This window comes from Morganella sp. B601 (assembly GCF_051172335.1).
Taxonomy (GTDB): Bacteria; Pseudomonadota; Gammaproteobacteria; order Enterobacterales; family Enterobacteriaceae; genus Morganella; species Morganella morganii.
Genome location: NZ_JBPIZE010000006.1, coordinates 1 through 115,343, shown reverse-complemented (window position 1 = coordinate 115,343; position 115,343 = coordinate 1). Strand labels below are relative to the sequence as shown.

General features: G+C 52.4%; 98 protein-coding genes, 2 tRNA genes, 1 rRNA gene, 2 pseudogenes, 1 riboswitch and 1 other annotated feature (1 of these 105 running past the window's edge). Of the genes and pseudogenes, 30 read left to right on the top strand and 73 right to left on the bottom strand.

Going from position 1 to position 115,343, the window contains the following annotated elements:
• Together ACSBQN_RS15845 and ACSBQN_RS15840 are read left to right on the top strand one after the other, a co-directional pair.
• Positions 1–547 carry the 3' portion of a DUF1190 family protein gene (locus ACSBQN_RS15845; RefSeq protein ID WP_024474991.1) on the top strand. The gene continues 128 nt to the left of window position 1, outside the view, so the window shows 547 of its 675 coding nt (coding positions 129–675); its start codon lies off the left edge, out of view; the stop codon is at positions 545–547.
• Between the two features lie 5 nt (positions 548–552).
• The gene (locus ACSBQN_RS15840) at positions 553–1,713 is read left to right on the top strand and encodes a glutathionylspermidine synthase family protein (protein ID WP_337137419.1); all 1,161 of its coding nucleotides are present in this window, start codon (positions 553–555) and stop codon (positions 1,711–1,713) included.
• A 76-nt stretch (positions 1,714–1,789) separates the two neighbouring features.
• On the opposite strand, the gene ygiD is transcribed toward ACSBQN_RS15840, so the two are convergent.
• Positions 1,790–2,569 (bottom strand): 4,5-DOPA dioxygenase extradiol, encoded by a 780-nt coding sequence (ygiD, locus tag ACSBQN_RS15835; protein ID WP_220730706.1) that lies wholly within the window; start codon positions 2,567–2,569, stop codon positions 1,790–1,792.
• 72 nt (positions 2,570–2,641) lie between these two features.
• Between ygiD and ACSBQN_RS15830 the strand changes: the two genes are divergently transcribed.
• Positions 2,642–2,776 carry a hypothetical protein gene (locus tag ACSBQN_RS15830; protein ID WP_004242158.1) on the top strand — a complete coding sequence of 45 codons (135 nt, stop codon included), beginning with the start codon at positions 2,642–2,644 and terminating at the stop codon, positions 2,774–2,776.
• On the opposite strand, the gene ribB is transcribed toward ACSBQN_RS15830, so the two are convergent.
• Positions 2,756–3,409: a 3,4-dihydroxy-2-butanone-4-phosphate synthase gene (ribB, locus tag ACSBQN_RS15825; RefSeq protein ID WP_004237153.1), complete on the bottom strand. Its 654-nt coding sequence runs from the start codon at positions 3,407–3,409 to the stop codon at positions 2,756–2,758. The two genes, ACSBQN_RS15830 and ribB, sit on opposite strands and share 21 nt — an antisense overlap.
• Positions 3,410–3,576: 167 nt before the next feature.
• Positions 3,577–3,722: riboswitch (FMN riboswitch) on the bottom strand.
• A gap of 141 nt (positions 3,723–3,863) precedes the next feature.
• Here ribB and ubiK point away from each other — a divergent pair.
• Positions 3,864–4,124, top strand: a complete 261-nt coding sequence (gene ubiK, locus ACSBQN_RS15820; RefSeq protein ID WP_004242156.1) for a ubiquinone biosynthesis accessory factor UbiK — start codon at positions 3,864–3,866, stop codon at positions 4,122–4,124.
• Between the two features lie 46 nt (positions 4,125–4,170).
• Here ubiK and hldE read toward each other — a convergent pair whose 3' ends face one another.
• The 3 genes from hldE to ACSBQN_RS15805 all read right to left on the bottom strand — a co-directional run bounded on the left by hldE (position 4,171) and on the right by ACSBQN_RS15805 (position 9,532).
• Positions 4,171–5,598: a bifunctional D-glycero-beta-D-manno-heptose-7-phosphate kinase/D-glycero-beta-D-manno-heptose 1-phosphate adenylyltransferase HldE gene (hldE, locus tag ACSBQN_RS15815; protein ID WP_354632954.1), complete on the bottom strand. Its 1,428-nt coding sequence runs from the start codon at positions 5,596–5,598 to the stop codon at positions 4,171–4,173.
• Positions 5,599–5,688: 90 nt separating this feature from the next.
• Entirely contained in the window at positions 5,689–8,517 is a 2,829-nt protein-coding gene (glnE, locus tag ACSBQN_RS15810) for a bifunctional [glutamate--ammonia ligase]-adenylyl-L-tyrosine phosphorylase/[glutamate--ammonia-ligase] adenylyltransferase (protein ID WP_337137417.1), read from the bottom strand.
• A gap of 46 nt (positions 8,518–8,563) precedes the next feature.
• Positions 8,564–9,532: an inorganic triphosphatase gene (locus ACSBQN_RS15805; protein ID WP_337137416.1), complete on the bottom strand. Its 969-nt coding sequence runs from the start codon at positions 9,530–9,532 to the stop codon at positions 8,564–8,566.
• A 228-nt stretch (positions 9,533–9,760) separates the two neighbouring features.
• Between ACSBQN_RS15805 and ACSBQN_RS15800 the strand changes: the two genes are divergently transcribed.
• Positions 9,761–10,378, top strand: a complete 618-nt coding sequence (locus ACSBQN_RS15800; protein ID WP_024474998.1) for a TIGR04211 family SH3 domain-containing protein — start codon at positions 9,761–9,763, stop codon at positions 10,376–10,378.
• Positions 10,379–10,409: 31 nt separating this feature from the next.
• Complete coding sequence (locus ACSBQN_RS15795) at positions 10,410–11,591, top strand: multifunctional CCA addition/repair protein (protein ID WP_036409259.1); 1,182 nt, start codon at positions 10,410–10,412, stop codon at positions 11,589–11,591.
• Positions 11,592–11,621: 30 nt separating this feature from the next.
• On the opposite strand, the gene exbD is transcribed toward ACSBQN_RS15795, so the two are convergent.
• Entirely contained in the window at positions 11,622–12,044 is a 423-nt protein-coding gene (gene exbD / locus ACSBQN_RS15790) for a TonB system transport protein ExbD (RefSeq protein WP_004237145.1), read from the bottom strand.
• 6 nt (positions 12,045–12,050) lie between these two features.
• On the bottom strand, positions 12,051–12,959 hold the full coding sequence (gene exbB / locus ACSBQN_RS15785) for a tonB-system energizer ExbB (protein ID WP_024475000.1): 909 nt from the start codon (positions 12,957–12,959) through the stop codon (positions 12,051–12,053).
• Positions 12,960–13,336: 377 nt separating this feature from the next.
• Here exbB and ACSBQN_RS15780 point away from each other — a divergent pair, with 377 nt between their 5' ends.
• The 3 genes from ACSBQN_RS15780 (at position 13,337) to dkgA (ending at position 16,183) form a co-directional block, all read left to right on the top strand.
• The gene (locus tag ACSBQN_RS15780; protein WP_024475001.1) at positions 13,337–14,035 is read left to right on the top strand and encodes a DedA family protein; all 699 of its coding nucleotides are present in this window, start codon (positions 13,337–13,339) and stop codon (positions 14,033–14,035) included.
• Positions 14,036–14,172: 137 nt separating this feature from the next.
• Positions 14,173–15,330 (top strand): alcohol dehydrogenase, encoded by a 1,158-nt coding sequence (gene yqhD, locus ACSBQN_RS15775; protein WP_024475002.1) that lies wholly within the window; start codon positions 14,173–14,175, stop codon positions 15,328–15,330.
• A gap of 28 nt (positions 15,331–15,358) precedes the next feature.
• On the top strand, positions 15,359–16,183 hold the full coding sequence (gene dkgA, locus ACSBQN_RS15770) for a 2,5-didehydrogluconate reductase DkgA (RefSeq protein ID WP_024475003.1): 825 nt from the start codon (positions 15,359–15,361) through the stop codon (positions 16,181–16,183).
• A gap of 295 nt (positions 16,184–16,478) precedes the next feature.
• Here the strand turns inward: dkgA and ACSBQN_RS15765 are convergent, their stop codons facing one another.
• The 9 genes from ACSBQN_RS15765 to ribF all read right to left on the bottom strand — a co-directional run bounded on the left by ACSBQN_RS15765 (position 16,479) and on the right by ribF (position 29,488).
• Positions 16,479–17,615, bottom strand: a complete 1,137-nt coding sequence (locus ACSBQN_RS15765) for a YadA-like family protein (RefSeq protein ID WP_024475004.1) — start codon at positions 17,613–17,615, stop codon at positions 16,479–16,481.
• 198 nt (positions 17,616–17,813) lie between these two features.
• Entirely contained in the window at positions 17,814–21,041 is a 3,228-nt protein-coding gene (gene carB, locus ACSBQN_RS15760; protein ID WP_434991735.1) for a carbamoyl-phosphate synthase large subunit, read from the bottom strand.
• A gap of 14 nt (positions 21,042–21,055) precedes the next feature.
• Positions 21,056–22,195 (bottom strand): glutamine-hydrolyzing carbamoyl-phosphate synthase small subunit, encoded by a 1,140-nt coding sequence (gene carA / locus ACSBQN_RS15755; protein WP_024475006.1) that lies wholly within the window; start codon positions 22,193–22,195, stop codon positions 21,056–21,058.
• Between the two features lie 435 nt (positions 22,196–22,630).
• Positions 22,631–23,446 carry a 4-hydroxy-tetrahydrodipicolinate reductase gene (gene dapB, locus ACSBQN_RS15750; protein WP_024475007.1) on the bottom strand — a complete coding sequence of 272 codons (816 nt, stop codon included), beginning with the start codon at positions 23,444–23,446 and terminating at the stop codon, positions 22,631–22,633.
• A gap of 177 nt (positions 23,447–23,623) precedes the next feature.
• Positions 23,624–24,574, bottom strand: coding sequence for a 4-hydroxy-3-methylbut-2-enyl diphosphate reductase (gene ispH / locus ACSBQN_RS15745; protein ID WP_004242138.1), 951 nt, complete (start codon positions 24,572–24,574; stop codon positions 23,624–23,626).
• A 112-nt stretch (positions 24,575–24,686) separates the two neighbouring features.
• Positions 24,687–25,118 (bottom strand): FKBP-type peptidyl-prolyl cis-trans isomerase, encoded by a 432-nt coding sequence (gene fkpB / locus ACSBQN_RS15740; protein ID WP_024475008.1) that lies wholly within the window; start codon positions 25,116–25,118, stop codon positions 24,687–24,689.
• A 60-nt stretch (positions 25,119–25,178) separates the two neighbouring features.
• On the bottom strand, positions 25,179–25,700 hold the full coding sequence (lspA, locus tag ACSBQN_RS15735; RefSeq protein WP_024475009.1) for a signal peptidase II: 522 nt from the start codon (positions 25,698–25,700) through the stop codon (positions 25,179–25,181).
• Between the two features lie 2 nt (positions 25,701–25,702).
• Positions 25,703–28,516, bottom strand: coding sequence for an isoleucine--tRNA ligase (gene ileS / locus ACSBQN_RS15730; RefSeq protein ID WP_354632955.1), 2,814 nt, complete (start codon positions 28,514–28,516; stop codon positions 25,703–25,705).
• A gap of 27 nt (positions 28,517–28,543) precedes the next feature.
• Positions 28,544–29,488, bottom strand: a complete 945-nt coding sequence (ribF, locus tag ACSBQN_RS15725; protein ID WP_024475011.1) for a bifunctional riboflavin kinase/FAD synthetase — start codon at positions 29,486–29,488, stop codon at positions 28,544–28,546.
• A 351-nt stretch (positions 29,489–29,839) separates the two neighbouring features.
• On the opposite strand from ribF, the gene rpsT reads away from it, so the two are divergent.
• Entirely contained in the window at positions 29,840–30,100 is a 261-nt protein-coding gene (gene rpsT / locus ACSBQN_RS15720) for a 30S ribosomal protein S20 (protein ID WP_015422441.1), read from the top strand.
• A 61-nt stretch (positions 30,101–30,161) separates the two neighbouring features.
• Here the strand turns inward: rpsT and nhaR are convergent, their stop codons facing one another.
• The 8 genes from nhaR to tal form a co-directional block, all read right to left on the bottom strand.
• On the bottom strand, positions 30,162–31,091 hold the full coding sequence (gene nhaR / locus ACSBQN_RS15715) for a transcriptional activator NhaR (protein WP_004237129.1): 930 nt from the start codon (positions 31,089–31,091) through the stop codon (positions 30,162–30,164).
• Positions 31,092–31,182: 91 nt separating this feature from the next.
• On the bottom strand, positions 31,183–32,361 hold the full coding sequence (nhaA, locus tag ACSBQN_RS15710) for a Na+/H+ antiporter NhaA (RefSeq protein WP_434991734.1): 1,179 nt from the start codon (positions 32,359–32,361) through the stop codon (positions 31,183–31,185).
• A gap of 244 nt (positions 32,362–32,605) precedes the next feature.
• Complete coding sequence (locus ACSBQN_RS15705; protein ID WP_036409264.1) at positions 32,606–33,250, bottom strand: hypothetical protein; 645 nt, start codon at positions 33,248–33,250, stop codon at positions 32,606–32,608.
• Between the two features lie 131 nt (positions 33,251–33,381).
• Complete coding sequence (gene dnaJ / locus ACSBQN_RS15700; protein WP_024475015.1) at positions 33,382–34,527, bottom strand: molecular chaperone DnaJ; 1,146 nt, start codon at positions 34,525–34,527, stop codon at positions 33,382–33,384.
• 102 nt (positions 34,528–34,629) lie between these two features.
• A complete protein-coding gene (gene dnaK / locus ACSBQN_RS15695) occupies positions 34,630–36,552 on the bottom strand; it encodes a molecular chaperone DnaK (protein ID WP_024475016.1) in 1,923 nt (640 codons plus the stop codon).
• A gap of 313 nt (positions 36,553–36,865) precedes the next feature.
• A complete protein-coding gene (locus ACSBQN_RS15690; RefSeq protein WP_004237120.1) occupies positions 36,866–38,164 on the bottom strand; it encodes an MFS transporter in 1,299 nt (432 codons plus the stop codon).
• A gap of 121 nt (positions 38,165–38,285) precedes the next feature.
• Complete coding sequence (mog, locus tag ACSBQN_RS15685; protein WP_004237119.1) at positions 38,286–38,870, bottom strand: molybdopterin adenylyltransferase; 585 nt, start codon at positions 38,868–38,870, stop codon at positions 38,286–38,288.
• Positions 38,871–38,976: 106 nt separating this feature from the next.
• On the bottom strand, positions 38,977–39,930 hold the full coding sequence (gene tal / locus ACSBQN_RS15680; RefSeq protein WP_024475017.1) for a transaldolase: 954 nt from the start codon (positions 39,928–39,930) through the stop codon (positions 38,977–38,979).
• Between the two features lie 322 nt (positions 39,931–40,252).
• On the opposite strand from tal, the gene yaaA reads away from it, so the two are divergent.
• Positions 40,253–41,044 (top strand): peroxide stress protein YaaA, encoded by a 792-nt coding sequence (gene yaaA / locus ACSBQN_RS15675; RefSeq protein ID WP_036409269.1) that lies wholly within the window; start codon positions 40,253–40,255, stop codon positions 41,042–41,044.
• 113 nt (positions 41,045–41,157) lie between these two features.
• Here the strand turns inward: yaaA and thrC are convergent, their stop codons facing one another.
• From thrC to thrL, 4 genes are all read right to left on the bottom strand, one after another.
• Positions 41,158–42,450 carry a threonine synthase gene (thrC, locus tag ACSBQN_RS15670; RefSeq protein WP_354632956.1) on the bottom strand — a complete coding sequence of 431 codons (1,293 nt, stop codon included), beginning with the start codon at positions 42,448–42,450 and terminating at the stop codon, positions 41,158–41,160.
• 9 nt (positions 42,451–42,459) lie between these two features.
• Complete coding sequence (gene thrB, locus ACSBQN_RS15665; protein ID WP_024475021.1) at positions 42,460–43,392, bottom strand: homoserine kinase; 933 nt, start codon at positions 43,390–43,392, stop codon at positions 42,460–42,462.
• 3 nt (positions 43,393–43,395) lie between these two features.
• Positions 43,396–45,855, bottom strand: a complete 2,460-nt coding sequence (thrA, locus tag ACSBQN_RS15660; protein WP_024475022.1) for a bifunctional aspartate kinase/homoserine dehydrogenase I — start codon at positions 45,853–45,855, stop codon at positions 43,396–43,398.
• A gap of 29 nt (positions 45,856–45,884) precedes the next feature.
• Positions 45,885–46,002 (bottom strand) — a sequence feature (Thr leader region).
• Complete coding sequence (gene thrL, locus ACSBQN_RS15655) at positions 45,941–46,009, bottom strand: thr operon leader peptide (RefSeq protein ID WP_223302451.1); 69 nt, start codon at positions 46,007–46,009, stop codon at positions 45,941–45,943. (Overlaps the previous feature by 62 nt.)
• 633 nt (positions 46,010–46,642) lie before the next feature.
• Between thrL and arcA the strand changes: the two genes are divergently transcribed.
• Complete coding sequence (arcA, locus tag ACSBQN_RS15650) at positions 46,643–47,359, top strand: two-component system response regulator ArcA (protein WP_036409276.1); 717 nt, start codon at positions 46,643–46,645, stop codon at positions 47,357–47,359.
• 79 nt (positions 47,360–47,438) lie between these two features.
• On the opposite strand, the gene creA is transcribed toward arcA, so the two are convergent.
• Positions 47,439–47,930: a protein CreA gene (creA, locus tag ACSBQN_RS15645; RefSeq protein ID WP_036409277.1), complete on the bottom strand. Its 492-nt coding sequence runs from the start codon at positions 47,928–47,930 to the stop codon at positions 47,439–47,441.
• Positions 47,931–48,141: 211 nt separating this feature from the next.
• On the opposite strand from creA, the gene robA reads away from it, so the two are divergent.
• Entirely contained in the window at positions 48,142–49,053 is a 912-nt protein-coding gene (gene robA / locus ACSBQN_RS15640) for an MDR efflux pump AcrAB transcriptional activator RobA (protein ID WP_036409280.1), read from the top strand.
• A gap of 75 nt (positions 49,054–49,128) precedes the next feature.
• On the opposite strand, the gene gpmB is transcribed toward robA, so the two are convergent.
• Positions 49,129–49,776, bottom strand: a complete 648-nt coding sequence (gene gpmB / locus ACSBQN_RS15635) for a 2,3-diphosphoglycerate-dependent phosphoglycerate mutase GpmB (RefSeq protein WP_024475025.1) — start codon at positions 49,774–49,776, stop codon at positions 49,129–49,131.
• 189 nt (positions 49,777–49,965) lie between these two features.
• On the opposite strand from gpmB, the gene yjjX reads away from it, so the two are divergent.
• Positions 49,966–50,502 (top strand): inosine/xanthosine triphosphatase, encoded by a 537-nt coding sequence (gene yjjX / locus ACSBQN_RS15630; RefSeq protein WP_024475026.1) that lies wholly within the window; start codon positions 49,966–49,968, stop codon positions 50,500–50,502.
• Positions 50,503–50,552: 50 nt separating this feature from the next.
• Here the strand turns inward: yjjX and ACSBQN_RS15625 are convergent, their stop codons facing one another.
• Positions 50,553–51,095, bottom strand: a complete 543-nt coding sequence (locus tag ACSBQN_RS15625; protein WP_036409283.1) for a GNAT family N-acetyltransferase — start codon at positions 51,093–51,095, stop codon at positions 50,553–50,555.
• Positions 51,096–51,264: 169 nt separating this feature from the next.
• Between ACSBQN_RS15625 and ACSBQN_RS15620 the strand changes: the two genes are divergently transcribed.
• Positions 51,265–52,128 (top strand): helix-turn-helix domain-containing protein, encoded by an 864-nt coding sequence (locus tag ACSBQN_RS15620; protein ID WP_024475028.1) that lies wholly within the window; start codon positions 51,265–51,267, stop codon positions 52,126–52,128.
• A 1-nt stretch (position 52,129) separates the two neighbouring features.
• On the opposite strand, the gene trpR is transcribed toward ACSBQN_RS15620, so the two are convergent.
• Positions 52,130–52,435: a trp operon repressor gene (trpR, locus tag ACSBQN_RS15615; protein ID WP_004237105.1), complete on the bottom strand. Its 306-nt coding sequence runs from the start codon at positions 52,433–52,435 to the stop codon at positions 52,130–52,132.
• Positions 52,436–52,545: 110 nt separating this feature from the next.
• Positions 52,546–54,471 carry a murein transglycosylase gene (sltY, locus tag ACSBQN_RS15610; protein WP_024475029.1) on the bottom strand — a complete coding sequence of 642 codons (1,926 nt, stop codon included), beginning with the start codon at positions 54,469–54,471 and terminating at the stop codon, positions 52,546–52,548.
• A 579-nt stretch (positions 54,472–55,050) separates the two neighbouring features.
• Here sltY and ACSBQN_RS15605 point away from each other — a divergent pair.
• The 3 genes from ACSBQN_RS15605 (at position 55,051) to yefM (ending at position 57,730) form a co-directional block, all read left to right on the top strand.
• Positions 55,051–55,476 carry an Exc2 family lipoprotein gene (locus ACSBQN_RS15605; protein WP_205501041.1) on the top strand — a complete coding sequence of 142 codons (426 nt, stop codon included), beginning with the start codon at positions 55,051–55,053 and terminating at the stop codon, positions 55,474–55,476.
• A 213-nt stretch (positions 55,477–55,689) separates the two neighbouring features.
• On the top strand, positions 55,690–57,357 hold the full coding sequence (gene ettA, locus ACSBQN_RS15600; RefSeq protein WP_032099035.1) for an energy-dependent translational throttle protein EttA: 1,668 nt from the start codon (positions 55,690–55,692) through the stop codon (positions 57,355–57,357).
• Positions 57,358–57,478: 121 nt separating this feature from the next.
• Positions 57,479–57,730 (top strand): YoeB-YefM toxin-antitoxin system antitoxin YefM, encoded by a 252-nt coding sequence (yefM, locus tag ACSBQN_RS15595; protein ID WP_024475032.1) that lies wholly within the window; start codon positions 57,479–57,481, stop codon positions 57,728–57,730.
• Positions 57,731–58,188: 458 nt separating this feature from the next.
• Here the strand turns inward: yefM and nadR are convergent, their stop codons facing one another.
• The 3 genes from nadR to serB are packed head-to-tail and all read right to left on the bottom strand — an operon-like array spanning position 58,189 to position 61,855.
• The gene (gene nadR, locus ACSBQN_RS15590) at positions 58,189–59,451 is read right to left on the bottom strand and encodes a multifunctional transcriptional regulator/nicotinamide-nucleotide adenylyltransferase/ribosylnicotinamide kinase NadR (RefSeq protein WP_004237101.1); all 1,263 of its coding nucleotides are present in this window, start codon (positions 59,449–59,451) and stop codon (positions 58,189–58,191) included.
• A 12-nt stretch (positions 59,452–59,463) separates the two neighbouring features.
• Positions 59,464–60,852 (bottom strand): DNA repair protein RadA, encoded by a 1,389-nt coding sequence (radA, locus tag ACSBQN_RS15585; protein WP_015422438.1) that lies wholly within the window; start codon positions 60,850–60,852, stop codon positions 59,464–59,466.
• Positions 60,853–60,877: 25 nt separating this feature from the next.
• Positions 60,878–61,855, bottom strand: coding sequence for a phosphoserine phosphatase (gene serB / locus ACSBQN_RS15580; protein WP_004242106.1), 978 nt, complete (start codon positions 61,853–61,855; stop codon positions 60,878–60,880).
• A gap of 101 nt (positions 61,856–61,956) precedes the next feature.
• Between serB and ACSBQN_RS15575 the strand changes: the two genes are divergently transcribed.
• Entirely contained in the window at positions 61,957–62,625 is a 669-nt protein-coding gene (locus tag ACSBQN_RS15575; RefSeq protein WP_004237098.1) for a YtjB family periplasmic protein, read from the top strand.
• A gap of 12 nt (positions 62,626–62,637) precedes the next feature.
• Here ACSBQN_RS15575 and crcB read toward each other — a convergent pair whose 3' ends face one another.
• The 16 genes from crcB to ACSBQN_RS15495 all read right to left on the bottom strand — a co-directional run bounded on the left by crcB (position 62,638) and on the right by ACSBQN_RS15495 (position 78,057).
• Entirely contained in the window at positions 62,638–63,021 is a 384-nt protein-coding gene (gene crcB / locus ACSBQN_RS15570) for a fluoride efflux transporter CrcB (RefSeq protein WP_004237097.1), read from the bottom strand.
• A gap of 40 nt (positions 63,022–63,061) precedes the next feature.
• A complete protein-coding gene (locus ACSBQN_RS15565; protein ID WP_004242105.1) occupies positions 63,062–64,144 on the bottom strand; it encodes an FUSC family protein in 1,083 nt (360 codons plus the stop codon).
• A 12-nt stretch (positions 64,145–64,156) separates the two neighbouring features.
• A complete protein-coding gene (locus tag ACSBQN_RS15560) occupies positions 64,157–65,323 on the bottom strand; it encodes an NAD-binding protein (protein WP_024475034.1) in 1,167 nt (388 codons plus the stop codon).
• A gap of 12 nt (positions 65,324–65,335) precedes the next feature.
• Entirely contained in the window at positions 65,336–66,328 is a 993-nt protein-coding gene (gene yut / locus ACSBQN_RS15555) for an urea transporter (RefSeq protein ID WP_024475035.1), read from the bottom strand.
• Between the two features lie 93 nt (positions 66,329–66,421).
• Positions 66,422–67,387, bottom strand: a complete 966-nt coding sequence (locus tag ACSBQN_RS15550; RefSeq protein WP_036409388.1) for an urease accessory protein UreD — start codon at positions 67,385–67,387, stop codon at positions 66,422–66,424.
• Positions 67,384–68,019, bottom strand: coding sequence for an urease accessory protein UreG (gene ureG, locus ACSBQN_RS15545; protein ID WP_004237089.1), 636 nt, complete (start codon positions 68,017–68,019; stop codon positions 67,384–67,386). The genes ACSBQN_RS15550 and ureG overlap by 4 nt, the downstream gene beginning before the upstream one ends.
• Positions 68,020–68,052: 33 nt before the next feature.
• Entirely contained in the window at positions 68,053–68,739 is a 687-nt protein-coding gene (locus ACSBQN_RS15540; protein ID WP_004237086.1) for an urease accessory protein UreF, read from the bottom strand.
• A gap of 24 nt (positions 68,740–68,763) precedes the next feature.
• Positions 68,764–69,441, bottom strand: coding sequence for an urease accessory protein UreE (ureE, locus tag ACSBQN_RS15535; RefSeq protein WP_024475037.1), 678 nt, complete (start codon positions 69,439–69,441; stop codon positions 68,764–68,766).
• A gap of 56 nt (positions 69,442–69,497) precedes the next feature.
• The gene (locus ACSBQN_RS15530; protein WP_024475038.1) at positions 69,498–71,216 is read right to left on the bottom strand and encodes an urease subunit alpha; all 1,719 of its coding nucleotides are present in this window, start codon (positions 71,214–71,216) and stop codon (positions 69,498–69,500) included.
• A 67-nt stretch (positions 71,217–71,283) separates the two neighbouring features.
• A complete protein-coding gene (locus tag ACSBQN_RS15525; RefSeq protein ID WP_004237083.1) occupies positions 71,284–71,706 on the bottom strand; it encodes an urease subunit beta in 423 nt (140 codons plus the stop codon).
• A gap of 29 nt (positions 71,707–71,735) precedes the next feature.
• Positions 71,736–72,038: an urease subunit gamma gene (locus ACSBQN_RS15520; RefSeq protein WP_024475040.1), complete on the bottom strand. Its 303-nt coding sequence runs from the start codon at positions 72,036–72,038 to the stop codon at positions 71,736–71,738.
• Positions 72,039–72,460: 422 nt separating this feature from the next.
• The gene (locus ACSBQN_RS15515) at positions 72,461–73,246 is read right to left on the bottom strand and encodes an ATP-binding cassette domain-containing protein (protein WP_024475041.1); all 786 of its coding nucleotides are present in this window, start codon (positions 73,244–73,246) and stop codon (positions 72,461–72,463) included.
• Entirely contained in the window at positions 73,246–74,052 is an 807-nt protein-coding gene (locus ACSBQN_RS15510; protein ID WP_024475042.1) for an ABC transporter permease, read from the bottom strand. Before ACSBQN_RS15510 ends, ACSBQN_RS15515 begins: the two co-directional genes overlap by 1 nt.
• Positions 74,049–75,017 (bottom strand): ABC transporter permease, encoded by a 969-nt coding sequence (locus ACSBQN_RS15505; protein WP_024475043.1) that lies wholly within the window; start codon positions 75,015–75,017, stop codon positions 74,049–74,051. Before ACSBQN_RS15505 ends, ACSBQN_RS15510 begins: the two co-directional genes overlap by 4 nt.
• On the bottom strand, positions 75,017–76,612 hold the full coding sequence (locus tag ACSBQN_RS15500; RefSeq protein WP_024475044.1) for an ABC transporter substrate-binding protein: 1,596 nt from the start codon (positions 76,610–76,612) through the stop codon (positions 75,017–75,019). The genes ACSBQN_RS15505 and ACSBQN_RS15500 overlap by 1 nt, the downstream gene beginning before the upstream one ends.
• A 668-nt stretch (positions 76,613–77,280) precedes the next feature.
• Positions 77,281–78,057 carry an energy transducer TonB gene (locus ACSBQN_RS15495; protein WP_024475045.1) on the bottom strand — a complete coding sequence of 259 codons (777 nt, stop codon included), beginning with the start codon at positions 78,055–78,057 and terminating at the stop codon, positions 77,281–77,283.
• A gap of 192 nt (positions 78,058–78,249) precedes the next feature.
• On the opposite strand from ACSBQN_RS15495, the gene ACSBQN_RS15490 reads away from it, so the two are divergent.
• The 5 genes and pseudogenes from ACSBQN_RS15490 to ACSBQN_RS15470 all read left to right on the top strand — a co-directional run bounded on the left by ACSBQN_RS15490 (position 78,250) and on the right by ACSBQN_RS15470 (position 87,123).
• Positions 78,250–78,792: an RNA polymerase sigma factor gene (locus ACSBQN_RS15490; RefSeq protein WP_024475046.1), complete on the top strand. Its 543-nt coding sequence runs from the start codon at positions 78,250–78,252 to the stop codon at positions 78,790–78,792.
• Entirely contained in the window at positions 78,789–79,751 is a 963-nt protein-coding gene (locus ACSBQN_RS15485) for a FecR family protein (protein WP_152697001.1), read from the top strand. The genes ACSBQN_RS15490 and ACSBQN_RS15485 overlap by 4 nt, the downstream gene beginning before the upstream one ends.
• 89 nt (positions 79,752–79,840) lie before the next feature.
• A pseudogene (locus ACSBQN_RS15480) lies at positions 79,841–82,604 on the top strand (secretin and TonB N-terminal domain-containing protein).
• Positions 82,605–82,646: 42 nt separating this feature from the next.
• Positions 82,647–84,347: an ABC transporter ATP-binding protein/permease gene (locus ACSBQN_RS15475; protein ID WP_201893437.1), complete on the top strand. Its 1,701-nt coding sequence runs from the start codon at positions 82,647–82,649 to the stop codon at positions 84,345–84,347.
• Positions 84,337–87,123, top strand: coding sequence for a M16 family metallopeptidase (locus tag ACSBQN_RS15470; RefSeq protein WP_036409393.1), 2,787 nt, complete (start codon positions 84,337–84,339; stop codon positions 87,121–87,123). Before ACSBQN_RS15475 ends, ACSBQN_RS15470 begins: the two co-directional genes overlap by 11 nt.
• A gap of 853 nt (positions 87,124–87,976) precedes the next feature.
• On the opposite strand, the gene deoD is transcribed toward ACSBQN_RS15470, so the two are convergent.
• From deoD to ACSBQN_RS15410, 12 genes are all read right to left on the bottom strand, one after another.
• Positions 87,977–88,696 (bottom strand): purine-nucleoside phosphorylase, encoded by a 720-nt coding sequence (gene deoD / locus ACSBQN_RS15465; RefSeq protein ID WP_024475051.1) that lies wholly within the window; start codon positions 88,694–88,696, stop codon positions 87,977–87,979.
• Positions 88,697–88,764: 68 nt separating this feature from the next.
• The gene (gene deoB, locus ACSBQN_RS15460) at positions 88,765–89,988 is read right to left on the bottom strand and encodes a phosphopentomutase (protein ID WP_024475052.1); all 1,224 of its coding nucleotides are present in this window, start codon (positions 89,986–89,988) and stop codon (positions 88,765–88,767) included.
• Positions 89,989–90,050: 62 nt separating this feature from the next.
• On the bottom strand, positions 90,051–91,373 hold the full coding sequence (gene deoA, locus ACSBQN_RS15455) for a thymidine phosphorylase (RefSeq protein WP_205501047.1): 1,323 nt from the start codon (positions 91,371–91,373) through the stop codon (positions 90,051–90,053).
• 92 nt (positions 91,374–91,465) lie between these two features.
• On the bottom strand, positions 91,466–92,245 hold the full coding sequence (deoC, locus tag ACSBQN_RS15450; RefSeq protein ID WP_024475054.1) for a deoxyribose-phosphate aldolase: 780 nt from the start codon (positions 92,243–92,245) through the stop codon (positions 91,466–91,468).
• A gap of 446 nt (positions 92,246–92,691) precedes the next feature.
• Positions 92,692–93,969, bottom strand: a complete 1,278-nt coding sequence (locus ACSBQN_RS15445; protein ID WP_024475055.1) for a NupC/NupG family nucleoside CNT transporter — start codon at positions 93,967–93,969, stop codon at positions 92,692–92,694.
• Between the two features lie 348 nt (positions 93,970–94,317).
• Complete coding sequence (locus ACSBQN_RS15440) at positions 94,318–95,112, bottom strand: TatD family hydrolase (protein ID WP_024475056.1); 795 nt, start codon at positions 95,110–95,112, stop codon at positions 94,318–94,320.
• A gap of 4 nt (positions 95,113–95,116) precedes the next feature.
• The gene (locus ACSBQN_RS15435; protein ID WP_024475057.1) at positions 95,117–96,181 is read right to left on the bottom strand and encodes a patatin-like phospholipase family protein; all 1,065 of its coding nucleotides are present in this window, start codon (positions 96,179–96,181) and stop codon (positions 95,117–95,119) included.
• A 33-nt stretch (positions 96,182–96,214) separates the two neighbouring features.
• Positions 96,215–96,619: a BON domain-containing protein gene (locus tag ACSBQN_RS15430; protein WP_024475058.1), complete on the bottom strand. Its 405-nt coding sequence runs from the start codon at positions 96,617–96,619 to the stop codon at positions 96,215–96,217.
• Positions 96,620–96,719: 100 nt separating this feature from the next.
• Positions 96,720–98,309 (bottom strand): peptide chain release factor 3, encoded by a 1,590-nt coding sequence (prfC, locus tag ACSBQN_RS15425; RefSeq protein WP_004237057.1) that lies wholly within the window; start codon positions 98,307–98,309, stop codon positions 96,720–96,722.
• A 124-nt stretch (positions 98,310–98,433) separates the two neighbouring features.
• On the bottom strand, positions 98,434–99,666 hold the full coding sequence (gene fliB / locus ACSBQN_RS15420) for a flagellin lysine-N-methylase (RefSeq protein WP_024475059.1): 1,233 nt from the start codon (positions 99,664–99,666) through the stop codon (positions 98,434–98,436).
• A 114-nt stretch (positions 99,667–99,780) separates the two neighbouring features.
• Positions 99,781–100,233 carry a ribosomal protein S18-alanine N-acetyltransferase gene (gene rimI, locus ACSBQN_RS15415; RefSeq protein ID WP_024475060.1) on the bottom strand — a complete coding sequence of 151 codons (453 nt, stop codon included), beginning with the start codon at positions 100,231–100,233 and terminating at the stop codon, positions 99,781–99,783.
• Positions 100,202–100,612 (bottom strand): DNA polymerase III subunit psi, encoded by a 411-nt coding sequence (locus ACSBQN_RS15410; RefSeq protein ID WP_032099229.1) that lies wholly within the window; start codon positions 100,610–100,612, stop codon positions 100,202–100,204. The genes rimI and ACSBQN_RS15410 overlap by 32 nt, the downstream gene beginning before the upstream one ends.
• Before the next feature lie 91 nt (positions 100,613–100,703).
• On the opposite strand from ACSBQN_RS15410, the gene rsmC reads away from it, so the two are divergent.
• The 3 genes from rsmC to ACSBQN_RS15395 all read left to right on the top strand — a co-directional run bounded on the left by rsmC (position 100,704) and on the right by ACSBQN_RS15395 (position 102,041).
• Positions 100,704–101,717 (top strand): 16S rRNA (guanine(1207)-N(2))-methyltransferase RsmC, encoded by a 1,014-nt coding sequence (gene rsmC / locus ACSBQN_RS15405; protein ID WP_036409396.1) that lies wholly within the window; start codon positions 100,704–100,706, stop codon positions 101,715–101,717.
• 102 nt (positions 101,718–101,819) lie between these two features.
• Positions 101,820–101,906 (top strand) — tRNA-Leu (locus ACSBQN_RS15400).
• Positions 101,907–101,954: 48 nt separating this feature from the next.
• Positions 101,955–102,041, top strand: a tRNA-Leu gene (locus tag ACSBQN_RS15395).
• Positions 102,042–102,077: 36 nt separating this feature from the next.
• On the opposite strand, the gene ACSBQN_RS15390 is transcribed toward ACSBQN_RS15395, so the two are convergent.
• From ACSBQN_RS15390 to ACSBQN_RS15360, 7 genes and pseudogenes are all read right to left on the bottom strand, one after another.
• The gene (locus ACSBQN_RS15390; protein WP_004237051.1) at positions 102,078–102,338 is read right to left on the bottom strand and encodes a DUF1435 family protein; all 261 of its coding nucleotides are present in this window, start codon (positions 102,336–102,338) and stop codon (positions 102,078–102,080) included.
• Between the two features lie 179 nt (positions 102,339–102,517).
• Positions 102,518–102,634, bottom strand: a pseudogene (locus ACSBQN_RS15385) (GNAT family N-acetyltransferase); the annotation flags it as partial.
• A 6-nt stretch (positions 102,635–102,640) separates the two neighbouring features.
• A complete protein-coding gene (locus ACSBQN_RS15380) occupies positions 102,641–104,296 on the bottom strand; it encodes a Na/Pi cotransporter family protein (protein WP_024475063.1) in 1,656 nt (551 codons plus the stop codon).
• 343 nt (positions 104,297–104,639) lie between these two features.
• Positions 104,640–106,076 carry an alkaline phosphatase gene (gene phoA / locus ACSBQN_RS15375; RefSeq protein ID WP_354632966.1) on the bottom strand — a complete coding sequence of 479 codons (1,437 nt, stop codon included), beginning with the start codon at positions 106,074–106,076 and terminating at the stop codon, positions 104,640–104,642.
• Between the two features lie 83 nt (positions 106,077–106,159).
• The gene (locus ACSBQN_RS15370) at positions 106,160–107,740 is read right to left on the bottom strand and encodes an alpha/beta hydrolase-fold protein (RefSeq protein WP_354632967.1); all 1,581 of its coding nucleotides are present in this window, start codon (positions 107,738–107,740) and stop codon (positions 106,160–106,162) included.
• A 79-nt stretch (positions 107,741–107,819) separates the two neighbouring features.
• The gene (locus ACSBQN_RS15365) at positions 107,820–108,446 is read right to left on the bottom strand and encodes an ATP-binding cassette domain-containing protein (RefSeq protein WP_024475066.1); all 627 of its coding nucleotides are present in this window, start codon (positions 108,444–108,446) and stop codon (positions 107,820–107,822) included.
• Positions 108,447–108,487: 41 nt separating this feature from the next.
• Entirely contained in the window at positions 108,488–109,384 is an 897-nt protein-coding gene (locus ACSBQN_RS15360) for a LysR family transcriptional regulator (protein ID WP_024475067.1), read from the bottom strand.
• 107 nt (positions 109,385–109,491) lie between these two features.
• Here ACSBQN_RS15360 and ACSBQN_RS15355 point away from each other — a divergent pair, with 107 nt between their 5' ends.
• A complete protein-coding gene (locus ACSBQN_RS15355; RefSeq protein ID WP_024475068.1) occupies positions 109,492–109,935 on the top strand; it encodes a PACE efflux transporter in 444 nt (147 codons plus the stop codon).
• 60 nt (positions 109,936–109,995) lie between these two features.
• Here ACSBQN_RS15355 and ACSBQN_RS15350 read toward each other — a convergent pair whose 3' ends face one another.
• Positions 109,996–112,026 carry an autotransporter outer membrane beta-barrel domain-containing protein gene (locus ACSBQN_RS15350; RefSeq protein ID WP_434991733.1) on the bottom strand — a complete coding sequence of 677 codons (2,031 nt, stop codon included), beginning with the start codon at positions 112,024–112,026 and terminating at the stop codon, positions 109,996–109,998.
• A 286-nt stretch (positions 112,027–112,312) separates the two neighbouring features.
• Here ACSBQN_RS15350 and ACSBQN_RS15345 point away from each other — a divergent pair, with 286 nt between their 5' ends.
• Complete coding sequence (locus tag ACSBQN_RS15345; RefSeq protein WP_201893442.1) at positions 112,313–114,190, top strand: glycoside hydrolase family 3 protein; 1,878 nt, start codon at positions 112,313–112,315, stop codon at positions 114,188–114,190.
• A gap of 69 nt (positions 114,191–114,259) precedes the next feature.
• The gene (umoC, locus tag ACSBQN_RS15340) at positions 114,260–114,679 is read left to right on the top strand and encodes a lysozyme inhibitor LprI family protein (protein ID WP_036409406.1); all 420 of its coding nucleotides are present in this window, start codon (positions 114,260–114,262) and stop codon (positions 114,677–114,679) included.
• Positions 114,680–115,268: 589 nt separating this feature from the next.
• Here the strand turns inward: umoC and rrf are convergent.
• Positions 115,269–115,343: ribosomal RNA gene (gene rrf / locus ACSBQN_RS15335) — 5S ribosomal RNA — on the bottom strand; the annotation flags it as partial.

Below are 115,343 nucleotides of genomic sequence, written 5' to 3'. Positions count from 1 at the left end.
TGAAACCGTTGCGCTCTACACCACCGCAGAGCAATGCTCCGCCGCGAACCCGTCACAGGCCGGTGAATGTACCACTGCCTATAACAACGCACTGGAAGAAGCAGCAAAAACTGCACCGAAATATGCCACCCGCGAAGATTGTGTGGCGGAATTCGGTGAAGCCCAGTGTACTCAGGCACCAACAGAGCTGGCGAATAACAGCCAGCAGCAGCCTGCCCAGGCATCCGGCAGCTTCTGGATGCCGCTGATGGCCGGTTATATGATGGGCCGTATGATGGGCGGCGGTGCCGCAGCCTCTCAGCCGCTGTTCACCTCCCGTAACCCGGCAAGCCCGGCTAACGGCAAGTTTGTTGATGCCACCGGTAAAAACTACGGTTCTGCCACCGGCGGACGCAGCATGACAGTACCGAAAACCGCCATGGCACCAAAACCGGCCACCACAACCACCACCACACGCGGCGGCTTCGGTGACAGCGTGGCGAAACAGAACACCATGCAGCGCTCATCCGGCAGCAGCAATTCATCCTCCCGTTCAATGGGCGGCTGATTTACATGAAACGCGTAGCAATTAGCGAGCGCCCTGACTGGCGCAGTAAAGCCGAGGAATTCGGCTTTCATTTTCATACTATGTACGGCGAGCCGTACTGGTCAGAAGATGCCTGTTATCAGTTTTCTATGGTACAAATCGATGAAATCGAGGAAGTGACTAACGAACTGCATCAGATGTGTCTTCAGGTGGTGGATAAAGTCACACAAAGTGACGAGCTGATGGCCCGCTTTCAAATCCCGAAACACTGCTGGGATTTCGTGCGTGAGTCATGGGCAACCCGCCAGCCATCGCTTTATTCACGCCTGGATCTGGCCTATGACGGCGTTAACCCGCCGAAGTTACTGGAAAATAATGCGGATACACCGACATCGCTGTATGAATCCGCTTTCTTTCAGTGGATCTGGCTGGAAGACCAGATTGCCGCCGGTAACCTGCCGGAAAATGCCGATCAGTTCAACGGTATCCAGGAAAAGCTGATTGAGCGTTTCGGAGTACTGGCGGAAGAGTACGGGTTCCGTTATCTGCACATGGCCTGCTGTCAGGATTCCGTGGAAGATCGCGGTACTATCCAGTATTTGCAGGATTGTGCACAGGAAGCCGGTGTCACCACTGATTTTCTGTTTATCGAAGATATCGGGCTGGGCGATCGCGGTGAGTTTACTGATCTTCAGGATCAGATTATCAGCAACATGTTTAAACTCTATCCGTGGGAATTTATGATGCGGGAGATTTTCTCCACCAAGCTGACAGACGCCGGTGTTCGCTGGCTGGAACCGGCCTGGAAGAGCATCATCTCCAACAAAGCCCTGCTGCCGATGCTGTGGGAAATGTTCCCGGATCACCCGAACCTGCTGCCTGCCTATTTTGCGGATAAACCGTATCCGGAAATGGAGAGCTACGTCATCAAGCCGCTGTTCTCCCGCGAAGGTGCCAATATCCGTATTATCGAAAACGGCAAAGAAATTGCCGCCGCGGACGGCCCTTACGGCGAAGAAGGCATGATTGTCCAGCAGTTCCATTCCCTGCCGAAATTCGGCGACAGCTATACCCTTGTGGGCAGCTGGCTGGTGAATGATGAATCTGCCGGGATCTGCATCCGTGAAGATAAAGAGCTTATCACCCAGGATCTTTCCCGTTTCTATCCGCATGTCATTATTGACTGACGAATAGTCTCTGGCTGATACAAAAATCCCCGCTACATCAGATGTGCCGGGGATTTTTTTATGACACAAGAAATCGTCAGCCGACTTTGACTGTCAGCATGCTCAGTGAGCCGGATTCAATACCATCCACCGGTACGGTGACCGGCTCGCTGCCCTTCCGCATACCGAGAATATAGAGCAGCGGCAGATAGTGCTCCGGCGACGGATTCGACCGTTTGCCGTCTTCGCGCTCAAGCGCATTCACCAGCGGATGCGGCCGGGTGTCACTCTCCAGGTTATCGCGCACGAAATTATTAAAACTCAGCGCCCACGGATACGGTTCGGCCTGTGCATTCTGCCAGTCCATCTCACGCAGATTGTGCACCACATTGCCGCTGCCGAGCACCAGCACACCTTCATCACGCAGTGCCGCCAGTTTACGTCCGGTATCATAATGCCATTGCGCCGGTTTGCTGCCGTCGAGGCTGAGCTGCACCACCGGGATATCCGCATCCGGATACATTTTCACTAAGATCCCCCAGCTGCCGTGATCTAACCCCCATTCGCCGTGATCTTCACCGATATGATCATCACTGAGCAGATCTTTTACCCGCGCTACCAGCGCAGATGACCCGGGAGCCGGATATTCAGTCTCATGCAGTGCAGGCGGAAAACCGCGAAAATCATGGATGGTGCGCGGGTGTGTGGCTGATGTCAGCCACGCCCCCTGTGTATACCAGTGCGCGGAAATCACCAGAATAGCGGACGGACGCGGCATCTCCTCTCCCAGCTGCCGCCAGGTTTCGGTATAACGGTTGGTTTCCAGGACATTCATCGGGCTGCCGTGACCCGCAAACAGAGCCGGTAATCGTTTCATTGCTGACCTCACACAAAAATTGTTCACTGAGATCAGTGTATGCCATTCCGGGATTTATCACGCAGGGTAATCATGATGAAGTTATTCAAAAAATATGACAGGAGTGCGGATACAAAAATGCCGCTGTGTCAGCAGCGGCATTCTCAGGATTTCAGTCTTGTTCAGTTACTGACCCTGTCTGTGATGTCAGCCCGCTTTCGCCATTAACTGTTCGCGGTACTGCACCAGGTCATCAATCGTCACAACCGGCATATCATGCGCTTTTGCAAACACAATCACTTCCGGTGCGCGGGCCATTGAACCGTCATCGTTGGTCAGTTCACACAGCACACCGTACGGCTTCAGACCGGCGAGTGTCGCCAGGTCAACAGAGGCTTCGGTATGACCGCGGCGGGTTAACACACCACCGTTCTGCGCGCGCAGCGGGAATACGTGACCCGGACGGTTCAGATCTGCCGGAACAGCGCCATCGGCCACCGCAGCACGGATGGTGGTGACACGGTCAGCCGCAGACACCCCGGTGGTTACACCGTGTGCGGCTTCAATCGTGACGGTAAAGCCGGTTTTGAACTGGCTGGAGTTGTTCTCCACCATCATCGGCAGCTCAAGCTGCTGACGGCGTTCGTCAGTCAGGCACAGGCACACAATACCGCTGCCGTGACGGATGGTCAGTGCCATCTGCTCAACGGTGATGGTTTCGGCGGCGAACACCATGTCGCCTTCGTTTTCGCGGTTTTCATCATCGAGTACCATCACACCCCGTCCCTGACGGATAGCTTCAATGGCACGTTCTGCACGTTCAATCGGATTGCCGTAATCTGATAACAGCGTCTGATTCATGGTAAATAAACCTCATCGTAATTAAAAATGATTACCAGAACCAGGGCATCTTAGGAGTTGCATACATATCATAACGCCATGTCATAAAACCATGCCGCAACAGGTTTTTACCTGTGCAGATAATTGATGATATGCGATCGGACGGGCGGATATTGCCCGGCTGATGCTGACTCTCTCCCATCCGGACTATAACCGTCGGCCCCGGAATTACACCGGATCTGCTGACCTTCACCGTAGTGAAGCGCTCGCGGGCTTCATTCGCAATGGAATGTTTACCGCCGGTGGGGACTTTCACCCCGCCCTGAGATAGCGTGATTACTATACCCCCGATAAATCTTCCCGGCCAGTGGTTATTTTTACCGGAGGCTCAAAATGAGAACTCAGACTGGTTCAGAATCCCGTAACAGGTTACTATTTGCGGCATAACGATCCTCCGGCTCAGAAAGGAAAAATCATGATTGACCCGAAAAAAATTGAACAGATTGCCACACAGCTGCAAAGCGCGCTGCCGAAAGGTGTGCGGGAGATCGGAGCGGATATCGATAAAAAGATGCGTGCCATTTTACAGTCACAGCTCGGCAAGCTGGATTTAGTCAACCGCGAAGAGTTTGATGTGCAGACTCAGGTGCTGCTGCGCACCCGCGAAAAACTGTCGCAGATGGAAAAACGTCTGGCTGAGCTGGAAGCGCGCCTGGCGGAAAAAGGCGGCGAGTAATGACAACAGGAGATACGCCGTGCGTATCTCCTGCATAATCAGCCGGTTACTTTGATTTATTGATCGTATTGATGATATTGGTGGTGGAAATGCCATCCTCAAAATTGAGGACTTTCACTTCCCCGCCTGCAGCCAGCACTTCCTCACTGCCGGCAATCTCTTCCGGACGGTAATCCCCGCCCTTCACCAGCACATCCGGCAGAACAGAGGCAATCAGACGCTGCGGCGTATCTTCCTCAAACGGTACCACCCAGTCCACGGCACCCAGCGCGCCGAGCACAATCATCCGCTGATCCAGCGGGTTGACCGGACGGCTTTCGCCTTTCAGACGTTTGGTGGAGGCATCACTGTTCACTGCCACAATCAGGCGGTCACCCAGTTTGCGGGCGTTGGCCAGATAAGAGACGTGCCCGGCGTGCAGAATGTCAAAACAGCCGTTGGTCATCACCACTTTCTCGCCGCGCTGACGGGCATCCGCCACTGCCTGATGCAGTTCTGCTTCAGTCATCACACCAAAGCCGTTATCACTGCGGCCGCGTACGGCATTTTCCAGCTCAACCGGTGATACGGTGGATGTCCCCAGCTTACCGACCACAACACCTGCGGCGGCATTGGCCAGCGCACAGGATTCGTCCAGGGTTTTCCCGGCGGCCAGCGAGGTTGCCAGCACACCGATTACCGTGTCCCCGGCACCGGTCACATCAAACACTTCCTGCGCCTGTGTCGGCAGATGCAGGGCAGGCTGCCCCGGACGCAGCAGGCTCATGCCCTGCTCGGAGCGGGTCACCAGCAGTGCCTGCAAATCGAAATCACGGATAACTTTCAGCCCTTTTTCTTCGATATCAGCATTATCGGTGCATTTCCCGGCCACAGCCTCAAACTCTGACATATTCGGTGTCAGCAGGGTCGCGCCGCGATAACGGGCAAAATCTGTGCCTTTCGGGTCGATCAGAATCGGTACACCGGATTTGCAGGCCAGTGCGATCATCTCTTCCACATGCGCCAGTGCGCCTTTGGCATAATCTGACAGCACCAGCGCACCGATGTGCGGCAGTGCCTGTGCGATACGCTCAAGCATCGGCTGCGGATCGACATCCGAAAAACCTTCTTCAAAATCCAGGCGGATCAGTTGCTGGCTGCGGGATAAGACGCGCAGCTTGGTGATCGTCGGGTGTGTCGGCAGGCCGACAAAATCACAGCGGACTTTCACATCATTCAGGCGCTCAGTCAGTGCGCGGGCCGCGTCATCAATACCGGTCAGCCCCACGAGGCGGGAATTTGCCCCCAGAGACGCGATATTCATGGCCACGTTTGCCGCGCCGCCGGGACGCTCTTCAATTTCAGTGACTTTCACCACCGGTACCGGGGCTTCCGGGGAGATCCGGCTGGTCGGCCCGTGCCAGTAGCGATCTAACATCACATCACCGACGACTAAAACTGCGGCATTCTGAAAATCCGGGAGTGTTACTTTCATTCCCTGCTCCACCTTATGAATAACGAAATTATTACTGATAATATCACAAACCGGCCGCCGGGCAGAAAATCCGCGTGCGGCCGCCGGTGCTTATTCCCCGAGCCAGTGCTGCCAGCGGGCGCGGACAAATTCGCGCTCAGCGGCGAATTCCGTCAGCGGCACCACGCCGGATTTATCCTGCAAAGAAAGATGATGCAGCCTGTCGCGCATCATAATATAGGCCGCTGTCAGCCGCAGTGACTCCTCTTCCGGCATCACATCATAATTAGCCATCAGCTCAAAAATACGGACATTATCAGACCAGCGGATCAGCGCTTTATTCTCCGGCGCAAAACGCAGCACCAGATACTGGGCGATAAATTCAATATCCGTGATCCCGCCCGGATCGGTTTTGATGTTAAACACGCTGTCATCACGGCTGCCGAGATGCTGATACATTTTTTCGCGCATCTCACGGACATCCAGTTTCAGCTGTGCGTTATCACGCTGACGGCACAAAATATCACGGCGGATGCTGTCAAAGCGGGCGGCAATCGCCTCATCTCCGTACACCTGACGGGCACGGATCAGCGCCTGATGCTCCCAGGTCCAGGCGCTGTTCTGCTGGTAATCCGCAAATGCCTCCAGCGTGCTGACCAGCATCCCGGCTTCCCCGGATGGCCGCAGACGGGCATCCACCTCATACAGCACGCCGGATGATGTGCGGGTGCTGAACAGATGCATAATGCGCTGCGCCAGCCGCAGATAGAACTGCCGCGCGTCGATTTCACGCGGGCCGGTGGTTTGTGTGCCTTCCGGGCAATCCAGCAAAAACACCAGGTCGAGATCAGAACTGTAACCCAGCTCCCAGCCGCCCAGCTTACCATAGCCGATCACTGCAAAACCTTTGTCCCCGTCGCGGGTCAGATGCGCAGGCTCGCCGTAACGTCTGACCATCTGCCCCCACGCCTGCTGCACCACAGCGCCGATCATTGCTTCTGCCAGCCAGGTAAGGTGATCACTCACTTTCATCACCGGCAGCACACCGGTGATATCTTCCGCCGCAATCCGCAGCAACTGCGCCTGTTTAAACTGGCGCAGTGCCTCAAGCTGCTGCTCCTCATCGTCCTCCGGAACCCGCATCAGATACTGGCGCAGCTCATCGCGGTACGCATTCAGCGGCAGCGGCTGATAGAGTGAGGCCGGATCCAGTAACTCATCAAGCAGCAGCGGATGGCGCGCCAGCTGCACGGCAATCATCGGGGATGCCGCACACAACCGCACCACATGGGTCAGTACCACATCGGATTCCAGCAGCAGCTCCAGATAGGTTGTCCGGCTGACAATGCTGAGCAGCAGCGGCGTCAGACGCTGCAACACCCGCTGAGCATCCGGCTGGGACAGCAGTTTCGCCAGCAGTTTGGGCAGCAGGTGATCCAGCACATCCCGTCCGCGCGGCCCGATGGTCCGTTTGCCGAGATCCTGCCGGAACCCCTGTAAACCGGTAAGAAACTGAGTGGCATCTTCTTCATTCAGGGAAAACAGAGAGGTGATATCAGTCAGTTCCGGCTCACTCTCCCACAGCGAGATAAACGGCTGTAAGGCGGTTTCATCCTCACTTTCCTCATCATCCTCGCCGATAAGATCGGTAAAAATCTGGTGCACTGCCGCCATTTTACTGTTCAGCACTGTTTCCAGATCCGCCCACGAAGCGGAATCCATCCCCTGTGCCAGCCGCGCCTGATCCAGCGGTGAGTCCGGCAGCGTCTGTGTCTGGCTGTCATTAATGGCCTGCAGCAGATTTTCCAGCCGCCGCAGATACGCGTAAGCATCCAGCAACTGCGCAACCGGCTCCTCACCGAGCAGCTCCAGACGGGCAATTTCCGCCAGCGCCGCATGCAGGGACTGGGTCTGTAATCCCGGCTCACGTCCGCCGCGGATCAACTGAAAGACCTGGGTGATAAACTCCACTTCCCGGATGCCCCCGGCGCCGAGTTTAATATTGTTGGTCAGCCCGCGCCGCCGGACTTCACGGCCAATCATACCTTTCATATTGCGCAGAGACTGGATCACACTGAAATCGATATAGCGGCGGTAAACAAACGGACGCAGCATCCGGCGCAGCGTCTCACTGTAAGCAGAATCATCACGACCGAGGATACGCGCTTTGACCATCGCATAGCGTTCCCAGTCGCGTCCCTGCTCCTGGTAATAATCTTCCAGGGCGGAGAAACTGAACACCAGCGGCCCGCTGTCGCCGAATGGCCGCAGGCGCATATCCACGCGGTAGACGAACCCGTCCGCCGTGGCGTGATCCAGCATTCTGATAATTTTCTGTCCCAGGCGGGTAAAGAACTGCGCGTTTTCCAGCTCGCGGCGGCCACCCTGTGTGACACCATTTTCCGGATAAGCAAAAATAAGATCAATATCGGAGGAGAAATTCAGCTCGCCGCCGCCCAGTTTCCCCATCCCGAGGATCAGAAGCGGCATTGCGCTGCCGTCTGCCGAACAGGGTGTGCCCCAGTCCGCACAACAGCGCTGATAAAGCCAGTCACGGGCGGCGATAATCAGCACTTCCGCCAGTTCACTGAGTTGACGCAGTGTCTCTTCTGTCGTGCTCCGGCGCAGGATCTGCATGACGGCAATGCGCATCAGCATTTGATAACGGAACAAGCGCAGCACCCGCATCACATCCTCTTCCTGTGCGGCATCCGCCATCATCTCCGTCAGCCGGGCGGCATAATCCTGCCATTCATCCGGCTGCGGTGGGGTGTCGCGGAGGGCGGAGAGCCAGTCCGGGTGGCGGATACACTGCTCCGCCACAAAATCACTGCCGGCAAAAATCAGCTCTTCCTGTTCAGAATACGGCACCAGTCCGGTATCAAGCCGGGCGGTTACCCGCTCAGCGGCTTGCCGGAGTATCGGGGTCAGCGGCAGCATCAATGTTCCTTTTGTTATCAGATTCACATAACAGCTCAACACCCGGTTACGGCATGGCAGGAGCCGCCATCCACAGTGCGAAAACCCATTGCGTGAAAGCCAGTTTACACTGCAACCATACCGGACTGAAACAGGCATCCGCAGATTTTGCATCCGCTTCCGCCAGTGCCGATGCCACCTCCGGCAGCGGGCAGTCACGGACAAAATCAGGCACTGCGCCGGGATAGTGGTCCGCCAGTGTCAGCAGCAGAGAAATGGTTTGCTGCAATGCCGGTAATGCACCGTCCGCATCCAGCAGCCAGGCTTCTTCCAGGCTCTGCCACTGTTTGATCAGACGGACAACCACATCGGTCAGCGGGGTCTGCGGATCCCACTCTGTGAACAGCTCAGGCAGTTCCGGTACCGGTGCTCCCTGTGACAGCCAGTAGCCGCGTGCCGCTTTGCTGCGCCCGGCAAGGCGCAGCCCCGGCAATTCCGCCAGGGCTTTGGCGGCTGTCAGCAAATCAGCGGCTGTCCCCTCTTTCAGCTCCATCTCAAATTCGCAAATAGGACATTCTGCCTCACCGGCAACCACACTGCCCTGATCCAGCACCGCTTCCACCACACTGTGATTGACCGTCAGCAGCCACTTTTCACGGGCGAAATCCGTGGTAAAACGGGCCTGCAGTGATGACTGCAGCGCCGCGACATCCGTTTCCGGCGGCCAGACATCAGCAGGCAGTGCCGCTAAATCCAGTTCCGGGCTGGAGAGCGGAATATTATATTCGGGACGCTGATGCAAACCGCCGATATCATTTCCGGCAGTTTTCAGGGTCATTTCATATTCGGTGTCACATCCCCGGATCCGCAGTCCCATATCCCACTGCCGCAGTGTGTCGTCAGCTGTTTCAAAATAGCTGTTGGTCAGGCGGACAGCACGAAAATGCTGATGAGGAAAGGCGGTCAGCGCGGCGATCACCGCCGTGATGGCTTCCCGTTTTACCGCAAATTTCAGTTCTGTTTCGTAATCGCTCATAGACATTCCCGTAATCTTATACCGTTATTTATCGTCAGTCTGACCCTGCATTCGTGATAAAGATGACACTCGTTTGTTATAATTAGCCGGATTTTTCGCTGTTTATCCACTTTATCCCGTCATTTATTCCGTTGTTAAGAGTAATCTCATGGCTGTTTAACGTTTGCACCCGCACACTTAACTCATTAGTATGCTATTCATAACCAACGATTGATAAAGCTTATGACGATGAAAAAACTCGCCTTACTCCCTTTGCTGTTTGCAGCAACCGTCAGCATTACCGCCCATGCTGAAGAAATCCGTTATGTCTCTGATGACCTCTCCACCTATGTTCACAGCGGTCCGAGCAACCGCTACCGCATTGCCGGCTCACTTAATTCCGGAGAAAAAGTCACCGTTCTTGATGTGAATAATGAGAGCGGTTTTGTCCGTGTCCGTGACAGCAAAAACCGCGATGTCTGGTTACCGAAAGAGCTGCTGAGCACCACACCAAGCCTGAAAGAACGCGTTCCGGCCATGGAAGAAGAAATTAAAACACTACGCGGCAAACTCGCCAATATCGACGGCACCTGGAACGACAAAACGGCGGACATGCAAAACCGTGTGGCCGCCAGTGATGATATCATTAATAACCTGAAAAAAGAGAATGACAGCCTGCGTAATCAGGTTGTGGTCGCAAAGAAAAAACTGGATGCCATCAGTGTGCAGTTGGATGACAAACAGCGCGATATTATCCTGCAATGGTTTATGTACGGCGGCGGCGTAGCCGGTGCCGGTCTGCTGCTGGGTCTGCTGCTCCCGCATATGATCCCGCGCCGCAAGAAAAAAGATCGCTGGATGAACTGAGCCTCACAGTAACCGCAGTACGGAGAAACGCGTGGATATTTATCTGGTCGGCGGCGCAGTCCGCGATGCCCTGCTGGGTCTGCCTGTCTCGGACAGAGACTGGGTGGTTGTCGGTGCCACCCCGGAGATGATGCTGGCGCGCGGCTATCAGCAGGTCGGGCGTGATTTCCCGGTATTTCTCCATCCGGATACCCGGGAGGAGTATGCGCTGGCACGAACAGAGCGGAAAACCGGGGCCGGATATACCGGGTTTGCCTGTTACAGTGCGCCGGATGTTACGCTGGAAGACGATTTACAGCGCCGGGATCTGACCATCAATGCTATTGCCCAATCATCTGACGGCACACTGCATGACCCGTATCACGGGGCAGATGACCTGAAAAACCGGGTGCTCCGCCATGTTTCTGCGGCGTTTACGGAAGATCCGCTGCGCGTGCTGCGCGTGGCGCGCTTTGCTGCCCGTTTCGCCCCGCAGGGATTTGTTATTGCACCGGAAACTCTGGCACTGATGTCTGCTATCACACAGCAGGGAGAGCTTGCCCATCTGACGGCGGAGCGGGTCTGGAAAGAGACAGAAAAAGCCCTGAACAGCCCGTGCCCGGATATCTATTTTGCGGTACTGCGTGATTGTGGTGCACTGGCGGTGCTGTTTCCGGAGCTGGAAGCCCTGTTCTGCACCACTGACGGGCAGACAGGCTATGACATCCTGACCGCCGCACTCCTGCGCCGGACAGTGCTTCTGACTGACAGCACAGATATCCGCTTTGCCGCGCTGTGCCTTTACCTGAGCTGTCACAGTATCGCCGAAGGAACAGCCGCAATTCAGAAGATGTCTGAGCGCCTGCGGGTGCCGAATCCGGCACGGGATCTGGCTCTGCTTACCACCCGCGATTACCGGACTGTTCATGATATCAGCCATCTGGCCGCAGACAATATCATTGCCCTGTTTGATTCACTGGATGCCTGGCGCAAGCCGGATCGCATCACTCAGTTGGCTATCCTTTGCGAAGCAGATCACCGCAGCCGGGTTGCGCCTGACGCAGCAGATTATCCGCAGGGGCAGTTACTGGCTGAGGCCTTCGCGCTTGCACAGCAGGTTGCCGTCAAACCGGTGATTGAGGCCGGTTTTAAAGGTGCGGACATCAAAGCGGAACTCACCCGCCGCCGCGCTGAAGCCATCAGAGAGTGGCAACAAAAAAGCCGTTCATCATGAACGGCTTTTTTCATTTCAGGCTGCAGATGATTATTTCTCCGCAGACTCCATACCCACTAACCCGACTTTCAGATATCCCGCTTTGCGCAGAGCATCCATAATGCCCATAAGCGTTTCATAATCGACTGTTTTATCTGCCTGGAAAAAGATCGTGGTTTCCTTATTGGATTCCGTGGTCTGATCCAGGATCTGAGCCAGTGTTTCTTTCGTGACTTCCTGCTCGCCCACCAGCAGTTGGTTATCCGCTTTCACTGTCAGGAAGACCGGTTTTTCCGGACGCGGCTGTGGTTTTGCCGTTGAGGCAGGCAGATTCACTTTAATATCAACGGTCGCCAGCGGTGCGGCCACCATAAAGATGATCAGCAGAACCAACATCACATCAATAAAAGGTGTGACGTTAATTTCATGCAATTCGCCGCTGTCATCCGACTCTTCGTTAAGACGCATTGCCATCAGATATTACCCTGCTTTGCTGTCTGCCAGGTCGAGATCACGGCCCAGCCATAAAATAGTGTGTGCTGCGGTATCACCCAGGTCACCACGGTAAGCGGAAATCATACGGGCAAAGATGTTGTAGATCACGACCGCAGGGATTGCTGCGACCAGACCCAGTGCCGTTGCCAGCAGTGCTTCTGCAATCCCGGGCGCCACAACCGCGAGGTTGGTGGTCTGTGAGTGGGCGATGCCGATAAAGCTGTTCATGATACCCCATACGGTACCAAACAGGCCGACAAACGGTGAAATAGCCCCGATAGTGGCCAGATAGCCGTTACCGCGTCCCATATGACGGGCAACACCGGCAACGATACGCTCCTGGCGAAATGCCACACGGTCTTTGATGCCGCTCAGATCACGGCTTTTTTCTGATGCAGTCCGCTCAGTTACCGCATCAAGCACCAACATCCGGGTGACACTCTTTTTCCCGAATGTATCGGCAATCGCAGCCGCTTCATCCAGCGAGCGGGCATCTTTGATTGCTGCCGCTTCACGGCGGATACGGCGGCGGGAAGCGATAAGATCAGCGCCCTTGGCAAAGAAAATGGACCAGGTAATCACTGAGGCGATAATAAGGCCGATCATAACCGATTTAACAATAACATCCGCGCCCTGATACATGGAAATCACAGACAGCTCAGCCGCAAAGCCACGGTTACCGTCTGCCGGTGCTGCGCTGATTTCCTGAACAGGAACCTCTGTCGCGGATACCGGGGCCGCCGGTGGTTCAGGCGTCTGAGCAGGCTGACCGGCGGTTGCTGCCGGCGCGGTGACAGGTGTTGTTGTCGCTGGTGTGACAGCTGCAGTGTTATCTGCGAATGCACTGCCGGTTAAACATAATGCCAATAGCACAGAAACGGTCAAATTACGCATCAGTTGGCCTTCAACTCTCTTTTGTTATGAACTCTTTCTCAGCAAAAAATAAATCGTGTTATTCATCGCTACCCAAAAAACGAAACCCGCTGATCATACCAAACCCTGAACAATTTGATAGTAATTATCATTACCGTTTACCAAAAAAATGCGATTCCGGCGGAAAATTTCACACGGAATGCTAAGGGTTTTCAGTCATCCGTCCGGGATCACCACAGATACAACGCACAAAAAATGCACACAGGAACATGATTCACCAACCTCCCTTTATACCGTCAGTGAATCGGAAGAAAAACCCGATCAAATCAAACGGGTGAGCAATTTTTGCGATACACTGTCTGTACCGTTGTTCCGGATCTCGTTTTACAGGAAATCTAATGTCTAGTTTATCAGAGATTGTGAGTGCGCTCTGGTCTCACGATTTTGCCACACTCTCTAATCCCGAAGTCCTCTGGCTGGTTTACGCTATCCTCTTCACTGTTATTGTGCTGGAGAACGGCATTCTGCCCACTGCGTTTCTGCCCGGGGATACCCTGCTTATTTTGTCAGGCGCACTGATTGCGAAGGGCGTGATGGATTTCCTGCCGACACTGGCTATTCTGACCGCTGCCGCCGGTATCGGCAGCTGGCTGGGTTTTGTTCAGGGGCGCTGGCTGAGTGATACCAAAACCGTCAGGCGCTGGATGACGCAGATCCCGAAAAGTTACCATCAGAAAGCCGAAGTGCTGTTTAACCGCCACGGCCTGTATGCCCTGCTTATCGGCCGCTTCCTCGGTTTTGTCCGTACTCTGCTGCCGATGCTGGCCGGTCTCTCCTCGCTGCCGAACCGCCGTTTCCAGTTCTTTAACTGGCTGAGCGGATTCCTCTGGGTGGCAATTATTACCACCTTCGGTTATGTGCTCAATCAGATCCCGTTTGTCAAAGCACACGAAAAAACTGTAATGACCGCACTGCTGCTGATCCCGGTCTTTTTCCTGATTGTCGGTATCGTGGCATCCCTGTATCTGTTAATCCGCCACTACCGCAGACGTCGCGCCCTGCTCAACCGCAGACGCCACCGCGTCCATAAGAAATAAGATAAGGGCTCCTGCGGGAGCCTTTTTGCTGCCGGCGTGCCGGAAAGCACAATCCGGTTCGCCACCACGCCCGCCCTGATTTACACTACACTTAATGGTTATCCGCTTCATTTTTCCTAATCTTACCCGGAGAAATAATGAACAACTTCACTCTTTTCACCCCGACAAAAATTCGTTTCGGCAAAGGCCAAATCGCCAAACTCAGCAGTGAAATCCCGAAAGATGCCAAAGTACTGATGTTGTACGGCGGTGGCAGTATTAAGCGTAACGGTGTTTACGAGCAGGTACTGACTGCCCTGGACGGTTATGATGTTCATGAATTTTCAGGTATCGAGCCGAACCCGGCCTATGAAACGCTGGTAAAAGCGATTGCGTATATCCGTGAGCATGACATCAGCTATCTGCTGGCGGTCGGCGGCGGGTCTGTTATCGACGGCACCAAGTTTATTGCCGCTGCGGTGAATTATCCGGGCGACCCGTGGGATATCATCACTACCGGAGGCCGCAATATCCGCAGTGCACTGCCGATTGCCTGTGTGCTGACACTTCCGGCCACCGGCTCTGAAACCAACTGTTTTTCTGTGGTCAGCCGCCGTGAAACCGGGGATAAACAGTCATTCGGGCACCCGCTGGTGCATCCGAAGTGCGCCATTCTTGATCCGCAGACCACTTACACTCTGCCGCCGCGCCAGACAGCCAACGGCGTGGTCGATGCCTTTATTCATACCCTCGAGCAGTATCTGACGTATCCGGTGAATGCCAAAATTCAGGATCGGTTTGCAGAAGGTATTCTGCTGACACTGATTGAGGAAGGCCCGAAAGTGCTGGCAAATCCGGAAGATTATGACAGCCGTGCCAATGTGATGTGGGCCGCCACCCAGGCGCTGAGCGGGCTGATTGGTGCCGGTGTGCCGCAGGACTGGGCAACCCACGCGCTGGGCCATGAAATTACCGCACTCTACGGGCTGGATCACGCGCAGACACTGGCGATTGTGTTACCGGCACTGCTGCGGGAAAAACGCAAAACCAAGCGCGAAAAATTATTACAGTACGCTGAGCGTGTCTGGCATCTGACAGACGGTTCGGAAGAGAGCCGGATTGAGTGCGCCATTGAAGCGACCCGTATTTTCTTCGAAGAGCTGGGCGTGAAAACCCGTTTCTCTGATTACCAGATTGATGACAGCGGCATTCCCAAACTGGTTGCCAAGCTCACTGAACACGGCCAGACCGCACTGGGTGAACACCAGGACATCACACCGGAAGTCAGTGAACGGATCTACCGGGCTGCCGTCTGATACACCATAAACACTGATTGGAGGCCACATGAACAAACCTGCATTAGTTACCTTATCTGACGGACACTTAATGCCGCAACTGGGGCTGGGTGTCTGGAAAGCCGGGAACGACGTGGTCGGCTCTGCTGTGCAGACCGCACTCGAAACCGGTTACCGGCTGATTGATACTGCCGCGATTTATCAGAACGAGGAAGGTGTCGGTGAAGGACTGAAAGCGACCACCGTTCCCCGCGACGAGTTGTTTATTACCACCAAACTGTGGAACAGCGATCAGCAACATGCCGGTAAAGCGCTGGAAGCGAGCCTGAAAAAGTTACAGCTCGATTATGTGGATTTGTATCTGATCCACTGGCCTGCACCGGCAGAAGACCATTATGTCTCCGCCTGGGAGCAGTTGATTGAATTACAGAAATCCGGACTGACCCGCAGTATCGGTGTCTGTAATTTTGATATCGGCCATTTGCAGCGCATTATCCACAAAACCGGCGTGGCACCGGTACTCAATCAGATTGAACTGCATCCACTGCTGCAACAGCGCGAGCTTCAGGCCTGGAATGCGACCCATTCCATTCACACTGAATCCTGGAGTCCCCTGGCACAGGGCGGTAACGGCGTTTTTGATACTGATGTTATTCAGGCGTTAGCGGCAAAATATCAGAAAACCCCGGCACAGATAGTGATTCGCTGGCATCTGGATCGCGGATTGATTGTGATACCAAAATCAGTCACACCTTCACGGATTCAGGAAAACTTTGATGTCTTTGATTTCCGTCTGGAGAAAGAAGAACTCTCACAGATTCAGTCTCTCGATTCAGGTACCCGCTTAGGGCCGGATCCAAAAGAATTTAATTAAGTTAGTTACTGTCTGAAAGCCATCTGTATAAATTATACAGGTGGTTTTTATTTATTTTATAACTGATTTTCAAGTAATCATTCAATAAACAAATAATTTATAAATAAAAAAGGGGAAATACACGAACGCAATATGTATTTCCCAAAGCATGGCAAATATAGCAGGATTAATTATCCGAATTTCAGCCTTGCTGTCATCAATATAATTAATTCACTATTTATTAAAAATAAATTCAAACGCCAATATGAAAGGAGGAGTATATGAAACATGACCTTTCAGTCACCATAACACAGCATTACCATTCAAGGTTAAAAGCCATGTTGTACATCACATCGTTCGAACCGGTGTATGCGACACCTGTCTTCACAGCGATGTTCTCGTTGAACCGGTAACCGGTTCCTACTGCTACAGCCTGAGTGGACTGGTATCCGCCCATCGCCGCAGTGATATTCAGTTTACCGACACCGTACGGCTGGAATAAGCCATTCAATGCCGCACTGGCCGCCAGGCCGTTATCAAGACGCTCATTGGTTTCGCGCAGATCATTTTCCAACGTGCGAAGATCCTGGCGGTTCTTCAGGATATCGAGAGTGTTTCTATCGATTTTAGTTGTATGTTTGTCAATATCTTTTTTGTTGGCATTCGCCACATTGGTTGTCGTATTACTCTTTTTACGCACATCTTTCAAATCTGTTGCCAGTTTGTCTGAATCAGCTTTCAGCCCGGAGAGCATTTTTTCCTGTTTCCGAATATCATCACCTTGTTCAAAACTCACACTCTCTGTTAGTTGGATAGCAGATTCCAGGTTAATGATCTCCTGATTATGTCTCTCACTATCTTGTTTTAACTGATAAATTTCATTATCAGCAGGAATAGATCTGTTAAGCAAAAAACTGATATTATTTTTCATATTTTCAGTTGATGAATTAAGTTCTTCGAGCTTATCATCCTGCTGTTTATTCACAGTTTTAACTACTGATATATCCGTATTCAGTTCTCCCAAAGATAAAATAACAGATTCATTCTGTATTTTGATATTATCAGTGTCCTGCTTTAACTGAGCAAAATCATCAGTAGTCTGAAACAATGGCTTATTATAAGCAAGAGGATTCTCCTGCATTTCAGCAATACTGCTTAGCGTATTATTAATCTTTCCGTTTAAATTATCATATACCTGAATAACCTCTGAAATACCAGCACTACGGTCATACTCATTTTTGATTTCAGATACAATCAGTGGCTGATAATTGTTTTCCACAAAGTATAATTTAGTGCTGCTTTCCTTTGTTAATACCGGAATATCACTTTCAGTGACCTTTTTATATTCAGATAAATCAACAGATGTTCTTGCATAATAGAAAACGCTGCTATCATCAGCGTTTGCGTATGATAAAGGCAACATAATAAGCAGGGAAATTAAATTTTTTTTCATTCATTAACTCTCAATATAGATAAAACAGAATTTGAAAAAATATATCTGTATTACCATCGGGAGAAAATAAACAGAACATAAACAGAAAAAAAAGCAAAAAATATAATTAGAGAATTATTCTAACTGGATGGTATCGGATAGTTATCCCGGAGAAATAAAAAAATCCGCTGCAGCGGATTTTTTTATTAATTAATGACCTTATTTATCAATAATCAGGCTGTGCATTTCCTGTACTGAAATCACTCTCTCTGTCGGATCCATATTCAGAGACAGTGTGGTGGCAAAGCCGCCGTTCATGGTGGTGTCGTAATGCACCTTATATTGCAGGGCACTGCGGCGGATGACTTTGGAATCCTCAATCGCCTGACGTCCGGCGGTGGTATTCACAATGTAATCGTATTCACCGTTTTTAATTCTGTCCTGAATATGCGGACGACCTTCATGCACCTTATTCACCAGACGCGGGTTAATACCCGCCTCACCCAGCACAATCGCGGTACCGTGTGTCGCATCCAGCTCAAAACCCTGTTTCAGCAGTTTTGCCGCCAGATCCACCACCCGTGCTTTATCCCCTTCGCGGACGGAAAGCAGCGCACGGCCTTTCTTCTTCAGTGAGGAAGAGCTACCGAGCATCGCTTTGGCAAAGGCTTCCGCGAAAGTGCGTCCCACGCCCATCACTTCCCCGGTTGAGCGCATTTCCGGCCCTAAAATCGGGTCAACGCCAGGGAACTTGTTGAACGGCAGCACCACTTCTTTCACCGAATAGTACGGCGGGATGACTTCTTTTGTCACGCCCTGCTGCGCCAGTGTCTGACCGGCCATCACGCGCGCTGCGACTTTCGCCAGCGGCACTCCGGTGGCTTTGGAGACAAACGGCACCGTACGCGCCGCACGCGGGTTGACTTCAATCAGATACACTTCGTTGTCTTTGACCGCGAACTGCGTGTTCATCAGGCCGCGCACACGCAGTTCCATCGCCAGTTTTCTCACCTGGTCGCGCACCACATCCTGGATTTCCTGACTCAGCGTGTAAGCCGGTAACGAGCAGGCCGAATCCCCCGAGTGAACCCCCGCCTGTTCGATATGCTCCATAATACCGCCAATCAGCACCTGTTCGCCGTCGCAGATAGCATCGACATCCACCTCAATCGCATCGTCGAGGAAGCGGTCGAGCAGTACCGGTGCGTCATTGGAGACACTGACCGCATTCTGGAAGTAACGGCGCAGGTCGGTTTCGTCGTAAACGATTTCCATCGCACGGCCGCCCAGAACATAAGAAGGGCGCACCACCAGCGGGTAACCAATCTCTTTTGCCCGCTCAACCGCCTGCTCAATATTAGAGACGGTGGCATTTGCCGGTTGTTTCAGGCCGAGGCGGACAACCGCCTGCTGGAAACGCTCGCGGTCTTCCGCGCGGTCAATCGCATCAGGGCTGGTACCGATAACCGGCACACCGGCCGCTTCCAGGCTGCGCGCCAGTTTCAGCGGAGTCTGGCCGCCGTACTGAACAATCACACCCGCCGGTTTTTCGACGCGCACGATTTCCAGCACATCTTCCAGCGTCACCGGCTCGAAATAAAGGCGGTCAGAGGTGTCGTAGTCAGTGGAAACCGTTTCCGGGTTGCAGTTGACCATGATGGTTTCGTAACCGTCTTCACGCAGCGCCATCGCCGCATGCACACAGCAGTAATCAAACTCGATACCCTGTCCGATACGGTTCGGCCCGCCGCCGAGCACCATAATTTTCGGTTTGTCGTTGTTCGGCTGCGCCTCGCACTCTTCTTCATAGGTGGAGTAGAGATAGGCGGTGTCCGTGGCAAATTCTGCCGCACAGGTATCCACACGCTTGTAAACCGGCCACAGCTGATAGCTGTCACGCAGTTTGCGGATTTCAGCTTCCGCCACACCGACCAGTTTTGCCAGCCGCGCATCCGCAAAACCTTTGCGTTTCAGATGACGCAGGAATTCCGGGGTCAGGCCGTTAATCCCGACTTCCGCCACCTGCTCTTCCAGACGCACCAGTTCTTCAATCTGTACCAGGAACCAGCGGTCAATGTTGGTCAGGTTAAATACGCCGTCAACTGACAGTCCGGCACGGAATGCGTCCGCAATATACCAGATCCGCTCGCCGCCCGCTTCTTTCAGCTCACGGCGGATGCGGGTCAGTGCATCCGGGTCATCTAAATTCACTTTCGGATCAAAGCCGGTCGCGCCCACTTCGAGGCCGCGCAGCGCTTTTTGCAGGGATTCCTGCTGAGTGCGGCCGATAGCCATCACTTCACCGACGGATTTCATCTGTGTGGTCAGACGGTCATTGGTACCGGCGAATTTTTCAAAGTTAAAGCGCGGAATTTTTGTCACGACATAGTCGATAGACGGTTCAAAGGAGGCCGGTGTCAGGCCGCCGGTGATGTCGTTTGACAGTTCATCCAGCGTGTAGCCGACTGCCAGTTTGGCCGCGATTTTGGCAATCGGGAAGCCGGTCGCTTTCGAGGCCAGCGCGGAGGAGCGTGATACACGCGGGTTCATCTCGATAACAATCAGGCGGCCGGTTTTCGGGTTCACCGAGAACTGAACGTTGGAGCCGCCGGTTTCCACGCCGATTTCACGCAGCACCGCCATCGAGGCGTTACGCATGATTTGGTATTCTTTGTCGGTCAGGGTCTGTGCCGGGGCAACAGTGATGGAGTCACCGGTGTGGATCCCCATCGCGTCGAAGTTTTCGATGGAGCAGACAATGATGCAGTTATCATTTTTGTCCCGCACCACTTCCATTTCGTACTCTTTCCAGCCAATCAGCGATTCATCAATCAGCAGTTCGTTGGTCGGGGAGAGATCCAGGCCTCGGGTACAGATTTCCTCAAACTCTTCACGGTTATACGCGATACCGCCACCGGTACCGCCCATAGTGAATGACGGGCGGATAATGCACGGGAAACCGACATCATCGGCGACCGCAAACGCTTCTTCCATGGTGTGTGCGATACCGGAACGCGCTGTATCCAGACCGATTTTTTTCATGGCGATATCGAAACGGCGGCGATCTTCTGCTTTATCAATCGCATCCGCTGTCGCGCCAATCATTTCGACACCGAACTCTGCCAGCACGCCGTGACGTTCCAGATCCAGCGCACAGTTCAGCGCGGTTTGTCCGCCCATAGTCGGCAGAACGGCATCCGGGCGCTCTTTTTCGATGATTTTGCGCACCACTTCCCAGTGAATAGGCTCGATGTAAGTCGCATCCGCCATTTCCGGGTCGGTCATAATGGTTGCCGGGTTGGAGTTAACGAGGATAACGCGGTAGCCCTCTTCGCGCAGGGCTTTACACGCCTGGGCGCCGGAGTAGTCAAATTCACAGGCCTGGCCGATAACAATCGGACCGGCGCCTAAAATCAGGATGCTGCTGATATCTGTACGTTTTGCCATTTTTCTGCTCCTGATCAGTGACGGGCGTTTTTCATCAGTTCAATAAAGTGGTCGAACAGCGGGGCGGCGTCGTGCGGGCCCGGGCTGGCTTCAGGGTGACCCTGGAAGCTGAATGCGGGTTTATCATTGCGGTGAATACCCTGCAATGTGCCGTCAAACAGTGATTTATGCGTGACGCGCAGTGTCGCGGGCAGCGTCGCCTCATCCACCGCAAAACCGTGGTTCTGCGCGGTAATCATCACCACATTATTTTCAATATCTTTGACCGGGTGGTTGCCGCCGTGGTGACCGAATTTCATTTTGATGGTCTTTGCACCGCTGGCGAGTGCCAGTAACTGGTGCCCCAGGCAGATGCCGAACAGCGGAATATCGGTTTCCAGGAAGCGGGTGATAGCCTCAATCGCATAATCACACGGTGCCGGGTCGCCCGGGCCATTGGAGAGGAAAATACCGTCCGGTGCCATTTTCAGCACCTCTTCCGCCGGGGTCTGTGCCGGTACGACGGTCAGGCGGCAGCCGCGATCCACCAGCATACGCAGAATGTTGCGCTTGGCACCGAAGTCATACGCCACCACATGAAACGGCAGCTCTTCCGCTGTTTTATCCGCCGGTAAGCCGCTGTCCAGTGTCCAGGAGCCCTGTGTCCAGCTGTATGGCTGCGCGGTGGTGACTTCTTTCGCCAGATCCAGCCCGTTCAGCCCGCTGAAGCTCTGCGCATTTTTCAGCGCCAGTGCCGCATCCGGGTGTTCACCGGCGATGATGCAGCCGTTCTGAGCGCCTTTCTCGCGCAGTAAGCGGGTCAGTTTGCGGGTATCAATATCGGCGATAGCCACGACGTTGCGGCGTTTCAGGTATTCGGAGAGGCTTTCTTCACTGCGGAAATTACTGGTGGTCAGCGGCAGGTCGCGGATAACGAGGCCTTGTGCATAAACATCCGGGGATTCTTCATCAGCACTGTTAGTGCCGGTATTACCAATATGGGGATAAGTGAGAGTGACTATCTGGCGGGAATAAGAGGGGTCGGTGAGAATTTCCTGATACCCCGTCATCGAGGTATTAAAAACAACTTCGCCGGTAACGGCACCCTCTGCGCCGATGGCGCGTCCGTGAAATGTGGTTCCGTCTTGCAGAACCAGGATTGCTGACTTAAACAAAACACCCTCCGGAGGAATAATAAATCACAATTAGTGCATATTAATTCAGATTTGGGGCTATAAAGCAATGCCAAAATAGAAATTTAACCAAATTTTGACAAATTGCGGCGCATTCTAAAGATCGAACGGGCAGTTGTCCAGAGAAAATCGACTTTTTTATATTTTTTTACTAATTATGATCAAAACAGGCTGGCTGACAGAGATAAAACCGTATCATTATCAGCTTTATTCTGAATTTTTGATGAGATGACTGAAAAAAAGGCTCACAACCGGAAAAAGAGGTGAGAAAGGCAAAAAAAGCGATAAAAAAGAGAGCAACAACGATGATAATGATAAAAAACAGAGGTCAGATACAAAATTATAAAAAAATAATAGCTAAAGCAGTGATAAATCAAAATACCACTGCTTTATCAAGCTGTTGTAATTTATACTTTATTATAAATTTTCCAGATCAAGTACATCCTTCATGGTGAATAGACCGTTCTTTTTATCACTCAGCCAGGCTGCTGCCTTAACTGCGCCATTTGCAAATGTCATCCGGCTTGAAGCCTTGTGGCTGATTTCAACACGCTCGCCGATATCCGCAAACATCGCTGTGTGCTCGCCCACAATGTCCCCGGCACGCACAGTGGCAAACCCGATAGTGTTCCGCTCCCGCTCGCCGGTATAGCCTTCACGGCAGTACACCGCGCAATCCTTCAGGTCACGCCCCAGCGCCCCGGCAATAGATTCTCCCATCGCCAGCGCGGTTCCGGACGGCGCATCCACTTTATGGCGGTGATGCGCTTCAATAATTTCAATATCGGTATAGTCGCCCATGACTTTGGCCGCCTTTTCCAGCAGTTTCAGCACCAGATTGACGCCAACACTGAAATTCGCCGCAAAAACCACAGGAATTTGCTGCGCAGCCTGTGCAATAGCGGCCTTTCCGGCATCATCAAACCCGGTGGTGCCGATAATCATGCCTTTGCCGTTAGCGGTACAGAACGCCAGATGTGTCAGGGTGCCTTCCGGGCGGGTGAAATCAATCAGGATGTCGAAATTATCTTTCTGACTGTTCAGGTCAGCCGTCAGGATCACGCCATTGCGGCCGGTACCGGCCAGTTCACCGGCATCGGTCCCGGTGAGTGAGGAGCCTTCGCGCTCAAATGCCGCGCCCAGCACCACATCATCATTCTGTGCAATCGCCTGAATCAGCTGGCGTCCCATGCGGCCACCGGCACCCGCAACCGCGAGCCGTAACTTACCCATATTTGTTATCCTCAGTTTTCTGTCTGTATGTCAGCAGATTAACGGCTGTCCGGCCGGATTACCAGTTACCCGCCGCTATCATCAGAAAATCACAATATAGTCCGCCGATTATCAGTAAAACTGTATTTACCGGACCGCAGACAAAAAAAAGCAGAACCTGCGTTCTGCTTTGCTGTGTCAGACTTCTTTGATATCCACCCGTAACTCTTTCGGGACTTCAAAGATAATATTTTCCTCACGCCCTTCCAACTGACTGATTTCATCCGCCCCCAGTTCCTGAAGACGGCTGATCACCTGCTGTACCAGCACATCCGGCGCGGATGCGCCGGCAGTCAGGCCGATGGTATCCACATCACGCAGCCAGGCGGGATTGATATCATCCGCAGAATCGATCAGATAAGAGGGTTTTCCGACCCGCTGCGCCAGCTCCGCCAGCCGGTTGGAGTTTGATGAATTTTTAGAGCCGACCACCAGCACCAGATCTGCCTGACCCGCCAGATCCCGCACTGCTTCCTGACGGTTGGTGGTGGCATAGCAGATATCGTCTTTACGCGGCCCGATAATTTTCGGGAAACGGGCATTCAGCGCATCAATGACTTCGGAGGTATCATCAACAGATAGTGTGGTCTGCGTCATAAAGCTGAGGTTTTCCTCATCTTTGACGTTCAGTTTCCACACATCTTCCGGGGATTCCACCAGATACATACCGCCTTCCGGGTTGTTGTACTGCCCCATCGTCCCTTCCACTTCCGGATGCCCGGCGTGGCCGATCAGAATCGCTTCTTTGCCTTTGCGGCTGGCGCGGGCCACTTCCATATGCACTTTGGTGACCAGCGGACAGGTGGCATCAAACAGCATGGTGAGATTACGGGAACGCGCTTCCTGGCGGATCGCCTGCGAGACACCGTGAGCGGAGAAGATCAGAATGGCGTTATCCGGTACTTCAGCGATTTCCTCAATAAAAATCGCGCCACGCTCACGCAGATCATTGACCACATAGCGGTTGTGCACGACTTCATGACGGACGTAGATAGGCGCACCGTATAATTCCAGCGCCCGCTCCACAATACTGATTGCCCGGTCAACACCTGCACAGAACCCCCGCGGGTTAGCCAGTAAAATACGCACGTTCAACCTCCAAACCATCGCCCGGACGGGCAGTAAAACAAAAATTCAACATTTGCGCGCTACTATACCAGAGCCGTCCCCCGGACCGTAATGCTAATTATTGCTCTGTGTCTTATGCAGTGACGTCACGGACACTGATATCGAACGTCACATCCTGTCCGCACAGCGGATGGTTGAAATCCACCTCGACAGAATCTTCAGTAACGGATTTGATAATTCCCGGCATTTCGCTGCCGTTCATCGCGGTAAACAGCATGATCGTGCCGGTTTCCGGCAGACCCGCCTCCAGGAAATCGGCGGCGGAGAAAAACTGAATCAGATCCGGGCTCGGTTTGCCGAACACAGCCTCACCGGGTAGAGTGAAGGTTTTTTTATCCCCGGCGGATAAGCCCAGTAATTGCTGTTCCAGTGCGTCAGTCAAGCTGCCGTCGCCGAGGCGGAACAGTGCTGGTTTGCCTTGTGCTTCTGTGGAATCCGCCACAGAGCCGTCAGACAGTTTCAGGGTGTAATCCAGTAATACGCTGTGATGTTCTGCAACCTGCATATAATTATTACTCTCTGTCACGGATAAAAAATATCCGCCTTACGGCGGATATTCGGGTCATCAGTCTGATGATGTCTTGTTCTCTGGTTTGTCGCTTTTCTTACCGTCAGGGATAAAGCTTTCAATAATGATAAGCCCCGCCCCGATGATGATCCAGCTGTCCGCCAGGTTGAACGTCGGCCAGTGCCAGTCACCGACATAAAAGTCGATGTAATCCACCACAAAACCGTGCATCAGGCGATCAAGCAGGTTGCCGATCGCCCCGCCGATAATCAGTGCATAAGCAATATTACTGAGTTTATTGCGCGCACTGGTGCGGTACATCATCACCAGTAATGTCGCGGAGATACCGATAGCCACCGCTGTGAAGAACCAGCGCTGCCAGCCGCCCTGAGATGCGAGGAAGCTGAATGCGGCACCGTAATTCCGCACATAGGTCAGATTAAAGTACGGTATCAGTGATGTGGATTCATGCAGCCCGTAATTGGCTAAAATCAGCTGCTTTGAAATCGCATCCAGTACCAGTACCAGGACCGCCAGCCACAGCCAGCGCAATCCGGTCGAACACAGTGGTTTTTTCATTATCAGGCAAACTTACGTTCTTCACCGTTTCCGGCTACGTTTGTCACACAGCGGCCGCACAGTTCAGGATGTTCACTGTCCTGACCGATGTCGGTCGCGTAATGCCAGCAACGCGGGCACTTACTGCCTTCCGCTTTGCCGAAGCCGATGCGCAGGCCGTCCAGCTCACTGTTTACCGCACTTTCCGGTGCCGCAGACAATGGTTTCACATCTGCCTGAGAGGTCAGCAGCACGAAACGCAATTCATTACCCAGGCTGTTCAACTGTGCCGCCAGGGCATCATCCGCATACAGGGTAACGGCTGCTTCCAGCGAGCCGCCTATCAGTTTATCAGCACGTGCCTGCTCCAGCACTTTGTTGACTTCACCACGCACCGCCAGCAGCGTTGCCCAGTAATCATCGTTCATGCTGTCCTGTGCATTCAGCCCGAACAGACCGTCATACCACTCTTCGGTGAAGACGTACTGCGGACGTTTGCCCGGCATCACATTCCAGATTTCATCAGCGGTGAAGGACATGATCGGCGCCATCCAGCGAACCAGAGCTTCCGCGATGTGGAACAGTGCGGTCTGACAGCTGCGGCGTGCCAGGCCATCGCTTTTCGCGGTGTACTGACGATCTTTGATGATATCCAGGTAGAAAGAGCCCATTTCCACCGAGCAGAACTGCATCAGACGCTGTACCACTTCATGGAAATCATAGGCTTCATACGATTTCAGAATATCAGCCTGTGCCGCCAGTGCGCGGCCGACAGCCCAGCGGTCTGCCACAATCATCTCTTCCGGTTTCACCATATCGGTTTCCGGATTGAAACCATTGAGGTTCGCCAGCAGGAAACGCGCGGTGTTACGGATACGTCGGTAAGAATCTGCAGAACGTTTCAGGATTTCATCCGAAACCGCAATTTCACCGGAGTAGTCAGTAGAAGCAACCCACAGACGCAGGATATCCGCGCCGAGTTTGTTCATCACATCCTGCGGACTGATGGTGTTACCCAGCGATTTGGACATTTTGCGTCCCTGACCATCAACGGTGAAACCATGAGTCAATACTTCGCGGTAAGGCGCTTTGCCTTTCATCGCGGTGGACAGCATCAGTGAGGACATAAACCAGCCGCGGTGCTGGTCAGAACCTTCCAGATACATGTCCGCAGAATTGCCATGGAACTCAGGACGGGCATCGACAACAGCAAAGTGAGTGGATCCGGAGTCAAACCAGACATCCAGGGTATCCGGCACTTTTTCATAGATATCGGCATCATCACCCAGCAGGTCGCGCGGGTCGAGATCCCACCACGCCTGAATACCATGCTCTTCCACACGCTTGGCGACGTCTTCCATCAGTTCCAGTGTACGCGGATGCAGTTCCTGGGTCTCTTTATGGACAAACAGAGACATCGGTGTGCCCCAGGTGCGCTGACGGGAGATACACCAGTCCGGGCGGTTTTCCACCATCGCGGTGATACGCGCTTCGCCCCAGCCCGGGATCCATTTCACGCCTTTGATTTCATTCAGAGACTGCGGACGCAGACCGTTCACATCCATCCCGATAAACCACTGTGGTGTGGCACGGAAAATGACCGGTGTTTTGTGACGCCAGCAGCACGGATAGCTGTGCGAAATATTTTCGCTGTGCAGCAGTGCGCCTTTCTCTTTCAGCAGTTCCAGGATGATGTCATTGGCTTTCAGCACAAACACACCATCCAGTGACGGATAGGTACCGCTGACATAGCAGCCGTTCGGACCGACCGGGTTGGCGGTTTCCAGTCCGTATTTCTGGCCGATTACATAGTCGTCAGGACCGTGGCCCGGCGCAGTATGCACAGCACCGGTACCCGCATCCAGGGTGACGTGATCGCCGAGGATAGCCGGGACATCAAAGCCCATAAACGGATGATTAAACCGCAGCAGTTCCAAGTCGCTGCCTTTGCAGTCATTTTCCACGATCCAACTGGTGATACCGGCGCGTTTCATCACGCTTTCCACCAGGTCAGCGGCCAGAATCAGGCGCTCGTCGTTCACGCGGACTAACTGATAATCAAATTCCGGGTTCAGGGAAATCGCGCGGTTTGCCGGTAAAGTCCACGGTGTGGTGGTCCAGATAACCAGAGAAACCGGCAGCCCGTCATTTTTCACGCCGAACTTGCTGTAAACCGCATCCGCGTCCGCAGCCGTGAAACGCACGTCAATGGACGGAGAGGTTTTGTCGTAATATTCCACTTCCGCTTCCGCCAGGGAAGAGGCACAGGAGGTACACCAGTGAACCGGTTTTGCCCCTTTGACCAGATGGCCGTTGGCAATCACTTTTGCCAGTGCGCGGATAATATGAGCTTCGGTTTTGAAGTCCATGGTCAGGTACGGATGATCCCAGTCACCCAGCACGCCCAGACGGATAAAGTCTTCCTTCTGGCCTTCAATCTGCTCTTTTGCGTATTCACGGCAGGCAGCACGGAACTCAGCCGGTGTGACTTTATCACCCGGCTTGCCAATCACCTGTTCGACTTTGTGTTCAATCGGTAAGCCGTGGCAGTCCCAGCCCGGAATATACGGGGAGTCAAAACCGGCCATGCCTTTGGATTTAATAATAATATCTTTGAGAATTTTATTGACTGAGTGACCAATGTGAATGCTGCCGTTTGCATACGGAGGGCCGTCATGCAGAATAAATGTTTTTTTACCGGTTTTGGCTTTACGGATCGCCTGGTACAGACCTTCTTTGTACCAGCGTTTCAGCATATCAGGTTCGCGCTTTGCTAAGTCCCCGCGCATAGGGAACCCTGTCTCCGGGAGATTCAGGGTATTTTTATAGTCACTCATTCGATTCTCAGTTCCAATATTATTCCGTTAAACACATAACGAGGGGTTGGATTGTAAAAATTCCCTTGCCGCAATCTCATCCCGCGCGATTTGCGCTTTCAGCTCATCGAGCGAGGCAAACCGCTGTTCATTTCGCAATTTCTTGCGCAGTACCACATCCGGATGCTGCCCGTATAAATCCATAGACACATCAATCAGATGAACTTCCAGTTGCTGGCTCTTACCCTGTACTGTCGGGCGGGAGCCGATATTGGCCACACCCGGCAGCGGATGCGGCCCGAGGCCGTATACGTCCACGGCGTACACACCGTGTACCGGTGCGGCCAGACGTTTCAGGGGGATATTGGCAGTCGGGAAACCGATGGTGCGCCCGAGTTCGTTGCCGTGCACCACACGCCCGCTGATGCGGTAAGGGTGCCCGAGCAGTGCCTCAGCCTGCGCCAGATCGTCGTTTTCCAGCGCGCGGCGGATGGCCGTACTGCTGATCCGTTTGCCGTTATCACAAAAACTTTCCGTGCTGCGGACCGTGAAACCATACTGTTTCCCCGCCTCACACAGCCCGTTAAAATCGCCCTGACGATTTTTTCCGAAACGAAAATCATCCCCGACCACCAGAAACTTCACCCCCAGCTGTTCAACCAGCAGGTGTGAGATAAAAGCATCCGGTGTCAGTGATGCAAATTGTTTGCTGAATTTAACACACAATAAGTAGTCCACACCGTACTGCGCAAGATATTTTACCTTATCGCGCAGCCGGGTCAGGCGTGCCGGCGCTTTATCCGGGGCAAAAAATTCCAGCGGCTGCGGCTCGAAGATCATGACGACCGACGGCAGCCCCAGGCGTTTTCCTTCCTGCGCCAGATGTGACAGTAATGCCTGATGTCCGCGATGAACACCATCAAAATTACCGATAGTCAGCACGCAACCATGGTGACGCGCACGAATATTGTGAGTACCGCGAATTAGCTCCATAGCCGGCTCAATACAGTCAAAATTAGTCCGATTATACCTTGTCCGCCGCGTCAGGTTAACCCACTAATGCGGCTGAATCGCGAATTCTCTGTACAAAAAGCGGGGCATCCCCCTCTGCGGAAAGTGAAAAATAATTTTTTTCGTCAGAATCTTACCATTCCGGTGACTTTTTTCCGTGTAAGGGCTGTATTCCCGCTGCGTAAACTGATAAAATCCCCGCCCATCACAACGTACATTTGCGTCGCTGTACAACGACGCATATTTGCACAAATCCATTGACAAAATAAAGCGGAGCAGGCATATTCCTCCACCTTTGTATTGTCCTCGAAGAATATATTTGGGAGTTGGACCTTGGCTAATATCAAATCAGCTAAGAAACGCGCCATTCAGTCTGAAAAACGTCGTCAGCATAACGCTAGCCGTCGTTCTATGGTGCGCACCTTTATCAAGAAGGTTTACGCTGCTATCGCTGCCGGCGACAAAGAAGCTGCTCAGAACGCATTTAATGACATGCAACCACTTGTGGATCGTCACGCTGCTAAAGGCCTGATCCATAAGAACAAGGCTGCCCGTCATAAGGCGAACCTGGCTGCTCAGATCAAAGCAATGTAATCTGATTGTGCAGACATAAAAAAACCGGCTGATGCCGGTTTTTTTATGTCCTTTTTCTGCCTCAGTCCGGTAAACCGGCATCCGCAGCCGACTGCGAACCACTGAACAGCGCAGAGAAATCCTTGTTACACACCCGCTGAACCGCCGGATGCTGGATCATACGCTCGGCAAAAATCACATAATACTCTTCTTTGATGGTATCCACCGTTCCCAGCTCGACAACATCACTGTCCGCAAAAATGCCTTTGGTGTAGAGCGACGGTGCCACAAAAATCGCATTGTGATACATACCAAATGCTTTCATCAGTGCCGCATCGTCAAACTCACCCAGAATTTCCACTTCCAGGTTTTTATTGCGGATCCAGGTCAGCAACTGACGGCCAAGCATCGAACGGCGGCCGGGCACCAGCAGACGGCGCTCTTCCAGACATTCCGGGAACGGCTTCTGCGGCGCGGGCTGGCGGCAGTAGAAACTCATACTGCACTCCCCGAGTTTCACGGAGAACAGCCCTTCCTGCTGGGTGGAATCCACCGGGCAGTCAGAGAGGATCATATCCAGTTTGTGCTGGCTGAGCTGCTCCAGCAGCATTTCGTGAGTGGATTCAAAACAGCGCAGATGGATTTGCTCATGCTCCATCACCGCCGTTTCCAGCACTTTGCTGACCAGACGTTTTGACAGTGCATCCGCAACCCCGACATCAAACAACAGATTGGATTCGCGGCTGTAAGTGACAATATCCAGCATTTCCTGGCTCAGCATAAACATTTTGTCCGCATAGCGGAACACCAGCTGACCGAGTTCTGACGGCACCAGGCCGCGTCCCTGACGTTTGAACAGCTTACCGTCCAGACGCTCTTCCAGCGCCTTGATTTGGCCGGTAATGGTTTGCGGGGTGAGATAGAGCGCTTCTGCAGCTCCCACCACCGAACCTTCTTTGCAGACGTGCCAGAAATAATAGAGGTGATTGTAGTTTAAATGGGAGACTCGCATAGTTTTTCCCGGTACATACCTTATCTTTTTTTGATGATTAACTCGGAAATTCTGTTGTATTCACCGGCCACGAAGGCCGGTGAATAACGGATTACTGCCGGACTGTTTTCTTCGGTAACACGGAATGGAGCAGGAATAGCCCGGTAACTGCCGCCATAGTGGAACCAATCAGAATTCCCAGCTTGGAGTAGGTGTTAAATGCTTCCGGAAGCCCGGTAAATGCCAGTCCCGCGATAAAGATAGACATTGTAAAACCGATCCCGCATAACACCGATACAGCGAATATCTGGTTAAGAGTAATCCTCTCCGGCAGTTTTGCAAAGCCCAGTTTTACCGAAATCAGACATGCAGTGAAAATCCCCAGCGGTTTGCCGACAAACAGACCGAGCAGGATCCCCAGCGGCAGTGTACCCATCAGTGCATCAAAGGAAATTCCCTGAACACTGACACCTGCATTGGCAAAGGCAAACAGCGGCAGGATCAGAAACGCCACCCACGGATGCAGCACATGCTCCAGCTCCTCTGACGGTGAGTGCTCACCATCTTTACTGCGCAGCGGGATCAGGAAGCCGACGATCACCCCGGCCAGAGTTGCGTGCACGCCGGATTTCAGAATACACACCCACAATATCAGCCCCGCAATCATATACGCAGCGGTGTTGCTGACATTACGCCAGTTCATCACACACAATACCACCACCATCAGTACCGCCAGCAGCAGCGCTGTCAGTGAAACGGTTTTGGTGTAAAACAGCGCGATAATCACGATAACCCCGAGGTCATCAATAATCGCCAGTGCCAGCAGAAAGACTTTCAGCTCTGTCGGTACGCGTTTGCCCAGCAGTGCCATTACGCCGAGGGCAAAGGCAATATCGGTTGCGGCCGGAATCGCCCAGCCCTGTGCAGCGGCGGCATCCCCGCCGTTAAACAGCAGATAGACCAGCGCCGGGGCTATCATACCGCCGAGTGCGGCAATTGCCGGAAACATCGCTTTGTCGCGCCCGGCCAGAGAGCCGGTCATCAGCTCCCTTTTTACTTCGAGCCCGACGACCAGGAAAAATATCGCCATCAGGGCGTCATTAATCCATAATAACAAGGGTTTATCAATTTCCAGTGCCGAGAATTTTACAGCAACGGGAATATCAAGAAATGACTGATACACCGCTGACAGCGGCGTATTCGCCATCACCAGCGCGATCAGCGCAGCAATAATCAGCAGTATGCCGCCTGCTGCTTCGAATTTTAAGAACTGCCGGATAATTGCGGTCATGAGTTAACTCCTTTAAGACTGTCGGCGTTAATAATATGCAAACAATTAACTCGAAAAAAGCAGATTATTCGGCAATAATAATTCGGTTATTACTTGCTATTCAGGGTTTATCTCACAAAATTACCTGATCAACACCGCGAAATTAACCGAATTATAACATTCTAATTTCTGTAAAACAGATGCGTACCGTCACGTACCGGCGGATATTCTGCTGTCGTTGCCACCGCTCACTGAATAAAACAGGTTAACCCGGATTAGCGTCATATAACCGGTTCAGTCCGGCGAGATCAATCTCACCGGTGATGATATCCACCGGTGTTCTGAGAAACGGTTTTGCATGGTTCTCCGCGATTTTTTGTCTTTGCCCCGTCATCTGCTCTTTACTGAATTTTAGCTGAGTCAGTGTCTCCGCCAGCCGGGTATTCTGCTGCCGGGCGGCCTCTGTCATACCGCTATTGAATTTCCTGTCCGGTGTTGCGGCGATAGTCCGGGCAGAAAGATACGGACTGAAGGCAGAAGCCTGCGTGGTGGTATCCTGCTGCCTAATCGCCTGTTCACAATGATGCTGAACTGTATTCAGATAGCTGCCCGCAGGGACATCTCCCTGCAACTTCATCAGACTGATATACGCTGACAGATTTTTCAGCGGGGTGGTTTCAATCACTGACATATCAGTACCGCCAGTGTCAGAAAAAGCAGGTGTATTTTCCGGGTCAATAAGTGATGCTTGCGCGGCATCGCATCTGAATAGTTTTTCAGTGGTATTCTGCACACCAAAAATCAGCAGGCCGATCAATTCGTGACTATCAGCACCCGCTGTGCTGCGGATAAACCGGGAAACAGAGATATCCTGTGATGCGGAAGATGAGGAGAGAGCCGGTGTATACATGTTATTATCCTTATAATGAATTAATAAGAAATAATAAAGTAAAACAGCCGGGTAACCTGCAAAAAAGACACAAAAAAACCGGCAGAGAAAATTATCCCGGCCGGTTATGATATCGCTTATCTGACAATGACTTATTTGGTCAGGTCATCAAAGAATTTTTTCACACCGTCAAAGAAGCGTTTCGCTTTCGGAGTGTTGTTGTGGCCGCTCTGGCCATCCACAGACTCACCGAACTCACGTAACAGTTCTTTCTGTTTTTCGCTCAGTTTAACCGGTGTTTCCACCACCACGCGGCACATCAGGTCGCCCTGCATTCCGCCGCGCGCCGGTCTGACACCTTTGCCTTTCATGCGGAACAGTTTGCCGGTCTGGGTTTCTGCCGGGATTTTCAGCTTAACGCGCCCGTCCAGTGTCGGTACTTCAATTTCGCCGCCCAGCGCCGCAACCGTAAAGCCAATCGGTACTTCACAGTAGAGATTGCTGCCGTCACGCTCGAAGATATTGTGCTGGCGGACATGAACCTCGACATACAGATCGCCTGCCGGAGCCCCCATTTCACCTGCTTCACCTTCGCCGGTCAGACGGATACGGTCGCCGCTGTCCATTCCTGCCGGGATTTTGACTGACAGGGTTTTATAACGTTCAACACGCCCGTGACCATGACATTTGCTGCACGGCTCTTTGATGATTTTGCCGCGGCCGTGACAGGTCGGACACGCCTGCTGCACTGCAAAGAAGCCCTGGCGCATCTGCACCTGGCCCATACCGTGACAGGTCGGACACTCCTGCGGCTCTGTCCCTTCTTTCGCCCCGCTGCCGTGACATTTATCACAGGTTTCCAGGGTCGGAATACGGATCTCTTTGGTCACACCACGAACCGCTTCTTCAAGGGTCAGTTCGATGTTGTAACGCAGGTCTGCTCCGCGTGCCGCGCGTTGCTGACGGCGACCACCACCAAAAATATCACCGAAGACGTCACCAAAGATATCACCGAAATCAGCACCGCCGAAACCGCCGCCGCCAAATCCGCCGCCACCGCCCATACCGCCCTGCTCAAATGCCGCATGGCCGTACTGGTCATAAGCCGCACGTTTCTGTGCGTCGGTGAGGATCTCGTATGCTTCTTTTACTTCTTTGAATTTATCTTCCGCGTCTTTATCGCCCTGATTACGGTCAGGGTGATATTTCATCGCGAGGCGTTTGTAGGCTTTTTTAATCTCTTTGTCATCCGCAGATTTCGAGACGCCCAACACCTCGTAGTAATCTTTTTTTGCCATCCGTTTTGTCCCTTAACACAAGCACACGGGCGCAGAGTTTCCTCAACGCCCGTGCCGGTTTTCAGTGATTAATAACAGTCATCACCGCGCCCGCTAAGGGCATTATTTTTTGTCTTTGCTGTCGTCAACTTCTTCGAATTCAGCATCGACAACATCATCATTTTTACCTGCATCCTGCGCGGCATCAGCACCTGCTGCACCTGCCTGCGCCTGCTGCTGGGCAATTTCCATCAGTTTGGCAGAAGCGTCGATCAGCGCTTTCGTTTTCTCTTCGATAGCCGCTTTATCTTCGCCTTTCGCTGCGATTTCCAGCTCACTCACCGCCTGCTCGATTTTCACTTTATCGTCGCCCGGCAGTTTGTCGCCCGCTTCTTCGATCTGTTTACGGGTGGCGTGAACCAGCTGATCTGCCTGGTTACGAACCTGTACCAGCTCTTCAAACTTACGGTCAGCTTCGGCGTTGGCTTCCGCATCACGTACCATTTTCTGGATCTCTTCCTCGTTCAGACCGGAAGACGCCTTGATGGTGATGTTCTGCTCACGGCCGCTGTTTTTGTCTTTCGCGGACACATGCAGGATACCGTCGGCATCGATGTCAAAAGTAACTTCGATTTGCGGCATACCGCGCGGAGCAGCCTGAATACCATCCAGGTTAAACTGACCCAGTGATTTGTTGTCACCGGAACGTTTACGCTCACCCTGCAGAACATGGATAGTTACCGCAGACTGGTTGTCTTCCGCTGTGGAGAACACCTGGCTGTGTTTGGTCGGGATAGTGGTGTTCTTCGCAATCAGCGGAGTCATCACGCCGCCCATGGTTTCGATACCCAGAGACAGCGGGGTAACGTCCAGCAGCAGCACATCTTTAACATCACCACCTAACACACCGCCCTGAACCGCAGCACCAACAGCCACAGCTTCGTCCGGGTTCACGTCTTTACGCGGCTCTTTACCGAAGAAATCAGCAACGGTTTTCTGAACCAGCGGCATACGGGTCTGACCACCTACCAGGATGACATCATTGATATCATTCACTGACAGACCGGCATCCTGTAATGCAACTTTGACCGGATCCATAGAGCGTTTAACCAGATCTTCAACCAGTGATTCCAGTTTCGCACGGGTCACTTTGATGTTCATGTGTTTAGGACCGGTCCCGTCCGCCGTGATGTACGGCAGGTTAACGTCAGTCTGCTGTGCGGAAGAAAGCTCAATTTTTGCTTTCTCGGCAGCTTCTTTCAGACGCTGCATTGCCAGCGGGTCGTTACGCAGATCGATACCCTGTTCTTTCTTAAATTCTTCAACCAGATAGTTGATCATGCGGCTGTCGAAGTCTTCACCACCTAAGTGGGTGTCGCCGTTCGTTGCCAGCACTTCATAGGTTTTTTCGCCGTCAACTTCATCGATTTCGATGATGGAGATATCGAAAGTACCACCACCGAGGTCGAAGACCGCGATAGTACGGTTACCCACTTCGCGATCCAGGCCGTAAGCCAGTGCCGCAGCAGTCGGTTCGTTGATAATACGTTTTACATCCAGACCTGCGATACGGCCGGCGTCTTTGGTTGCCTGACGCTGAGCATCGTTAAAGTAAGCAGGTACGGTGATAACCGCTTCGGTTACCGGCTCGCCGAGATAATCTTCAGCGGTTTTCTTCATTTTTTTCAGGACTTCAGCAGAAACCTGTGGTGGTGCCATTTTCTGGCCTTTTGCTTCCACCCATGCGTCGCCGTTATCAGAGCTGACAATTTTGTACGGCATGATGTTCATATCGCGGCGCACTTCTTCATCGTCAAAACGACGACCAATCAGACGTTTGATTGCAAACAGTGTGTTCTGCGGGTTGGTAACAGCCTGACGTTTTGCCGGCTGACCGACCAGGATTTCACCATCCTGTGTATACGCAATGATTGACGGCGTTGTGCGGTCGCCTTCTGCGTTCTCCAGGACACGTGCCTGATTACCATCCATTACAGCAACACAAGAGTTGGTTGTACCTAAGTCGATACCAATAATTTTACCCATCTAAAGGCCTCCGAATAATTCTGTTCGTCTTACGCTACCGATGTATATGAGGTTCAATTTTCACTTTTCAAGAAAAAACTTTTCACTCACCCGTTACCCGGAACATTTCCGGCGGTACCGGACATCCGCAGCGTTAAAGGGGATTCAACTGAGTTTCAGTTTCCGATGACAAGTAGATGGGGCCATAAATGCATTCATCAAGGGGAAAATGAAAAAAAAACAGATTATTTAAAAGAAAATGATGAAACACTGAAAAATGCCGCGCTGACAGTCATATCAGCACGGCACTCACACAGCACAATGCAGGGGGTTATCAGGAGCTGAACACCATCATCCGCTGACGGACCGCCGCTTTCCCCATATACAGTCCCAGCAGCAGGCCGATCAGCGAAAGCCCCAGCATATAATACGCCGGTGCAAGCGGTGTCCATTTCAGGAACAGCGTGACCACCACCGGCGTCAGTCCGCCGAAAATGGCATAAGAAAGGTTGTAGGAGAACGAAATACCGCTGAAGCGGATCTCCGCCGGATAACTGTTCACCATCACAAACGGTACCGCGCCCACCACGCCGACACTGAATCCGGCCAGTCCGTAGGTCAGCGACAGCGGCGTACCCGGTTCACCGGCGGTCAGGTAAAAATAGCCGGTGCAGACCGCCAGCAGCAGGCTGCCGAAGGTAAAGACCACAGAGGCGCCCAGTTTGTCACACAGATAACCCGCCACCAGACACCCGGCGCACAGCGCCAGAATCGCGGTCATATTGGCGACAGACACCACCGCTTTTGCCAGGCCGAACTCCGTCTGTAAATACGCCGGTGTCAGCAGGATCACCACCACAACCCCGGCGGAGAGCAGCCAGGTCAGCAGCATGGAGATAACAATCGCTTCTTTGTGATTCACCACCACGGTTTTCAGCGGCAGCTCTTTCGCCAGTGCTTTTTGCTGCTTCATCTCCTGAAAGATAGGGGTTTCCGCCAGCCAGCGGCGCAGATACAGTGCCACAAACCCGAAAATCCCCCCGAGGAAGAACGGTACACGCCAGCCCCAGGCAAGCTGCTGCGCTTCAGTAAAGAGTGTCGCCATCATCATGGCCACCAGCGAGCCAAGCAGGATACCAACCGTCAGCCCTGCCGTCAGTGTGCCGCAGGCGATGCCGATACGGTGCTTCGGCACATGCTCGGAGACAAAGACCCAGGCGCCCGGCACTTCCCCGCCGATCGCCGCCCCCTGCATCACCCGCATTAATAAAAGCAGTAACGGCGCGGCAATACCGATAGATTCATAAGTCGGCAGCAGGCCGATACAAAGTGTCGGCACCGCCATCAGCAGAATACTGAGGGAGAACATTTTCTTGCGCCCGACCAGATCACCGAAGTGCGCCATCACAATGCCGCCCAGCGGGCGCACCAGATAACCGGCAGCAAAGATCCCGAAAGTCTGCATCTGCACCAGCCACGCAGGGATGTCAGGCGGGAAAAACAGTTTGCCGATAGTGACGGCAAAAAAGATGAAAATAATAAAATCGTAGAATTCGAGTGCGCCGCCCAGGGCCGCGAGAGAGAGTGTTTTATAATCCTGCCGGTTGAGTGTCCGGGGAATGGTCTGTGCCATGGGTTCACCTTTCCTGTCTTTACATTGCCGTTATCTTTACTTTACATAAGTGGATAACCGCATCATAGGACAAGAAAGGTGTCCGGGGGAATGTTTTTTATTTTATGCTGAAAACACAGTATTACTGCGGCTTTATTGCTGATTTCGGACGAAACGCCGCGACAATTTCAGGGTCAGTTTCGATGTAGGGCCCGTCCAGTAACTGTATACAATACGGTACACTTGCAAAAATACCGGAAACCATTACTTTGCCGTTTTCATCTTTCAGCCCTTCCAGGGTCTCAGCAATAGCTTTCGGCTGACCCGGCAGATTGAGGATCAGCGACTGATTGCGGATCACGCCCACCTGGCGGGATAAAATGGCAGTCGGCACAAATTTCAGGCTGATCTGACGCATCTGTTCGCCGAAACCCGGCATTTCGCGATCCGCCACCGCCAGTGTTGCGTCCGGAGTCACATCGCGCCGCGCCGGTCCGGTTCCGCCGGTTGTCAGCACCAGATGGCAGCCGAATTCATCCACCAGCTCACACAGCGTCTGGCTGATCATCGCTTCTTCATCCGGGATCAGGCGGGTTTCTGTCTGAAAAGGCGTGGTGATAGTTTTTTCCAGCCATGCCTGTAAGGCCGGAATGCCTTTATCTTCATAAATACCACCGGATGCGCGGTCAGAAACCGAGACAAGACCGATGCGCAACACATTGTTCATAGTCACCTCAACGTCATTTTGACTCCGGGGCACAGCATAGCATTGCCGCCGGAAACAAAAAAGGCAGCCTTCCGGCTGCCCTTCTTATCTGTCTGTTTTATAACGATTACAGCAGATCGGCGATCATTTTTTCCAGTTTGCCCTGGTCTACCGCAAACTTACGGATACCGTCCGCCAGTTTCTCGGTTGCCATAGCATCGCTGTGGTGACCCCAGTAGAACTCAGCTTCTGTCAGCGGTGCAGGACGCGCTTTCACTTCGCCTTTATATTCCAGTTTGCGTTCAACCGCACCGGTCGCTTCTGACAGCTCTTTCAGCAGTGCAGGGGCGATGGTCAGGCGGTCACAACCGGCCAGTTCCAGGATTTCACCTGAGTTACGGAAGCTTGCGCCCATAACCACGGTTTTGTAGCCGTGCTCTTTGTAGTAGTTGTAGATTTCAGTTACTGAAATCACGCCCGGATCTTCTGCCGGTGCGAACTCTTTCTTGTCGCTGTTTGCTTTGTACCAGTCGAGGATACGGCCAACGAACGGAGAAATCAGATATACACCCGCTTCCGCACAGGCACGCGCCTGAGCAAAGGAGAACAGCAGTGTCAGGTTACAGTTGATGCCTTCTTTTTCCAGCTGTTCCGCAGCGCGGATACCCTGCCAGGTGGAGGCCAGTTTGATCAGGATACGATCGTTGCTGATGCCGGCATCATTATACAGTTTGATGAGACGTTTTGCTTTGGCGATACTCGCCTGAGTGTCATAAGAGAGACGGGCATCCACTTCTGTGGAGATGCGACCAGGGATCAGTTTCAGGATCTCCAGACCGATATTCACCGCCAGCTTGTCACCGGCATCAATAATCTGCTGTTCACGTGAGCCGCTCTGTGCACGCGCCCAGGTCACCGCATCATCAATTAACTTACGGTACTCCGGAATCTGCGCCGCATTGAGGATCAGAGAAGGGTTAGTGGTGGCATCCTGTGGTTTGTAAAGCTTCATCGCTTCGATGTCACCGGTATCGGCCACAACCGTGGTCAGATTACGCAGGGAAGTTAACTTATCGGTCATTTTCGTCTCTCATCTTATGTCAGAAGATACCCGGAATAATTCGGGATGCCTGCCGGTGAACTTTGCGTAGTCAACACCCGGGAACCCTGAAGTATAACGAGTACAGATGGCAATATGCCGCAACTGTACCTGATAATATCACGGACAGCCCGCTGCGCAAGCAGGGAAAATCCGGTGCCGCACCGGTGATCCGCCGTTATTCCGCTGTAATCCGGAGTGCTTCCTGTTTTGTTCACAATCACCGATTACAGTGATTTGCCCGCTCTGTGCTTTTTTTTGGTAGAGTACCGTTAATAATGACAATATCAGACCGGAGCCGATCATGCTGCTGACCATTTCCCCTGCCAAAACCCTCGACTATGACAGCCCGTTAGCCACTGAACGCCATACTCAGCCTGAGCTGCTGACGCAGTCAGAAACGCTGATGGAAACCTGCCGCAAACTGACTCCGGCGGATATCGGCTCGCTGATGCATATCAGTGACAAACTCGCGGGTCTGAATGCCGCCCGTTTCGGGGATTGGCAGCCGGATTTCACACCGGACAATGCCCGTCAGGCTATTCTGGCATTTAAAGGGGATGTGTATACCGGGATGCAGGCGGAAACCTTCAGTGAAGCCGATTTTGATTTCGCCCAGCAGCATCTGCGTATACTCTCCGGCCTGTACGGCGTACTGCGCCCGCTGGATCTGATGCAGCCTTACCGTCTGGAAATGGGAACGAAACTCGCCAATCCGCGCGGCAAAGATCTGTATGCGTTCTGGGGGGGCATTATTACGGACAATCTGAATAAGGCGCTGGCCGCACAGGGCGATAACGTGCTGGTCAATCTGGCCTCTGATGAATACTTTAAAGCGGTGAATCCGGAGAAACTGGATGCGGTAATTATCAAACCGGTTTTCCTCGATGAGAAAAACGGCAAATATAAAGTGATCAGTTTCTACGCGAAGAAAGCGCGCGGCCTGATGAGCCGGTTTATTATTCAGAACCGCCTGACACAGCCGTCTCAGCTGACCAGCTTTAACCTCGACGGTTACCGTTTTGATGAGAGTCAGTCCGGTGAGCGGGAACTGGTGTTTACCCGACCGGAAGGTACCGGTTCTGATAACGGGTAAAACAAAAAGCCGCTGTAAATACCTCCCTGTACGCTCAACTGCGCCATCCATGGCGCAGTATGCTTTTTGTTCTCTTACCCGTTATCATCACGTTATCGCTGATTGATAAGAAATTACGGCTTCACTGTCTTCAGCAGATAGTCCCGCAGCGCCGCAAAATCCGCCGGTAACACAGCTGACAACAACGGCAAATCAGCCCGCTCCGCCAGTTCAGCCGGTAACGGCAGTTTACTGCCCAGAATCGCTTCCACACTCTCCAGGAATTTTGCCGGATGCGCCGTGCCGAGGAAAATACCGTACTCGCCCGGCTGCAAATCACTGCGCAGGAGACGATACGCAATCGCGGCATGCGGCTCGGAAATATAACCTTTCGCGGCCAGATCGCGCATGGTTTCGCGGGTTTCATCGTCACTTACTGCGCCGGAACGCAGCTCCTTCAGTGGCCAGCCTTCGCGCGCAAACAGCGCCTCAATACGCGGCCAGTTGTTCGGCTGGCTGACATCCATGGCATTGGATAACGTTGCCACTGTTGCCACCGGTTTCCACTGTCCGTCCGCCAGATAACGCGGCACAGTGTCGTTGGCATTGGTCGCGGCGATAAAGCGTTTCACCGGCAGCCCCATCGCTTTCGCCAGCACCCCGGCAGTCAGGTCACCGAAGTTACCACTCGGCACCGAGAACACCAGCTCACCGCGTTTTTCCGCCGGAACCTGTGCCACCGCTTCAAAGTAATAACAGATTTGTGCCAGCAGACGGCTGATATTAATGGAGTTTGCCGAGTTCAGATGCAGCGTCTGTTTCAGTTCCTCATCATCAAATGCCTGTTTTACCAGTGCCTGACAGGCATCGAAATCATCCTGCACCGCTACGGTATAAATATTGCCGCCGAGGGTACAGAACAGTTTTTCCTGTAACGGACTGATTTTTCCCTGCGGATAGAGGATCACCACCTGCACATTTTTCAGGCCATAAAAGGCGTGTGCGACAGCAGCACCGGTATCCCCGGAAGTCGCGGTCAGAATAGTGACCGGTTTGTCACCGGCAACGGCGGCCAGCGCCTGGGCCATAAAACGTCCGCCGAAATCTTTGAACGCCAGTGTCGGGCCGTGAAACAGCTCCAGACAGGCCACATCCGGCTCCACCGGGTTCAGCGGTGCCGGGAAGGCAAAGGCGGCACGGACACGCGCTGCCAGCTCAGCTTCCGGGATCTCATCACCAATCAGTGCATGCAGAATGGTGGTGCTGCGGCTGACAAAATCCATCGCCAGCAGCTTATCCATCTCCGCCGCTACAAAAAACGGAATCTCACGCGGGAAAAACAGCCCCTGTCCGCGTCCCAGCCCCTGTTTTACCGCCTGTGCAAAACTGACTTTTTCACTCTCATCTTTTAAATTGTACAGTTCCATTTTTTACCTTTATGCACTTATCTGACGTGCGCCTTTGAGATCGAGACGGCACAGATGGACAAACCCTTCGCTGTTCTGCAAATACTGTGTGTTAAAGACATCCGCCACCTGATCTGCCGCTGATTTGCTGTCACAGATCGCAAACAGTGTCGGGCCCGAGCCGGAGATGCCGCATGCCTTCGCGCCGCGTGCAAGCACCTGCTCACGGACCGCATCAAAATTCGGTAATAATTCACGGCGGTACGGCTCTGCCACCACATCACGGATCATCGCCGCTGCCAGATCCGACTGTCCGGTGTGACAGGCGTGGATAAACCCGGCCAGGTTGCGCCCGTGACTGACAATATCCGCCCGTGAATAGGTCGCCGGTAAAATCGCCCGTGCCTGCGCCGTGGAGACTTTGATGCCCGGATACGCCATTACCCAGTACCAGTGTTCAAATCCCGGCACTGCCTGGCTGACGCTTTCGCCGGTTTCAATATTGAGTTGCAGCCCGCCAAGGAAGCAGGGCGCGACATTGTCATAATGCACACTGCCGGAGATGCGCCCTTCCATCTCCCCCATCAGACGCAGCAGCGTCATTTCATCCAGCGGCCTGCCGGTGTACTCGTTCAGCGCCACCAGCGCGGCCACCACCGAGCAGGCACTTGAGCCCAGCCCCGAACCCACCGGCATATTTTTTTCCAGCACCATGGCGACCGGCAGATTATCATGAATGATCTCACTGAACCGTTCACGGCACTGATACACAATATTGTGCTTCGGATTCACCGGCAGTTTCCCGGCAAAACGCCCGCGGTTTCTGAGTGAAAACGTCTCTGCCTTCGCGATGGACACACAGTCGCCGAGCAGTGCCCCGCTGACCGGAGACACTGCCGCACCCAGCACATCGAACCCCACACTCACATTCCCGATTGACGCCGGTGCATAAATTTTTATCACGTTTTACACTCCTGGTTTCCATGACATTGTCCGCAGCACATCCGCAAACACCCCTGCCGCTGTCACATCATTCCCCGCGCCGTAACCGCGCAGTACCAGCGGGATAGGCTGATAGTAGCGGGTATAAAACGCCAGGGCGTTCTCGCCGTTTTTCACTTTATACAGCGGATCGTTACCGTCTGCCTCTGTGATTTTCACCTGACAGCGGCCGTGATCAATGATGCCAACATAACGCAAAACGCAGCCTGCTTCTGCGGCTTTCGCCACACGCGCGGCAAAGGCCGCATCCAGTGACGGCAGATTCGCCATAAAGGTATTCACATCACCGGAAGCATCGAAGTCCGGCGGCAGCACGGAATCCACCTCAATATCTGATAATTCAAGGGAGAGCCCCGCTTCACGGGCCAGGATCAGCAGCTTACGCGCTACATCCATCCCGGAGAGATCATCACGCGGATCCGGCTCGGTAAAGCCTTTGGCTTTCGCCGCAGCTGTTGCCTCAGACAGCGACATTCCTTCATCCAGCATACCGAAAATAAAGGAGAGCGAACCGGACAGAATACCGCTGAACTGCACCAGTTCATCCCCCGCGTTGAGCAGGTTTTGCAGGTTTTCGATCACCGGCAGCCCGGCACCGACGTTGGTGTCATAACGGAACTGACGTTTTGATGCCGCCGCCGCACTGCGCAGTTCATGGTAATAATCCATCGGCAGGGTGTTGGCTTTTTTGTTCGGCGTCACCACGTTGAAACCGTCCTTCAGGAAATCCGCATATTGCAGGGCGATTTCCTCATTCGACGTACAGTCCACAATCACCGGGTTGAGGAAGTGATATTCTTTTTCCAGGCGGATCAGACGGCTGAGGCTGAACGGCTCTTTGGCCTGCGCCAGCGACTGACGCCAGTCCTGTAAATCAATGCCGCGCATATTGGTCAGCATCGCTTTTGAATTGGCGATACCGCAGACACGCAGGTCGATACTCCGGGCTTTCAGCCACGTCTGCTGGCGGCGGATCTGCTCCAGCAGCGCACTGCCGACCCCGCCGGTGCCTACCACAAACACCTCCACAATGCGGTCAGTATTAAACAGCATCTGGTGACACAGACGCACACCGGCGGCCGCGAGGTCATTATCCACCACCGCAGAAATGGAACGCTCGGATGAGCCCTGCGCGATCGCAATGATATTGATGTTGGCGCGGGTCAGTGCCGAGAAGAACCGTGCGGAAATACCTTTGAGTGTCCGCATACCGTCCCCGACCACGGAGACAATCGCCAGGTTATCCAGCACGTCAAGCGGATCGAGCACGCCCTCTTTCAGTTCCAGATAAAATTCCTCTTCCAGCGCCTGCTGAGTACGGGCCTTATCTTTCTGCGCCACACAGAAACTGATGCTGTATTCGGAAGATGACTGTGTAATCAGCACGATAGAGATATTACGCCGTGACATCACCGTAAACACCCGTGCCGCCATCCCGACCATCCCTTTCATACCCGGGCCGGAGACGTTGAACATCGCCATGTTATTCAGGTTGGTGATCCCCTTCACCGGCAGGCTGTCATCACGCTGACCGTCGCCGATCAGCGTGCCCGGCGCGTCCGGATTGAGGGTATTTTTAATCAGGCACGGGATCTGGAACTGGGCAATCGGTGCGATAGTGCGCGGATGCAGGACTTTTGCCCCGAAATAGGAGAGCTCCATCGCCTCCTGATACGACATGCCTTTCAGCAGACGGGCATCCGGCACAAAGCGCGGGTCACAGGTATACACGCCGTCCACGTCAGTCCAGATCTCACAGCAGGAGGCACGCAGACACGCTGCCAGTACCGCCGCAGAATAGTCAGAGCCGTTACGCCCCAGCACCACCAGCTCGCCGTTTTCATTACCGGCGGTGAATCCCGCCATCAGAATGATGTGGTCAGACGGGATATTCAGCGCTGCAATGCGTTTTGTTGATTCATTAATATCAACGGTGGATTCCAGATAACCGCCGACCGCCAGCAGATTCGCCACCGGATCAATCACCGTTACTTTATGGCCGCGGGCTTTCAGCAGTGATGCCATCACTGCGATGGAAAAACGCTCGCCGCAGCTGATCATATTGGCATTGATGCCGTCCGGACACTGTCCCAGCAGTGACACGCCGTGCAGTACCCGGCGGATCCGGCTGATTTCCTGCTCTGTTTCATGCTTCAGCCGGTCATATTCAAAGCCCGGTACCGCATCGCGCAGCCCGTCCAGAATCGCCCCGAGAATCGCGGCGGCATCGTGTACCAGGGTGTTTGCTTCCTGCCCGCTGACGGTCTGCTCCACCATCGCCACTAAATAATTAGTGATTTTCGCCGGTGCGGAAAGCACCATGGCGAGCTGTCCCTGCGCGAGTTTTTTCTCCGCGATTCCTGCGATGTTCAGTATACGATCCGCACTTGCCACGGATGTGCCGCCAAATTTAAGTACACGCATGTGTCACCTGCTCCTGCCGTTTTTAGTCCAAAAAAAAAGCCCGCACAGTCATTGTGCGGGCTTTTTTCGTGATTTCAGATATGCGTCAGCCCGCACCGCCGGTGGTAATGGTGGTGGTGGTAATAATAATCATGGTCAGGCTGTGATTACGCATGGGGTTCCTGTCTGTCATTTGTCTGGTTAACCCTATTACGGTTAAAGGAAAGGCAGGTTGATGTCAAATTATTCTTCAGATTTGCCCGCAGAATCAGACAATTTGAATCTGATCACATATCAGAATAAAAAGAAATTACGGTAAATTAACGCGGTTATCATCTCATCAACCGGCATTTAATTTTACAGAACCAAGAGTTTCTGTATTTTTTCACTTTTATCGTACCGGTTGCGTTTTTCGCTGTTTACCCGGCAGAAAAATGTACAATAATCAGACAAGTCAGATATAATGCTTAACATTGTATTTCTATTTATTTGACAACCATTAAAACTGGCAATTAACAATTGAAAATTGTGTTAACGTGCTACAATTGATTTTGATATGTATCAACAAAGGTTAGATTTCCGGATGGTAAATGATTGGGTTGCTGTTATATTGGTGTTAATAGACTAATATTGGTACGAATCGTTTCAATTCCTTACGTTCTGAGTTGAGTGATTGTTAAAATGCGGTCTGAACAAGATTTTTTTCTGTCTGTGGTGATGTGCCGGACATAACCACAACGATACCGGCACAGGTTACACGGGCAGATAATCAGATTTCTTATTATTCTAAGTAATTTAGGTAGCGACTATGCAAACCCCGCATATTTTAATTGTTGAAGATGAGATCGTCACCCGTAACACCCTGAAAAGTATTTTCGAAGCAGAGGGTTACGTGGTACATGAAGCCACTGACGGTGCAGAGATGCACAATGTGCTGTCAGACCATGATATCAATTTGGTTATCATGGACATCAACCTCCCGGGAAAAAATGGTCTGTTGCTGGCGCGTGAGCTCCGCGAACAGGCAAACGTGGCACTGATGTTCTTAACCGGCCGTGATAATGAAGTGGATAAAATCCTCGGTCTGGAAATCGGTGCTGATGACTACATCACCAAGCCGTTTAACCCGCGTGAACTGACTATCCGCGCACGCAACTTACTGTCACGGACCATGAATCTGGCCGGTGGCAGCGAAGAGCGCCGCAGTGTGGAAAGTTACAAGTTCAACGGCTGGGAACTGGATATCAACAGCCGCTCATTAATCGGACCAACCGGCGAGCAGTACAAACTGCCGCGTAGTGAGTTCCGTGCAATGCTGCACTTTTGTGAGAATCCGGGCAAGATTCAGACCCGTGCTGAACTGCTGAAGAAAATGACCGGCCGTGAACTGAAACCGCATGACCGTACAGTGGATGTCACCATCCGCCGTATCCGCAAGCATTTCGAGTCCACACCGGATACCCCGGAAATCATCGCCACCATTCACGGCGAAGGTTACCGGTTCTGCGGCGATCTCGACGAGTAATCTTCCGCTGCTGTAACACATAGACGAAATCCCCGGTGATGCCGAGCACCACCGGGGATTTGTCGTTGCTGTTATCCGGTTATTTGTTCCACGGAATGATCGGCACCGCACTCAGCGCATTCTTCGGCGAGCCGTCGACCACTTTGTCTGAATAAGTCAGATAAATCAGCGCGTGACGCTTCTCATCATAGAAACGAACCACCTGTAACTTCTTGAATACCATGGATGTCCGCTTCTGGAACACCACCTGACCTTTATCTTTGCGGCCTTTTTTCACTTTATCACTGACGGTGACCGGCCCGACCTGCTGACAGGAAATCGCGGCATCAGACGTATCCTCCGCCAGACCCAGCCCGCCCTTAATCCCGCCGGTTTTTGCCCGGCTCAGGTAACAGGTGATATTTTCCACATCCGGATCATCAAAGGCTTCCACCACAATCTTGTGGTCCGGCCCCAGAATTTTGAACACGGTGTCCACAGAGCCGATTTCTTCACCATGACTCAAAAAGGATAACGAACTCAATGAAATAGCTGTAATAATTCCCAGTATAGACCGGCGAGTCTGCTTCATAATCTTAATAGCCCAAGAAAATCATTTGAAAATTGTATGATTTTAAAGATAATCCATGTTACCAGTTTATGATAGTCGCCCTGTTCTTAAAACATATTTTCCGGCCAAAAGTAAGAATTGGTAAATGATTATCCCGTTGATAATCACTCAGGTTAGAATATAAATTCGTTATATCTCTTTCAGAACTTCATCAATCCAATAAGGGAGATGTATGGATCAGACCAGCATCATTCGCGATTTACTCCGTTGGTTAGATGAGCATTTAGATCAGCCACTTTCCCTCGATAACGTCGCTGCGAAGGCAGGCTACTCCAAGTGGCATTTACAACGTATGTTCAAGGACGTTACCGGTGAGGCCATCGGCGCTTACATCCGCGCCCGCCGTTTATCACGCGCAGCGATTGCACTGCGGCTGACTGCCCGTCCTATTTTAGATATCGCGCTGCAGTATCGTTTCGATTCACAGCAAACCTTTACCCGCGCATTCAAGAAACAGTTTAATAAAACACCTGCGCTGTACCGCCGTCTTGACGAATGGTGCTCTGACGGAATCTGCTCCGCCATTCTGCTTGATGATGTGCCGATGCCGGAGCACGAGTTTGTCACGCTGCCGCCGCGCACAGTCATCGGTATCGAGAACAGCTGTTCACATCGTCTGGAAGACTGGGCAACCGCGTGTACCCACATGCGCCAGGAGTTCTGGCTGCATCATATTTCTGTGGCGAAAACTCTCCCGGACTATGTTTACGGGCTTTACAGTACCACCCGTAATCCGGACAAAGAAGATGAGCAGACAGTCCATTATACCACCGCAGTGGCTAAGGAATTTGCAGCCTTTACTACTGAGGAAAATGTTCACGAGCTGGAAATGCCCGGTGGTGAATATCTCTGCTTCACCTTCAGCGGCATTCCTTACCGCGGTGCGATGCAGGAATTCCTGTTCACTATTTACGGCCAGTGTGTGCCGCGACTGGGGATAACCCGCCGCCGTGGTTACGATGTTGAGAGCTATAAACTGAGAAAAGGAACCGATATCCGTTATCCGGATGTGGATGAGGCAGATCCGCGCCATCACATTGAGGAATTTAAATACTATATTCCTGTCAAACGTGACGCGCAGTAACAGCCTTCCCGCAGAACAAACACCGCCGCCGGTGGTGTCTTGTTCACCCGGGCGGTGTCTGGTTCAACGGTTTACTCAGCGCTGCACTTCATCCAGCGCCGGAAGACTCAGATGTGTGGTGTCACCGGCCGTTTCAACCACCCAGCCATCCGCCAGCCACGGGCTTTCCTGATACTCCAGAACGGATAACGAGCAGTTACGCAGACGCAGACGGCGCTCCGCATAAGCCGGCAGCCCCAGCACAGAGCCAATCAGGCATCCCAGCGCAATACCGTGACTGACCAGCAGAACTTTGCTGCCCTCCGGCAGATCCAGCGTGCTTTCCAGCGCCGCCCGCATCCGGCTTTCCAGCTCCGCGAGAGATTCCCCTTCCGGGATACGCCCGTCTTCCGCGCCGTTAAGCAGACTTTTACGCCAGCCCTCTTCTTCTTCGGTAAGGGTATGGATCTGACGTTTTTCCAGCACGCCCATATTGAGCTCACGCAGACGCGGATCTGCAATAACCTCACAACCGCAGGCTTCTGCGATCAGTTTTGCAGTCTGTTGTGTACGGCCCAGATCACTGGCAATAATATGGGTGATCCCTTCATTTTTCAGACGCGCGGCAACCTGCTTCGCCTGGTCGATACCACTTTGTGTTAACGGGCTGTCAGAATGACCCTGGATACGGCGCTGAACGTTCCATTCAGTTTCGCCGTGACGGACAAGAAATACCTGTGACATAACTATCAATCTCTGCTTTTACTGTGTGAAAGTCTGATTACCCCGCTACCATACCGTAAAAACATTCCCGGGATCACGCTTTATCCCTGAAACTCTTTCACCGCACGGCACCGTCTAAAAAAATCTGCGGAAAGCCGTCAATATTCGCTATACTGCGGCAAACATAATTACGTGGATAGTTTAATTATCATGTTTCATATTATCGCAGCAACGACTAATCCGGCCAAAATTCAGGCTATCCGTTCCGCTTTTGAAGTGGTTCTGGGTAACGGCAATTTTGATATTGAAGATGTGAATGTGGACAGCAGCGTGCCGCAGCAGCCTATCGGGAACACCGAAACCCGTACCGGTGCCCGCCAGCGCGTCAATGCGGCCCGTCAGGTCAGACCGGAAGCGGATTTCTGGGTTGGTGTTGAAGCGGGTATTGAAGGCGATATGACCTTTGCCTGGATTGTTATCGAGCACCGTCAGCTGCGCGGGGAATCCCGTTCTGCCAGCCTGATGCTGCCGGAAAAAATTCTCGCGGGGATCCGCGAAGGCCGCGAACTGGGTGATGAGATGGCCGACCTGACCGGAGTGGAAGATATTAAACAGAAAGGCGGAGCGATCGGTTTCTTCACCGGCGGCGCTCTGACCCGCACCAGTGTCTATGAGCAGGCAATTATCCTGGCGCTGGTGCCTATCCAGCATGAAATTTATAAATCCCTGAACACCAGAGAATCCTGATCTGAAAAACCGGACCGGTACTCACCGGCCCGGTGACCTTCCCGGCACATTTACTGCTGTGCCAGCCACTCTTCCCGCGTAATGCGGCTGATATGTTCAGTCCGGTAATCATTCAGGAACTGATTGAATTTATTCTCTTCGGTATGATGATGGCGGAACCCGCACTTAGCCTGAGCGCGGTGTGACTGTTCATTGTTTTCAAAATAGCCGCACCACAGAGCATCCAGCTCCAGGGTTTCAAATGCATGGCGCATCACTTCCCTGACTGCTTCCGGGATCAGCCCCTGTCCCCAATACGGTACACCAATCCAGTAAGCTATCTCACCTTCCCTCTGACTGATATCAAAGTTGCTGTTTTCACCGATCAAAATCCCGATACAGCCCACCGCCCGCCCGTTCGCTTTCAGTTCAGTGGCATAAACCTCATCGGGGTTAAAAACGGTGCGGATAATATCGGCGCTTTCCGCAATGCAGCTGTGCGGCGGCCAGCCGGCAATCGGGCCGACGCGGTCATCTTTCGCCACTTCATATAAATCGGCGGCATCGGTTTCTGCCCACGGGCGCAGAATCATACGTTCTGTTTCTAATTTCATACTGCTTACCTTACTTCAGTTATACATTCAGCCTCAGCGGCTCTCTCTGTGATGACGGGAAGTGTAGCCTGACGGCAGAACGGCGGTAAGCAACAAACCTCCGCACTTTCGGTACTTTTGAAAACTATTATGATAAATTTCCTCTGATATCTGCTTTCGGATAGCAAAAATGGCAACTTACGATATTAAGCTGACAGACCAGATTCCGTTGCTGACGGAAGAAACGGACACATTACTGACAGGGGAAAGCACACTGGCCGATCACAACGGCGTGCCGCTGACCTTCGGAAGTGCGTATCTCACCCTGATGATCTGCCGGGCGGGATACGCACATATGTCACTGAATTTTAAACCTCAGCCTGTACGGGCGGGGGATATTCTGGTGCTGGCGGAAGATACGATCGCGCTGCTGAAAAAGCACTCGCGGGGATTCCGTGTGTTTTTTTGCCTGATCCCGGCCTCCTTTTCTGCCGAAATCGCCTATGTCCTGCCGAACCCGCTGTTTCTGTTTCTGCATGAATATCCCCGCTGCATTCCGCTGCCGGAAGAAAAACCGCTGCTGACAATGTGGCTGGCACAAATGCAGGATATCACCCGCAACAGTCCGGTTTACCGGCATATTATGCAGCGTAATCATTTACAGAACCTGTTTTTGCGGATAGCGGAAAGAATGCCGCCGTATGCCCCGGCCGCCACACAGAAGTACAGCCGGAAAGAGACACTGTGCTGGCAGTTCTGGGAACTTATCTGCCGCCACAGCCGGGAACACAGGGATGTGCAGTACTATGCGCGGCAGTTAAATATCACACCGTTTTATCTGTCACAGCTGACCGGAACGTTTTTCAATCACTCTCCCAAATCACTGATCAACCGCCGGGTTATCCCCGAAATCAAGACACTCCTGCGTTACAGCACGCTGTCAGTGGAGCAGATCGCAGATAAACTGCACTTTGATGATCCGTCCTACCTGTGCCGCTATTTCAGACGGGAAACCGGCATTTCCCTGACAACGTACCGGCGGCAGAACAGCTGAGTTATTTTTTGCCGCTGAGGAGTTCCTGCTCCAGCCAGGCTTTCACCTCTTCCGGGGCATATTTCAGGCTGTTGGAGCCGCGGGTGATGGTCGCAATGCCGACCCCCAGCTCACTTTTCAGCTCACGCTGGCTCATCTTACCGCGCAGCAGCTCCTCGACGATCCGCACGCGTGTACCCAGCGCTGTGCGCTCATCCGGGGTAAAAAGCAGCTGAAAAAGGTGGGATTCAATATCCTGCGAATAAGCATTGCGCAGCAGGCTGACAAAGCGCTGCCAGTCGCTGTCCTGAAGTTGGTCTGTCGTCATGTGTCACCCCATAGGATCGGGAGTACAAAAAGTACCCGTTAACTAGTACACCTAGGATAACACAAGCCCGGTGCAGCTGTCTTCTGCTGAACCGGGCCGGAGGGGGATGATCAGTAACGCATTGATTGTTCGGAAGGTGTCAGTACATCCGCCGGGCGCTGCCCTTTCAGGAAGTTCTGATAAAAGACATCAAATGCCAGCACATTCTTCACATAACCCCGGGTTTCCGCGAACGGAATGGTTTCCACGAAGGCAACCGCATCAAGCCGTCCGCCGCTGTTGCTCAGCCAGCGGGTGACCCGGTTAGGGCCTGCGTTATACGCGGCACTCGCCAGGATCCGGTTCTGACCAAACTGGTTATATACGCCGTTGAGATACGCGGTGCCTATCTCAATATTTTTGCGCGGATTAACCAGCTGCGCACTGTTGCTGTAATCCGCAATACCGTTGTCGCGGACCGTCTGGGTTGCCGTTGCCGGCATCAGCTGCATCAGCCCGGTCGCCCCGACCGGCGAACGTGCCTGCGGGTTCCAGGCACTTTCCTGACGGGCTATCGCCATCGCATAGCTTTTGCTGATATTTTTATTCTGCGTGAACTCATCAAACTCACTCTGCCAGGCCAGCGGGAAGCGCTCTTCCAGATGATCCCACAGCTTGCCGTTGATCGTCGCCTGCACACTCAGATCCGCCCAGCCCTGCTCCAGCGCATAACGCGCCAGCTGTGCTTTGCGCGCCGGTGTCTGACTGTCCACCAGATTCAGCCACTCAGTGCGGGCCAGCCCTTCCATCTGCCAGTACAGCAGCTCACGGATACGCTGAATTTCCGGCAGATTGCTGATGCTGTTGTCCGGTTTATCCGCCGCATTGATCATCATGACATACGGTTTACCCAGACGCTGTGCCGCCACCATCGGATAGAACCCGCGACCCTGAGTGATTTTTTCCAGAATGGCATCTGCTGCCGCTTTATTGCCGCCTTTTTCCAGCAATACCGCGCGCCAGTACTGCCATTCCTCTTTCTGCTGAGCGTCCGCCGGTAACCGGGTCAGCCAGCGATCCAGATCACGGTCATCCGCGTTACTCAGCGCCAGACGCACGCGGCGCTCGCGCAGGGTGACAGAATCGGTTTCCTGAATCACTTCGTCACGCCAGGCAGCCTGCTCATCTGTCACGTCGCTCCCCATATACTGCCACGCGACAGCATCTTTCAGTTGCTGACGCTCGCTGTCATTCATTTTCTGGGCGCGCGCCACACTGTTCAGGTCAGCCCGTGCCGCATCCGGTGATTTGCGGGCATAGGCGGAGAAAGCGGAGATTGTGGCCTGGCGGGTGAAATCCGTCGGGCTCAGCTGGGCAAATGTCACCACCGATGCCGGGTTTTTCTGTAAGTTAATCAGGCCATTGCTGATAGTCTGATAAGAAGCGGGCAGGCGTTTTGCCAGATAACTGACCAGAGAGGCGTTGCCGTTTTTCAGCGCCAGACTGATACGTTCAAGGACACGTTCCGGTGTCAGTCCGCCGGACTGATCCCAGACATCAAATAACTTATCGCAGGAGGATGGCAGGGAATTTCCCGCCAGCCAGACTGATTTCGCCCCGTCCAGCGCCACCTGACGGTTTCCGGTCTGCCAGTTGGCATAGTAATAGTCACACTTCGCACTGACCGGTTTTGGTACAGTTGTGCTGTAGCTGACCAGCCCCTGCCAGTCATTACGTTTGGCCAGTTCACTGATAAATTTATTTTTCAGACTTGCCGCTGACGGCAGATTCGGATGAGTATCCGTAAAATTTTTCACCTGACCGGCTGTCAGCAGGCTCATGTCCTGTGTCAGTTCACGGTATTCCAGATAAGGATAGAGCGGATAATCCCGCAGTGACGGCATCAGGCGTTCCACTTCCGCCATATTATTGGCATCCCAGGCAGATTTGACATCCTGATAGCGCTGACGCTGCTCACTCAGTGAATCCGCTGACGCCAGTGCTGAAAACATCAGCATGCTGAGGGCTGCCACGCCCGGCCATATACATTTCCTCATGATCCGCTCCTGTCTCCTTCATTACCGTTTATCTGCACAATACCTCAGACCCTGATACACAGTGTAAGTGCCCTGTCACGCAGACACAAATCATACCGTTGTACCGCATAACCAGATACCGGAAATTATATTATTCAGAATATATGTCTGATTATTCTTATTGTGCATTCCCTTTGCCGTAAATGATTGTTTATTAAACAGATTGTAGTTATATCGTCTGGCGTTATCACTATTTTTACTATATAGTAAAGTTAAATTTAAAATTATAATGATAACACTTCAGGAAACCGGCTACCGCCGTAAGCGGGATCCTGAGCACTACCAATAACTCTATAAGTAGTGAACACATTTCAGACGACTCCGGTCGTCTTTTTTTTGTCCCTTGCTCCGGGATAAACGCGCTATTTTAATTAATCAGATAATTATATTTTTAAAGTATTTTTATTTTTCAGATTACAGTCAGAAATCATAAAATATATGATGTACATCACTTGCTGTATTTCCGGTTTCCATTAAAAATATTCTCATATTTTTATACCACATCCGGTTTACTGATAACCGCAAAGGACGTAATACATTATGAATAATATAAAAAACATAATAATCATCTCTGCATTATTTACCCTGACAGCATGTGCATCACAGCAGACTGCCTATGAGAAAATCACCCGCCACTATGTCTACCAGCAGGCCGCGCAGGATTCTGATCCTAATTTTCAGACTCATATAAATGGCTCCGTTAAACTTATGACGCCGTTTTTTAAACAGTTTTATGATGCCGGTATCAAAGATAAAAAAGACGGAATAACACCGCAACAATATAAAGAACGAATTAGTTATTTCAAAAGTAACGAATTTTTGAGCCGTATGACCGGGACAACACAGTTTATTTCACCAAAAGTACATACTGAGAAAGTAAATGAAAGTGACCGCACGGACCGGCAGAAAAAAATACTGACAGACAATATTATTGCTGCTTATGAGGCCGGTTACAGCGGCCGTTAGCACACCGGCCCCGGGTTCATCATGATACGGATCCCGGCAACGGCACGATCACCGTGAGAATAACGCAGGCGGATGTTAGAATGGGGAATCTGCTGTACCCGCCGGTCACTGCCGGCAACCGGGCAATACTGACACCGGAGTGGCTTTAACTAAACGTAAAACTTAGTCATAATGCCCCGCAGATGCCCCATCAACGAAAAAAGGTAGACTACATTGGCTCAATACGTTTATTCGATGCACCGTGTCGGCAAAATTGTGCCGCCGAAGCGTCATATACTGAAAGATATCTCTCTGAGTTTCTTCCCGGGCGCCAAAATCGGTGTTCTCGGCCTGAATGGTGCCGGTAAATCAACCCTGCTGCGCATCATGGCAGGTGTGGATACCGATATTGAGGGCGAAGCACGTCCGCAGCCCGGCCTGAACATCGGCTATCTGCCGCAGGAACCGAAACTGAATCCGGAACACACTGTCCGTGAAGCGGTTGAAGAAGCGGTTGCGGAAGTGAAAAATGCCCTGACCCGTCTGGATGAAGTGTACGCGCTGTATGCCGATCCGGATGCAGATTTTGACAAACTCGCCAAAGAACAGGGTGAACTGGAAGCGATTATCCAGTCTCATGACGGCCATAATCTGGATAACCAGCTGGAACGTGCGGCAGATGCCCTGCGTTTACCGGCCTGGGATGCCAAAATCGGTAATCTGTCCGGGGGTGAGCGCCGCCGTGTGGCTATCTGCCGCCTGCTGCTGGAAAAACCGGATATGCTGCTGCTCGACGAACCGACCAACCACCTGGATGCGGAATCTGTCGCCTGGCTGGAACGCTTCCTGCACGACTACGAGGGTACCGTTGTGGCGATCACCCACGACCGTTACTTCCTTGATAACGTCGCCGGCTGGATCCTCGAACTTGACCGCGGTGAAGGTATTCCGTGGGAAGGAAACTACTCCAGCTGGCTGGAGCAGAAAGATGCCCGTCTGGCACAGGAAGCTTCCTCTGAAGCAGCCCGCCGCAAGTCTATCGAGAAAGAGCTGGAGTGGATCCGTCAGAATCCGAAGGGTCGTCAGTCCAAAGGCAAGGCCCGTCTGGCCCGCTTTGAGGAACTGAACAGCGTCGAGTACCAGAAACGTAATGAGACCAACGAACTCTTTATTCCGCCTGGTCCGCGTCTGGGCGACAAAGTTCTGGAAGTGGAAAACCTGACAAAATCCTATGATGGCCGTACCCTGATCGATAACCTGAGTTTCTCGCTGCCGAAAGGGGCGATTGTCGGGATTATCGGGCCGAACGGTGCGGGTAAATCCACCCTGTTCCGTATGATCAGCGGCAAAGAACAGCCGGATTCCGGTACTATCACTCTCGGTGATACCGTAACTATCGCGTCTGTTGATCAATTCCGTGATGCCATGGATGATAAGAAAACCGTCTGGGAAGAAGTGTCCGGCGGGCAGGATATCATGCGTATCGGTACCACTGAGATCCCGAGCCGTGCTTATGTCGGACGTTTTAACTTCAAAGGCGTTGACCAGGGCAAACGTGTCGGCGAGTTATCCGGTGGTGAGCGCGGCCGTCTGCATCTGGCCAAACTGCTGCAGGTCGGCGGCAACATGCTGCTGCTCGATGAACCGACCAACGACCTGGATATCGAAACCCTGCGCGCACTGGAAAACGCCCTGCTGGAATTCCCGGGCTGCGCTATGGTCATTTCCCATGACCGCTGGTTCCTTGACCGTATCGCCACCCATATCATCGACTATCAGGATGAGGGGAAAGTGGAGTTCTTCGAAGGTAACTTCAGTGAATATGAAGATTACAAGAAACGGACTCTCGGCGAGGCCGCACTGGAGCCGCACCGCATCAAGTACAAACGTATGACCAAATAGGTCATATAACGGAAAATGCCGCGTGGTGAAAATTACGCGGCTTTTTTGTATCTCTGCATACATTCTGCAATGGCATCTGCCTGACTCCTCCCTGTAAAAAATTCGTGCACGATGAATCAATATGAAGATATTAAAATACAGTGAAGTGCACCAAAATCTCACCGCTGAGATGAATAAAACCGTGGATGATCGCATCCCTGTTTTGATCACCCGGCAGAAAGCTACTGCATGCGTATTATTATCACTTGATGAATATCAGTCTCCGGAAGAGACCGCCTATCTGATGCGTTCACCGAATAATGCACGGCGTTTAATGGATTCCATTGATGAATTAAATGCCGGAAAGGGGCTCAAAAAGGAAATCAATGAATGACATTGACGTTTTCGTCTCAGGCATGGGAAGACTATCTGTACTGGTAAAATAATCTTTCCGGCTGGTTTACCGTGTTACTAACCAGGGAGTTGAGGTAGCTGCCTGCCAGTACCATTATTGAAAATGCCGCGTGGTGAGGGACCGCGCGGCATTTTTTGGTTGGATGGATGGATAAAAGAGTGTCTTTTGTTACGGGTATTACATTGAACCTGGTACTTAAGGTACAACCGAAGCTGACTTACTACTTCATACTTACCGCTTTCATAACACTTGAAACTGACAAATAAATCAATCAGTTAACACCATCAGTAAAGGGATCCTTTACTCTTCATCTTTCCTCCCTTTGTTGCCCTGAATTCTGTCGGACGCTGTGTGTTGTCCTTGTTCTTTCAGTATAGAAGAGAAAAATAATTTCTCACGGAAATTACCTGATTATTTTTCGATTCTCACAACATTCTTTATTTTTGCTGATCCCCGTCACGAATTTCAGGGGTATCCAGCATCAGCAGACGCTGAACCAGCTCAACGCACTCGAGAAAACGGGTGTCGTAATCCGCCGATGTCACATGGACAAACTTAATGCCGTTTTCCCGCAACATATCGATCAGCAGATCCTGAAACGCTTTGCGGTCATTGTCACTGCCGAGGCTGCGCAGTCCGTCAGCCACCCACGGCGTGTTATTTTCCAGCAGGATCACCAGGTCAAAGCGGTACTCCGCAATCAGTGCCTGTACAAACGGGTGTTCTTTACCCTCATACCGTTTGCAGAAGGCCTGGGTCGTGACAAAATCCGTATCCACAAACGCGACTTTGTTGGCATATTTCACTGCAAAATCAATATACTGAGCATGCCCCAGCGCGATTTTGTCATAGTCGGAATATTGCAGCGCCATTTCATCACCGCCCAGGTGGGAAAATACGTAATCACGTCCGTATTCCCAGGCACTGGTGGTATTGAACATATTTGCCAGTTTATTGACGAGGGTGGATTTGCCGCTGGACTCCCCGCCGAGCACCGCCACAGTGCGCACAAAGAAGGGTTTAACCTCTGTCGGAATGTAGTCCCAGTAGCGGAATGGTGCCTGACGGATCTGCCGCCCGCTGATATTCATAAAAGTACGTTCCGGGTCGATAAGCACCGTTTCGATGCCGAACGATTCACGGTAACGCGGCACATCCGCTTTTTCGCCCGAATAGATAAAATCCGGCGTGATCCCTTTTTCCCGCATAAACTGGCACACACCCTGACTCCAGTGCTCCCAGCCGTGCGGATACGGATCATAAGCGTGCTCATCAAATGAGTGAATGCGGATATTTTTCTGATACTTAAAGGTTTGCAGAAGCCAGCGCAGACGATCACTGACGGTCGGCTGCTGAGACATTGAACTGTTGATAAACAACGCCTTATCACGCGGTTCGTCGTGACAGAGGATCACATGCAGCTCATCCACCTGGCTGCACGCCCTCTGGATCAGGTAAATATGGCCGGTGTGCAGCGGGTAAAATTTCCCGAACACCACCCCGGTAATTTTCTGCTTCAGCGGGTAATCGAGCCCCAGCGCACTGTGCAGCCCGGCCAGCTTCTGGCCGCCGGGACTTTTGATTTTGTTGTTAATCAGCTGGCTGAGATACCCTTTGGTCACCCCGCACTGATCCGCCAGTTGCTGGAGTGTGACACCCGCCTGTTTAATGGCTTGTTTCAGATAGGAAAAATCGGTCATTCTCTGCCTCACTTATTCCAGTTCATCCAGCACAGACAGGGCATCCGACAGTTTTTTCACCCCGAACACCTGCATACCCGGCGGCGGGTTTTTCGGGCGGTTGGCATTCGGCACAATCGCCCGTTTAAAACCGTGTTTGGCCGCTTCCGAGATCCGCTCCTGGCCGCTCGGCACCGGACGGATCTCCCCCGCCAGCCCGACTTCGCCGAAGATCACCACATCACGCGGGATCGGCCGGTCACGGAAACTGGAGACCAGCGAGAGCAGCAGCGCCAGATCCGCACTGGTTTCGGTGACTTTCACCCCGCCAACCACGTTGACGAACACATCCTGATCCGACATCTGCAATCCGCCGTGGCGATGCAGTACCGCCAGCAGGATAGCCAGCCGGTTCTGCTCCAGCCCGACCGCCACACGACGCGGATTCGACATCATCGAGTGATCCACCAGCGCTTGGATTTCCACCAGCAGCGGACGTGTGCCTTCCCAGACCACCATCACCGAACTGCCGGACGTAATTTCATCCCCGCGGCTCAGGAAAATGGCGGACGGGTTGCTCACCTCGCGCAGCCCCTGCTCCGTCATGGCAAACACGCCCAGCTCATTCACTGCACCGAAGCGGTTTTTATGGCTGCGCAGTGTGCGGAAACGGGAATCGGCCTCACCGTCGAGCATGACCGAGCAGTCAATACAGTGCTCGAGTACCTTCGGCCCTGCCAGAGAGCCGTCTTTGGTGACGTGGCCGACCATAATGATCGCCACACCCCGGGTTTTGGCAAAGCGGGTCAGATAGGCGGCAGTTTCGCGCACCTGTGCCACACTGCCCGGCGAAGACTGAATATCCGCCATGTGCATCACCTGGATGGAGTCAATCACCATCAGCTTCGGCTGTTCCTGCTCTGCGATCAGGCAAATCTGCTCAATCGCCGTTTCCGACAGCATATTGAGATTATCCATCGGCAGTCCGAGGCGGTGTGCCCGCATCGCCACCTGCTGTAAGGATTCCTCCCCCGTGACATACAGGGTTTTCATCTGTGCGGCGAGCTGGCACATGGTCTGTAACAGCAGGGTACTTTTCCCGGCGCCCGGATTACCGCCGATCAGAATGGCACTGCCCGGTACCACGCCGCCGCCCAGCACACGGTCAAATTCTTTGAAACCGGTGGAGAAACGCGGCAGTTCCTCAAGACTGATTTCCGACAGCTTCTGAACTTTGCTGACACCACTCTGCCCCGCATAGCCACTGAGGCGATCATTGCGTGCCGCTGATGATGAGACAGAAGCCAGCCGGACTTCTGTTATTGTATTCCACGCCTGACACGCGGTGCACTGCCCCTGCCAGCGGGGATAATCCGCCCCGCACTCGTTACAGACAAAGGCGCGTTTTGCTGGTTTTGCCACTCGTGACCCCGTAATAACTGATAAATTAACGTTCTTCGTGTTTCAGACCACCGCTGAGGGTGCACATCACTCCCATCAGGTCGGCGTGGCGGATAGCCACTTTTGCCCGTGCATACACTTTCGGTTTGGCGTGGAAAGCAATACCGAGACCGGCTTTTTTCAGCATTTTCAGGTCATTGGCACCATCACCGATCGCTACAGTCTGCTCTAAAGGAATATTGAGAAATTCCGCCAGTTTCACCAGCGCCTGCGCTTTGTATTTGGCATCCACCACCGGGCCTTTGACTTTGCCGGTCAGTTTGCCGTCTTTGATTTCCAGCTGATTGGCATAGACGGCGATCAGGCGCAGAGAATCTTTTAAATGATTGGCGTAGAAAGTAAATCCGCCGGAAGCAATCGCGACATGCCAGTCCATCGCCTGGAGTTTGCGTACCAGGCTGGTCAGCCCCGGCATCAGCGGCAGCGTATCCAGCACCTGCTGTAAAATGGCAGCATCCGCCCCGGCCAGCAGGCCGACACGCGCTTTCAGGCTTTCGCTGAAATCCAGCTCACCCTGCATCGCTCTTTCCGTCACCTCTGCGACTTCATCACCGACGCCGGCTAATCTGGCGATTTCATCGATACATTCGATTTGGATCGCAGTGGAATCCATATCCATCATCAGTAATCCGGGGGAGCGCAGTTTCGGGATATTACCCAGCGGCACGACATCCATCTGAAACTCATCCGCCACCCGTTTGATGCGCCCGGTCAGGCTGCCCGCGATCCGCACCACCTGATAATCATCGATCCGCCATGACGAGACCACCACAATTGCCGCACCCAGACGGTGCTGGAAATCGCTGATCCGCGCCTTATCCAGCCCGCGTCCGTACAGCAGCCAGCCGCTGTCACCCGCCCGGTAGTCCAGCGGCATCACTTCATCACCGCTCAGAGAAAGAGGAAGGCCCGGCCACTTATGGATTTCATTCGGCAAATAACAGTAGGTCAGACTCGTCGACATCAACAGATACTCCTATAATCCCTGATAATATTCATGATGGTAGCAGATAAAAATTTCCGCTTCTGGCAATATGGTGGCGACAACGGAAAAACGGATAAACAATGGCCAAAACGAAGTTAACATTCCGGCTGCATAAAACAGCCATTATTCTGATTTGTCTCGCCCTGATGGTGTGTCTGTTACAGGGTGTGTCTTATTTCAGCCGCGTCCACCAGCAGTCGTCAATGGATCAGTTTAATGAATTGGCCTATTCGCTGGCACAACAGGTGGCGTTTAACCTTTCCGATGCTATAGACGATAACGGGAAAGTGCTCAATAAGAAACAAATTACGGCAAATTTAGCGCAGCTGACCACCAACAGCCGCATTCTCGATGCCACAGTATATCAGGATGACGGGGTACAGATAGCGGGCAGCGGCGAGAGTATCACTGTCCGCGACCGCCTGGCGCTGGACGGGCAAAAAGCCGGCAGTTATTTTAATCATCAGATTGTCGCCGCCATCCCCGGAAAAAAAGGCCCGAAAGGCTTTCTGCGCCTGACCATCGATACCCACCGTCTGGCCACAGAATCCACCCAGGTGGATAACACCACCAACCTGCTGCGGGTGATGTTACTTCTCGCTCTCGGTATCGGCTTTGTGCTCGCCAATAACCTGCTGCAACTGACCCCGAGCCGCTGGCAGCAATCCCTGTATCTGCTGACCGCCAATCTGAAAAATGAAGATGAGAAGCCGGGGAAGAAAACGGAAGAGAAAGAAAAAGGGGAATAATTTCCCCTTTTTTTACCGGTGCTGCAACACCTGCCAGGTCAGCAGGCCAAGCCAGGTCATCAGCAGGGAGCTGAGTACATGCAGGGCGATTTCTGCCATACCGTGGTGGATGCGCCCGGCCTGGAAAGCCTGCACAATCTCAAGTGAGAAGGTCGAGAATGTCGATAACGCGCCGCAGAACCCGGTGACAATAAACAGCCGCCATTCCGCCGGGAGTGTCGGGTGAGAGGAGAAAAACGCCACCGCCAGCCCGATAATATAACCGGCAATAATATTGGCGAGATACGTCCCCAGCGGCATCATTGCCAGTACCGGGTTGAATTTATTACTCAACACCCAGCGGCCGAGGCCGCCGAGCACTGATCCTGCGGAAATGCTGAGGATCACATTTAACATAGAAAAACCTTACGTCATTTTTGTTTCAATGTTTCTGTGTTTATGCGCATTTCTTTAAAATGTCAATCTGAACCAGTCCGCATACTTCATCCAGCAGCTTGATCACTTCCACACTCATCCCAACCATCATGGCATCCGCTGAGTTACTTTCCGGCTGTGCATTGATCTTCTGATGCAGCTCATGTGTGCTGGCACGCAGTGCCTGGAGCTTATCCATGGTGTCATCATCTTTCCCCTGCACAAAGATATCAGAGAGCAGTTTCATGATCTCACTGTTGCTTTTCTGCAACTGCACAATGTAGGGATTCTCGGTGTTCAGCGCATGAGCGAAGTAGTTTTTACTGAAGGTATCGGTCAGCAGTTCCAGTATCGCCACCAGCCGCCGGATACGCCCGTGAATGGCCGTAAAGGTGGCAGCCGGAACATGGGTCTCTTTGACAGCCGGTGCAATGTAGGTATTGCAGGTCAGCAGTGTGGATAACGTGTCTTTCAGCTGATTATCCCACCGTTCCGGGTCGGTACTGCTCAGTTTCATGATGTGCTCATCATATAATCTGGCAATATCGCGCAGAATAGTGCTGATATTCATCCGCCAGAACACAAACCCTTTCAGCGGCAGGATCGCCGAGAACACCAGTGCCAGAATCGAGCCGCCCACCGTCTGCGCCGAACGGATAAGCGCAGAGTCCATGTCCCCGACAGGTGCGGTGGCAACGATACTGATGGTCATCCCGATCAGCATCCCGACATACATATTTTTGCCCAGCGCAATCAGGCCGCAGACAAACATCGCAATGGTCGCCAGCGCCAGCATCAGCGGGAAAGAGTGGGTTTCCGTATACAGCAGCAGCATCCCTATCAGTGAGCCGATAACGGTGCCGAGGGTGCGCTGCATAGAGCGGATCAGCACATTTCCCCAGTACGGCATCGGCATCAGGATAGAGATAAGTGTCATAATGATATAATCGAGCTTATCGCTGTGTAATTCCCGGAACACCAGAAACGTCAGTGTAAATGCCAGCGCAATGCGGATGCCGTGCAGCTGTTTAAACCGGGAATAGAAGAATGACTGAGCCCGGGAGATCCCGTGGCTCAGATTTATTTTTTTTTCTTTATGCTTCACAACCGGCCCTGCTTATGGCGCTTTGGCTAATAAGATGTCAGCCATAACGCTGTTATTGATGCTCTCGCCGCACAGCATTTTCATCAGCACTTCACTGCCGAGCTGTGACAGGGAGAAGGTCATATCCGCATGCAGCAGGCGCATTTTGTCGCTGTTCTCTTCCTGATTCACCACAGTCACGGTTTTCACGCCTTCACCGGCCAGCTGTTTTACCGCCAGCAGCGCAAAAGTGTTATCTGAATCACTATCACTGATGGCCATCACACAGCGGGCATCTTTGACATTGGCTTCATTCAGGGTCACGGCATCCGCACTGTCACCGGCCACGGTCACGGTGCCGTCAGGGAAGTGCTTTTTGTCCTCATCAGAACAGATCACCACCACCTGCAAACCGCGTTTTTTCAGTCCCTTATAGATATTGACCGCCAGCGGATTCGCGCCGATAACAACATAATGCTCTTTCATGTGTAACAACCTCTTTTTGACAATCTCGCGTGTGCCGCGCAGGACGACACCCACAATGTACACAATGGATGTGGTGAAAATCGTGATACCGAACACCACCACCGTCAGGGTAAACATCCGCGCTTCCACGCTGATTGGGATGATGTCCCCGAAGCCGACCGTGGTCATACAGACCAGGGCAAAGTAGAAGGCCGCTGAGATATCCGTGACATGTGGCTGGAACTCATTGCCGAGATACAGGGTGCCGAAGACGGAATAGACCACCAGCAGGATAATACTGCTGATCGCCACCACTCCCGCACTGGTCAGGCTGTGATGCGGGAACTGCCGCCACAGACAGCCGGACGCAATCAGCAGCGCCAGCGAGAACAGCCCCTGCAGCGAGTATTCACGGGCCAGTCCCAGATCCATCAGTACCATCGTGAGCAGGATAAACAGAGAGAACAGCCAGGCGATGCGTGCGCCGGTCAGCATCAGCAGCGCCAGCAGTGCCAGCAGTAACCCCAGCATAAAACGGGGAATATCCAGCAGTTTTATAAACCCGAGTGACTGTAACCACGCGGTGAAACCGCCGTCCTGCCAGGCAATATCCCCGCTATAGGAAAACAGCACCGGCGACAGGATCATCACCCCGTCAATAAACAGCAGTACCGACAGGATCACCCGCAGACTCAGTAATTTATGTAACCCTGTCTTCAGTAGATTACTCTGCATATTTCTCCCCTTTTACTGACGGTGTTCCGGCATGATGTCCTGATTCGGCACCAGGAACAGCCAGGAGGCCAGAACGAACGGCATGGTCAGTGTCGGAATACCGAACGGCGAGACCACCACATCCAGCGCGCCCTGGACAAACACCGTAAAAATCACACCCACTACGGTATACACCAGCACTTTGAAGCTCGGTTTATTAAATGTGGAACCCAGCGCGATCGCAGTTAACACGGCGCTGAATGAATACAGCCCGGTATGCACACTACCGAAGTCCGCTTTCAGGAAAGATGCCACACCAAAAGCCAGCAGTGAGCCAAAGACCGCAAAGACCGCCGCCCACACCGAGCTGACTGCCAGACCGATCACAAACAGGATCCCCACGGTAATGCTGCTCAGCAGAAAGACCTCTGACACACCACGGAAAATATCCGGGATCAGATCGGAATACGGGATCCCGGCGATCGGTGCCACATACTGATCCGGCAGTGCCGGCCCCGGCAGGCTGACGCCTTTGATACCGAAGAAACTGTAACTGGCCAGCAGGATAGTCCAGGTCACCAGCACGAAAGGTGCGGTCAGCGCCGCCACTTTCCAGTTTTTCAGGAAATCGGTCAGTGAAATGGTGGCGATCACTGCCACGATACTGCCGAGCACAATGGCCGCCCACATAAACGGCGAGTTATCCAGGAAGGTCGGCAACGCCACACCGACCAGGCAGCCGTTATAGCCGTACAGGCCGGCGCGCAGTGAGGTGACATCCATTTTGCTGACATACGCCGTCAGCGTGGACACCACAGTACCGAGCAGACAGCCCCAGCCGACCGCCGGAATACCTTCACTGTATGCACCGATAAAAATAGCGGCAAAAAAGAACAGCCCGGTCAGCGGGTTGTTCTGAAACATCACCTGCGCACAACCACGCAGCGTGATATCAATAAAATGTATGACAGGATTGGATCCGGCCAGTTTATTCCAGCCGTTCTGACTGACTGTTGAAGTTGCCATCGTCTTTCCCCTGAAGGTAAACCGGACAAAGGGACTGATTATGCTGATAATAACCAGTCCCCTGAGTAACTACCGGTGTTATCCTGCAGCGCATCAGCGCCACAGGAACGGTTTCTGCAATGTGATGCCGAGGATCTCTTCCCGGGCGATTTGCCAGAAATAACGGACAGCCTCTTTGGTTTTCGGGCTGTCGATTCCCAGCACTTTGAAGACCAGACCGCACTCGTTCGGCAACTGCGTCGCCCCGAATGCAACCTCTTCATCCGTGTCATAACGGGCTTCCAGGCGCTCCAGGATACGGGCATGATGCTCTTTCGGTGTCAGTAAAATCACGTTACCGAAAACATCAAAACCCCCCATCACGCCGACCACATTCAGTGCTTCTTTTTTCGGTTCCAGAATGTATTTTTCAACAAATAATTCTTTTCCCTCACTGTCCTGCGCCCTGATCTTTGAGGAAAAAATATCAAACCCGAACTGTTCGTCCGGATGGTGATATTTCCGCCCCGACATCAGGATCTCGGAATAGATCACCGTTGCCGTCGGATCAACCGTGATCTGAGTGTCCGTTAAAAAACGGGCATTACGGTGCGGAATAATCGGATCCGGCATAAACTCCAGATAACCGCCGGCTTCCACCACCACATTCTGGTACTGCGTGGCGTAGTTCGCCTCCATCATGTGAATTTTGGTGGCGGATTGTGTGGTGACATGGGCGCACGCCCCCTCTTCCACAATCAGATCCAGCGCCTGGCGGTCGCCCTGTAACAGGCAGCCGGAGGTGGAAATCATAGTGACACACGGCATCTGCGGCATCATTTCATCCCAGTACAGCGCGCGCTGCACCAGAGAAGGCACACGGCGCTCCATTTCCACCATTTCACTGCGGTATTCCCGTTTGGCAAACCGCAGTTTCAGATAGCCGCTTTTCCCGATGGCACCACTTTGCATCTGCTTTGGCTCATCCTGGTAAGGCGCCATTTCCGGCGCCTTTTCCCCTAAGAGATGAGCCCGGAGACGTGTCGGCGTCCCCGCAATCTCAGCCCTCAGTTGTGTCATGCTTTTGCTCCCGCCTGGTGGGTGAACAGGAATTTATCCATGATCATATCCACCAGCTCCACCACGCCTTCACCGGTTTTGCAGTTGGTCATGACATACGGACGGTTGCCGCGCACCACTTTGGTGTCACTTTCCATCACTTCCAGGCTGGCACCAACATACGGCGCGAGGTCGATTTTGTTGATGACCAGGATATCCGCCTGCACCAGGCCCGGGCCGTTTTTACGCGGGATTTTTTCCCCTTCCGCCACATCGATAACATAGATGTAGAAGTCAGCGAGTGCCGGGCTGAAAGTCAGCGTCAGGTTATCGCCGCCGCTTTCAATCATGATGACGTCGCTGTCCGGGAAGCGCTCTTCCATATCTTCCACGGCTGCAATGTTCATACTCGGGTCTTCGCGCACTGCGGTGTGCGGGCAGGCACCGGTTTCAACGCCGAGGATTTTCTCTTCGTCGAGGATCCCTTTCAGGGTACGTTTGACCTGCTTCGCGTCTTCGGTGGTCACGATGTCATTAGTGATGATTAACGGCTTGATCCCGCGTTCGATCAGGATCGGGGTGATCACTTCAATAATCGCCGTTTTACCTGAGCCAACAGGTCCGCCGATGCCGATCCGTGTCATTTTTTTCATCAATATACTCCCGGAAAATAAGTCAGCCGCCTGTCAGTTCATAAACAGGCGGACAAAAGATTTGGTATGAACTGCCGCAAGGACGTCGATCACCGGCACATAGGAAGACATCTGTTCAATGTCGCCGCAGGCTGCAATATCGCAGAAGGTTTCAATGTCGTTGTTCAGCTCAAATAAAATGTGCTGTGTTTCAAAGTGCGTGATCCGCATCAGGCGCATGGCGGCGCTGAGGATCGTCATTGCGATCCCGTACTGATGCATAACCACCACTTCGCGTTCGCCGATACCCTGTACCGCCATCACAATAGCCTGAGTGACAGGCTGGGTGCCCGGGGTGTCCCCGCTTTTAATCTGTGCCAGCCACCATGCCACGAGCGGATCGTCAAAAATATGGACAGAAATTTCCGCCAGTTTTTTCCCCATCCGCGTTGCCATCAGGCGGGCTTCTTCATTCAGTTTGCGGTTATTCACCGCCCGGTCGACCCGCAGAATGGCGTCGTTATCACCGGCAAGCACTGCGCGGTGTGCCGCGACAACAGCAATACCGTCACCGCTCGCCGCCTGTTTCAGCGCGGTGCGGACAAAGCCTTTCAGGGTTTCGGCATCATGTACCACACCCGTCTGAATCGCCGATTCCACACCGTTTGAGAAAGTAAAGGCGCCGACGGGAAGTGCCGAATCACCAAACTGCATGATCCGGATAAGATCAGCCGCTTTCATCACACGTTCTCCCGTTCCGGTCTGTCAGTGTTTGTGGTCATGGTCGTGATCGTGGTGATGATCATGGCCGTGGTCGTGACTGTGGTCATGATCATGGCTGTGCCCGTGATCGTGGCCGTGTGAATGTGAGTGCCCGTGGTTATGTGCCACATGCACGTGAGTATCTGTCTCTTCCGCGCCGCCGAACAGCAGACGGGATTCTGAGTTGGTCAGGATCGGCAGAATAGTTTCGCCTTTGACGAAGGCAAACGTATCATTGCCGAAGCCGTGGGTGCGCATCACCGATTCCATCACTTTTTCACTGACGGTCAGCGGGACATACACCTTGTTTTCTTTGATAACGGCTTTCCAGTGCTGGTTACCGAGCGCATGGCCCAGTTCAAAACTGATGCGGATCTGCTCTTCCGGCGTGCTGCCCTGAAGACGTTTAAGATCAACAACCATGACATCACGCAGATCGATCTGGACAACAACCATCGTATTGGTGGTGTCATCGGTGTGGATCACATCTCCGTCAGACAACAGCACGTTGCGATCCAGCGCGATCCCGATATCCAGCCCGTTTTGGGTGTGTTTACGGCAGCGGCTTTTCTGGGCTTCACGCTGATCGAGGATCAGCATATCCACCGTCATTTCGTTCGCTTTATCAGCCCACGCCTGATCTTTTCTGACGTTGCCGAGAATGTGCTCAATGAGGATCATGGAATTACCTTTTTGTTATGCCCGGCGGGCAGAACAACACCCGCCGGGGAAGTCAATCAGCCGAAGAAATAACGCTGGTTCATCGCCGCCACCGAGATTGGCTGGCAGGTCGCATGTTCCCCGTTAACTTTCACCGCGAAGGTTTCCGGATCCACTTCGATATCCGGGGTTTCGCCGTTACGGACCAGGTCGCGTTTGGTAGTGGTGCGCATGCCCTGAACCGCGACAACTTCGCGCTCCAGACCCGCTTTCTCTTTCACGCCATCTTCCAGTGCTGCCTGGGAAACGAAAGTCACACAGGTATCCTGCAGGGTTTTACCCATCGCACCAAACATCGGACGATAGAAGACCGGCTGCGGAGTCGGCAGGGACGCGTTAGGGTCACCCATCGCTGCCCAGTTGATCATGCCGCCTTTGATAACCAGTTTTGGTTTCGCGCCGAAGAAACGCGGATCCCACAGGACCAGGTCCGCCATTTTGCCGACTTCGACTGAGCCGAGCACATGGCTGATACCCTGGGCAATCGCCGGGTTGATGGTGATTTTTGCCACGTAACGCAGAACACGGAAGTTATCGTTACCCGCCGCATCTTCCGGCAGCTTGCCGCGTGCCGCTTTCATCGCGTTAGCGGTCTGGATCACACGCAGCCAGTTCTCACCGACACGGCCCATCGCCTGGGAGTCACTGGAGAACATGGAGATTGCACCCATATCATGCAGCACGTTTTCCGCTGCGATGGTTTCCGGACGCACACGGCTTTCCGCGAAGGAAACGTCAGCCGGGACATTCGGGTTCAGGTTGTGACATACCATGATCATGTCGAACAGTTCTGCCTGGCTGTTGATGCCGTACGGCAGTGTCGGGTTAGTGGAGCTCGGCAGCACGTTCGGCTGGCTGACCACTTTGATGATGTCCGGCGCATGACCACCGCCCGCACCTTCGGTGTGGTAAGTATGGATAGTACGGCCTTCAAAGGCTTCGATGGTATCTTCCACATACCCGCCTTCGTTCAGACTGTCAGTATGTACCGCAACCTGGATATCATAATCATCTGCCACACGCAGGGCATGACGGATGGCGTTGGAGGTTGCACCCCAGTCTTCGTGGACTTTCAGACCGGCAACACCGGCAATGATCTGTTCAACCAGCGGATCGCGGGCAAAAGAGTTACCTTTCCCGAGCATACCGACGTTAACCGGTAAACCTTCCAGTGAACGCAGCATCGCGCGGATGTTCCACGGACCGGCGGTAACCGTTGTCCCGTTGGTGCCGTCTGTCGGCCCGATACCGCCGCCGAAGAAGGTGGTGACACCGTTAGACAGCGCCGCATAAGCCTGCTGTGGTGAGATCAGGTGAATGTGGGTATCGATACCCGCCGCTGTCAGGATCAGATGCTCACCGGAGATAGCATCGGTGGCCACACCGGCGACCATTCCCGGGGTGATACCGTCCTGCAGGTTCGGGTTACCGCTCTTGCCGATACCGACAATTTTACCGTCCTTCACACCCACGTCCGCTTTGATGACGCCTAATTTGGCATCCAGGATAGTGACGTTGGTGATAACCAGGTCGAGCACGCCGTTGTCGCTGGTCAGCGTGTTGTTCGCGCCCATCCCGTCACGGAGGGATTTCCCGCCGCCGTAAACAGATTCTTCGCCGTAACCGCGTAAGTCTTTTTCAATTTCGATATAGAGATCGGTATCACCGAGACGGATTTTGTCTCCGGTGGTCGGCCCGAACAGGCCGCAATATTCTTGTCTGGAAATCTGTGGCATAACGTGTTCCTTATTTCGTTCAGGATGCCTGTGCATCACTGCCGGAAAATCGTATCAGGACGGAGAATTACTTCTTCGCTTCTGCTTTATGGCTGAAACCGCGGGCAATTGCCTCGTTCAGGGCAATCGCTTTTGCCGGACGTTCGCTGGTGGCCACATTATTACCGGCCCAGCCGTCCACCAGGTTGTTAAACCCGTAAACTGTCTGTTTGCCGCCGTAAGGAATAAGAGAAACTTCGGTTTCATCACCCGGCTCAAAACGGATTGCGGTGGTGGATGAAATATTCAGGCGTTTGCCGTAAGCCGCTTCGCGATCAAATTCCAGGGCATGGTTCACTTCAAAGAAGTGAAAATGCGAACCGACCTGAATCGGGCGATCCCCGGTGTTACGGACTTTAATTTTGGTTTCCGGCTTGCCGGTATTAAATTCAATCGGAGTATCCGCAAAAATGACTCCGCCTAACGGCGTGGGTTGTTTTGTATTACTCATAATCAGAACCTCACCTTTTTGCTGTACGTTTATTTGATTGGGTTATGAACCGTCACCAGACGGCTGCCGTCTGTGAAAATCGCCTCAACCTGCACATTCGGGATTAAATCATCCACCCCTTCCATCACGTCGGCTTTGGTCAGAACGGTGGCAGCTTCTTTCATCACATCTTCCACTGTTTTGCCGTCACGGGCGCCTTCCAGTGCTGTCACGGTAATAATCGCGACCGCTTCCGGGTAATTCAGTTTTACCCCTCTGGCACGGCGTCGCTGCGCGACATCCGCCAGGGTATATACCATCAGCTTTTCAACTTCTCTCGGGGTTAATTGCATAACGCCTCCACAATTGAATGAAAACAGAGTCATCAGACAGCAATCCGGATTATCAGTATTCCGGGATACCGTGATTTCAGTTTTTATTTCAGTGACGCATCCGCTGAATGCAGACACAATCCGCCACTGACCGCCGGACATGCGCAGGCGCACACCCGGAAATACTAAAGCGTGAAAAATGTAAGCTGTTAATCAGCCATAAAAAAATAAATCATGTACCGCTGTTCTCCTGATAAGAAAACGAGGTTCAGATCCCTTTCAGACTATGCGGAGTTTCCGTTACCGCATATAAATGAATTAATATCCGCTACTGTGTTTAAATATAAAATAAATAACCCTGCTGATTTTCAGCAAATAAATAAAAATACTCATATTCGGACTAATTAAAGCAGATTATCACCTGCATTCATCCGTTAATTTTATTATCGCCTCATCCGGCCCGCCAGAAAACGGTGCTCCGGCAGTGCATCCCACAGTGACTGCAGCCACGGGCTGCCTTCCCCGTTCAGTAATGCCTGCGATGTCAGTGTTTCCTGTAAAACCCCGTGACGCAGCACGGCAATCCGGTCAGCAAAGCGGGCGGCCATCGCCAGATCATGCGTGACCCACAACACGCCGCGTCCGTCCGCACACAGCACTTTCAGGTGCGCGAGTATCTGCCCCGCGTGTTCGTCATCCAGCCAGGACGTAATTTCATCCGCCAGGATATACTGCGCCCCGGTCAGCGTTGCGCCGCAGGTCAGTACCCGTTTTGCCATCCCGCCGGAGAGCCGGTTCGGAAACGCATCCGTCAGCTCAGGCCGGAGGTTATAACGTTGCAGCTGGCGCGCCACGTCGTGCATCTTCACATGCATACCGCTGAGCGTGGCCGCGCGTTCCAGCTGCGGACCAACCCGCACCAGCGGGTTAAGCGCACTCACCCCCTGCGGTACGTAACACAGGGTATTGCCGCGGTGCAGCTGTTTGCTCTCTTCCGTCAGGGTTTCCCCCGCCAGTGAGATAGCGCCCCGGCAGCGCATATTATCCGGCAGCAGCCCCAGCGCACTCTGCAGCAGCAGGCTTTTGCCTTCCCCGCTGCTGCCGACCAGCGCCACCAGCTCACCGGGCTGAACCGCCAGGGAAATATCCGTCAGCAGCGGCTGCCAGCGTTTTTTCCGCAGCCAGCTGAACTGCGCGACATCAATGGCAAGCCGGTCAAATTTCAGCATTATGCGATCCTCAGCCAGAGCTGTTGTAAGGCTTTCGCAAACTGATCAAACAGTAACACCAGTCCGACCAGCACCAGTCCCGGGAAAAATGCCAGCCACCAGGCACCGGTACTGAGATAGCGCAGTGCATCTGACAGCAGGATCCCCAGTGATGCCTCATGCGGCGCAAGCCCGAAGCCCAGAAAACTGAGCGCCGCACTGTGCAGTACCGAATGCGGGAACATCAGCAGTGTGCCGACAAACCACTGCGGTAATAACATTGGCAGATAATGATGACGCCAGCAATACAATCGCGAATTTCCCATGCGTTGTGCCAGCATCACATAATCCGTTTCCCGCACCCGCAGGATTTCCGAGCGCAGGATCAGCGTCAGTTTCGGCCAGTGTGTCAGCGCTATCGCCCAGATCACGCCGGATTTTCCGCCGCCCAGGGTGAAACAGATTAAAATCAGCAGCAGCAGGTGCGGCAGCGCCAGCAGTGCATCAATCACCCCGCGCACCAGATAATCTGTTCCTTTGTTAATTGTAGATAACCCGGCCATTGTCAGCGCCACCAGCCCGCTGGTGAAGGCGGAAATCAGTCCGATCTGCAGACTGGTTGCCATGCCCTGAAAGGTGCGATCCCACAGATCACGCCCCAGGCTGTCAGTGCCGAACCAGTGCGTGACAGACGGTGCCTGCCGCCGCGCCAGGAAATCCATATCAATATCAGTGTGTGTGATCCAGATGGCATAGACGCCCAGCAGGATCAGCATCAGTAATGTGCCCGTCAGTTTTAACAGCGCACGGTTCGGGTTATACGTCATGATTCGCGGATCACTCCCTGATTCACACGGCGCAGCAAAATATCCGCCGTGCTGTTACCAATAAAAATCAGGATCGCGCAAAACATCACAATACCCATCAGCAGCGGGATATCCCCCCGCAGCCCCGCATCTATCGTCGCCTGTCCCAGTCCGGGATAGGCGAACACTTTCTCCGCCAGCAGTGAGCCGCTCAGCAGTTCCCCCACAGAGGCAAACTGTAAACAGAGTGCCGGGGTAATAGCGTGACGCAGCACATGAAATTTAATCATCGGCCAGCCTTTATCCCCCTGCGCTTTCGCATAACGGATAAATTCAGTCCCCATCACTTCCGCCACTTTTGCCCGTGTGTGCAGGGCAATGTTACCGACACCGAGTAAGCCCAGCGCCAGCACCGGCAGAATCAGGTGATGAATTTTCTGCCCGAAGGTTGCTGTATCCGCATCCTCGCCCATCGGCCAGGCACAGCAGATTGGTGCCCAGTTCAGGGTGACCGCAAACAGTGACAGCAGCAGTAATCCTATCCAGAATGTCGGTATCGAAGCCAGCAGATACGACAGTGCCGAAATAATTTTGTCCGGCCAGCGGTTCAGATAACGTCCGGCCACCAGCCCCAGCAGCAGCCCGGCAATGCCCGAGAGCAGCCAGGCGCTGATAAGGAGTGCCAGTGACGGCCCGAGCCGCGCCGAAATCACCTCTGACACCGGCGCGTTATACAGCATAGAGTAGCCGAGATCGCCCCGCAGCATCTGTGAGAACCAGATCCAGAACCGCTGCCACAGCGGCTGATCCAGTCCCCAGCGGGCGGCAATCGCCGGATACTGCTCCGGCGGCACATGCAGCAGATCATTTCCGATATAGGCTCTGATCGGGTCAATTGGCGAATAGCTCAGGAGGATAAACACCCCCGCCGCCGTGACCGTCAGCAGACAAACAAACCGCACGAAAAGGAACAGGGCACTGCGCATTATTTACAGGTCCAGGCCCAGTCATCCACGCTGTTGAGCAGTGACCATGATCCGTGGATCTCCGGTGCACCCTTGCCCAAATCAACACAATCACTCACCACATAGGTATGCTGCACATTCAGCAGCCACGCCCAGGCGGCATCCCCTTTAATCCCGGTACCGGTTTTGCCGTTCCAGTCCACCTGCTGCCAGATCGGAATGGCGGCTTCCTGATCCGGCGCACTCATGGCTTTCTCAAGGATGGCATCCACCTGCGGATTTTTGTAATAGCCCGGGTTGTAGAATTCCACGCCCGCCGCTTTGCTGCTGTAGTGATGGACTAACTCCATCGGATCCAGGCTGCCCCAGCCGAACAGCGTCGGGTTGGCGTGCATATGGCGTTCGACGGTTTCCCAGCTGCCGGACTGTAAATCCAGTTCAATGCCGATTGGTTTCAGGAAGGCGCGGATAGCCTGTGCCAGGTCACGACGGGTAGTGTCCCCGCTGGTGTACCACAGCGTCAGTTTGGCGACTTTGCCGTCTTTCTCACGCAGCCCGTCTTTATTGAGTTTCCAGCCTGCTTCTTCCAGGATCTGTTTTGCTTTTTCCGCATCACCATCTTTAAAGGCCGCTTCCGGGTTGTTCCACGGCAGGCCGTGAACACCGGTAAAGGCCGGTACAGCGTACCCTTCCATCACCTGCTCAGACAGCAGTTTGCGGTCAATCGCATAGTTGATGGCTTTACGGATGGCAACATCAGAGGTGATATCGTTACCGATCGGGTAACCCTGTGCATCTTTTTCACCGGCTTTCGGGATAGGGAAGACAATACCGCGGTTTTCCACGCTGGCGCGCTCCACCAGTTTCATCCCTTTGACATCACCGGCAGTTGCGGCAATCACCGGCGGAATGCGGACAACCTCAAGCTGGCGGCTCTGTGCGGCAGCAAAGGCGGCATCTTCATCCAGGAAGACAAACACCAGCTTGTTAAAGTCATTTTTCGGCCCCGCGTAATACGGGTTAGCCTCAACAATCAACTGCTGGCCCGGCTGGAAAGCCACCAGGCGGTACGGCCCGGCACCCACCGGTTTTTGGGCATACTGTCTGGCATCATATTTATCAGCGGATACAATCCCGAGAGAACCGAGCACGTTGATAAAGGTACTCTGAGGTTCGGACAGGGTGATTTTCACTGTCAGCGGATCAATTTCTTCCGCTTTGGCAAAGTTACCCATATCGATTTTGCCGCCGCCGGCAGCCGCATTGTTATAGGTGAACGCCACATCTTTGGCAGTCAGCGGGGAGCCGTCAGAGAATTTCAGGTCTTTTTTCAGCTTCAGTGTCCACTCTTTGCCGTCGGCATTGTGGTCGTAGCTGTCCAGCAGGTAGCTGTGCCAGGAAAGATCGGCCTTTTGTTTGAGCAGCGGGCTGTGCAGTAACAGATAACTGCCGTGGCTCCAGCCGAGCATCGGGTCAAACCCTTCTGTCGGTTCTGCGCCGATGGCCAGCCGCAATGTATGACCGGTATTTTCTGCCGCAGCCAGCGCTGAAGCACTGATTGCTGTACCTAACAGCAGAGAGACGAGTGTTCTTGCAAAAACTGACTTTTTAGTCATTACTTGTCCTTACCTAACTAAAATTTACAATGTTTAATTTTGAGTTAATCCGGCGTTACGCAAAATCACCTATAAAAATTAATCTACCAAAGAAAACAGAGTTTATACCACTAAAATCACGTCCGAAAATGATGCATATTAATGAATCATGGTAAAAATCGGATTTCTCATATATTAAATTCTTTTATTCAATCCTGCTGCTGAATAATCACATCATTACATATTTTCCTGATGATTTACGAATAAAATATTTTGTAACAATCTACCCGTAAACAGACTAAAACTGATTATTTGCCAAGGTATTATGATGCTCACACACAGGCTCTCAGGCAATATTATCAATACAACGGTCACACATTTCTTTACAGCTTAACACACTCTTTTTGATTATAACGGTTGAATTCTCCTTAGTATTATTAATTAATAAAATTAATTATTTTCTTTATGAAAATATAATCATGACACGTCATCACAGGATTTTATCCAGGCCTGAACGCGCTTTACTGCGCCTGTTGCAATATGAGTAACTGAAACTCATTCAGATAAATTAAGAAAACCACAGAAAAACCGAAATATTAAGCAGGGAAAAGATAACGAAGGAAATAAAAATGAGGAAAATACAGACAATTCCTGGTAATAAAAACGTAACTTCGGGAATTGTCTGCTGGTTACAGGTAAAAACCGATGGGAGTGACTATCTCAATATGACCGTTTCTGCCGCGTTCCTGTGGCGGCAGCGGGAAAGGTGATGCCCGTTGTACGGTGGCAAGCGCTTCTTTATCGAGCAATTTTGTGCCGGATGAATTAACCAGCTCCGCAGAGACAACATTTCCCTGCATGTTCAGAGTCACTTTCACATGAGAAACACCGGTGGATTTATAGCGCAGCAGTGCGCGCGGATAGCGTTTGTATTTCGCCAGATGCGAATGTACCGAGCTTTCCCAGCCGGTACTGCCGCTGACCGGCTGCGGTGCATGGCTGGTAAAATCCGCACGGCTCGCGGAACTGTCGCCCTGACGCGGCGCGGAAGTGCTCTCTGCCGGTACCGGGGACGGGTTATCCGTTTCCGGCATTTTGATCTCTGTTACCGATTTTTTGTCTGCTTTTTTCTTTGGTTTCTCCGCTTTCCGCGTCCAGGTGCCCTGATCAGAAACCGCCAGTTTATCGACAGCAGACTCCCGCTCCGGCTCAGCCGCCGGCTGTGGTGCCGGTTGTGACATCACCTGTCTGACACCTTCCGCCTTTTCCGGCGGTGCACTTTCCAGCTGATAAACTCCCGGCATCAGCACAAACGCCGGGGGCAGCATGCCTTTCGGCTCGTCCGCTGAAAAACCCAGCCAGCCCAGAAACAGTGCCAGCAGCAGCGCGTGAGCACCCACACTGGCAGCTGTGCCGCCGACTGAATATCGCCTGTTCTGATAACAGGCCGCAGCCACATTCAACATCACTCAACTCACTTTTTTAATCGTTATTCACGTATTTCAATTTGTAAAATTACAGGCATAATGATAACGCAAATGATATTGCTTTTTATTATTAAATAATAATTCAAATAACAACAATGAGATTTTTTGGATTTTTCTAAGCAATGCGTAATGACTCCTTCAATTACGATGACTTCGATACACACCAGAAAAATGACGACTGAAAAATCGGTAAGCAGGCTTATTGCCGGAGCTTATCACTCAACCTACCATCAGCTTGTCCGCTTCTTCCATAAGCGGCTGGGCAACAGTCAGGATGCACGGGATTTGTCGCAGGATGTGTTTGCCCGCTGGCTCAAAGGCGGTAACGAGACATCTGTGCAGGAAACCCGCGCGTTCCTGTTTAAGATCGCCAACAATGTGCTGACCGACCACTGGCGTCACAGCCGGCGGAAAGGCCGTGATCAGGTCAGTGAGTGGGATGATTCACTGACAGAGGAAGTGGCACAGGCACACGCCGATCCACAGATACAGCTCGAACACCGGCAGCGGCTGGACCGGTTGTATCAGGTGCTGAATGAACTGCCGCCCCGTCAGCGGGAAGCCTTTGTGCTTTACCGGTTTGACGGACTTTCGCAAAGTGACATTGCCGAACAGATGGATATTTCTGTCAGTATGGTGGAAAAGCATATCGCCCGCGCCCTGCTGCAATGTAAACGCGCCATGAATGCCGCAGAACAGAAGGACGGGGAATGACAGACCGGCGGGAGCAGGACGAACGGGAAGACGCCGCCGCACTATGGTTTACGCGCTGGCACAGCCAGAGCATGACGGCACAGCAGCAGCGGGAATTACAGGCATGGCTGGCGGCTTCCCCGGAAAACCGGCAGGCGTTTGATGATATGGCGCTGCTGTGGCGGGAGATGTCGGCCCTGCCACGCCCGGAAATCACAGAGCAGGCACCCGCCCGGGCTTTTCCGCTTCTGCGCCCGCTGCGCCATACCCTCGCCGGACTGTTTATCCTGGTGATGCTGTTTCTGCCCTACAGCCAGTTACCCGCTCTGCTGATGGATAACCTGACGCTCGCCACAGCCGCGGAAAGCAAATCTATGATCCTGCCGGACGGCAGCCGTATTTTTCTCAGCCGTGACAGCGAAGCGGATATTGCCTATGAACAGACACACCGCCGCATTTCCCTGGTGCGCGGTACCGCCTTTTTTCAGGTGAAATCCAACCCGTGGCGGCCGTTTGTCATCCGTGCGGACGGCAGAGAGATAACCGTTGTCGGCACGGAATTTGATGTCAGCCGCCGGGGAACGGAAGTGGCGGTCTCTGTGGCAAACGGGATTGTCGCCCTGCGGGATGCGCCGGATGAAAAACCGGTGTATCTGCGTGCCGGGGATAAAGCCGTCAGCCCCGCACAGGGATCGGCACTGCTGCTCAGCCATATCCCGCCGGAACAGGCCGGGGAGTGGCGCAACGGACAAATCACCCTCACCGATACCCCGCTGCGTGATGTTGTTGACCGCCTCGCACCTTACAGCAGCCACCCCGTCTCACTTGCCGCCAATGCGGCGGATCTGACCGTCTCCGGCCGGGTCACCCTTTCCGAAACAGATGCCTTTTTCACCGCACTGCCGCTGCTGTTACCGGTTGAAGTCACCAAACTGCATGACGGCAGCCTGTTGATTGTGAAGAAAAATAAAAATAAATGAAAAAAAGAATAATTATCAGGTGAGGATAATTCTCATTTCCGCGTCTTCTGATACAGGGGATAACTATGACACTTCCGGAAATGATAAAAATGACAATAAAACCATCACCATTCAGCATCAGGGCGGCCGGTTCTGCCATTGTGCTGGCACTCGGGCTGACAGCGGCACCGGCAGGGGCGGCAGATCTCACGCTTGATCTGCCGGAACAGGCACTGAGCCGGTCACTGAACACCATCGCGCAGCAGGGACAAATCCAGTTACTGTATGATGCCGGACAACTCGGCGCACTGCGGGCACCGGCTCTGCACGGCAGCTATTCCGCACAGACCGCCATCCAGACACTGCTGGCAGGCTCCGGCCTGACACTGGTACAGCAGGGCAGCAGCTATGTGATCCGCCCGCTGACAACCGAAGCGGAAACCATTTTAATCCCGGAAACCCGGGTTCAGGGCGAACTGGCTTACCATCCGGCCACGGATGTCATGTCTGCTCCGCAATACATTACTGCGGAGGAGATCCGTCAGCGCAATACCGGTGACGGCAACGTCACGGAACTGCTGCGCACCAACCCGGCGGTGCAGTTCGCTGGTAATGACAGCTCATCCCTCAACCAGGGCGAAATCAAACCATCACGGATTTCCATTCACGGCGCATCCAGTTTCCAGAACGCCTATAAACTCGACGGCATCAGTTTTAACAACGATTTCGATCCGGCAAAAGATACCCTGGGTGAAACCTCCACCCGTCTGGACAGCGGCGACCAGGGCATGTACATCGACAGCCGTCTGATCGACAGTGTGACGGTTTACGATAACAACATCCCGGTAGAATTCGGCGGCTTTACCGGCGGCAGTGTGGATGTCACCAGCCGCCGCTGGAACGGCGAAAACAGCGGCCATATGTATTACCGCACCACCCGCTCCTCCTGGAATCATCTGTTTGAGGATTCCTCACAGCCGATTGATTCATCAAAAAATGATATCAGTCACCCGGCCCGTTTCCAGAATGAATATAACAAACACGATTTCGGCGGCTGGTTTGAAGTCGGTGTAACAGAAAACAGCGGCCTGACCGTGTCCGCCTCCCGCCGTACCTCGACCATCCCCGGCCAATACCTCGGTACTGATGGCGGTGATGGAAGGTGAAGAACTGGTCGGTTATGAGTTTGATAAGCGCAAACGCAACCAGAAACGCACCTCAGATAACCTGTTTGTGAAGTATGCAATGGATCTCTCGCCGGTCACCACCGCGGATATTTCCCTGAATTATTCTGACTACAAGGCGCGTTTATTCGCCTCCAATATTGCCAACTCCGGTTATGACAATAATCACAAAGGGTTAGGTGTAACCGGTGTTCTGAAACACCAAACCAGCCTGGCTGATCTGGAATTCACCCTGGGTTATCAGAAACTGAAAGATAACCGTGTGAATGACGAGCAGAATTTCTATGAAATGAAGGATAAATTGCCGGACGGCAAAACCATTATTAACACCAAAATGGGCGGGCTGGGCGATCTGCAGACCGAGCAGGACAATATCACCACCAAAGCCGTTGCCCGTTTCCTGCCGTCAGAAGGCTTCGGTATAACACACCGCCCGACACTCGGGATGGAATCCACCCATACCAAAGGCCGCTATATCCGCGATAAGTCGCACTATCACACCAGCGAGGACTATGTCAGCTACGCGGAATGGGGTATTGAGGATCCGGTGGTCAACGTGCACCGCTTCCTGCCGGGAACCGCCTCTGTCAGTTATAACAACTACTCCCTGTTTGCCGATGACAATATTGAAATCGGCCGTCTGACACTGCGCCCGGGTGTCCGTGTGGACCGTGATGATTTTGTCCGGCAAACCAATATCGCGCCGCGCCTGGCCGCCACTTACGACCTGTTCGGTAATAAAGAAACATTGCTGATCGCCGGTGCCAACCGTTATTACGGCCGCTCCATGCTGACTTATGCCCTGTACGGCGCGCAGAATGCCGGGCTGGAAAAATGTTATATGTGCGGCTTTATGGGCATGGATCCGACCTGGGATAAAACCAATGATTATGAAGGTCTGGATTCACTGAAAACCCCGTATAACGATGAGATTTCTCTCGGCCTGCAACAGGAAATCCTCAGCACAACCTGGCGTCTGACCTATGTCCACCGTGAAGGTTACGATGAAGTCCGCAGCCGCACCAAATACAACAACCTCACCGGGTCGGATAAATACTCCGATAAAGGAAAAATCCGTACCTTTGATAATGCCGGACGCAGCAAACATGACTCCGTCACCCTGGCGGTCAGTAACAGTCAGCCGTGGGAATGGGGACAGGCAACCCATGTCTTTACCTCCTCAATCGTCTGGCAGGATACCAAAACCAACTTCCCGTCTGACCAGGGCTATGCCTTCTTTGAACCGGGTACTGCCATTAACTCCGACAAAGTGATGTACGGCGGCAAAGTGATCGATGTCAGTGATTTGCCTGCCAGTAACTTTAACTCGCCGCTGAAGCTGAACGTTGAGCTGACCAGTGACTGGGATAACTACAACATTTCCTGGTACAACCGCCTGCAATGGTGGGGCGCGCGTAATCAGGCTGTCCGTCATGACAACGAAGTGATCCGTGATCCGCAGTACGGCGAGTTACGTGTCTATCAGAAAGAGCATTTCGCATCCAAATTCACCTGGGATACCCGCGTGAACTGGAAACCGGAGTTTGCTTACGGCGCGTCTGTCTCGCTGGAAGTGAATAACGTTCTGAATAACAAAAATGTCGCGGATACCTTTATCTACGCCGGTAACAAGGTGATTGCCTATGATCCGGGCCGTCAGTTCTGGTTACAGCTGAATTACGATTTTTAATCTGAGCATGTGAGCAATGCTTCTTAACGTTATGAATAATCAATGAAAACAATAAAACAATTTTTCTGGCTGGTGAAGCCGTTCTGGGGGCGGCGTGCCGCCCTGTTTTGCTGGTTCTTACTGTTGTTGTCTCTCGGGCTGACACTCTCCTCCGTCTGGTTCAATATCCGCATGAACCAGTGGAACGGGGATTTTTATAATGCACTGCAAAAGCTGGACGGCGCGGCGCTGTATCAGCTGATCAAATTTTTCGTCGTGCTGGTCAGCGGGCTGATTCTGGTGGTGGTGCTCGGCACGTATTTCCGGCAGAAACTGGCTATCCGTTGGCGGGAGGGGATGACAGAACAGATCCTCAGCCGCTGGCTGTCGCCGCAGAGCCGCCATTACCTGCTGCGCCTGACCGCCCGCGAGCCGGATAACCCGGATCAGCGGATTGCCGAGGATGTCCGCCTGCTGGTGGAATCCACCCTCAGTCTGCTGATCACCTTCCTGCATTCGCTGCTGACCCTGATTTCCTTTGCCGCTATCCTCTGGCAGCTTTCCGGCAGTATTCTGCTCTCTGTCGCCGGTACTGACTGGCGCATCGACGGCTATATGTTCTGGGCCTGTATCGCCTACACCTTAGTGGGTATCGCGCTGACACAGCTTATCGGCGGGCCGCTGCGCAAACTGAATATGGAAAAACAGCAGCGCGAGGCGGATTACCGTGCGGCACTGATCACCCGCAGACAGCACGGTGATGCCATTGCCGGACAGCGGGGGGAGTTGCAGGATAAACAGCAGTTACTGGCCCGCTTTGCCCGGGTGGCGGCCAACTGGAATCAGTTGATCCGCTGCGAGCGGAATTTGTCTTTTTATACAGTCGGTTATCAACAGGTGACCGCGCTGGCGCCGATCCTGTTCGCTCTGCCGAAATTCCTCGCCGGGGAACTGATGCTGGGCGGCTTAATGCAGCTGCGTCAGGCATTTAGCAGCGTCGCGACATCACTCGGCTGGTTTATTTTTGCCTATAAAGAGATAGCGGCCTGGCAGGCGACGGTAACCCGTCTGTACCATTTCGTCCGCCTGCTGGAAAATGACGCGGTGTCTGATGTCACCGAAACCCGTCAGTCGGCAGTGCGCCTGGATGTTTGCGCCGATATTCTGCTGCCGGATAACCGTCCGCTGCTGGAGAATGTCTCACTCTCTCTGCACGCCGGGGAATTTACCATTATCAGCGGCCGCTCCGGACTGGGTAAATCGACCCTGCTGCGCGCGCTCAGCGGCCACTGGCCTTATTACCGGGGCAATATCAGCCGTGAACAGGATGTAATGTGGGTGCCGCAATCACTCTATCTGCCTTCCGGGACACTGAAATCCCTGCTTGCCTATCCGCATGCTGCGGCACAGTTCACGCCGGAAGCTTACCGCGAAGTACTGGATGCCACCGGGCTTACCGCACTGATACCACAGCTGGATACCGATGCCGACTGGCGCCAGCGCCTGTCCGGTGGTGAACAGCAGCGGTTGCTGATCGCCCGTCTGCTGCTCAGTCAGCCGAAGCTGATGCTGCTCGATGAAATTACCTCCGCACTGGATGATGACAATGCGGTCCGCATGATCCGTCTGCTCCGTCAGCGTCTGCCGGACAGCACGCTTCTTCTGGTCAGCCACCAGCGTTTTCTTCAGCAGGAGGCAGATCGCGTGATCACCCTGTCCGCCCCTGCCGCCACCTGCACATCAGGAGTCCGATATGCATTATAAACTGACCTTTGCCGGTGTGGTGCTAATCCTCACCGGTTGTACCGCTGTCAGCACAACCGGCACAGATAACCGTCCGCTGCCGCAGCGCAGTGATTTACAGCACATCCGTCTGGCAAACGGTATGAATGTGTATCTTCTGTCACGCCCGCAGCCCGGCGCAGAGCTGCGGCTGCTGGTGGAAAGCGGTTCATTACAGGAAACAGAAGAGCAGCGCGGTCTCGCGCATTTCACCGAACATATGGCCTTTAAAGGCACCACGCATTTCCCGGACACACAGAGTTTTAAACAGCTGGAAAAACAGGGGCTGAATCTCGGCAGCCATGTGAATGCCGCCACCAGCCTCAATTCCACTGTCTATAAACTGTCACTGCCGCAGGCCACCCCGGAACAGATTCAGACCGGTTTGCAGGTACTCGCCGACTGGGCACAGGGCATGACCTTTGACCCTGTTGCATTTGATAAAGAACGTTCCGTGATTATTGAGGAGTGGCGGCTGCGTCAGGGCATCGGCTTCCGCATCAATAATGCCCTTGAGCAGCTGCGCTATGCGGGCAGTCTCTATGCGGAGCGTGACCCGATCGGGTTATTGGATGTGATCCGCCATGCGCCGGTCAGCACGGCAAAAGACTATTATCAGACCTGGTATCAGCCGCAGCGGATGAGTCTGGTGGTTATCGGACAGTTTAACCGCCACGACGTCAGCAATCTGGCTGAGGCGTATTTTAATCAGCCCGCCAAAGAAGATGCCGCACAGGATGATCCGGCCCGTCAGCGCTTTGCCCCGCAGCCGGGACTGCTGGTAAAACCCATCTTCGATAAAGAGCAGGGGCAGCGCATCATGCAATTCGCACTGCAGCGGGATATCCGCGCACCGCTCAATACCCGTGACGGGCAGTATGATGACCTGCTGGATAATCTCTGGGTAACTATCCTCAATCAGCGCCTGACCGCGCTGGTGGATAACGGACAGTTACCGGCTGCCAGTATCAACCCGCAGGGCGCCATGCTGGACAGCCGCCGTCTTCAGCAACTGATGATAGTGCATCCGCAGGGCGGGGATTACCTCGGCAGTATCACCTTATTGTGGACAGAAATTCAGCGCCTGGCGACACAACCCGTCACACAGACAGAGCTGGACGATGCCCGGCAGAGTCTGCTGGCAAAACTCAGTCAGCAGGCCGCCGGTGAATCCCGCTACGGTAATGATTATCTCGCTGATACCATCACCACCGCACTGGAATACCGGATGCCGGTTCAGGATAAACGTCAGCAGCTCACCACGGCATGGGAACTGCTCAAACCGGTCACACCGGATACGCTGAAAACCCATGTGAGCGGATTCCTGAATCAGGCATCACCACGGCTGGCACTGCTCGGACCGGACAGCGAACAGGCCCGTTTTGATGAGAAAGCGTTCACTGACCGCTGGCAGCAGATCCGGCAGTCCGCCCCCGGGCCGTTTTCCCTGACTGTGCGGCAGGTCGCGCTGAATGTCACTCCGGCAGCGGCCGGTAGCATTGTTCAGGAGCAGGCACTGCCTCTGCCGTCCACAGAATCGTGGCAGTTATCCAACGGTCTGCGGGTAATTGTGCATCAGGATAAAAGCCTGAAAGATAATATTCAGATCAATCTGCGCATTCCGGGCGGGCGCTCACTGGAGCCGGCCGGACAGGAAGGACTGACCGACTGGGCACTGAAACTGCCGGAAAGCAGCGGCTACGGTGAGCTGAGTGCCCGTGAACTGACCTTATTCAGCAAACAGCACAGTCTCAGCCTGCGGCCGTACAGTGAGCTGCTGAATCACGGATTCCGGGGTGAAGCCCCGCCGGAAGAACTGGATACCCTGCTGAAACTGCTGTATCTGAAGATCACACAGCCGCAGTTCAGCGGCGAAAAATTACTCCGCAATCAGCAGCTGACACTGGAAAGCCTGAGCAGCACCCCGGTGGAGCGCCGCTTCCTGGATGCCATTAACCGCGAAAGCCATACTCACGGCGAACGTCTGGTGATAAATGAAAACGGCGGCTGGCGTCAGTTTACTGCCGCGCAGTTACAGCAGAACCACCGTCTCCTGCTCAGCCCGGTACAGGACATGACACTGGTGATCAGCGGTGCGGCAGATAAAAAACAGATAAAACAGGCTGTTGAGAAATGGATCGCCACCCTTCCCGCTTCCGGGCAGCGCCTGCAGTGGCGGGATCCGGCTATCGCACCCAAAATGCAATCCTTCAGCCGGACTTACCCGATAGCCAGCTCTGATAAAACCATGGTGAGTATTCAGTATGCCGCCCCGGCACAGTGGTCACTGAAAGAAAGCCTGACACTGCAACTGGCCGACAGCATCATCAGCAAACAGTTGCGCAGCGCATTGCGGGAACAGGCGGGCGGTATTTACGCCCTGAGTTTCTCCTCTATGCTGGCAAAACTGCCGTCACCGTACTACAGCGCCCGGCTGAATTTCACCACCGATCCTCAGCGCGCCGCAGAGATGACAGCACTGAGCCGGAATGTGCTGAAAACCCTGAAAACAGACGGTGTGAGTGACAATGCCCTGAAAGAAGCCAGAGCCAACTGGTTACTGGAAAAACAGCAGGTTTACCAGAGTGCGGCTTTCTGGACAGAATCACTGGCTCAGATTGCCGGGGACGATAATGAGTTTACGCGGATAACCGCAGAAGAGGCGTTAGTTAATCAGATTACCGCAGAGGATATAAACCGGGCATTATCCCGCTACAGCGGTGAGAATGAAAAATTATTTATGCTCACCCCGCCATAATAAAACAAAGCCGCTTAACAGCGGCTTTATTATTTCCGTTAACTGACAAAAATAACAATCATTGTATTAACGGATAATGAGAATATATTTTGTGATATATCTCCGCATTATCACCCGAATGGGGTAGAGATAAAGAGAAACACAGTTGTTATATTTTCTGCGGGTGCCTGATTCTGTCCGGATCAGGCTATGTTTTCCCTGTTCCGGATAGAAGAAAGCCCCGATTACGTTTTTCAACATAAACCGGGGCCGAATCTCTACCAAACAATAGGGATTTTGCCTCCTTAAATTAAAGGAGTCAAGAGAAATGACCAGAAGATCAATCACAACATTAGCTATAGTTGCAGTGGTATTAATAACTGCTCTTACAATTTCTGATGTTGTAAATTCGTTACTCAATAATCATCGGGTATCCGATTTTTCATTGAAAGGCGGAGATATGCTGGTTGACGCAACATTGTCCTGTAACGATAAATGATGCTGAGGGGGGAGAAATCCCCCCGTTTCTCTCTGTTGCAGGTAGCGGTTAATCAGGCACCTTATTTTACTTTCTTATTAACTAACTAATATACTCTTTCACTATGATAAAAAAATCAGAATTACCCGGCGTTATTTTTAAATTCATGATATCCGCCATAAGAATAATCGGCTTATCCTTTACGGTAGTATTATTGACATTAATTATATTCATAACCTACGCTAAATCCACCGGTAAAATATGCCATTTAAACCTTAAAGTAACAACGGGAAATAGTGCTTCAGAAATTTATACCGGGCCTGATAACAGTAAATAATAAAAAAACCGCTGCCGGAAAATAATACCGGCAGCGGTTTTTATAACGACTGAAATAAATTACTTCTTATCGCCCAGTAAAACAGATTCCAGCGCGATAGTGATCATTTCATTAAAAGTAGTCTGACGCTCTTCTGCCGGTAAATTTTCACCGGTACGGATATGGTCAGAAACGGTGCAGATAGTCAGTGCTTTCGCACCGAATTCAGCAGCTACGCCATAAATACCGGCAGCTTCCATTTCCACGCCCAGAATGCCGTATTTTTCCATCACGTCAAACATTTGTGGATCCGGTGTATAGAATAAATCCGCAGAGAAGATATTACCGACACGCGCCGGGATCCCGGCGGTTTCTGCCGCTTCAACCGCATTACGTACCAGTCCGAAATCCGCGATAGCCGCGAAATCGTTATCTTTGAAACGCAGGCGGTTCACTTTGGAATCCGTGCTCGCGCCCATGCCGATAACCACATCACGCAGTTTGACATCACGGCTGATAGCCCCGCAGGAACCGACGCGGATAATGGTTTTCACGTCAAACTCAGTGATCAGCTCTTTGGCATAAATAGAGCAGGACGGGATCCCCATACCGTGGCCCATCACGGAGATACGGCGGCCTTTATAGGTTCCGGTAAAACCCAGCATGCCACGCACATTGTTGACTTGTTTAATGTCTTCCAGAAAATTTTCTGCAATATATTTCGCACGCAGCGGGTCGCCGGGCATCAGAACAACATCAGCAAAATCACCGCGTTCGGCATTAATGTGAGGGGTAGCCATAAAAAAATCCTTTCAGTCAATCCAAAGGGAAAGGGCAGACTGCAAGCCTGCCCGAAAAAAGAGACACATTACAGCATGTTTTTGCCGTAATCCATCGGGGATAAATTAAAATAGGATGCAACAGTCTGCCCGATGTCCGCGAAGGTTTCACGGTAGCCCAGAGAGCCCGGTTTGACTTTTGGCCCGTACACCAGCACAGGGATATGTTCGCGGGTGTGATCGGTACCCGGCCAAGTCGGGTCACACCCGTGGTCTGCGGTCAGGATCAGAATATCGTCCTCTTTCACCAGCTTCAGCATTTCCGGCAGACGGCGGTCAAACAGCTCCAGTGCCGCAGCATAACCCGCCACATCACGGCGGTGGCCGTACGAGGAGTCGAAATCAACAAAGTTGGTAAACACGATGGTGTTATCACCCGCCAGTTTCATCTCTTCCAGTGATGCATCAAACAGCGCATCAATACCGGTCGCTTTCACTTTTTTAGTGATACCGACATGGGCATAAATATCCGCAATTTTACCGATAGATACCACTTCGCCCTGCTTCTCCTCCACCAGCTTCTGCAGCATGGTGGCTGACGGCGGCTCTACCGCGTAGTCGTGACGGTTACCGGTACGTTCAAATGAACCGGCTTTTTCACCGGTAAACGGACGCGCAATCACACGGCCGATGTTGTAACCGCCTTTGGTCAGTTCTTCGCGGGCGATTTCACACAGCTCATACAGTTTTTCGAGGCCGTACGTTTCTTCGTGGCAGGCAATCTGGAAAACGGAGTCCGCAGAGGTATAGAAAATCGGTTTGCCGGTTTTCATATGCTCTTCGCCGAGTTGATCCAGAATCACAGTACCGGATGAGTGGCAGTTACCGAGGTATCCCGGCAGGTTGGCGCGTTTAACGAGGATGTCCAGTAATTCCTGCGGGAAGCTGTTTTCATGATCGCTGAAATAGCCCCAGTCAAACAGAACCGGAACTCCGGCAATTTCCCAGTGGCCGGACGGGGTATCTTTACCGGAAGATAATTCCCCGGCATAGCCGTATGCACCGATTATTTCCGCATTCTTATCCAGACCTTCCGGGAAATGTCCGGTGGATTCCTCCGCTGCTTTACCCAGCCCCAGACGGGACAGATTAGGCAGATGCAGCGGACCTTTACGGCCTTTATCTGCTTCACCGCGGGCACAGGCCTGTGCGATATGACCTAACGTGTCAGCGCCGGTGTCGCCGAAATCAGCGGCATCATGTGCTGCGCCGATACCGAATGAATCCAGCACCATAATAAATGTACGTTTCATACTTCTCTCCTGTGTCAGATCACGTCAGGATGCAGGGCTCCGCGTGAATAACAAAATTGTTCTTATTCGCTGACCCGGCGGTAAATCAGCGGGGTATCTGTAACCGGGCTCTCACTGAGTATGACTGCCCGGCGCACGGCCTGAGCAGCTTCATTCCACGCATCTTCATTATTGGCGTGGATCATCGCCAGCGGCATCTGTCCGTCAGCAACACTGTTGATCGGCGCGATATCACTTAACCCGACACTGTAGTCAATCGGGTCGCTGGCCTTACGGCGTCCGCCGCCCAGAGAAACAACCGCCATACCCAGTGCGCGGGTATCCATTGCGGTCACAATCCCTTCTGTCTCAGCATAGACTGGTTTACTGAGTACTGCCGATGGCAGATAGTGCGAATAGCGTTCGATAAAATCAGCCGGTCCGTGCTGCGCGGCAACCATCCGGCCGAAGATTTCCGCCGCTTTGCCATTATCCAGCACCTGCTGTAATTTTGCTTCCGCCTCTGTGCGATCAGCCGCCAGCCCGCCGGAAACCAGCATCTCTTTGCACAGCGCCATAGTGACTTCATACAGGCGCGGATTGCGGTATTCACCGGTCAGGAAACGCACCGCTTCACGCACTTCCACCGCATTACCGGCGCTGGATGCCAGCACCTGGTTCATGTCAGTCAGCAGTGCAGTGGTCCGGCAGCCCGCGCCATTGGCAACCTGTACGATCGCCTGCGCCAGCTGCTCTGATAATTCATAGGTCGGCATAAAGGCCCCGGAACCGACTTTCACATCCATCACCAGTGCATCCAGTCCTTCGGCCAGTTTTTTGCCGAGGATAGAGGCGGTGATCAGCGGAATGGAATCCACGGTTGCCGTAATGTCGCGGGTCGCATAGAAACGCTTGTCAGCCGGTGCCAGTGAGTTGGTCTGGCCGATAATCGCCACACCGGTCTCTTTGATGATACGGCGGAAGGTTTCATCATCCGGGAAAATATCAAAGCCCGGAATCGCTTCCAGCTTGTCGAGCGTGCCGCCGGTATGTCCCAGGCCGCGGCCGGAGATCATCGGGATATAGCCGCCGCAGGCAGCCACCATCGGCCCGAGCATCAGGGAGGTCACATCCCCCACACCGCCGGTGGAGTGTTTATCCACAACCGGGCCCGGTAAATCAAGGTTTTTCCAGTCCAGCACCGAGCCGGAATCCCGCATCGCCAGTGTCAGCGAGACGCGTTCCTGCGGGTTCATATCATGGAACCAGATAGTCATCGCCAGCGCGGCAATTTGTCCCTCAGAGACTGAGTTATCACGCACGCCGTTAATAAAGAAGCGGATTTCTTCATCAGAGAGCGGGTGTCCGTCCCGTTTTTTGCGAATGATTTCCTGAGCCAGAAACACAGAGATCTCCTTAAAATACCGGATCCGTCCCGGCACCACAGATACCGGGTTAATCAGAAAGCCGGGCGGCAAAAGCGGCCCGGAAAGCGTGATTAATACTTGCTGTCAGATTTGGCGTCTGCGTAGCCCAGTGCGTTAAGCAGGCTGGCTAACAGGCTGGATGCGCCAAAGCGGAAGTGACGGGAGTCAGCCCAGCCTTCGCCCATGATACGGTCAGCCATCGCCAGATACTGCGCGGCTTCTTCCGCAGTGCGGACACCACCGGCCGGTTTGAAACCAACGGTTTTACCGACGCCCATATCACGGATCACGGTCATCATGATTTCCGCTGTTTCCGGCGTGGCGTTGACAGGCACTTTACCGGTGGAGGTTTTAATAAAATCAGCACCGGCTTTGATGGCGATTTCAGATGCCTGACGAATTAACGCAGGATCTTTCAGCTCACCGCTTTCGATAATCACTTTCAGCAGCACATTGTGTTTCGCACAGGCTTCTTTGCAGGCTTTCACCATATCAAAACCAACCTGTGTATTACCGGCCATCAGCGCGCGGTACGGGAACACCACATCCACATCATCTGCGCCGTAAGCGATCGCAGCATTGGTTTCAGCCAGTGCAATCTCAATGTCATCATTACCGTGCGGGAAGTTGGTGACAGTCGCGATACGCACTTCCGGCGTCCCCTGCTCACGCAGAACTTTACGGGCCAGCGGGATAAAACGCGGGTAAATGCAGATGGCCGCAGTCTGGCCGGCCGGGCTTTTCGCCTGATGACACAGCGCGGTGACTTTCGCGTCAGTATCATCATCATTCAGGGTGGTTAAATCCATTAAGGACAGCGCGCGCTGCGCTGCGGCGGTTAAATCGGTCATAAAACTCTCCAACGTATGTCCGCGCCATTGCCGGGCAGACGCAATATCTGAACGATGCAAAATGTGTTGGCGAGCGGGACTTGGTTCCGTGAAGACGTTGTCTCTCTTGAGATAAGAGCTAACGCTGAGATCCTTCTCACCGCGCTGTAATACAGGTGACTGATAAACAGAATCACCGAATCCGTTATAGGGTATCCATGCCGTATTTGAGCATGTCCTGGCGCTATAATACGTGCCTTTCATCACGTTTATATAACAGCATTTACATAAATACATATGATTATGTGATAAAAATCACGTTAATGGCCTGATATGCGCAAAATGGCAGCACATATTCACGGCATAGTATAGCGCAGGAAAGGGATAAACAGGGAGTGACAGAAAGACAAGTACACTGAATCAGTGAAGTGCACAGGTGAACCGGGTTCACCTGTGCAGGAAGAGCATTACAGTGCCAGGAAGAAACCGGCGATGGTTGCACTCATCAGGTTGGAGAGAGTACCGGCCATCACAGCTTTCATACCCAGACGTGCCACGTCTTTACGGCGGTTAGGTGCCATACCGCCCAGGCCACCCAGCAGGATAGCAACAGAGGACAGGTTGGCAAAGCCGCACAGGGCAAAGGAGATAATCGCTTTGGTGTGATCAGACAACGGCTGTAAACCGGCAGCAATCACCTGTGCATCCGGCTTCAGGTATTCACCGAAATTCATATAGGCGACAAACTCGTTGACCACAATTTTCTGGCCGATAAAGGAACCGGCGGTCATGGCTTCACTCCACGGAACACCGATCAGGAAGGCGATTGGTGAGAAGATCCAGCCGAGGAGCAGTTCCAGTGACAGCTGCGGATAATCGAACCAGCCACCGACACCGCTTAAGATCCCGTTGATTAAAGCGATCAGTGCGATAAACGCCAGCAGCATTGCACCCACGTTCAGTGCCAGCTGCATACCGGAAGACGCACCGCTTGCCGCCGCATCAATGATGTTGGCAGGGCGTTCTTCTTCTGCCATACCGGCCATGGCTTCACGACGATCATCGAAATGCTCGGTTTCCGGTACCATCAGTTTTGCAAAAAGCAGGCCGCCCGGCGCCGCCATAAAGGATGCAGCGATCAGGTACTCCAGCGGTACCCCCATCTGCGCATACCCGGCGAGAACAGAACCGGCCACGGATGCCAGACCACCACACATCACCGCAAACAGTTCTGAGTTGGTCATCCCGGAGATATACGGACGTACCACCAGCGGGGCTTCAGTTTGTCCCACAAAGATGTTGGCTGTCGCGGACAGGGATTCGGTACGGGAGGTGCCCAGCAGTTTCTGTAAACCGCCGCCGAGAATTTTAATCACAAGCTGCATAATGCCGAGGTAATACAGAACGGCAATCAGCGAGGAGAAGAAGACGATAACCGGCAGAACGCGCAGAGCAAAGACGAAACCGCCGCCGCCGAATACCTCGAACATTTTGTCGGATACCAGGCCGCCGAAAATAAAGTCCATCCCTTTCTGGCCATAGCCGATAACACTGGCGACACCGTCAGACATTGCCAGGAGGATTTTGCGTCCCACCGGGACATAAAGAACCAGCGCACCGATCAGTACCTGAATAATAAAGGCACCGGTGACAGTCCGCAGTTTGATTGCCCGGCGATCACTTGAAAACAGCACTGCGATAAAGATCAGCGCTGCCATCCCGACCAGACTCATAAGGAGTTGCATGGAAGTATCCCTGTTCACGATAATGTAGATTAATAGTCCTGCTCCGCATGCAGCTCTGAGCAGAACCCTGTGGCGCTGATTATACCCGGTCAGTCCGGCCAACAATCAACTTGCGTCACAAATAACGACTGAAAAAAGTAACAAAAAATACAAAAATATGATGATAATCACACTATTCAACTATTTTACCCTGAAAATCCCCCTGTAAAGCCGGGAATTGGCGGGTATTTAACCAGATGACGAACATGAAATAACATCTGCTTACAATTGTAAGTGATTTCAGGTGACTTGGCACACAGAATGCAGGCTTTAACAGGACAAAATCGCGGGAAAATCGATTCAGGAATCTTAATCAGGTGATTGCAGCGAAAAAAGTGTACAGCTGTTGCGATAAATCTGAGCAGCAATCTCTTCCGGAGACTCACTGCGCAGTGAACAGAGCACTTCAAATGTACGGACAATCCGCTCCGGCCGGTTCGGCTCGCCCTGAAAACCGCTGAGCGGCATATCCGGGGCATCCGTTTCCAGCAGTAATGCAGAGAGCGGGACCTGCGCGATTGCCCGCCGGGTCTTCTGAGCCCGGTCGTAGGTAATTGTCCCGCCGACCCCGATGTAATAACCCAGTTTCACAAAGGCGTCCGCCTGGGCAAAACTACCTGAAAATCCGTGAATCACACCACGGCGGGGCACCGGGTGACGGCGCAGAACAGCAGCGAGCGTGTCATGGGTTTTGCGGGAGTGCAGAATAACCGGTTTATCTGTCCGTGCGGCCAGTTTCAGCTGAGCAATAAAAAAATCCAGCTGCTTATCCCACTGCGGCTCGGCCATATAGCGATCCAGCCCGATCTCCCCCACCGCCACGCATTCTGTCCCGCTTCCGGTGATCAGCGACTCAAGCTGTTCCAGATGTTCAGGGGTGTGTTCGGCAATATAAAGCGGATGCAGACCAAATGCCGCGTGCAGCCGGGGAAATCCATCGCCGGATGACCGGCACAGCCCGGCGACTGTGCTGAGGTTCCGATTGCTGACCGCCGGGATAATAATATCGGTCAGCCCGGCCTGTGCCGCAGCGGCTTTGTGGCGGATAAGATCATCCGTAAAAAACGGGAAATCGAAATGGCAGTGGGTATCAATAAATTGCATTTATTCAGTCCGCCGGCTTTTCCGGTGAGCGTTCCGGTGAATGTAATACCGCCGCTGTACCGTCGGTGACCGGCAGTTGTGAGTCGTTGTCGTTGGATGCGGGGGGAACCCTCAGTACGGAACTTCGTACAGGCTCATATGACGCCCAGCGTTCGCCGAGTGTTGCCAGAAAATAGCGCCCGCTGCGGCGGCCCAGCCGGTAATCCTGCATCAGTGTCTTGACCCGGCTGCCGAGCGCATTACTTGCCAGCGGTGCATTCGGATAAATTTCAGCAATTTCAACCCCGGGCGGCGGTGACTGAATAAACTTTTGTGTCCGGTAATAGCTTTTGGCGTGCTGTTTCATCATAGCAACCATCCGTTTCAGATGGCTTTTTTCCAGCCAGCGTTCCATCCTTTTCACCCATTCCGGGGTGTAATAGAGCTGTGAAGGCACAGTCCGGATCACCACAATCCGGGTCGCCCCCCGCCGCCATGCCTCAATAACCGGTACTGCATCACTGATACCGCCGTCGTGATATGTGATGCCGTCAATTTCCACCCCTTCACGGTAGAATCCCGGGATAGCGCTGGAAGCTTTGATATATTCCAGCCAGTCTTCTGCCTGCGGGCTGAAATACGCGGCACTCAGATTATCCGCCCGGCTGGCGCACATATAAAATTCCTGCCCCTGCTCAAAGCGCCGCAGTGCATGCGCAATATTCAGCGGACATTCCGCAGAGGTTGAAGAAATAAGCCAGTCGAGATCAATAAGATTTCCGCCGCGGATAAAACGCAGCGGATTAAAGAATTGTTTGTCGGTGGTGTAGCGGGTAATGACATGACGGGCGTAGCCGCGCTGACCGCACAGATACGCCGACAGGTTCTGCGCACCGGCAGAGGTGCCTATCAGTAAATCAAACGGGTTAAACCCGGCTTTGAGAAACTCATCCAGCACTCCGGCCGTAAAAATCCCGCGCTGGCCGCCACCTTCACAGACCAGCGCCAGTTTACCGGTCGCCTGAAGCGGATCAGGCAACCAGGCCAGCGGTGCGATTTTCCCGGGCGTTACCGGGATATACGTTCCCATCCTGTTCTTCCCCCGGCGCAGATTACCTGCCGGTTATTTATACTGCCCGATACTGACTTCCACGGCACGAACACCGGGAACGCCTTTGGCAATATCGATGATTTTTGTACGCTGCGCATCTGTGGTGACAAATCCGGAGAGATACACAGTACCGTTAATGGTTTTCACAGCGATATCATTGCTGTCAATATCATCCGCACTCAGCAGCTGACCGCGGATTTTTGCGGTGATCGTACTGTCATCCACCAGCAGTGAGGCATCTTTTACCGCGCCGTCAAATTTCTGCTCCGCCTGCTTACCCAAATCTTCCGCAGACTGAGAAGCACTGTCCCACGCCTGGCCGGCTTTCTGGCTCAGAGATTCTTCCGCCATGGCGGATGCACTGAACAGTGTGCCGCTGACCAGCAGGACAGCCAGTGATTTCATGGTATTGCGCATTATCGTCTCCTTCTTCATTTTCATGATGAACATCATCTGTCTGTCAGTGTATCTTAACTCCGGCATAAAAAAAACGCGCCGGAGGCGCGTTCTCATACTGTCAGTGTTCGCGGGTTTTGTGGAAACTCACATCCGGATAACGTTCCGCGGTGAGATTCAGGTTCACCATGGTCGGTGCGATATACGAGAGGTTATCGCCGCCGTCGAGTGCCAGATGCAGTTCGTTTTTACGTTTGAACTCTTCCAGTTTCTTCACATCGTCACACTCCACCCAGCGGGCGGTGGAGACGTTAACCGCCTCATAAATCGCTTCGACGTTGTACTCGCTTTTCAGACGGGCAACCACCACATCAAACTGAAGCACACCCACCGCCCCGACAATCAGGTCGTTGTTGGCCAGCGGACGGAAGACCTGCACCGCGCCCTCTTCGGACAGCTGAACCAGCCCTTTGAGCAGCTGTTTCTGTTTCAGCGGATCGCGCAGACGGATACGGCGGAACAGTTCCGGTGCAAAGTTCGGGATACCGGTGAATTTCAGAATCTCACCCTGAGTGAAGGTATCACCAATCTGAATAGTGCCGTGGTTATGCAGCCCGATAATATCGCCGGGATAGGCGCAATCCACATGCGCACGATCACCGGCCATAAAGGTCAGCGCATCAGAAATCACCACGTCTTTTTTGAGACGCACCTGATGCAGTTTCATGCCTTTTTCATACACACCGGAGACAATGCGCAGGAACGCCACGCGGTCACGATGTTTAGGATCCATATTCGCCTGAATTTTAAAGACAAACCCGGTGAATTTATCTTCTTTTGCAGTCACTTCACGGACATCAGTCTGACGCGGCATCGGTGCCGGTGCCCAGGAAACCAGGCCGTCCAGCATATGATCCACCCCGAAGTTCCCCAGCGCGGTACCGAAGAAGACCGGCGTCAGTTCACCGGCGAGGAACAGCTCCTCATCAAATTCATGGGATGCGCCCTGTACCAGTTCCAGCTCATCACGCAGCTGTTTTGCCAGTTCTTCGCCGACAGCGGCATCCAGATCCGGGTTATTCAGCCCTTTTACGGTACGGACTTCCTGGATGGTATGCCCCTGCCCGGTCTGATACAGATAAGTTTCATCGCGGTACAGGTGATAAACCCCTTTGAACAGCTTACCGCAGCCGATAGGCCAGGTGATTGGCGAGCAGGCAATCTTCAGCTCGTTTTCCACTTCATCCAGTAACTCCATCGGGTCACGGATATCGCGGTCAAGTTTGTTCATAAAGGTCAGGATCGGCGTATCACGCAGACGGGTAACTTCCATCAGCTTACGGGTACGATCCTCAACCCCTTTTGCCGCATCGATCACCATCAGGCAGCAGTCCACCGCCGTCAGGGTGCGGTAGGTATCTTCGGAGAAGTCTTCGTGCCCGGGGGTATCCAGCAGGTTCACCAGGGCATCGTGATACGGGAATTGCATCACGGATGTGGTGATTGAGATCCCGCGCTGTTTTTCCATCTCCATCCAGTCAGATTTGGCGTGCTGATTCGAGCCGCGGCCTTTGACGGTACCGGCTTTCTGGATAGCCTGTCCGAACAGCAGGACTTTTTCGGTAATGGTGGTTTTACCGGCATCGGGGTGCGAAATGATCGCAAAGGTGCGGCGCTTGGCCACTTCCTGTAAAAATGCATTATTTGACATCTGGGCGTTCTTCTGGGGCTGCGAGGCAGAAACACACGGTTTCCGCCTCTGATTTCTCATTAATGGTGCTTATTTTCGCCCGGTTTGCCCCGTGAAACAACAAAAGCTTGAAAATCCGGCTCCGTCAGTTATCCAGCAGGCAGATACAAGCGATTGCATCACTCATCTGACAACGTTCCATCAGTGCCAGTAAATCTGCGTTAATATCACTCACATGCATTTTCAGTGAGAAATAGGCGCCCAGTAAAAGCTGAACATCACTCTCTTTCAGTACCCGTTCCTCCGTTACCGCCAGCGCCGCCAGATTGGTGCGCAGATAGAAATAATCCATGACCAGCAGGCTGAAGTGAGACAAGGCATTGCGGGAACCGGTAACATCACCGGCGAAATTAGCCGCATGCGGAAACTGGCTGTGATACAGCAGATAGGAAAACAGATTGCGCAGTGTGTACGGTTGATTCAGACAACTGCTCTGCTGCTGTGCTTTCCATTCTGACCGCAGACGCGCCATGTTTTCTTCCGTGCGTTCTGTGGTCTGTTGCTCATCCAGCCCCAGCTGTGTGAGCGTGTTGATATAAGTGGAAAGTAAAAAACTGCCGCTGCGGGACAGGGTCGGAATAAATTTGCCGTAAACACTTAATACTGCCGTCTGAAAACTGACCGGGTGCGGCAGTGCTCTGCGCTCTGCCGTCAGTTCCCCGTTTTCCGCTGCATTGAGCAGAAACTCATACACGCCCTGAATACGATCAAAATTCACTTCAATGTCATAATTGAGCTTACTGATAAACGTCAGTAACTGCATGACGGCATAGAGGTTATCCTCAAACTCCGGCGACGGAGCCTGCACCAGATTCAGGCACCAGAGGTACATCAGGTATTGCGGATCAGTCAGTGCCGCATCCTGCGGTGCTTTTTTCAGATACTGCTCTTCTTCCGTTAACTGCATGGCATCGGCGGAAAACAGCAACTGACGGACAACCTCCGGGCAGGAGAGTGACAAGCGCTTAAACGTCGCATTCTGATATTTTATTTCACTGCGTGGATACTCACGGCAGGTATCACTCATTGCCGAAGGCCCGAGCTTGCTGTAAACACCACACAGCCGCTTTTCTGTCAGAAACGGACACTGTTTTTCTTCCGTCAGCCGGATATACGCATAAGTACCGGCACGCTCCGATTTAAGGACATGTTCCTGAGAAATCTGTTTAATTTCAATGCTGTCAGCATTGTGATATTTTTTATAGGTTTTCTTATCAATACTGATAAACCAGTCCTGGCAGCAGTGCGACAGGCATTCAGAACCGACGCATTCAAAGCGCCGGATAAACATCGGTGTGATAATTTTATGAATAAACATGACAAGGCGTGCCTGTGATAAATGTATACCATCACAGTAACACGCAGAAAATTGCCGAAAGGGATAAAAAACCGCCGTTTTATCTGACTTATCGCTCTATTACGTTTCGCGCTATTACATTCCGAAACTCAGATAAAGCGCCATAATCACTGCATCCTCTTTACCCTGTGCCGCCGGATAATAATTCTTCCGCACAGTGACCTCATTAAAACCGAGTGATTCATACAGCGCAATCGCCGGGCTGTTGGATGCCCTGACTTCCAGCCAGAGTGTCGCAATCCCTTTTGCTGTCAGGTCTTCAATCACTTTTTCCAGTAACTGACGGCCATAACCTTTTCCCTGATGGTCAGGCGAAACCGCAATATTAAACAGAGTTGCTTCATCCAGTACCGTCTGATTGATGGCGAATCCGGCCAGTTCCCCGTCTGCTTCCAGTTTCAGGTTATGGTAACGTTCGCCGTGATTGCTGCGGAATGTGGCTTCACTCCAGGGATAAGCGTGAGCAGCCTGTTCAATACGGAATGCGGCGGCAAAATCAGCGGGAAGCAGCGGTGACAGTCTGATCATAATGATAAATTTGTGTCCATAATCCGCGTTTTGCCTGTGCATCCTGATACAGGTCGGCAAGACGGGGGGAGTGTAATGAAGGCAGTGAATCCGGCAGTTCAGCTTCCGTTCCCGGCAGCCAGCACAGGCAGTTTGTCTGCGCCGGGATACTCTGAACGTTATCCGGCGTGATGCAGTAAACATCATCCGCTGTGATATTCAGGCTGCGGAATATATCGCTGAGTAAATCACAGGTGAGATCTGCCTGCTCATCGGTTATGATCAGCAAACGTGCCGAAGCCGGGATCTGTACAGACAGTTCCCCTTTCAGGCGCTGCGGCTGACGCAGCGTCCATTGGGTGATCCCCATCTGAGCCAGCATTCTGTCTCGTCGCGTCATAATGTATCCCTGAAATAACAAACGACACTATCTTAGCAAAGCGCGCTGCCCGCGCCAATGCTGCCGAATTATGATTTACAGGAGTTAACGGATGTCCATGCTTACCCCGGCCAGTGAAGTGATTTTACGTCATGCAGACGAATTTACCGGGAGCCGTGTCCTGCTTGCCGGAGACATTCAGGACTCCCTCGCTGCACAACTTTCCGCGCAGTCAGTATATGTCAGCACCAGCCAGTATCATCAGTGGCAGGCTCTGCGTGCACCGCTGGGTGATCGCGCCGCATTTGCGCTGACCGTCAGTCCGGAAGCCGCCGCACAATGCGATACACTGATCTATTTCTGGCCGAAGAGTAAACAGGAAGCACTGTTCCAGCTGACACAGATTTTTTCCTGCCTGCCGGTTGGCAGCAATATTTTTATTGTCGGTGAAAACCGCAGTGGTGTCCGCAGCGCGGAAAAAATGACAGAGCCGTTCACAGCACTCCGTAAAATTGACAGCGCACGCCGCTGCGGCCTTTATTACGGCGAACTGACCACCCCGGCACACTTTGCCCTGAAAGAGTGGATCGGCAGTTATACCGCTGAAGGGACGCAAATCGTGACGCTGCCGGGTGTATTCAGCCAGGACAATATTGATGTCGGCAGCGCACTGCTGCTGGAATCACTGAACCAGCCGGTGACCGGCTCTCTGCTGGATATTGCCTGCGGCAGTGGTGTTATCGCGACCGTACTGGCAAAACGTAACCCGGGGCTGACCCTGACGCTCAGTGATGTCTCAGCGGCCGCCCTTGAAGCCGGACGCGAAACTCTGGCGCGGAACCAGCTGGAAGGCCGTGTAATCGCCAGTGATGTGTATTCGGATATCAGTGACCGCTATGACTGGATTGTTGCCAACCCGCCGTTCCATGACGGTCTGAACACCAGCTACAGTGCCGCACAGCGCCTTATCTCCGGTGCAAAAGCCCGTCTGAACCGCGGCGGAAAACTGTGTATCGTGGCCAACGCCTTTTTACCGTATCCGGATCTGCTGGACAGCACATTTGGTCAGCATAAGGTTCTGGCGCAAACCGGTAAATTTAAGGTCTATCTGGCTACAAATGCCTAATAAGTAAGCGAAGTCACCAATTTTGATAAAAAATTATTGACGGCGCGGATAAAACCGCTAAAATCCGCCTCCATGCTATCAGTTACAAGATAGTTCTGAATTGCGAGGGTGGCGGAATTGGTAGACGCGCTAGCTTCAGGTGTTAGTGTCCTTACGGACGTGGGGGTTCAAGTCCCCCCCTTCGCACCAATCAGATCTTATCACATATAACTGACAGCAGATTGAATGACAGTACCTGCGAGGGTGGCGGAATTGGTAGACGCGCTAGCTTCAGGTGTTAGTGTTCTTACGGACGTGGGGGTTCAAGTCCCCCCCTTCGCACCACTGTTATGACAATCTTCTGACATCACTTCCCGGATATCACATCCTCAGATGCTCGAACCAGAGCAGACTTCCCAGAACGAATGCAATCCCTGCCGGAATCAGCAGGAAATGACGCAATACGCGGTTATACAGCATCGGCATTGTCAGCAGAATCACCACCGCTAATGCAATACGGGCAGCATCCTGTTCATGCCCCTGTGATAAAAACAACACGACCGGTATCAGCGCCAGCATCATGCCACCGACCCCGGTTAACTGCTGCCAGAAAAACGATGAAAGCGGGTGTTTAATTTGCATCACAGCCACTCCTTACAATAACGAAATGAGAATCATTCCTGTTATCATAAATAATCTGCCGTCTGTTGCAACCGCTTTTTCGCATAAAATGCAAAAAAGGCGCATGATTATATACCTGAAAATCATACACCTATAATTAATGCGTCTATAAATTGAACGAATATTAATGTGTTAAATGATCAGTTCCGGAAAAGAGACACAAAATGAATATCTTCCGGTTCAAGGGCAAACAGTGCCGGGTCCGGTTTTGCGATCAGTTCACATCCCGGGTGCTGATAAAAATGCACGGTATTTTCTGCCGTTCAAGCTGTCTCGTGAGAAGTGTCATCATTTGTTGTCTCTGTTTTTATATCTGCGACACCTTCTAACACATGATAGGCCACAGAGCAAAACAGAGAGTTCAGGCGCTTCATATCCCCCAGCAGCCCGATATGTAACCGGCTGCTGCCGATGCTCTGCAGATTATTGACATGCAGCCGCTCCACATGAGCAAAAGAGTAACGCTGATTCAGCAGACGGAACCGGTGTTTTGCCCGGCGCAGCCGCCGCGCATTATCCACATCCCCGGACACAAACACTGACATCGCCAGATTCAGGTTATTCTGCAACCGCGACATCATGGTAGTCAGTTCACCGTAGCCGTCCTTCGAGAAGATACGCTGCGGATCCGCCGTCTGATTCGCCACATCGTGAGACATCCGCCCGATAATCAGGGAGGACTGCTGAAGTGACATCGCGGTATCAATCACCTCCGCCCAGCGCCGGGAATCACTCTCTCCCAGCTCGGTTTGCTGTAACTGCGCCAGATAGAGCTTGATACTGCTGTGCAGCATCTCTGCTTCTTCTTCCAGGTGGCTTATCAGCCGTTTCTGCTCACCTTTACCCGCCAGCTGGCTGTCAAAACGCTGAAGCATCTGTTCAATCACATCCCCCAGCCGCAGCGTTTCCCGCACCGCGTTAGCCAGTGCAAGAGACGGAGTATCCAGCGCGCTCTGATCCAGATAACGGGGCGCTGCGCTGTCCTCTTCCGCTTCCGGTTCGGCGATCAGCCGCTGACACAGCCGCGCCATCGGTTTCACCAGTGCCAGCATCAGCACACAGCGGAGCAGGTTATAGACCACATGGAAATAAATAACGACTTCCGCCGCCGGCAGATTGTACTGGCCGACCCAGAGCGCCAGCGGTTTCACCCACGGCAGCACCAGCACACAGCCAATCAGTTTGAACAGCATACTGCCGAGCACCACCTGACGCGCAACCGCATTCTGGCCGCGGCTGCTCAGCATGGCCAGGAACCCGCTGCCGAGATTGGAGCCGATGACGATCGCCAGACTGATATGCAGCGGCACCAGGCCGGTGGCACTCAGTGTGGCCGTCAAAAGAACCGCCGCCAGGCTGGAGTAGCTGACCATGGCAAACAGTGCGCCCACCAGCAGCGCCAGCACCGCATCCCCGCTCAGTGACGTAAAAATAGCCTGAACCGCAGAGGCCTGTGTAATCGGCTCTGCGGAAGCCACAATCAGCTGAAGCGCCAGGATAATCAGCCCCAGCCCGATACCGACCCGCCCCAGTTGCCCGGTCCGGCTCTTTTTCTGACTGAGAAACGTAGTGACCCCCGCCAGAATCAGCAGAGGTGAGAGCCAGGAGAGATCAAACGTCAGCACCCGTGCCATCAGCGCCGTCCCGACATCCGCCCCCAGCATAATCACCAGTGCGGGCGGCAGCGCTATCATGCCCTGCGCCACAAACGAGATCACCAGCAATGCGGTGGCATTACTGCTCTGCACAAGCGCAGTTACCCCCAGACCGGCGAGAAATGCCCGTGATGTTTTCCGGATGCTCTTTCCGAGCAGCCGCCGCAGATCCGCACCGAAAACACGCATAATTCCTGTCCGGACAATGTGTGTCCCCCAGACCAGCAGCGCAACCGATGAAAGAAGATGGAGTAATGTCAGCATAGTGTTTTCGTCAGCATAAGGTCCCGTTAAAACGATCAGATCAACGGTATATCACACAGGCACTGTGTCACAATGTGATAATGGTAATAAACACCGCCGCCATCAGAAGAAAAAATCGCATAAAACACACAGTTTTACGGAATACAGGATATCTGTCCCGGAGCCGGGACATCGGATAAGTATACCTTATGGTAAATATATTTCAAAAATCATCATGTTACAAAAAATAATAAAAAACCGCCGGCACAGAGTACCGGCGGCAGCCACTGCTGAAATCAGCAAAATGATGCAATCAACATGAAGAAAAGCACTTCAGAACATTGTGAATATCAGGTACCGCAGATTACTTCAGCTCCATCGCGTCCCGCATGGTGAAGAACAAATCTGTCTGATCCGTCAGACCCACCACATTCGCCGCACCCGGACCATATGCCGCCACACGCAGCTGGGCACCGGTATGCTCCTGCGAATCTGATTCCGAGTTACCGTAGTTAACTGCCATCACGCTGCCGTCTTTGGTCAGCAGTGCCTGAGTCAGACCCGGTGAGACCACATCCGCTTCAATAATCTGGCTGGAATGAGCATGGTCAGCGGTCACAATCACCAGTGTATCACCATGTTTTTTCGCGTATTCCATACCGATTTGTACCGCTTCATCCAGCGCGACAGTTTCGCCGATCTGGCCGCAGGCGTTTGCCGCGTGATCCTGTTTATCGATAGAGGCGCTTTCCACCTGTAAGAAGAAGCCGTTTTCATGATCTTTAAGCAGATCAATGGCTTTTTCAGTCATCTGAGCCAGTGTCGGGGCATTCGGATCCAGTTTTGAACTTGGTTTACACTCCACGACAGGTTTGTCGAGGTTGCCGCGGTAGGACGCTTTCGGGCCTTCCCACGCCACTTCCATATTGCCGTCACTGAATAATCCGAGCACCGGTTTATCCTGATTTACCGCTTTCACATCCGCCAGCGATTTGGCATCTTTCACAACCAGATAGCCGCGTGCCGCTGCCTGCTCTTCCAGAGTTTTCCCTGCATAGTCCCCGGCTTTGGCTGTCTGACGGAAACTCTTCGCACCGCCGCCGAGCGTGACATCCGCACGGGCATTCAGCAGTTGCTCACTGATAGAGCCTAATCCGCCGTTTTCCAGCGCATCCGCACTGCAGCGCTCTGCGGTTTCTTCCGGGCCATAGCATTTACGCTGGCTGATATGCGAGATCAGTGCGGCTGGTGTGGCATCCTGAATTTCAGATGTGGTGACATTCCCGGTCGCTTTGCCGTTTTTCTTTGCCAGCTCGAGAATGGTGGTGTTCGGTTTGCCGGTAACATCGATGCCCAGCGCACCGTTATAGGTTTTCACCCCGGAAGCCCAGGCAGTCGCAGAGGCAGCGGAGTCAGTAACATAATTCGGTTTCTGTGTTTTCTTATCGAGCGCATACGTGGTGTACTGACCGGTCAGCGGCAGGGCATCAATCCCTTTAAACACGCCACCCGCGCCTTCCGCATAGTTACGCGCCACGGTAATTTCGGAATCACCCATACCGTCGCCGATAAACAGAATCACATTTTTTGCTTTGGTCTGACCGATAGCCGCTTTCAGCGCCTCAGTCTGATCGGATGACAGACGGCGCGCACCGCCGAACTCCGTGATATTGCCTTTGGCGGCGCGCTCCTGTGCCAGAATGGCATCTGCATTCCCCGCTGCAACTGCCGGTAATGCAGAGCCTGTCAGCAGTGCCAGAACGGCAGCTGCAACCCGTGTTTTCATCGTCGCATGAAGCATGAGCAGAATCCTTGTCATTAATAAAAAGTAGTCAGTTATCAACGCAGGACAGCCTAATCCGCTCTTATGACATCAGCGTGACACTATTGTGACCTCTTTGTGTCAGTCAGATACATCAGCCCGGAATGCAGGGTTTCGCACCATGAGACATAGTCATGCCCACCCGGGCGCTCCTCACGGGTAACCTCGTAACCTTTTTCCTGTAAAACCTGATACAGCGCCCGGTTGTTATGCAAAATCCCGCCGGCACCGGCACGGGTTTCAAACACACCGGCCTCAAGGAAAAACCGCAGCGGAAGTTTGTGAGTACCTGCAAACTCGCGAATCAGCCATTCCGGCGGCTCTCCCTCCGGTGACCACCAGTAAGAGCCGGACATACTCAGCACATTGCCAAAGCGGTGAGGTAATTTCATCGCATTCCAGGAAGATGCAAGGCCGCCGTAACTGCTGCCGGAAATAATGGTCCGCCCCGCCGGAATATTAATACCCTGCTGTGCCAGCCACGGCATCAGCTCTTTATCCAGAAACTGCGGGAATTGCTCATTCGGCGGCAGCTCTTTGCCGCGCTGCTCACTGCTGATACTGTCCACCATCACCACATACAGCGGCGGGATTTCCCCGCGCTTCACCCACTGATCAATAAATGTGACGATATGATAGTTTTTGCGGTATATCTGCCCGTCAAAGAGCACCAGCAACCAGGGCTCCTCCCCCGGCTCCGGCGGGGTATACACTGCAATTTCCCGCTGGTTATTCAGGATATCGCTATGCAGCTGATGCAACGTCACCGTACCAAAAACCGGTTGTTGTCCGGGCGCCCGGAAATCACACACTCTGTTGTTATCTAAAGCAATAATGGCATGGCGATTGAATTCATCCGCCCCGTCTGCACCCGCACTCAGCGGGTTACGCGGGTCCGCCTGTGCAGTACTCAGCAGCGCTTTGCGGCGGGCGCCTTCAACGGAACGGTCAAGCTGCGGAATATCCGGGGCAATTTTATACTGACTGACAGTCTCTGCGGGAACAATGTAGGAGCGATACCAGATATCGGTATCATTCAGTCTGGCCATCGGATCATGCTGCCCGGAAGGCGCACCAAGTATGTAAGCATTCACTTTCGCACCACGCCAGAGAAACGTGATCCGCTTGTGGTGCTCGTCATACTCCTCAACCAGCGGGGTTTCTGTCACCTCCTGCCAGAAAGCCGAGGTATCACGCCCTTTAACCAGCGTTATCAGTTGCTGCAACCGCACACTGTCCACCGGCAGGGAGGTGTTTTCAGCCAGCGGCTGATACGGATAGTTAGTAAGTGCCAACTTCCATTCAGAGCCCGGTACTCCCTGTGAGGTCAGTGTCCAGGTGTCATCAAACGGTAATGTGAATGTCACAGATTGCATTTCTGTGACAGGATTGTCGGTAAGCAGCGTCCGGCGGGGTGTCATCTGACTGTCATAGAGTGACAAATCACGGATATTCTCACTTTCCGCGATCACCACCTGTTTTTCTGACAACGGCAACTGCACACAGGCCTGTCCGTTGTGATCAAATATGCCGGTAATCGTCATCGTCTGTTTTTCATCCGGGGCGGAAAGTGACTGACAGGAAGAAGAGGCCTGCGCGGAAAATGCAGAAAATGCCGCGCAGCAAAGCAAAGTTTTTTTCACGTCGCTGATCCTTCATAATCAGTAATAATTATCATTATTATTTATCAGCTTCGTATTTTTATGCCACCGGACGGAAAAGTCAAACTGCCACATCAGACAGCAGGCTCTCTTCCGGCTCCCCGGCAATCCATACCGATGTGCAGACCTTTTCCAGCAGCGCCTTATTGTGACTGAATACCACCAGCCCGAGCGGCCGTTTCTCTGATTCTTCAATCAGTACATGCCAGATCTGCGCCTGAATATGTGCATCCAGCTGCGCCGTCACCTCATCAGCGATCAGGAAACGGGTACGCGGATCTAACGCCCGCAACAGTGCGATTCTCGCCAGTTCCCCGCCGGACAACTCATCCGGACGACGTTCCAGCCAGTGAGGCTCAATGCTGAGCTTTTCCAGCCATTCCGCATCCGGTTTCCAGGCATCATATAACCCGGCACCGGTCGTGCGGTACGGATTAAAACACTTCTCAGGATGCTGCGGTACCAGCTGCACCGGACAATAGCCGGTTTTCGGTACCGGCTTGCCGTCAAGCAGCAGTTCCCCGGCATGCGGTTGCTGCCACTGTGCCAGAACCCGCCCCAGCGTTGTTTTCCCGAACCCGCTGGGTGCGGAGATCCCCAGACGCTCACCGGCATTCAACCGGAAAGAAAGGCCGTCCCACAATGTTTTTCCGCCCTGGATAACCTGTAAATCGCGGATTTCAAACATACGCTTTTCCTCTCTGCTGATTTATCCCGTTATCATAACAACTAATTTCCCTCAGACACACGGCTTTCCGTCAGCAGCCCGATGCACTCCTGAGCACCACGTTTAAGCACATCCCCTTTCCGGCTGACAATATGCACCGGCAGCACCAGACCGTTACGGGTATTGCGGAATGACAGGACTTTCAGTGTCCCGGACGCCACTTCCGCCCGGATCATCGATTCCGGCAGATTCCCCCAGCCGATACCCGCTTTAACCAGTCCCAGCGCCACCGAAAAATTATCGGTCTGCCAGGTTTTCGTCGCCATCTGTGAACGCACATCAGTGAGAGAATGATGAAGACTGGCAATAACGATTTGTTTTGCCTGTACCAAATCTTCAATATAAACAGACTGTTGTTGTGATAAAGAAGGATGCGTGGCTGAAATGGTGGCCACCAGGGCTTCATGACCGATACAGTGAAACTGCTCGCGCGGATCCACATACAGCCCGCCGAAAACCAGTGCCAGCTGGATCCGCCCCTGATGCAGCAGCGGCAGAATGTCATCCTGTGACCCGGATAAAATTTCCGTTTTCAGCAGCGGATAACGCTGATTCAGTATCTGCAGTGCAGAAAACAGGTCCTGCGGATTCACACAGGTTGCAACCCCCACCGCCAGTGTACTCTCCACATCCTGCGTCAGTTCGCGGGTAAACACATTCAGCTGATAAATTTTATCCGTTATCTCTCTGGCATACGGTGCCAGCGCCAGGGCTCTTTCTGTCGGTACCGGTGCCCTGCCCGAACGTTCAAACAGTGCAAAACCCAGTTCAGCTTCCAGATTACTGACCGCCATACTGACCGCTGACGGCACGCGGTGCAGCGCTCTTGCGGCGGCTGAAAATGATCCTTTCTCCAGCACCGTCAGAAAAAGCTGCAAATTATCACTGTTAAACGGCATATACCCTCCGGACTGTCAGAAAATCTGATAGTAGCTGACTTTTATTATCATCTCTATTGATTTACTTTCCCTGCATTCTTTACAGTAAACAGCAGCAGGATATCAATATGCAGGGTTTAAAACGAAAACTGGTCTTTATCACCGCTTATGAGCTCATCGGCTGGGTCATTTCATCAGTTGCGCTGGCCATACTCTCTGGTAATTCAGCCGGTGTGACCGGGCCGCTGGCGCTGGCAATTACCACCATCGCCGTCAGCTGGAATTTTATCTTTAATACATTGTTTGAATTCTGGGAATCCCGCCAGATTTCCCGTATCCGGACATTCCGCCGCAGATTCGTACACGCCATTCTGTTTCAGCTGACACTGGTGGTTTTCCTTATTCCGCTGATTGCATGGTGGTTATCGGTCAGTTTAATACAGGCTTTCCTGCTGGATTTTGCCCTGATTATTTTTATCCCGATCTACACATTTTTCTTTAACTGGGCGTTTGACAAACTCTTCGGAGTTCCGGCCTCCGCATTACCCCGGGAAAAAAGTACCACGCATTAATACAATGAAAACAGCCATACCAGTGACACGGTATGGCTGTTTCTTTTATCAGCATAATAATTAAAAACTGACTTTCAATCCGATATAAGCATTAATAGGTGATTCATTTTTATCACCATGGCGATAACCCAGGCTGCCGGTTATCCTGGTATCCGGCGTTAACGCAATAGTTGCACCCACCTGATATTTACCTGTTGTAGTTTCATTTCTGGCTGAAAAATCTTTTTTATTTAGTGTCACTTTATTGTTTTTCACAAACTCATGTGAAACACCGATATTCACAAAAGGACTGATTTTAATATCATCAATGTGTGTATCCATACTGAGGCGTGAACCTATTTCACCGTTCACACTGTCACTGTTATGCGCATGAATATCCATTCCGTTTGATAACTGATATTTTGCCTCACTGAAACGGCTGTAATCGATCCGCCCGTAAGGTGTCAGACTAATTTCCGGTGTAATATGCAGTTTCTTTCCGGCTTCCGCACTGACGGTCAGCGCATTTTGCTTAAATGAGCCGTCAACTGCTCCGCCACCACAGCTTTGAGTACTAACACGATTTTTAAAATGCGAGCCTTTCAGCATACCGGCGATATACCAATCCTGATATTGCCAGTGGGTATATCCGCCGATAGCAAAACTGTCCGTATTTCCCTGCCCAGGCGCATAATCAAATGTCGATCGGGTTTTCCCTGCGCTGGTAAATAAACCGAATGCAATATCACCGTAACGCGCTTTATTGACTTTATCGTAACCGATTTCCAGAATATTCAGGTGATTTCTGAATGCACGGCTTTTACTGTCACTGAACTTTGCATTGTCATAACGGTAATTTGCCCACATCCCGTATTTTTTATCTGACAAACTGTCTGTAATATGACGACGTGACGGGCCTGATATATTCTCACTGCGCAATATCTGACGATTCACCGATGCCATTGATAACCCGACCAGTGCACTGTTGGATAGCACATCCCGGAGCTCAGGCGTACTGGTATCATTAGTAACATCTTTTCCGGTTTCCGTATCAATTTCCTGAACATATTTATCGTCTTTATCTATTTCAGGTTCATCTTGTATCTCTCCATCAGGATCGATATCCGGATAGGGTATATGATCTGCTTTGGTTGCCAAATACCAGGTTGATTTTCCGTTACTTTTTATACCTTTGATTAAACGGTATTTATAAAGTCCCAGATCGACCACACCATTATTTCCGGCGAGTTTAAATTCAGCATTTCCCTGATTAATTTCAATCAGCTCTACGGTTTCATCCGGGTCAATGATATTTTTTCCGGTATCATAAACATTAACCTTAAAATCACCGGTTGCATTATTTGTCACCACTAATTTATCACTGATATCATCGGCAATCTGAGAGTGAAATGAAAACACCCCCTGACCACTGAGGTTTTTTACGACTAGCTCATTAAATATTGCATTCGTACCGTCTATTTTTGGTTTCAGGCTGACTGAGCCATGATCTAAATAAAGATCATCAATATTGACGACCTGAAAATAGCTTGCCGAATCAACGGTAATCTCCCGATTTTCCCATTGGAAATTAGAAAATTCATTTACATTCTCTGTCGACATATCCTGAATAAAAAGATTTCCGGCAAGATTCATATGCTCTATTATGGTATTTTTACCACTGCCATAAAAATCATCATTATCCAGAACAACAAATGCCTGTCGTTCAACATTCATATCACCGGTGCTTTTTCCGCCGGTGTGAAAACGTAAAACACCCATTTCTTTTACGGATGTATTACTGACAATTCCGTCTTCATGAACATTCACATTTCCTTTACCGATAATTTGTGTATCCACCGCTTTTCCGCCGGCGAACACATTAACTTCGCCGTCACGCCCAGCAGGAAGATATAAATTCTGACGACTTCCGCTATTCAGCTCAGAAGCCGTTCTGGGAGATCCCACTTTAGCTTTATCCAGTATACCGCCATCATTCACATCAACAGTTCCGAGGTCAAATATCCAGCTGTTGACTGATTTCCCGTCCTGGCCAATAGTCTGCTTCCCGGCATCACCTGAGCCCGGTTTAATACCGACCTGGTTATCAGTCACTGTCCGGTTAGTAACATCCTTTTCATACTGATAGGTTATCGCCGCTGACGCTGTCATTGAGTTCACTAAAAGTACGCCGCAGATTGCATTTGCCAGTGCTGTTTTTTGCATCATTTTTTGATTTCCTTATTCGTCCGTTATATCCTGCTGACAAACGGAAATTAGAGCAAAAATTCACCGGGTGGTGCTATCAGAATGAAAAAAATTATTAGTAGTCTGATAACTCTGAAAATAAAAATAACCGGCCACAATAAACAGCTGAAAAAATCATGAAAAGGATGTCATTATGAAAAAAACATTGCTGTTATTTATATTATTCAGTTTTCAAATTATCGCAGCACCACTGACTCCTTCAGATATCGATGCACTGAAAAAAGAACCGGAAAGGGCAGCAGAAAACATTGTTGCATCCATGACTCAGACAGAAAAAATTGGTCAGCTGATGATGCTTGATTTTCGCTATTGGGATATATTCCGGAGTCCGGTTCCTGTTCCCGTGATCAATATAAATAGTGATATCAAAGATATTATCTATCGTTACCAGTTAGGTGGCGTTGTATTATTCAGAGAAAATTTAATTGATACACCCCAGACAGTAAAACTGATCAATGATATTCAGTCTTCCCGTTACCATCTTCCGTTATTTATCAGTATTGATCAGGAAGGTGGCTATATAACCCGGCTGCGGGTTGGTACAGAAATGCCCGGAAATATGGCTCTCGGAGCTACCCGTGATCCGAATTCAGCAAGATTAACCGGTGAAATTCATGGCAGTGAGTTATCTGCACTGGGGTTTAATATGAATTTTGGCCCGGTTGTGGATATCAATAATAATCAAAATAATCCGGTCATTGGTGTACGGGCGTATTCTGACAGAAAAGAGCTGACAGAAATCCTGTCAGCCGCCTATATCAGTGGTATTCATCAGTACGGGCTTATCACTGCTCTTAAACATTTCCCAGGACACGGCAATGTTTCTGCAGATTCACATGTCGCCCTTCCGGTTGTCGCATCAGATGAAAAAACCTGGCGGCAAACTGAACTGCCGCCATTTATTTATGCGCTGCAACATGGTGCAGATGCGGTTATGACTGCACATATTATTGTCCCGGCACTGGATGACACAAAAATAAAAACCCGTGACGGTTCAGAAGCAGGTACGCCAGCCACATTATCCAAACCTGTCCTGACAGGCATATTACGCAAAGAACTTCACTTTCAGGGGCTGATAATTACGGATGCCATGGATATGAAAGCTATCACTGATAATTTTGAGATCAATTTTGCCGTTGAACACGCTCTGTCTGCAGGCGCAGATATTATCCTGATGCCGGTAAAAATGTGGGATAAAGAAGCGGTTAAGCGCCTTGATAATTTATATCGTTATCTGGATGAACAGGCACAGAAAAACCCGGAACTGCAGCAACGTATTGATGAATCCGCAAAACGGGTGGTTCTGATGAAACTGAATAAAGCCATCAGCGGAGCACCGGCAGATCCGGTGAAGGCACAAAAAATTGTCGCTTCAGCACAGCATAAAAACCAGGAAAATAAAATTTCAGAACAGGCTGTTACTATTATAAAAAATGACGGCATCCTGCCTTATCAACTGAAACCGGAGAATAAAATTCTGGTAATCTCCGATGAATATCCCCGTAATCAGTTAATTAAAAAACATCTGAATGATATTGCACGGGAAACGGAAACCCGTATTCATGTCACTGCACAAAAAATAAAAACCGATAAGAAAACGCTCTCCGAAAAGAAAGTCAGCACCATGATCAGCGGGCAGGATATTATTTTACTGGTCACTTACAACCTGCGGGAACGTGATACAAATGCACAATTTATCATCAACTCCGCCAATGATGCAGGCATTCCCTTAGTCGTAATATCTTCACGGGATCCATACGATATTGCGAGTCTGAGTAATGTAAAAGCCAATATTGCTATCTATGGTATTACCGGATTTGATATTACAAATGGTCAGCGTAACGCACTGGAAACCAATATCCGGAGCGGCTTACGGACATTATTCTCTGGTAAAAATGCCCGCCCGCTTAATTATCCCGCCGGACGGTTACCCGCAGACATTAAAGACCCGGAAAGTGGTATTATTTTATACCCTTATGGCACAGGGGAAACCTATGATAAGCAGGATTAAAAATACATCTGCCGGAATCTTTATCTGTCAGCCGGACTGCAACGAACAGGATTAAAATAAGGAGTAAGCATGAATTTATCCCGCACTGCTGTAATACTGGGTATCGCCGGTCTGAGCATCAGCTTTTCCGCTGTAACGGTGGCGAAAGAGAAAGGATTAAGTCCGCTGGAGCAATGCTATCAGTCTGCCGGGGATGCACCACGGACAAAAATTGCAGGCTGCCTGGATGCAAAACTGAATGCCGCAAATACCCGGCTGAATACGATTCAGGCACAGAAAAAACAGGAAATTGCATCACTCCATTCAGCCGGAAGTGAAAAAGCTATTCAGTCACTGAATCTGTCACACTCCGCCTTTATCACTTTCCGCGATGCTGAGTGCCGGTATCGCTATGATGCAACACTCGGCGGTAGTGGTGCCGGCGATATCATGAAAGCCTGCCAAATTGATCTGACAAATTGGCGGATAAAACAACTACAGGAAAATTAATTCACAGAAAAATAGCAGATAACGTTATTCCGGCCCGGGAATACCGGCCTGAGCATTTAAACCACAGACCTTATTAACCTGCCGTTTTTCTTCACTGATTTCATAAACCTATCCTGCAGATATCATTCCGGCAATATTTGATGATAAAGGCATCGTTATGATGACAGATAAAATACAAACGGAAGTATTTTTCTGGTCGCAGTCAGAGTCCGGGAAGGCGATTAATCATCTGATCTTTTTGTATTCGCAGGGATAAAGAGACGGCAAAGATATCTTTATAAATACCACTCTGGTCTGCCCGGCCTGTTTGCCGGGAAACCATACCGATGAGCAGATGCGGACAGCTCATTGCCGCATTGCCGTATTTGCAGCTGCTGCATGAGCCCCCCCCCCCCCGGAAGAGTGTGACCACAGGATAGTGCGTTCTGAGTTTCCCGGTTACCGGGAATTGCTCAGAGAGTCTGGTATCTGGTACATGGTGGCTTTTTTAATAAAAGGATATCCGGAGAGAAGTGGGTTCAGAATAGTTTTTCTTTTCCCCCAAAACGCAAAAAAGCCACCCAATGGGTGGCTTCTTCACTTAATAATAACCTGGCGGTTCCCTACTCTCACATGGGGAGACCCCACACTACCATCGGCGCTACGGCGTTTCACTTCTGAGTTC

Excerpts from the sequence above, each read along its gene's own strand:
- ACSBQN_RS15840 (WP_337137419.1), top strand. The coding sequence starts at position 553 with ATGAAACGCGTAGCAATTAGCGAGCGCCCTGACTGGCGCAGTAAAGCC.
- ygiD (WP_220730706.1), bottom strand. The coding sequence starts at position 2,569 with ATGAAACGATTACCGGCTCTGTTTGCGGGTCACGGCAGCCCGATGAAT.
- ACSBQN_RS15830 (WP_004242158.1), top strand. The coding sequence starts at position 2,642 with ATGATGAAGTTATTCAAAAAATATGACAGGAGTGCGGATACAAAAATG.
- ribB (WP_004237153.1), bottom strand. The coding sequence starts at position 3,409 with ATGAATCAGACGCTGTTATCAGATTACGGCAATCCGATTGAACGTGCA.
- ubiK (WP_004242156.1), top strand. The coding sequence starts at position 3,864 with ATGATTGACCCGAAAAAAATTGAACAGATTGCCACACAGCTGCAAAGC.
- hldE (WP_354632954.1), bottom strand. The coding sequence starts at position 5,598 with ATGAAAGTAACACTCCCGGATTTTCAGAATGCCGCAGTTTTAGTCGTC.
- glnE (WP_337137417.1), bottom strand. The coding sequence starts at position 8,517 with ATGCTGCCGCTGACCCCGATACTCCGGCAAGCCGCTGAGCGGGTAACC.
- ACSBQN_RS15805 (WP_337137416.1), bottom strand. The coding sequence starts at position 9,532 with ATGAGCGATTACGAAACAGAACTGAAATTTGCGGTAAAACGGGAAGCC.
- ACSBQN_RS15800 (WP_024474998.1), top strand. The coding sequence starts at position 9,761 with ATGAAAAAACTCGCCTTACTCCCTTTGCTGTTTGCAGCAACCGTCAGC.
- exbD (WP_004237145.1), bottom strand. The coding sequence starts at position 12,044 with ATGGCAATGCGTCTTAACGAAGAGTCGGATGACAGCGGCGAATTGCAT.
- exbB (WP_024475000.1), bottom strand. The coding sequence starts at position 12,959 with ATGCGTAATTTGACCGTTTCTGTGCTATTGGCATTATGTTTAACCGGC.
- ACSBQN_RS15780 (WP_024475001.1), top strand. The coding sequence starts at position 13,337 with ATGTCTAGTTTATCAGAGATTGTGAGTGCGCTCTGGTCTCACGATTTT.
- yqhD (WP_024475002.1), top strand. The coding sequence starts at position 14,173 with ATGAACAACTTCACTCTTTTCACCCCGACAAAAATTCGTTTCGGCAAA.
- dkgA (WP_024475003.1), top strand. The coding sequence starts at position 15,359 with ATGAACAAACCTGCATTAGTTACCTTATCTGACGGACACTTAATGCCG.
- ACSBQN_RS15765 (WP_024475004.1), bottom strand. The coding sequence starts at position 17,615 with ATGAAAAAAAATTTAATTTCCCTGCTTATTATGTTGCCTTTATCATAC.
- carB (WP_434991735.1), bottom strand. The coding sequence starts at position 21,041 with ATGGCAAAACGTACAGATATCAGCAGCATCCTGATTTTAGGCGCCGGT.
- dapB (WP_024475007.1), bottom strand. The coding sequence starts at position 23,446 with ATGGGTAAGTTACGGCTCGCGGTTGCGGGTGCCGGTGGCCGCATGGGA.
- fkpB (WP_024475008.1), bottom strand. The coding sequence starts at position 25,118 with ATGCAGGTTGCAGAACATCACAGCGTATTACTGGATTACACCCTGAAA.
- lspA (WP_024475009.1), bottom strand. The coding sequence starts at position 25,700 with ATGAAAAAACCACTGTGTTCGACCGGATTGCGCTGGCTGTGGCTGGCG.
- ileS (WP_354632955.1), bottom strand. The coding sequence starts at position 28,516 with ATGAGTGACTATAAAAATACCCTGAATCTCCCGGAGACAGGGTTCCCT.
- ribF (WP_024475011.1), bottom strand. The coding sequence starts at position 29,488 with ATGGAGCTAATTCGCGGTACTCACAATATTCGTGCGCGTCACCATGGT.
- nhaR (WP_004237129.1), bottom strand. The coding sequence starts at position 31,091 with ATGCGAGTCTCCCATTTAAACTACAATCACCTCTATTATTTCTGGCAC.
- nhaA (WP_434991734.1), bottom strand. The coding sequence starts at position 32,361 with ATGACCGCAATTATCCGGCAGTTCTTAAAATTCGAAGCAGCAGGCGGC.
- ACSBQN_RS15705 (WP_036409264.1), bottom strand. The coding sequence starts at position 33,250 with ATGTATACACCGGCTCTCTCCTCATCTTCCGCATCACAGGATATCTCT.
- dnaJ (WP_024475015.1), bottom strand. The coding sequence starts at position 34,527 with ATGGCAAAAAAAGATTACTACGAGGTGTTGGGCGTCTCGAAATCTGCG.
- dnaK (WP_024475016.1), bottom strand. The coding sequence starts at position 36,552 with ATGGGTAAAATTATTGGTATCGACTTAGGTACAACCAACTCTTGTGTT.
- ACSBQN_RS15690 (WP_004237120.1), bottom strand. The coding sequence starts at position 38,164 with ATGGCACAGACCATTCCCCGGACACTCAACCGGCAGGATTATAAAACA.
- mog (WP_004237119.1), bottom strand. The coding sequence starts at position 38,870 with ATGAACAATGTGTTGCGCATCGGTCTTGTCTCGGTTTCTGACCGCGCA.
- tal (WP_024475017.1), bottom strand. The coding sequence starts at position 39,930 with ATGACCGATAAGTTAACTTCCCTGCGTAATCTGACCACGGTTGTGGCC.
- yaaA (WP_036409269.1), top strand. The coding sequence starts at position 40,253 with ATGCTGCTGACCATTTCCCCTGCCAAAACCCTCGACTATGACAGCCCG.
- thrC (WP_354632956.1), bottom strand. The coding sequence starts at position 42,450 with ATGGAACTGTACAATTTAAAAGATGAGAGTGAAAAAGTCAGTTTTGCA.
- thrA (WP_024475022.1), bottom strand. The coding sequence starts at position 45,855 with ATGCGTGTACTTAAATTTGGCGGCACATCCGTGGCAAGTGCGGATCGT.
- arcA (WP_036409276.1), top strand. The coding sequence starts at position 46,643 with ATGCAAACCCCGCATATTTTAATTGTTGAAGATGAGATCGTCACCCGT.
- creA (WP_036409277.1), bottom strand. The coding sequence starts at position 47,930 with ATGAAGCAGACTCGCCGGTCTATACTGGGAATTATTACAGCTATTTCA.
- robA (WP_036409280.1), top strand. The coding sequence starts at position 48,142 with ATGGATCAGACCAGCATCATTCGCGATTTACTCCGTTGGTTAGATGAG.
- gpmB (WP_024475025.1), bottom strand. The coding sequence starts at position 49,776 with ATGTCACAGGTATTTCTTGTCCGTCACGGCGAAACTGAATGGAACGTT.
- yjjX (WP_024475026.1), top strand. The coding sequence starts at position 49,966 with ATGTTTCATATTATCGCAGCAACGACTAATCCGGCCAAAATTCAGGCT.
- ACSBQN_RS15625 (WP_036409283.1), bottom strand. The coding sequence starts at position 51,095 with ATGAAATTAGAAACAGAACGTATGATTCTGCGCCCGTGGGCAGAAACC.
- ACSBQN_RS15620 (WP_024475028.1), top strand. The coding sequence starts at position 51,265 with ATGGCAACTTACGATATTAAGCTGACAGACCAGATTCCGTTGCTGACG.
- trpR (WP_004237105.1), bottom strand. The coding sequence starts at position 52,435 with ATGACGACAGACCAACTTCAGGACAGCGACTGGCAGCGCTTTGTCAGC.
- sltY (WP_024475029.1), bottom strand. The coding sequence starts at position 54,471 with ATGAGGAAATGTATATGGCCGGGCGTGGCAGCCCTCAGCATGCTGATG.
- ACSBQN_RS15605 (WP_205501041.1), top strand. The coding sequence starts at position 55,051 with ATGAATAATATAAAAAACATAATAATCATCTCTGCATTATTTACCCTG.
- yefM (WP_024475032.1), top strand. The coding sequence starts at position 57,479 with ATGAAGATATTAAAATACAGTGAAGTGCACCAAAATCTCACCGCTGAG.
- nadR (WP_004237101.1), bottom strand. The coding sequence starts at position 59,451 with ATGACCGATTTTTCCTATCTGAAACAAGCCATTAAACAGGCGGGTGTC.
- serB (WP_004242106.1), bottom strand. The coding sequence starts at position 61,855 with ATGTCGACGAGTCTGACCTACTGTTATTTGCCGAATGAAATCCATAAG.
- ACSBQN_RS15575 (WP_004237098.1), top strand. The coding sequence starts at position 61,957 with ATGGCCAAAACGAAGTTAACATTCCGGCTGCATAAAACAGCCATTATT.
- crcB (WP_004237097.1), bottom strand. The coding sequence starts at position 63,021 with ATGTTAAATGTGATCCTCAGCATTTCCGCAGGATCAGTGCTCGGCGGC.
- ACSBQN_RS15560 (WP_024475034.1), bottom strand. The coding sequence starts at position 65,323 with ATGCAGAGTAATCTACTGAAGACAGGGTTACATAAATTACTGAGTCTG.
- yut (WP_024475035.1), bottom strand. The coding sequence starts at position 66,328 with ATGGCAACTTCAACAGTCAGTCAGAACGGCTGGAATAAACTGGCCGGA.
- ACSBQN_RS15550 (WP_036409388.1), bottom strand. The coding sequence starts at position 67,387 with ATGACACAACTGAGGGCTGAGATTGCGGGGACGCCGACACGTCTCCGG.
- ureG (WP_004237089.1), bottom strand. The coding sequence starts at position 68,019 with ATGAAAAAAATGACACGGATCGGCATCGGCGGACCTGTTGGCTCAGGT.
- ACSBQN_RS15540 (WP_004237086.1), bottom strand. The coding sequence starts at position 68,739 with ATGAAAGCGGCTGATCTTATCCGGATCATGCAGTTTGGTGATTCGGCA.
- ureE (WP_024475037.1), bottom strand. The coding sequence starts at position 69,441 with ATGATCCTCATTGAGCACATTCTCGGCAACGTCAGAAAAGATCAGGCG.
- ACSBQN_RS15530 (WP_024475038.1), bottom strand. The coding sequence starts at position 71,216 with ATGCCACAGATTTCCAGACAAGAATATTGCGGCCTGTTCGGGCCGACC.
- ACSBQN_RS15525 (WP_004237083.1), bottom strand. The coding sequence starts at position 71,706 with ATGAGTAATACAAAACAACCCACGCCGTTAGGCGGAGTCATTTTTGCG.
- ACSBQN_RS15520 (WP_024475040.1), bottom strand. The coding sequence starts at position 72,038 with ATGCAATTAACCCCGAGAGAAGTTGAAAAGCTGATGGTATATACCCTG.
- ACSBQN_RS15515 (WP_024475041.1), bottom strand. The coding sequence starts at position 73,246 with ATGCTGAAATTTGACCGGCTTGCCATTGATGTCGCGCAGTTCAGCTGG.
- ACSBQN_RS15510 (WP_024475042.1), bottom strand. The coding sequence starts at position 74,052 with ATGACGTATAACCCGAACCGTGCGCTGTTAAAACTGACGGGCACATTA.
- ACSBQN_RS15505 (WP_024475043.1), bottom strand. The coding sequence starts at position 75,017 with ATGCGCAGTGCCCTGTTCCTTTTCGTGCGGTTTGTTTGTCTGCTGACG.
- ACSBQN_RS15500 (WP_024475044.1), bottom strand. The coding sequence starts at position 76,612 with ATGACTAAAAAGTCAGTTTTTGCAAGAACACTCGTCTCTCTGCTGTTA.
- ACSBQN_RS15495 (WP_024475045.1), bottom strand. The coding sequence starts at position 78,057 with ATGTTGAATGTGGCTGCGGCCTGTTATCAGAACAGGCGATATTCAGTC.
- ACSBQN_RS15490 (WP_024475046.1), top strand. The coding sequence starts at position 78,250 with ATGACGACTGAAAAATCGGTAAGCAGGCTTATTGCCGGAGCTTATCAC.
- ACSBQN_RS15485 (WP_152697001.1), top strand. The coding sequence starts at position 78,789 with ATGACAGACCGGCGGGAGCAGGACGAACGGGAAGACGCCGCCGCACTA.
- ACSBQN_RS15475 (WP_201893437.1), top strand. The coding sequence starts at position 82,647 with ATGAAAACAATAAAACAATTTTTCTGGCTGGTGAAGCCGTTCTGGGGG.
- ACSBQN_RS15470 (WP_036409393.1), top strand. The coding sequence starts at position 84,337 with ATGCATTATAAACTGACCTTTGCCGGTGTGGTGCTAATCCTCACCGGT.
- deoD (WP_024475051.1), bottom strand. The coding sequence starts at position 88,696 with ATGGCTACCCCTCACATTAATGCCGAACGCGGTGATTTTGCTGATGTT.
- deoB (WP_024475052.1), bottom strand. The coding sequence starts at position 89,988 with ATGAAACGTACATTTATTATGGTGCTGGATTCATTCGGTATCGGCGCA.
- deoC (WP_024475054.1), bottom strand. The coding sequence starts at position 92,245 with ATGACCGATTTAACCGCCGCAGCGCAGCGCGCGCTGTCCTTAATGGAT.
- ACSBQN_RS15445 (WP_024475055.1), bottom strand. The coding sequence starts at position 93,969 with ATGCAACTCCTTATGAGTCTGGTCGGGATGGCAGCGCTGATCTTTATC.
- ACSBQN_RS15440 (WP_024475056.1), bottom strand. The coding sequence starts at position 95,112 with ATGCAATTTATTGATACCCACTGCCATTTCGATTTCCCGTTTTTTACG.
- ACSBQN_RS15435 (WP_024475057.1), bottom strand. The coding sequence starts at position 96,181 with ATGGGAACGTATATCCCGGTAACGCCCGGGAAAATCGCACCGCTGGCC.
- ACSBQN_RS15430 (WP_024475058.1), bottom strand. The coding sequence starts at position 96,619 with ATGCGCAATACCATGAAATCACTGGCTGTCCTGCTGGTCAGCGGCACA.
- prfC (WP_004237057.1), bottom strand. The coding sequence starts at position 98,309 with ATGTCAAATAATGCATTTTTACAGGAAGTGGCCAAGCGCCGCACCTTT.
- fliB (WP_024475059.1), bottom strand. The coding sequence starts at position 99,666 with ATGTTTATTCATAAAATTATCACACCGATGTTTATCCGGCGCTTTGAA.
- rimI (WP_024475060.1), bottom strand. The coding sequence starts at position 100,233 with ATGATCAGACTGTCACCGCTGCTTCCCGCTGATTTTGCCGCCGCATTC.
- ACSBQN_RS15410 (WP_032099229.1), bottom strand. The coding sequence starts at position 100,612 with ATGACGCGACGAGACAGAATGCTGGCTCAGATGGGGATCACCCAATGG.
- rsmC (WP_036409396.1), top strand. The coding sequence starts at position 100,704 with ATGTCCATGCTTACCCCGGCCAGTGAAGTGATTTTACGTCATGCAGAC.
- ACSBQN_RS15390 (WP_004237051.1), bottom strand. The coding sequence starts at position 102,338 with ATGCAAATTAAACACCCGCTTTCATCGTTTTTCTGGCAGCAGTTAACC.
- ACSBQN_RS15380 (WP_024475063.1), bottom strand. The coding sequence starts at position 104,296 with ATGCTGACATTACTCCATCTTCTTTCATCGGTTGCGCTGCTGGTCTGG.
- phoA (WP_354632966.1), bottom strand. The coding sequence starts at position 106,076 with ATGCTTCATGCGACGATGAAAACACGGGTTGCAGCTGCCGTTCTGGCA.
- ACSBQN_RS15365 (WP_024475066.1), bottom strand. The coding sequence starts at position 108,446 with ATGTTTGAAATCCGCGATTTACAGGTTATCCAGGGCGGAAAAACATTG.
- ACSBQN_RS15360 (WP_024475067.1), bottom strand. The coding sequence starts at position 109,384 with ATGCCGTTTAACAGTGATAATTTGCAGCTTTTTCTGACGGTGCTGGAG.
- ACSBQN_RS15355 (WP_024475068.1), top strand. The coding sequence starts at position 109,492 with ATGCAGGGTTTAAAACGAAAACTGGTCTTTATCACCGCTTATGAGCTC.
- ACSBQN_RS15345 (WP_201893442.1), top strand. The coding sequence starts at position 112,313 with ATGAAAAAAACATTGCTGTTATTTATATTATTCAGTTTTCAAATTATC.
- umoC (WP_036409406.1), top strand. The coding sequence starts at position 114,260 with ATGAATTTATCCCGCACTGCTGTAATACTGGGTATCGCCGGTCTGAGC.